General features: G+C 37.8%; 74 protein-coding genes, 1 tRNA gene and 1 pseudogene. 41 read left to right on the forward strand and 35 right to left on the reverse strand.

Annotated features, from left to right (window positions below; genetic code table 11):
- From IQ215_RS07970 to cofH, 3 genes and pseudogenes are all read left to right on the forward strand, one after another.
- Positions 1 to 281 (forward strand): annotated as a pseudogene (locus tag IQ215_RS07970) (hypothetical protein); the annotation flags it as partial.
- Positions 282 to 388: 107 nt separating this feature from the next.
- Complete coding sequence (locus IQ215_RS07975; RefSeq protein WP_193800789.1) at positions 389 to 2,314, forward strand: FAD-dependent oxidoreductase; 1,926 nt, start codon at positions 389 to 391, stop codon at positions 2,312 to 2,314.
- Between the two features lie 308 nt (positions 2,315 to 2,622).
- Positions 2,623 to 3,726, forward strand: a complete 1,104-nt coding sequence (cofH, locus tag IQ215_RS07980) for a 7,8-didemethyl-8-hydroxy-5-deazariboflavin synthase subunit CofH (protein WP_193800790.1) — start codon at positions 2,623 to 2,625, stop codon at positions 3,724 to 3,726.
- On the opposite strand, the gene rlmD is transcribed toward cofH, so the two are convergent.
- The gene (rlmD, locus tag IQ215_RS07985) at positions 3,727 to 5,076 is read right to left on the reverse strand and encodes a 23S rRNA (uracil(1939)-C(5))-methyltransferase RlmD (RefSeq protein ID WP_193800791.1); all 1,350 of its coding nucleotides are present in this window, start codon (positions 5,074 to 5,076) and stop codon (positions 3,727 to 3,729) included. It abuts the gene before it with no gap.
- 217 nt (positions 5,077 to 5,293) lie between these two features.
- On the opposite strand from rlmD, the gene IQ215_RS07990 reads away from it, so the two are divergent.
- Positions 5,294 to 5,965, forward strand: a complete 672-nt coding sequence (locus tag IQ215_RS07990; RefSeq protein WP_193800792.1) for a HEAT repeat domain-containing protein — start codon at positions 5,294 to 5,296, stop codon at positions 5,963 to 5,965.
- A 159-nt stretch (positions 5,966 to 6,124) separates the two neighbouring features.
- Here IQ215_RS07990 and yidD read toward each other — a convergent pair whose 3' ends face one another.
- Both yidD and IQ215_RS08000 read right to left on the reverse strand, forming a co-directional pair.
- Entirely contained in the window at positions 6,125 to 6,388 is a 264-nt protein-coding gene (gene yidD / locus IQ215_RS07995; RefSeq protein ID WP_193800793.1) for a membrane protein insertion efficiency factor YidD, read from the reverse strand.
- 1 nt (position 6,389) lies between these two features.
- Positions 6,390 to 6,866: a CRR6 family NdhI maturation factor gene (locus tag IQ215_RS08000; protein ID WP_193800794.1), complete on the reverse strand. Its 477-nt coding sequence runs from the start codon at positions 6,864 to 6,866 to the stop codon at positions 6,390 to 6,392.
- 265 nt (positions 6,867 to 7,131) lie between these two features.
- On the opposite strand from IQ215_RS08000, the gene IQ215_RS08005 reads away from it, so the two are divergent.
- A complete protein-coding gene (locus IQ215_RS08005; RefSeq protein WP_193800795.1) occupies positions 7,132 to 7,299 on the forward strand; it encodes a hypothetical protein in 168 nt (55 codons plus the stop codon).
- A 179-nt stretch (positions 7,300 to 7,478) separates the two neighbouring features.
- Complete coding sequence (locus tag IQ215_RS08010) at positions 7,479 to 9,002, forward strand: NAD(P)/FAD-dependent oxidoreductase (RefSeq protein WP_193800796.1); 1,524 nt, start codon at positions 7,479 to 7,481, stop codon at positions 9,000 to 9,002.
- A gap of 72 nt (positions 9,003 to 9,074) precedes the next feature.
- Here IQ215_RS08010 and IQ215_RS08015 read toward each other — a convergent pair whose 3' ends face one another.
- From IQ215_RS08015 to rsfS, 3 genes are all read right to left on the reverse strand, one after another.
- Complete coding sequence (locus IQ215_RS08015) at positions 9,075 to 10,028, reverse strand: asparaginase (RefSeq protein WP_193800797.1); 954 nt, start codon at positions 10,026 to 10,028, stop codon at positions 9,075 to 9,077.
- Positions 10,029 to 10,066: 38 nt separating this feature from the next.
- Positions 10,067 to 10,552, reverse strand: a complete 486-nt coding sequence (locus IQ215_RS08020; RefSeq protein WP_193800798.1) for a CGLD27 family protein — start codon at positions 10,550 to 10,552, stop codon at positions 10,067 to 10,069.
- Between the two features lie 163 nt (positions 10,553 to 10,715).
- The gene (rsfS, locus tag IQ215_RS08025) at positions 10,716 to 11,141 is read right to left on the reverse strand and encodes a ribosome silencing factor (protein ID WP_193800799.1); all 426 of its coding nucleotides are present in this window, start codon (positions 11,139 to 11,141) and stop codon (positions 10,716 to 10,718) included.
- Positions 11,142 to 11,242: 101 nt separating this feature from the next.
- Between rsfS and IQ215_RS08030 the strand changes: the two genes are divergently transcribed.
- On the forward strand, positions 11,243 to 12,154 hold the full coding sequence (locus IQ215_RS08030) for an AAA family ATPase (protein WP_193800800.1): 912 nt from the start codon (positions 11,243 to 11,245) through the stop codon (positions 12,152 to 12,154).
- A 77-nt stretch (positions 12,155 to 12,231) separates the two neighbouring features.
- On the opposite strand, the gene IQ215_RS08035 is transcribed toward IQ215_RS08030, so the two are convergent.
- The 4 genes from IQ215_RS08035 to IQ215_RS08050 form a co-directional block, all read right to left on the reverse strand.
- Positions 12,232 to 13,203, reverse strand: coding sequence for an SDR family oxidoreductase (locus IQ215_RS08035; RefSeq protein WP_193800801.1), 972 nt, complete (start codon positions 13,201 to 13,203; stop codon positions 12,232 to 12,234).
- Between the two features lie 167 nt (positions 13,204 to 13,370).
- Complete coding sequence (locus tag IQ215_RS08040; RefSeq protein ID WP_193800802.1) at positions 13,371 to 14,591, reverse strand: NAD(P)/FAD-dependent oxidoreductase; 1,221 nt, start codon at positions 14,589 to 14,591, stop codon at positions 13,371 to 13,373.
- A 97-nt stretch (positions 14,592 to 14,688) separates the two neighbouring features.
- A complete protein-coding gene (gene aroC / locus IQ215_RS08045) occupies positions 14,689 to 15,786 on the reverse strand; it encodes a chorismate synthase (protein ID WP_193800803.1) in 1,098 nt (365 codons plus the stop codon).
- A gap of 81 nt (positions 15,787 to 15,867) precedes the next feature.
- On the reverse strand, positions 15,868 to 16,770 hold the full coding sequence (locus IQ215_RS08050; protein ID WP_193800804.1) for a TIGR04168 family protein: 903 nt from the start codon (positions 16,768 to 16,770) through the stop codon (positions 15,868 to 15,870).
- Positions 16,771 to 16,917: 147 nt separating this feature from the next.
- Between IQ215_RS08050 and IQ215_RS08055 the strand changes: the two genes are divergently transcribed.
- A complete protein-coding gene (locus tag IQ215_RS08055; protein ID WP_193800805.1) occupies positions 16,918 to 17,445 on the forward strand; it encodes a tetratricopeptide repeat protein in 528 nt (175 codons plus the stop codon).
- Positions 17,446 to 17,896: 451 nt separating this feature from the next.
- Here IQ215_RS08055 and IQ215_RS08060 read toward each other — a convergent pair whose 3' ends face one another.
- Positions 17,897 to 18,202, reverse strand: a complete 306-nt coding sequence (locus IQ215_RS08060) for a nucleotidyltransferase family protein (protein WP_193800806.1) — start codon at positions 18,200 to 18,202, stop codon at positions 17,897 to 17,899.
- 85 nt (positions 18,203 to 18,287) lie between these two features.
- A complete protein-coding gene (locus tag IQ215_RS08065; RefSeq protein WP_193800807.1) occupies positions 18,288 to 19,496 on the reverse strand; it encodes a GNAT family N-acetyltransferase in 1,209 nt (402 codons plus the stop codon).
- A gap of 307 nt (positions 19,497 to 19,803) precedes the next feature.
- On the opposite strand from IQ215_RS08065, the gene IQ215_RS08070 reads away from it, so the two are divergent.
- A complete protein-coding gene (locus tag IQ215_RS08070; protein ID WP_193800808.1) occupies positions 19,804 to 20,841 on the forward strand; it encodes a HEAT repeat domain-containing protein in 1,038 nt (345 codons plus the stop codon).
- 38 nt (positions 20,842 to 20,879) lie between these two features.
- Here IQ215_RS08070 and IQ215_RS08075 read toward each other — a convergent pair whose 3' ends face one another.
- The 4 genes from IQ215_RS08075 to IQ215_RS08090 all read right to left on the reverse strand — a co-directional run bounded on the left by IQ215_RS08075 (position 20,880) and on the right by IQ215_RS08090 (position 24,793).
- Positions 20,880 to 21,764, reverse strand: coding sequence for an NAD(P)-dependent oxidoreductase (locus IQ215_RS08075; protein ID WP_193800809.1), 885 nt, complete (start codon positions 21,762 to 21,764; stop codon positions 20,880 to 20,882).
- Positions 21,765 to 21,805: 41 nt separating this feature from the next.
- On the reverse strand, positions 21,806 to 22,087 hold the full coding sequence (locus IQ215_RS08080; protein WP_193800810.1) for an ArsR/SmtB family transcription factor: 282 nt from the start codon (positions 22,085 to 22,087) through the stop codon (positions 21,806 to 21,808).
- Between the two features lie 826 nt (positions 22,088 to 22,913).
- Positions 22,914 to 23,336 carry a response regulator gene (locus tag IQ215_RS08085; RefSeq protein ID WP_193800811.1) on the reverse strand — a complete coding sequence of 141 codons (423 nt, stop codon included), beginning with the start codon at positions 23,334 to 23,336 and terminating at the stop codon, positions 22,914 to 22,916.
- A complete protein-coding gene (locus tag IQ215_RS08090; RefSeq protein ID WP_193800812.1) occupies positions 23,333 to 24,793 on the reverse strand; it encodes a DASH family cryptochrome in 1,461 nt (486 codons plus the stop codon). Before IQ215_RS08090 ends, IQ215_RS08085 begins: the two co-directional genes overlap by 4 nt.
- A gap of 275 nt (positions 24,794 to 25,068) precedes the next feature.
- Between IQ215_RS08090 and cysC the strand changes: the two genes are divergently transcribed.
- From cysC to IQ215_RS08110, 4 genes are all read left to right on the forward strand, one after another.
- Complete coding sequence (gene cysC, locus IQ215_RS08095; protein WP_193800813.1) at positions 25,069 to 25,602, forward strand: adenylyl-sulfate kinase; 534 nt, start codon at positions 25,069 to 25,071, stop codon at positions 25,600 to 25,602.
- A 116-nt stretch (positions 25,603 to 25,718) separates the two neighbouring features.
- Entirely contained in the window at positions 25,719 to 27,530 is a 1,812-nt protein-coding gene (locus tag IQ215_RS08100) for an asparagine synthase-related protein (protein WP_193800814.1), read from the forward strand.
- Between the two features lie 67 nt (positions 27,531 to 27,597).
- Entirely contained in the window at positions 27,598 to 28,344 is a 747-nt protein-coding gene (locus IQ215_RS08105; protein WP_193800815.1) for a TIGR00297 family protein, read from the forward strand.
- 139 nt (positions 28,345 to 28,483) lie between these two features.
- Positions 28,484 to 31,225, forward strand: coding sequence for a cation-transporting P-type ATPase (locus tag IQ215_RS08110; RefSeq protein ID WP_193800816.1), 2,742 nt, complete (start codon positions 28,484 to 28,486; stop codon positions 31,223 to 31,225).
- Positions 31,226 to 31,261: 36 nt separating this feature from the next.
- Here IQ215_RS08110 and IQ215_RS08115 read toward each other — a convergent pair whose 3' ends face one another.
- The 3 genes from IQ215_RS08115 to IQ215_RS08125 all read right to left on the reverse strand — a co-directional run bounded on the left by IQ215_RS08115 (position 31,262) and on the right by IQ215_RS08125 (position 36,145).
- Positions 31,262 to 32,059 (reverse strand): peroxiredoxin-like family protein, encoded by a 798-nt coding sequence (locus IQ215_RS08115; protein WP_193800817.1) that lies wholly within the window; start codon positions 32,057 to 32,059, stop codon positions 31,262 to 31,264.
- A 326-nt stretch (positions 32,060 to 32,385) separates the two neighbouring features.
- Positions 32,386 to 35,841 carry a transcription-repair coupling factor gene (gene mfd, locus IQ215_RS08120; protein ID WP_193800818.1) on the reverse strand — a complete coding sequence of 1,152 codons (3,456 nt, stop codon included), beginning with the start codon at positions 35,839 to 35,841 and terminating at the stop codon, positions 32,386 to 32,388.
- A gap of 231 nt (positions 35,842 to 36,072) precedes the next feature.
- Positions 36,073 to 36,145, reverse strand: a tRNA-Ala gene (locus tag IQ215_RS08125).
- Between the two features lie 148 nt (positions 36,146 to 36,293).
- On the opposite strand from IQ215_RS08125, the gene minD reads away from it, so the two are divergent.
- Both minD and minE read left to right on the forward strand, forming a co-directional pair.
- Positions 36,294 to 37,106, forward strand: coding sequence for a septum site-determining protein MinD (minD, locus tag IQ215_RS08130; RefSeq protein WP_193800819.1), 813 nt, complete (start codon positions 36,294 to 36,296; stop codon positions 37,104 to 37,106).
- A 111-nt stretch (positions 37,107 to 37,217) separates the two neighbouring features.
- Positions 37,218 to 37,496, forward strand: a complete 279-nt coding sequence (gene minE, locus IQ215_RS08135; protein ID WP_193800820.1) for a cell division topological specificity factor MinE — start codon at positions 37,218 to 37,220, stop codon at positions 37,494 to 37,496.
- 241 nt (positions 37,497 to 37,737) lie between these two features.
- Here minE and proC read toward each other — a convergent pair whose 3' ends face one another.
- Together proC and IQ215_RS08145 are read right to left on the reverse strand one after the other, a co-directional pair.
- On the reverse strand, positions 37,738 to 38,547 hold the full coding sequence (gene proC, locus IQ215_RS08140; RefSeq protein WP_193800821.1) for a pyrroline-5-carboxylate reductase: 810 nt from the start codon (positions 38,545 to 38,547) through the stop codon (positions 37,738 to 37,740).
- Between the two features lie 46 nt (positions 38,548 to 38,593).
- Complete coding sequence (locus IQ215_RS08145; protein ID WP_347239023.1) at positions 38,594 to 39,319, reverse strand: cell division protein SepF; 726 nt, start codon at positions 39,317 to 39,319, stop codon at positions 38,594 to 38,596.
- A gap of 173 nt (positions 39,320 to 39,492) precedes the next feature.
- Here IQ215_RS08145 and IQ215_RS08150 point away from each other — a divergent pair, with 173 nt between their 5' ends.
- On the forward strand, positions 39,493 to 40,266 hold the full coding sequence (locus IQ215_RS08150; RefSeq protein ID WP_193800822.1) for a sensor histidine kinase: 774 nt from the start codon (positions 39,493 to 39,495) through the stop codon (positions 40,264 to 40,266).
- Here IQ215_RS08150 and IQ215_RS08155 read toward each other — a convergent pair.
- On the reverse strand, positions 40,220 to 40,696 hold the full coding sequence (locus tag IQ215_RS08155; RefSeq protein ID WP_193800823.1) for a GNAT family N-acetyltransferase: 477 nt from the start codon (positions 40,694 to 40,696) through the stop codon (positions 40,220 to 40,222). The genes IQ215_RS08150 and IQ215_RS08155 overlap by 47 nt on opposite strands.
- Before the next feature lie 261 nt (positions 40,697 to 40,957).
- Here IQ215_RS08155 and IQ215_RS08160 point away from each other — a divergent pair, with 261 nt between their 5' ends.
- From IQ215_RS08160 to IQ215_RS08180, 5 genes are all read left to right on the forward strand, one after another.
- On the forward strand, positions 40,958 to 42,181 hold the full coding sequence (locus tag IQ215_RS08160) for a D-alanyl-D-alanine carboxypeptidase (RefSeq protein ID WP_193800824.1): 1,224 nt from the start codon (positions 40,958 to 40,960) through the stop codon (positions 42,179 to 42,181).
- Positions 42,182 to 42,498: 317 nt separating this feature from the next.
- Positions 42,499 to 42,846, forward strand: coding sequence for a rubredoxin (locus IQ215_RS08165; RefSeq protein ID WP_193800825.1), 348 nt, complete (start codon positions 42,499 to 42,501; stop codon positions 42,844 to 42,846).
- A gap of 31 nt (positions 42,847 to 42,877) precedes the next feature.
- Entirely contained in the window at positions 42,878 to 43,897 is a 1,020-nt protein-coding gene (locus IQ215_RS08170; protein ID WP_193800826.1) for a photosynthesis system II assembly factor Ycf48, read from the forward strand.
- Between the two features lie 96 nt (positions 43,898 to 43,993).
- Complete coding sequence (gene cobA, locus IQ215_RS08175; protein ID WP_193800827.1) at positions 43,994 to 44,686, forward strand: uroporphyrinogen-III C-methyltransferase; 693 nt, start codon at positions 43,994 to 43,996, stop codon at positions 44,684 to 44,686.
- Positions 44,687 to 44,690: 4 nt separating this feature from the next.
- On the forward strand, positions 44,691 to 45,242 hold the full coding sequence (locus tag IQ215_RS08180; RefSeq protein WP_193800828.1) for a TIGR04376 family protein: 552 nt from the start codon (positions 44,691 to 44,693) through the stop codon (positions 45,240 to 45,242).
- Between the two features lie 175 nt (positions 45,243 to 45,417).
- On the opposite strand, the gene IQ215_RS08185 is transcribed toward IQ215_RS08180, so the two are convergent.
- On the reverse strand, positions 45,418 to 45,942 hold the full coding sequence (locus IQ215_RS08185) for a GNAT family N-acetyltransferase (protein ID WP_193800829.1): 525 nt from the start codon (positions 45,940 to 45,942) through the stop codon (positions 45,418 to 45,420).
- Between the two features lie 162 nt (positions 45,943 to 46,104).
- Complete coding sequence (gene bioF / locus IQ215_RS08190) at positions 46,105 to 47,268, reverse strand: 8-amino-7-oxononanoate synthase (protein ID WP_193800830.1); 1,164 nt, start codon at positions 47,266 to 47,268, stop codon at positions 46,105 to 46,107.
- Between the two features lie 118 nt (positions 47,269 to 47,386).
- On the opposite strand from bioF, the gene ispD reads away from it, so the two are divergent.
- Entirely contained in the window at positions 47,387 to 48,079 is a 693-nt protein-coding gene (ispD, locus tag IQ215_RS08195) for a 2-C-methyl-D-erythritol 4-phosphate cytidylyltransferase (protein ID WP_193800831.1), read from the forward strand.
- A 75-nt stretch (positions 48,080 to 48,154) separates the two neighbouring features.
- Here ispD and IQ215_RS08200 read toward each other — a convergent pair whose 3' ends face one another.
- A complete protein-coding gene (locus IQ215_RS08200; protein ID WP_193800832.1) occupies positions 48,155 to 48,631 on the reverse strand; it encodes a TolB family protein in 477 nt (158 codons plus the stop codon).
- A gap of 337 nt (positions 48,632 to 48,968) precedes the next feature.
- Between IQ215_RS08200 and IQ215_RS08205 the strand changes: the two genes are divergently transcribed.
- Together IQ215_RS08205 and IQ215_RS08210 are read left to right on the forward strand one after the other, a co-directional pair.
- The gene (locus IQ215_RS08205) at positions 48,969 to 49,904 is read left to right on the forward strand and encodes a serine hydrolase (protein WP_193800833.1); all 936 of its coding nucleotides are present in this window, start codon (positions 48,969 to 48,971) and stop codon (positions 49,902 to 49,904) included.
- Between the two features lie 68 nt (positions 49,905 to 49,972).
- Positions 49,973 to 51,763 (forward strand): sodium:solute symporter family protein, encoded by a 1,791-nt coding sequence (locus tag IQ215_RS08210; RefSeq protein ID WP_193800834.1) that lies wholly within the window; start codon positions 49,973 to 49,975, stop codon positions 51,761 to 51,763.
- 88 nt (positions 51,764 to 51,851) lie between these two features.
- On the opposite strand, the gene IQ215_RS08215 is transcribed toward IQ215_RS08210, so the two are convergent.
- Positions 51,852 to 52,442, reverse strand: coding sequence for a hypothetical protein (locus IQ215_RS08215; protein ID WP_193800835.1), 591 nt, complete (start codon positions 52,440 to 52,442; stop codon positions 51,852 to 51,854).
- A gap of 352 nt (positions 52,443 to 52,794) precedes the next feature.
- Positions 52,795 to 54,231 carry a glutamate--tRNA ligase gene (gltX, locus tag IQ215_RS08220; RefSeq protein WP_193800836.1) on the reverse strand — a complete coding sequence of 479 codons (1,437 nt, stop codon included), beginning with the start codon at positions 54,229 to 54,231 and terminating at the stop codon, positions 52,795 to 52,797.
- A 665-nt stretch (positions 54,232 to 54,896) separates the two neighbouring features.
- On the opposite strand from gltX, the gene IQ215_RS08225 reads away from it, so the two are divergent.
- Complete coding sequence (locus IQ215_RS08225; RefSeq protein WP_193800837.1) at positions 54,897 to 55,142, forward strand: MoaD/ThiS family protein; 246 nt, start codon at positions 54,897 to 54,899, stop codon at positions 55,140 to 55,142.
- 4 nt (positions 55,143 to 55,146) lie between these two features.
- On the opposite strand, the gene IQ215_RS08230 is transcribed toward IQ215_RS08225, so the two are convergent.
- Positions 55,147 to 56,436 (reverse strand): hypothetical protein, encoded by a 1,290-nt coding sequence (locus IQ215_RS08230; protein ID WP_206688549.1) that lies wholly within the window; start codon positions 56,434 to 56,436, stop codon positions 55,147 to 55,149.
- 172 nt (positions 56,437 to 56,608) lie between these two features.
- On the opposite strand from IQ215_RS08230, the gene IQ215_RS08235 reads away from it, so the two are divergent.
- From IQ215_RS08235 to IQ215_RS08250, 4 genes are all read left to right on the forward strand, one after another.
- Positions 56,609 to 57,958, forward strand: a complete 1,350-nt coding sequence (locus IQ215_RS08235; RefSeq protein WP_193800839.1) for a UDP-N-acetylmuramoyl-tripeptide--D-alanyl-D-alanine ligase — start codon at positions 56,609 to 56,611, stop codon at positions 57,956 to 57,958.
- A 125-nt stretch (positions 57,959 to 58,083) separates the two neighbouring features.
- Positions 58,084 to 58,806 carry an ATP-dependent Clp endopeptidase proteolytic subunit ClpP gene (clpP, locus tag IQ215_RS08240; RefSeq protein ID WP_193800840.1) on the forward strand — a complete coding sequence of 241 codons (723 nt, stop codon included), beginning with the start codon at positions 58,084 to 58,086 and terminating at the stop codon, positions 58,804 to 58,806.
- Positions 58,807 to 58,944: 138 nt separating this feature from the next.
- Positions 58,945 to 60,288, forward strand: a complete 1,344-nt coding sequence (gene clpX, locus IQ215_RS08245) for an ATP-dependent protease ATP-binding subunit ClpX (RefSeq protein WP_193800841.1) — start codon at positions 58,945 to 58,947, stop codon at positions 60,286 to 60,288.
- 6 nt (positions 60,289 to 60,294) lie between these two features.
- The gene (locus IQ215_RS08250) at positions 60,295 to 61,131 is read left to right on the forward strand and encodes a cell division protein FtsQ/DivIB (RefSeq protein WP_193800842.1); all 837 of its coding nucleotides are present in this window, start codon (positions 60,295 to 60,297) and stop codon (positions 61,129 to 61,131) included.
- A gap of 18 nt (positions 61,132 to 61,149) precedes the next feature.
- On the opposite strand, the gene IQ215_RS14330 is transcribed toward IQ215_RS08250, so the two are convergent.
- Positions 61,150 to 61,323 carry a hypothetical protein gene (locus tag IQ215_RS14330; protein WP_206688550.1) on the reverse strand — a complete coding sequence of 58 codons (174 nt, stop codon included), beginning with the start codon at positions 61,321 to 61,323 and terminating at the stop codon, positions 61,150 to 61,152.
- Between the two features lie 123 nt (positions 61,324 to 61,446).
- Positions 61,447 to 62,136, reverse strand: coding sequence for a hypothetical protein (locus IQ215_RS08255; RefSeq protein WP_206688551.1), 690 nt, complete (start codon positions 62,134 to 62,136; stop codon positions 61,447 to 61,449).
- 210 nt (positions 62,137 to 62,346) lie between these two features.
- Here IQ215_RS08255 and dnaK point away from each other — a divergent pair, with 210 nt between their 5' ends.
- The 10 genes from dnaK (at position 62,347) to fmt (ending at position 75,414) form a co-directional block, all read left to right on the forward strand.
- The gene (dnaK, locus tag IQ215_RS08260) at positions 62,347 to 64,515 is read left to right on the forward strand and encodes a molecular chaperone DnaK (RefSeq protein ID WP_193800843.1); all 2,169 of its coding nucleotides are present in this window, start codon (positions 62,347 to 62,349) and stop codon (positions 64,513 to 64,515) included.
- A gap of 131 nt (positions 64,516 to 64,646) precedes the next feature.
- Positions 64,647 to 65,261, forward strand: coding sequence for a CHRD domain-containing protein (locus IQ215_RS08265; protein ID WP_193800844.1), 615 nt, complete (start codon positions 64,647 to 64,649; stop codon positions 65,259 to 65,261).
- Between the two features lie 276 nt (positions 65,262 to 65,537).
- A complete protein-coding gene (smpB, locus tag IQ215_RS08270; protein WP_193800845.1) occupies positions 65,538 to 66,002 on the forward strand; it encodes an SsrA-binding protein SmpB in 465 nt (154 codons plus the stop codon).
- A gap of 165 nt (positions 66,003 to 66,167) precedes the next feature.
- Positions 66,168 to 67,616, forward strand: coding sequence for an Asp-tRNA(Asn)/Glu-tRNA(Gln) amidotransferase subunit GatA (gene gatA, locus IQ215_RS08275; protein WP_193800846.1), 1,449 nt, complete (start codon positions 66,168 to 66,170; stop codon positions 67,614 to 67,616).
- A gap of 184 nt (positions 67,617 to 67,800) precedes the next feature.
- Positions 67,801 to 68,391 (forward strand): phycobiliprotein lyase, encoded by a 591-nt coding sequence (locus IQ215_RS08280; protein ID WP_193800847.1) that lies wholly within the window; start codon positions 67,801 to 67,803, stop codon positions 68,389 to 68,391.
- A 334-nt stretch (positions 68,392 to 68,725) separates the two neighbouring features.
- The gene (locus IQ215_RS08285; protein ID WP_193800848.1) at positions 68,726 to 69,310 is read left to right on the forward strand and encodes a chromophore lyase CpcT/CpeT; all 585 of its coding nucleotides are present in this window, start codon (positions 68,726 to 68,728) and stop codon (positions 69,308 to 69,310) included.
- 384 nt (positions 69,311 to 69,694) lie between these two features.
- Positions 69,695 to 70,006, forward strand: coding sequence for a co-chaperone GroES (gene groES / locus IQ215_RS08290; protein ID WP_193800849.1), 312 nt, complete (start codon positions 69,695 to 69,697; stop codon positions 70,004 to 70,006).
- A 104-nt stretch (positions 70,007 to 70,110) separates the two neighbouring features.
- On the forward strand, positions 70,111 to 71,736 hold the full coding sequence (gene groL, locus IQ215_RS08295) for a chaperonin GroEL (RefSeq protein ID WP_193800850.1): 1,626 nt from the start codon (positions 70,111 to 70,113) through the stop codon (positions 71,734 to 71,736).
- Between the two features lie 439 nt (positions 71,737 to 72,175).
- On the forward strand, positions 72,176 to 74,197 hold the full coding sequence (ligA, locus tag IQ215_RS08300; protein WP_193800851.1) for an NAD-dependent DNA ligase LigA: 2,022 nt from the start codon (positions 72,176 to 72,178) through the stop codon (positions 74,195 to 74,197).
- Between the two features lie 227 nt (positions 74,198 to 74,424).
- Positions 74,425 to 75,414, forward strand: a complete 990-nt coding sequence (fmt, locus tag IQ215_RS08305; protein WP_193800852.1) for a methionyl-tRNA formyltransferase — start codon at positions 74,425 to 74,427, stop codon at positions 75,412 to 75,414.
- Between the two features lie 49 nt (positions 75,415 to 75,463).
- On the opposite strand, the gene IQ215_RS08310 is transcribed toward fmt, so the two are convergent.
- Complete coding sequence (locus IQ215_RS08310; protein ID WP_193800853.1) at positions 75,464 to 75,727, reverse strand: YciI family protein; 264 nt, start codon at positions 75,725 to 75,727, stop codon at positions 75,464 to 75,466.
- A 221-nt stretch (positions 75,728 to 75,948) separates the two neighbouring features.
- Here IQ215_RS08310 and IQ215_RS14525 point away from each other — a divergent pair, with 221 nt between their 5' ends.
- The gene (locus IQ215_RS14525) at positions 75,949 to 77,388 is read left to right on the forward strand and encodes an aminotransferase class I/II-fold pyridoxal phosphate-dependent enzyme (RefSeq protein ID WP_193800854.1); all 1,440 of its coding nucleotides are present in this window, start codon (positions 75,949 to 75,951) and stop codon (positions 77,386 to 77,388) included.
- 352 nt (positions 77,389 to 77,740) lie between these two features.
- Here the strand turns inward: IQ215_RS14525 and hemJ are convergent, their stop codons facing one another.
- The 4 genes from hemJ to IQ215_RS08335 form a co-directional block, all read right to left on the reverse strand.
- On the reverse strand, positions 77,741 to 78,313 hold the full coding sequence (gene hemJ, locus IQ215_RS08320) for a protoporphyrinogen oxidase HemJ (protein WP_193800855.1): 573 nt from the start codon (positions 78,311 to 78,313) through the stop codon (positions 77,741 to 77,743).
- A gap of 211 nt (positions 78,314 to 78,524) precedes the next feature.
- A complete protein-coding gene (locus tag IQ215_RS08325) occupies positions 78,525 to 79,379 on the reverse strand; it encodes a carbonic anhydrase (protein WP_193800856.1) in 855 nt (284 codons plus the stop codon).
- A gap of 167 nt (positions 79,380 to 79,546) precedes the next feature.
- Complete coding sequence (locus IQ215_RS08330; protein WP_193800857.1) at positions 79,547 to 79,963, reverse strand: hypothetical protein; 417 nt, start codon at positions 79,961 to 79,963, stop codon at positions 79,547 to 79,549.
- Positions 79,964 to 80,134: 171 nt separating this feature from the next.
- The gene (locus IQ215_RS08335) at positions 80,135 to 82,141 is read right to left on the reverse strand and encodes an NAD(P)H-quinone oxidoreductase subunit 5 (RefSeq protein WP_193800858.1); all 2,007 of its coding nucleotides are present in this window, start codon (positions 82,139 to 82,141) and stop codon (positions 80,135 to 80,137) included.
- Between the two features lie 362 nt (positions 82,142 to 82,503).
- Here IQ215_RS08335 and fabI point away from each other — a divergent pair, with 362 nt between their 5' ends.
- The gene (fabI, locus tag IQ215_RS08340; protein WP_193800859.1) at positions 82,504 to 83,289 is read left to right on the forward strand and encodes an enoyl-ACP reductase FabI; all 786 of its coding nucleotides are present in this window, start codon (positions 82,504 to 82,506) and stop codon (positions 83,287 to 83,289) included.
- Positions 83,290 to 83,712 lie beyond the last annotated feature (423 nt).

The raw sequence follows: 83,712 nt of genomic DNA on the forward strand, positions 1-83,712 counted from the left end.
CCACCACTCCCCATAACCCAGAATTACCCCTATCCTATCAACCTCAAGAAATAGAGAAAATAGAGGAAAAAACCGAATTATCCCCCCCCCCAAATCTTGACTTAAGTGACGCCGTTGATTTTAGTCAGGTAATTGATCAAACTACTATAGAATTAAAAAGATTGGGTTGGACTCAAGAACAAGGTAAAAAATATTTACTAGAAACCTACGGTAAAAAATCTCGTCATTTGTTATCCGATCAAGAATTAATTGAATTTTTAACCTACTTACAAACTCAATAAGATTGAAGAAAAATTATCAGAGTTTCTTCATTAGTTTTTAGCCCCCAATTTTAATAATTTGGTAAAGTAATATTAAGTTTTTTAGTCATCATCCTCATTTTTCTTTCATGAATAATCGTTTTTCCCGTCGCAATTTATTAAAGTTTTTCGCTTTTAGTAGTATTCTTGGACTTGTGGGGTATTCTCGAGTGGTAAAACCGCAACCGACAATACATAAAGGAGATACCATTGATTTACCTCGCTACCTTACCAAGAAAAAGAAAGTCGTTGTTATTGGTGGTGGTTTGGCAGGGTTGGCTTCTGCTTACGAATTAAGCCAGAGGGGTTTTGAAGTTACCCTCTTGGAAAAGTCTCCTCAATTGGGGGGGAAAATTGCTAGTTGGGATATTCAGGTAGGGGATGAAAAATTTAGAATGGAACATGGTTTCCATGGTTTTTTCCCACAATACTATAATTTAAAGAGCATTGTTAGCGAAATCAATATTACGGATAATTTTAAATCCCTTGATTTTTATTCCGTGGTGTTCAAAGATGGTCAATATAAGCCCGAAAATTTTCGGCCCAGTCATTCGGCTTTCCCTTGGAATATTGTTGATTTAGCCTTTTCTAGTGATAATGCCCTCCATTGGGGTATTAATTTGGCAAATCCTGAACATTGGCGGGTGTTTAAAACCATTGCGGGGTTTAAAATACCTAATACTTATTATGAGTTAGATAATATTTCGGTCAAAGATTGGGCGGCTAAGGGTATTCCCCAAGGGTTATTTGATTTGTATTTTTTGCCTTTTGCGAAATCTTCTCTCAATGCCCCTGATGTGCTTAGTACAGGAGAACTAATGCAGTTTTTCCATTTTTACTTTTTTGGTAACCCTGAAGGGTTGGCTTTTAATGGTACGGTGGATGATATGGGTACGAGTTTAGTAGAACCCATTGCCGATACTATTAAAAATAATGGTGGTAGTATTGTTACGGAAGCGAATGTTAGTAAGATTAAGTGTGATGGGGATAAAATTACCTCCCTTGAATATTATCGAGGACAAGGGGAAAGTAGTGTTCCTTTTTGGGTGAGTGCTAATCCTTTATTGGAAGATCAACAATACAGTTATTATGGTGCGGGCGATCGCCTCTTTGCCGTTACCAAGGATACTAAACAAGCAATTTCCCTCAGTTGTACCCACCAAGGATGTACCGTTAATAAACAAGAAGATGGTAAATTTTTATGTCCTTGCCATTCCGCCCTCTACGACAATGACGGAAAATTATTACAAGGTCCTGCTAAACGTAGCTTAAATACTTATACAGTTATAGGACAAAAGGGCGATCAAATTCAACTCATCGCCAACAACCCCAACGATAATATTAAACCAGAAACATTGGAAGCTGACTATTTTGTTATCGCCGCCGATGTGCCGGGGGTAAAACACTTATTTAACCTCATGGAAACCGATGGGGAAACCTGTAGCACCACCCAAGCCCAAATCGAACAACTGGCATTGGCTGATCCCTTTGCTGTGGCTAGGTTTTGGCTAGATAAGAGCTTTGAATGGGAGCATAGTAACTTTGCCTCTTTATCAGGTTATTCCCTCACCGACAGCATTTGTTTATATCATCGTATCCAAACCGAATATATCGCTTGGGCTCAAAAAACAGGGGGAAGCGTCGTTGAATTACATTCTTACTGCTATAAGGAGAAGGAATTTCCCACCCAAGAGTTAATTTTAGAAACCTTTGAGCGAGAATTATCGGAAATTGTCCCCGAATTAAAAGATGCTAAAATACTCCATAAACAATTGGTAAATCAGAAAAACTTTTCAGGGTATCCCCCCAATAGTTTTGAGCAACGCCCCGTAACTGAAACTCAACTTAAAAACCTCATGTTTGCAGGGGATTGGGTGAAGATGCCTTTTCCTTGTGGTTTAATGGAAAGGGCGGTAAGTAGTGGCTTATTATCTGCTAATATGATTCTCCATCAAGAGGGTTTGAAACGTCGAGATTTATTATCCGTCAATCCTTCGGGTTTGTTAACCATTTAGGTTTGCAGTGGGGTAAAAGTTTTTATAAAAAATTGTATTTTCCCCCCTAAATCTCTCAATTCTGGAGGATTTTATCATCCTAAAGATTTATTTATCCAAACCTAATTAGTATAAATATAACTTAAAAAGCTCTGTAGAATCGTTGCTCCACCGTACACGGCTAACGGTGATTCGTTCAATAAATTGAACTAAGATATTGATATTGGTAACTTATAAGCGATCAAGCGGACTTAATGTTAACTGTTATCTAACACCTATCGTAACTATTGCCATTGCCTATTCTTTGCCCTCATTACTATATTAAATTCATGCTCATTAATAATAGAGTTAGAGATGAAGAAAAAGAATTTTTAAATATTCTTAAAAATTATCAAAAAATTAATCTTCAAAAAGTAAAAAAAGAAGCTGATAATCTTCGCAAAAAACAAGTGGGAGACAAGGTTACTTATGTTATCAATAGAAATATAAATTTTACCAATATTTGTGAACAGCATTGCAGTTTTTGTGCTTTTAGAAGGGATGCAAATGATAAAGGAGTTTTTTGGTTAGATATTGAAACTATTTTGCGTAAATGTCAGGAAGCTATTAATTTAAATGCTACAGAAATTTGTATGCAGGGGGGGTTAAATCCTCAAGCCCAAATTCAAGGAAGTAGTTTAAAATATTATTTACAGTTAATTAAAAGTATAAAAAAAGAATTTTCACAGTTACATTTACACGCTTTTTCTCCCCAAGAAATAGAATTTATTGCCCGTCAAGATAACCTTAGTTTTAGTGATGTAATTATTGCTTTTCGGGATCATGGTTTGGGTTCAATGCCAGGCACAGCCGCCGAAATTTTGGATGATCAAGTAAGAAAAATAATCTGTCCTGAAAAGATTAATACTGCCATATGGATGGAAATAATTTCCACTGCCCATCGTTTAGGAATACCCACCACTAGTACCATGTTATGTGGACATATTGAAACCCCAGAGCAACAATTACAACATTTATTTAAGGTGCGATCGCTCCAGGAAACTGCTATCATTAACGATTATCCAGCCAAAATCACCGAATTTATCTTACTGCCTTTTGTGGGTGAACAAGCCCCGAAACCCTTACGTAATAGGGTAGGAAGAGATCAACCCGACTTAACCGCCACCCTTGTTTTAACTGCCGTTTCCCGTATGGTATTGGGAGATGTCATCCTTAACCATCAACCAAGCTGGGTAAAATTAGGGCTAGACGGTGCATTAGAAGCATTACAATGGGGATGTAACGACATTGGTGGTACACTCATGGAAGAACATATTACCACCATGGCAGGGGCAAAGGGAGGCACTTGTTTAGATGTCGCCACCATTCAAAAAGCCATTACTTCTATCCATCGCCCTTACCGTCAACGAAATACCTTATATCAGTTGTTGTGATTAGCGACGAGTTAAAATTACAGCGGTTTCCACATGGGTAGTTTGAGGGAAAAAATCAGCAGGTTTAACCCTTTCGATGACATAGTCATTATTTTCACATAGTAACTTCAAATCTCTGGCAAGGGTGGCAGGATGACAACTCACATAAACTATTTTTTGAGGCTTCATCTTGCCTAAACTTTCTATTACCTCTGGTTGACAACCCTTGCGGGGAGGATCTAATATTACAATGTCTGCAATGGTAGTTAATTCGGGAAAAACAACCTCAGCCTTACCCACCACAAATCGAACATTGTCAATGTCATTGATAACGGCATTATGATTGGCTAATTCGATGGCAACTTTATCAAACTCGATACCCATTACACTATCTACCTTTTGGGCAATGGGTAAAGTCAGCGCACCGATACCACAATACAAATCAATTACTGTTTCATTTCCTTGTAAATTTAGGGCATCTATCACCCATTTAAACAATGATTCTGCAACGGTGGTATTAACTTGGAAAAAAGTTTCTGTGCGTAGGGTAAAGGTTAATCCTGCAAATTCTTCTTTTAGATATAATCTTCCTGCTAGTAATTCGGTTTCCTCACCAAAAATCACATTAGTGGGTTTAGGGTTATAATTCAATGTTACTCCCACCACGTTAGGATAACGCTCCAACCATATGGGGGCTTGTTCTGCTAATTTAAAGTTACTGGGTTTACTTATAACAATGGTTATCAGAATTTCCCCTGTATTTTTACCAATGCGGAAACAAAGATGGCGCAAAATACCTTTTTTGGTATTTTCATCGTAAACGGGTATGCCTAATTCTTGTAAGTCTTGTTTAATTTCTGCTAGGAGGGGGTTTAGTCTTTCATCTTGGATGGGGCATTGATTGAGGTTAACTATTTGATGGCTACCTTCTCGGTAATAACCTGCTTTAAGGTTGCCGTTTTGGGATACTCCAAAGGGATAACTAGCTTTGTTACGATAACCTAAATCTGTATCTGCCAAAATGTCTTCTACTTCAAAATTAGTAAAATCACCAATACGGGTAAGGGTTTCTTTTACTTGATTTTTTTTAATTTCTAATTGATGTTGATAATCTATATGTTGCCATTTACATCCTCCACATTTATCCGCCACAATGCAACGGGGGCGAATACGATGATTTGAAGGGTTGATAATTTTTTCTAGTCTTCCTTGGGCATATTTTTTCTTTACTTTTATTAGTTTAGCCTGGATGCGATCGCCCGTAACCGTATGAGGAATAAAAATAACCTGAGAATCAATTTTTCCTACCCCATTACCATCACTACTAACATCTTCTATATCAATCTCTACCAACTCACCTTGTCTAATCATTGAAGCTATTTTTTATCATTACAATACTTTGATCATATCAATAAATGGGAATGAGGAGTAGAGGGGATGAGGAGTGAAGGGAATGAGGAGTAGAGGGGATGAAGTTTAATGATTTATCATCGTTTCCCTTAACTGGTGATTTCCATAGACGGTTTTTGCGATAACGATCATATTTTCTTCCACTATAATGAAAAATGTAAAGAAATATTGAGCAAAAATGAGTATAGTTAATTTACAAGAAATATCGGATAACCTAGAAAGTAGTAATTCAAAGGATCGTTTATTGGCATTAGCTTCCCTAAGACAAGTGGATGCTGAAGATGCTGTACCTTTAATTAAAAAAGTCCTTGATGATGAAGTGTTGCCAGTGCGCTCGATGGCTGTATTTGCCTTGGGTGTAAAGAAAACTGAGGAATGTTATCCTATTTTAGTCAAATTATTAGAAAGTGATCCTGATTACGGTATTCGGGCAGATGCGGCGGGGGCGTTAGGTTATCTCAATGACATCAGGGCTTTTGATGCTTTAGTAAGGGCTTTTTATGAGGATACCCAATGGCTAGTAAGGTTTAGTGCGGCGGTATCCTTGGGCAACTTAGGAGATATTCGGGCAAAACAAGTATTATTAGCTGCCCTCAGAAGTGGAGAAACAGTATTACAACAAGCGGCGATTTCTGCATTAGGAGAAATTAAGGCAGAAGATTGCGTGGGAGATATTTTGGATTTTGCTCAATCGGAAGACTGGTTAATTCGTCAAAGATTGGCTGAATCTTTGGGTAATTTTAATACTGAAAAGAGCATTTCTGCCCTAAAATATTTAGCAAAAGATGCTCATCAACAGGTTGCCCAAGCAGCTAATTATTCTTTGCAAAAATTAGGCATTAATAGTTAACTTTTTTGTGCAAAAGTGAAGGGATTAAGGTAGAAAATAACTTACAAATTATGATGTTATTTAAAGTCGCAACCTAATACCTATTAACCCATACTGTTATAATTTTTTCATTGCTATTATTATCTTTAACTTCTATTATCAAAAATCTTGCTTTATGGTTTATTTTTTATTATTATGGGCAAGATTTTTCTGTTCTAATTGATGATTATGATTACATGGTACAGGATCATAGCCCCCAGGGTGAAAAGGATGACATTTTAAGATCCTTTTAAGGGCTAAATAACCTCCTTTTATTGTACCATGAAGGGCGATCGCCTCTAGGGCATAGGCAGAGCAAGTGGGCTGAAAACGACAACTAGGGGGAAACAAAGGGGAAATAAAACCACGATACCCCTTAATCAATAAAATCAAAAAATGTTTCATATTAACCGAGGAGAGCAAAAAAGCTATCATCTAAATCATAACCAAAAATCTGAGCCATGGCCTTTAAACGAGAATTCCCCGTCACTCCCTGAGATTTTAACCATTGATGGAGAGTAAAAATCTTACCCATAATAAAAATATCCAGCGCCTCAGGATTATATTGTATTCCCTCCGTGCGTTTAAACTCATGGGGGACAACCATAGCCGTATAACGGGCTAATTCACCCTCACGCCAATTAAGAAGGATAGGAAACCAAGGATAAAGGGCATTGAGGGCAATAAACCATAGACGAATTTCAGGAATTTCGGATAACTCCCTAGGGTCATTTTCAGGTAAGGTATAATCAATTTTAAATTGAATTTGTTGTTCGGCGGATAATATACCCTCTCTTTTTTCTAAATCTTCCACAACTTCTGTAACGGCTGATAAATCTAGGGTTTCAATTTGTTGGTTATTGATGGTAATATCAATGGTCATATTTGGTAATTTATAATTGATTCTCTTTCTAATATCAACTGTGAATAGCTCGACTGTCAACAAAAAAGAGTTATAAAAGAAGCTAGATTGATGTACATCTCGTAAAGTAAATTTAAGTATGAGCTAAAAAAAACCATGTCATATCAAGTCCGCTTGATCACTTACAAATTAGCAGTATTAATATTAATATCTTAGTTCAATTTATTTAACGAACTACCGTTAGCCGTGTAATTTATTATACGGTGGGTGAAGATACAATCTATTTATGATGAATTTTGCAAATTTGATATTAACTGAGTATGAGTTAGTTATTTATTGCTGTGAAATAGATAATTATTTTGTGGTAGAAGTGGCAGAATTATCCGAATTTTTAGCGGATGGAAAAACACACCAAGAGATGGTAATTAATGCCGAGATTAATATACAAGAATGAATTTAAACAGCCAAAAAATAGGAGGAAAACTTTATCAATTTAAAAGGCATTTAATATAGATTTAATTTTTATATTTTATAATAACTAATTTAGTCCTTATGTTATCTTAAAAATAATAAATATGTAAAAAAAATATCAACAAAAGCTCGTTATAAAATAATATATTTAGCCACTTAATTATGAATTTAGATATTCTCAGAAATAATCAAAAAAATCTTCAATTTGCTGATCAATTTTGGCATAATTTTCGTAATAACAATCAGACTATCAAAAAAGTAATTTATCAACAAAAAGAATCTATTAATGAAACCGATTTTGATGTGGTCATTTGTGGAGGTACTTTAGGAATATTTTTGGGCACAACCCTCAGAAAAAAAGGCTATAAAGTCGCAGTTATCGAAAAGGGAATATTGCAAGGCAGGGAACAAGAATGGAATATTTCTCGAAATGAATTAAGTTGTTTATTAGAATTAGATTTAATTGATGAAAAAGATTTAGAACAAATAATATTTACCGAATATAATCCTGGGAGAGTTAGCTTTTATCAAGGTTATGAATTATGGGTAAAAGATGTTTTAAACATTGGTGTTAGTCCTAAATTATTACTCGCAAAAGTAAAGAATAAATTTTTACAATTAGGGGGGATTTTATTAGAAAAAACGTCTTTTATTTCTGCCAATATTTATGATAATGGTGTAAAACTAGAGTTAGATAATCAAGTCATAACTAGCCGATTGTTAATTGATGCCATGGGGCATTTTTCACCCATTGCCAAACAGGCAAGACAAGGGCAACAAGCGGAGGGGGTTTGTTTGGTGGTGGGTAGTTGTGGAGAAGGATTTGAAAAAAATGATACGGGGGATTTAATAGCGACGATTACCCCCATTCAAAATCGTTGTCAATATTTTTGGGAGGCTTTTCCTGCAAAAGATGGACGCACTACCTATTTATTTACCTATGTGGATGCCCACCCCGATAGAATTAGTTTGACGGATTTAACCCAAGAGTATCTTAGATTATTACCAAAATATCAGAATGTGGACTTAGGGGCGATCGCCTTTAAACGTTTTTTATTCGGCTTTTTCCCTTCCTATAATAATAGCCCCCTGAAAATGCCATGGTCAAGAATATTAGCCATCGGAGACAGTAGCGGTAGTCAATCCCCCGTGAGTTTTGGCGGTTTTGGAAGCATGATGCGTCATCTTCCCCGCCTGAATGAAGCCATTAACGAAGCCCTACAAACCGACAGTTTAAGCCCAAAAGACTTACATTTAATTCAACCCTATCAACCCAACATATCCGTTACTTGGTTATTCCAAAAAACCATGAGTGTGGGTATCGATAAAAACTACTCCCCCAATCAAATCAACGACTTAATGAGTGGAGTATTCAAAGTGATGGATAAAATGGGTGACGATGTCTTAAAACCTTTCTTACAAGACGTAGTAAAATTTTCAGGATTAGCCAAAACCTTACCCCTGGTTAATCCCCTTTTGGTTTTACCCCTCTTACCCCAAGTAGGCTTACCCATTTTCGCTGATTGGTTTAAACACTTTACCAACCTAGGGCTTTTTACAGGTTTATACCCCCTTGCTAAGTCTTTTAAATCCCTAGAATCAACCATGAATGAGCAACAACTTTATTATTATCATCGTTACCTTGATATGTGGAAATATGGTGCGGGAAAAGATAACAAGGGGTAGTCAATTTTAATTCAATTTATGGAAAAAATGACCGTTAGCCGTTAAATTCATTACACAGTGGGGCAACTGCCTTTAAACAAAAGTACATTCCCCAGCCACTTCCAAACGGCGATATTCGTCAATTTTAAGGAATTTATCCCCTAATCTATCAGCCACATCAGGAGAAATCCAGCCCATTTGTTTACATACATGGATAGCGGCCGCATATTTTGCCCGTCTCGCCCCATCCAATACCTTGATGGCTAATCCCATATCTTGGCTAATATTACCAATACACTGTAATCCTTCTGCCCCAGATTTACTAACCAAAGCCCCCTCGGTAAGAGTCATAAATTCTGTATCAAAAGCCCCTTCCCCTGCTATCATCTGAGGATTATGAGTCATAGCGCGCAAAATTCGCTCTAAGTCAATATTACTACCACAGGCAAGTTTAGCGTAAAGGGTAGCAATTTGTGATAGAGGTAGGGCATAGGTAGGCACACCGCAATCATCCCTCGCAGCCATCAATTCATCAGGGGGCATGGATAATAATTCAGAAATTTTCTTCAATACTAAACCCTGTATCGGATTGGAGCGATGAAAATAGTTTTCTAAACTCCAGTTACGTTGCTGACAGGCAGCTAACATTCCAGCGTGTTTTCCCGAACAATTGTGCTGCAGGGGGCTATCTTTTCCCTCTGGTATAGGGCATTTGAGGGCATTGGGATCAATATCTGCTTTCCAAAGGATGTTAAATACTTGTCTAGCTTGTTCGATAGTACCTTTATGGGAGGCACACATGATTGCCAAATCTTGATCATTTAGTTCAAATCTTTCTAATACTCCTGTACTAGATACCGCTAGGGCTTGGAAAGGTTTGAGGGCGGAGCGAGTAAAGGCGACGGTTTCGGGATTCCCCGCCGCACAAAGGGTGCGCCCTTTATCGTCGGCAACGGTAACTTCTACTTGATGGACGGATTCGGGGATACCTTCTCGCAGGAGGTGTACTTCTAGGGGTGGGTATGGACTACGTTTTAATCTACTCATTTATTATTGTATTTGGGTTTGTGTGTCGATTTTTGTTGTTAACTTAACCAGAATAGGATGATACCACTTACCATCAGGGCGATGAGTAATAAACCGCTTTTTTCTAATCTTTTTAAAACTGGTTCTACTTGGTAGCTGAATATTAATCGATCTCGATTATAAATTTCTAGGGGTTTTTCCCATACTTGTCCATCATACCAGCTTGATTCTTCGTAAACTATTTTTGTTTTCTTGAGGCGATCGCCTATATACTTCCATCCTAAATATAATCGTATCAAAACAAAGGCAACGAACAACCCAGAGCCTAAGGCACTAGCAATGAGGAAGGGAAAAGTTTGCTCGTCGGGGGGAAAACTAGCACTAGAAATGGGGGCGGTGAGCAATAAACTTAAACTCCAAACCCCTGATAATTTGGAAAAAAATTTAGTTTTGGGTAAGGTTACCCACTGAAAAAACCAAGATTGACTTAATTCTTGATATTCGTTAACGGGTTGTTGTTCAACGGGTACAGGACAAAATGACATAATTATAAATAATGGATAATTGATAATGAATAATGAAAAAAAATTAGTCATCAATTACCAATTGTAAATTATTCTTACGATCCCTTGTTTTGTCTTTATATATTTAACAAGGGGTTTTAACCCCTCCTATCTAAGTTAAACTTTGTACATCTCATGGAACTAATTATTTATTCATCCATTCCTGATTATCAATGGTAGTGGCTCTGCCCCAGAAGGCTTCTAAACCGTAGTATTCACGGGCTTCGGGTAAAAAGATATGGGCAATGACATCCCCATAATCATGTAAAATCCAGTTACCCTCGCTTTTGCCTTCTACCCTCACAGGTTCGATGCCTAGTTTATCGCTTACTTTTCCTTCAATGGATAGGGAAATCGCCCTTAATTGAGGAACAGAAAAACCAGTGATAACGATAAAATAATCTGCGAGGTAGGATAATTGGGAAACATCGAGAATTTTTATGTCTTCCCCCTTGCGATCGTCGGCGGCATCAGCAATAATAAAAGCTAATTCTTTACTGTCAAAAGGTTTGTTTACATGGTCGTTGGTTGAATTTAATTGATGCTCTATTTGTAGATCAGATTTAGTCATTCAAAAACATTTTGCACTCTATTTTTTCTTATTATAACCATCCTTTGTAGAAGCTGAACCGTTGCTATAATTAGGGGATAAAATCCATTTATAATTCTTCCATGAGAGAAAAAATTACCGCCCTTCAAGACAATTTAGCCCGTGCGATCGTGGGAAAAGAAGAACCGATAAAATTAGTGATGGTAGCCCTCCTTAGTGGTGGTCATGCCCTCCTTGAAGACGTTCCGGGGGTTGGTAAAACCTTGTTGGCAAAATCCCTAGCTAAGTCCATTAACGGTAGGTTTCAGAGAATCCAATGCACCCCCGATTTATTACCTAGTGATGTGACGGGGACTAATATTTGGAATCCGAGTAGTAGGGAGTTTGAATTTTTACCCGGTCCGGCTTTTGCTAATATTCTCTTAGCCGATGAAATTAACCGTGCTACCCCTCGAACTCAATCTTCTTTGTTGGAAGTAATGGAGGAAAAACAAATTACGGTGGATGGTGAGGCTCGTAATGTACCTAATCCTTTTTTTGTTATTGCCACCCAAAACCCCGTGGAATATCAGGGGACATTTCCTCTACCTGAAGCACAAATGGATCGTTTTACAATCTCTTTGAGTGTGGGTTATCCTTCCCCTGAGGAGGAACTTTTGATGTTACAAAAACAACTGGATAAGGGTTTGATAGGGGATGATTTAACTCCTTGTATTTCTTTAGAGGATGTGATCGATTTACAAAAATCTTGTCAAAAAATTAAAGTGGCTCCTGAGTTACAAAAATATATTGTTGATTTGATAACTACTTCTCGGAATGATGATGAAATCAGTTTAGGGGTAAGCCCTCGGGGTACGTCTGCCATGCAAAGGGCTGTTCAAGCTCTGGCTTTTATTGAGGGAAGGGATTATGCAACCCCTGATGATGTGAAATATTTAGCCCCCCATGTTTTGGCTCATCGTCTGATTGCTAGGGGGGGGAGAAATCCTAAGGTAATTATTGATCGCTTGTTGCGTACTGTGCCTTTGGCTTAGTATTGCGGTGGGCATTGCCCACCCGATACCTGACACTTTTACAAAACTATAAATTTTATCCCGAAATCAGGTTATTTCTATTTGAAGAAACTGCCTTTCTTTTTCTTTTTCTTCTTACTTTGTTCTAAGTCAATTTCTCTGACTTTTTTCATGATGCGGGTGAAATATTCTTCTAAGTAGTCTTCTAGTTTGGTAATATCATCTCGGTCAACTTGTAATTTTTCATAGACATCATCCATGGGGGCATTCATGGGTTTACCCCCTGCAATGACTTCGGCAAAAGCAAGACGATCTGAGGCGTTTAGTGTCCAACCAAACCAACGGGTAAAGCCCCTTAAAAATCTTAATAGCCCGATGGGAATGCGGGAAACTTTGGCTTCTTTTCCTGAGAGTCTTTCACATAACCTAATTATTTCTTCTCCGCTCCAGGCGCGATCGCCCATAATCGGGAAAGTTTGCTTATTGGTTTCGGGAATCTCAAGGGCATTAATCACAAATTTTGCCACATCCTGAGTATTCATATAAGCAATGGGAGTATTTTCCCCACTCACCCACACAGGTTGATTATCCAAAATAGGAATACCATATTGAGGAATCAAACCCTGCATAAATCCAGCTAATTGGAAGATAGTATAATCCAACCCCGACTCCTGTAAAAATAACTCAGTACAATATTTAATATTCATCAGAGGAACATTTTCAAATTCCTTAGCATTCACAATACTAAAGAAGATATAACGTTTAATATCAGCTTCTTGGGTAGCCTGAATCAAATTAACCTTACCCTGCCAATCCACCTGCTTAATACTCAACGAACTTGTCGCCCTGGTGGTAGCCGCATCCACTACTGCATCAACTTCTTTTAAGGCTGGGGGTAAAGTTTCTGGCTTACAAATATCCCCAACAATTAATTCCGCTCCCCACTCTTTTAAAAAACTAGCTTTTCCTGTATTTCTGACCAAACAACGTACTTCATAATCATTATCTAGGGCATGGCGCACAATTTGTCTTCCCAGTGTGCCTGTTGCTCCAACTACTAATATTTTCATTATAATTATTAATTTATTTTACATATTTTAAACTTTCATTAAGATTTTATCAGAAAAGCCCTTATTTAATTTTTTTAATGGAATAGGGAACAAGGTATCTCGACTTCCCTCGATAACCATGGGGAACGGGGAATGGTATCGTTAGATATTGACATTAATCATATTGATTAGGTCAAATGTTGTCCAAATAACCAGCCTGTAGTCCAAGCATTTTGAAAGTTAAATCCCCCCGTCACTCCATCAATATCTAATATTTCCCCTGCAAAATAAAGCCCTTCACACTTTTTACTTTCCATACTTTTAAAATCAATTTCTTTTAGGGAAACACCGCCACAGGTCACAAATTCATCTTTAAAAACCCCTTTCCCTTCTATTTTATAAACTCCCCTTGTCAATTCAAATGCTAATTTTTCTAATTCTTTTTTTGTGATTTCTGCCCAAATTTTATCATTACTTAATAAACTATAATTTACCAAACTTTGCCATAATCTCTTAGGTAAATTATAACCATTGTAGTTAATAACTTTTTGCTTTGCTTTATTACTTTTTAAATTGTTTAATTCTGATTTAATAGTTTCTGGATTGTCTTCAGGTAGCCAATTAATAATTAACTCCATCTGATAATTATGATCATGCAATACCCTTGCTCCCCAAGCTGATAACTTAAGCACAGCAGGGCCACTTAAACCCCAATGGGTAATTAATAAAGGGCCTTGTTGTTCCAACTTTTTTCCTTTTTTTTGTTTTAGCTGAATATGAACATTTTCTGAGCTAATTCCTGCTAAGTCTTTGATTCTAGGATCATTTATTTTAAAAGTAAATAATGAAGGAATAGGAGGTTTAATATTATGTCCTAAAAATTCTGACCATTGATAACCTAATCTATTACTTCCTGTGGCGATTAAAACTTTATCTGCTGAAAATTCTTCCCCTGATTTGAGGGTAATAATAAATTTATTTCCTTCTTTCTTGATACTTTTAACGGGGGTTTGGGTTTTGATTTTAATACCCAATGATTTAGCTGTATTTATCAGGCAATCGATAATGGTTTGAGAATCATCAGTAATAGGAAACATACGCCCATCGGCTTCGGTTTTTAGTTTAACGCCCTTATCGGTAAACCATTTGACGGTGTCTTGGGGTTGAAAACGGGAAAATGCTCCCCTTAACTCTCTACCACCACGGGGATAGTTGGTAATTAGTTGACCTGGGTTAAAGCAGTGGTGAGTAACGTTACATCTACCGCCCCCAGATATTTTGACTTTGCCTAATAGTTTCTTACTGGCTTCGAGGATGGTTATTTGCGCTTGGGGGTGATGGGTGGCGGCACTGATAGCGCCAAAAAATCCCGCTGCCCCTCCGCCAATGATGGTTATTTTTTGATTCATATTAGATTCCCCCTAGCCCCCCGCAAATTCGGGGGGAAGATAATTTGATTTTAGTTGATTGACATGGATAAAAAAATTCATTATCCATTATTCATTATCAATTCTCAATTAAATTACATTGTGCATGGTGGCGCAAAAGATGATCACACAATACAAGGGCTACCATGGCTTCTACCATGGGTACTGCTCTGGGTAGTACACAGGGATCATGTCTTCCTTTGGCGGCGAGGGTGGTTTCTTCTCCTTCTTTGCTGACGGTTTTTTGCTCTTTGCCGATGGTGGCGGTGGGTTTGAAGGCGGCTCTGATGACGATGTTTTCACCGTTGCTGATGCCCCCTTGGATGCCCCCTGAGCGATTGGTTACGGTGCGGGGGTTGCCATTGTCGTCTAGGTAAAATTCGTCGTTGTGTTGGCTTCCTGTGAGGGTTGTTCCTGCAAAACCTGAGCCGATTTCAAAGCCTTTGGTAGCGGGTAAGGACATGATAGCTTTGGCGAGATCTGCTTCTAACTTGTCAAATACTGGTTCTCCTAGCCCTCTGGGGACGTTTCTGACGACACATTCGAGAGTACCTCCGAGGGAGTCTTTTTCTTTGCGAATTTGATCGATAAGGTCGATCATTTTTTGGGCGATCGCACCGTCGGGGCAACGAACTATATTACTTTCTACTTGCTCTTGGGTGAGGGTATCTTGGTTGATGTTGGTGGCTTCTATGTCTTTGATGCTTTTAACATAGGCGATGATTTCTACCCCGGCTATTTGTTTGAGAATTTTCTTGGCGATCGCCCCTGCGGCCACCCTACCGATGGTTTCACGGGCGGAGGAGCGCCCCCCACCCTGCCAATTACGGATACCATATTTTGCGTCATAGGTGGCATCGGCATGGGAAGGACGATATTTGACGGCCATTTCATCGTAATCTTGGGATCTTGCATCCTTATTTCTAACTAAAATGGCGATGGGAGTGCCGAGGGTTTTACCTTCAAATACCCCTGATACGATTTCGCATAAGTCGGATTCTTTGCGGGGAGTGGTAATCTTACTTTGCCCTGGCTTTCTACGGTTTAAATCTTCTTGTATTTCTTCGGCGCTAATCTCGATACGAGGGGGGCAACCATCAATGACAACGCCAACTCCGCCCCCATGGGATTCTCCAAATGTAGAGATTCTAAATAATTCACCAAAGATACTGCTCATTTATAAAAAGGTAATGTAAAGGTAGTGGAATGTGAAAGGTTTTCTATACTATATCTATTGTTCATGGTTCATTGTCCGTTGTCAATGAATTTTCGTGGGGCTATATAGGGGAGTGGTGGAAACAATTTCTAAGTTTTGATTTACCCACAAAAGGGATATATCAGTAATTTGATTATTTTCATAGGTGACGATGGAATAGTTATGGGCTTTGATGCCTTGTTTTTCTTGGATGCGAGGGGTTGAGGCGGCATTGAGATAGATGGTATTATGTTGATCCCTATTAATAATAGTTCTTAATCTTGCTTTGGTGTGTCTTAGGCGATGGTGCATATGTCCAAAGGTAACTAGACTAATGGTTTTATCTAATTGACGGCTAAGGGCGATCGCCCCTTGAAAATCAGGATCGCCAAAATCACCCCCGATGGGATTCCAATCCTTACCACAAGTATCCTCAGGGTTAGCCCCCAACCCAAAAGGGCCATTATGTCCCACAAAAATCACATTAGATTGAGTCGTTTGTTTACATTGCTCAAAAATCCTTTGACTAGAATCATCAAAGCTAGACACCCCATAGCGTTGAGCATAAAAATCCTCACACTTCCACTTTGAACCACCCCAGCTAAAAGGACGACTTCCCACTACCGATAACCCCAAATGGGCAAAATCTAACCTACCATACCCCACATGACTACATCCCAGCAAATCTAACTGTTGTTGTACCCTATCTTCTTTGTTATGATCATAGGGAGATTTTTTCCTGCCCCACTTCGTAGCCGAATACCAAGCATCATGATTACCCAAAACCACCGCCTTAGGGATTTCTAACCTCGCCACGTGCCCCACCACCTCAAGGGATTCATTGCCAAAATCCCCCACCAATAACACCAAATCAACTTCCAAAAACTTTAGAATTTGATGATCTAAACTATTCCATTGATCATGAATATCTCCAATCACCGCAACTTTTATCTTTCTTTGCACCATTAAATTAAATCTATTTCTTATTTACCTTTCTTAATATTGTTACCTAAAATTAACAAAAGTTGCACCCTAATTCTCAGGATAATAAAAATGTCTGAATGTGATAATATATCTAAGTAATAAAAACAAATATATTAATATTTTTTTACTATGAATGAGAATCTTCCAGTAGTTTATATCTCTATTTTACTTGGAATTTTAAGCATTGTTGCTGTTCTTTTATTAAGACAAATTATCAAAACTAGAAAAGTAGAAAATCGTTTTTCCACCCTACAAAAAAAACTTACAAAAGAGAGGGGAACAGCGGAAGAATATTACGAATTAGCTAGTATTTATCTTGATAAAAAACTCTATGTTCAAGCAGTACAATTATTACAAAGAGCCTTAAAAGCATCCGATGACATTGAGGCAGAAAATAAAGCCTTAATTTATAATGCCCTTGGTTTCGCTCATTTTTCCCAAGAACAATATGATATTGCTATTCGTAACTATAAAGAAGCTATTAAATTATACCCCGAATATGCGATCGCCCTTAACAATTTAGGTAACGTATATGAGAAAAAGCAACTCACCGCCCAAGCATTGGAAGTTTATAAAGAAGTATTAACCATTGATGCTAAAAATTCCGTTGCTAAACGTAGGGTAGAATCCCTCGAAAAAAGATTTGTTACCTCATAATTTTGTTGAGCAATAAACATCTTTAAAAATTAGAACATTTTAACTAGATTTCGGGTTTATAGCCCGATTTTTTATAAGATTTTATATTAAGTTCGACCAATTAGTTATAAATAATATGAAATACTTAAATGTTTACGACAAATAAAACCTCTCAAATAAAATCCCAGCCTAATTAACCTCAATTTAGGTTAAAACCCTTGACCATTCCTTGTATAGATTTATGGGTGCTGAATCCATTTATTTCCAAACATAAAAGTTCAATTCATTGAACGAAAAATCCGTAGCCTTGTAATTCATTACAAGGCGGGAAATACTGAAGTTAATTATATTTATAGCAATCTTTTTTATATTTCATATTAAAATAGGATTTTGCAAAAAATTTTCCTTTTATATATCCTTTGAAGTATCAATAATGAAATAAGTTTCCAGTAAAATATGACCTAAATAATCTTCAGGAAAATATAACATACTCTACCTCTGCTAATATTCTATGACCAAAAATAGGACTTAATGATTTTGGGGTTAAAACATCTACTTTTCGCCCAAATAAATGTTCTAAAAAAAAGGCTAAATTTTTAAAATTTTTCAACTCAGGTTCAAATTCTACTAATAAATCAATATCACTATTTTCCGTCGCTTCTCCCCGTTGAAAAGAGCCAAATAAACCACATTTTTTAACTCCATAACTTTTGATGGTTTCTTTGTGTAGTTGTAATAGACTCAAAATATCTTTTTTACTATTAACTATAGTAGTCATTTTTTTACTTAATAATTATGTAAACTTATCAGATGGTGGGCCATGCCCACCCTAAAATATTTTTTGTAACTGAAGCCAAATATAATTAATCTATGGAAAAATTAATTTCTTTCTTATTAAAAGGTAAATCGTTATTAATAGCATCAATTTCCTGTTGTTGGGCAAAATTAATTTCATCAATATAATGTTTTAAAATACTGCTCATGCGTTGATTATAAAATCGGTGCATACTATAATTTGCCGTAGCAGGAAAACCCCGACGACGTTTATGGCTACCCCCCGCGCCCGGGTCATACATTTTTATCCCTTGACTAATAGCCCATTCTATGGGTTTATAATAACAACTCTCGAAGTGTAAGCAATCATATTCATCCAGACTACCCCAATAACGCCCATAAAGATTCTCTCCTTTACGGATACAAAAAGACATTCCCACGGGTTGATGTTCGTTACCTTCCTCAAAGGCTGCTACTACCATAAGACGATGGCTATAGGATGGGTATAGTTGTTCAAAAAATTTTTTGGTTAAATATTTACTACCCCAATAAAATTTGCTACAGGTGCTGTGATAAAACTGATAAATGTAGGGATAGAAATAATGGGGAATTTCTTCACCGACTAAATTTTTAGTGATTAATCCTGCTTTTTGAACTAATTTTCTTTCTCGTTTAATATTTTTACGTTGATTGGAATTAAATATTTTTAGATAATCATCAAAGGTGTTAAAATCTCGACTTCCCCATATATAACCATGGTGCATCCAAGCAGAGAAGCCGAATTGTGCAATCATTGATTTCCATTGAGGATCAACAAATAAAAAGTTACATCCTGACAATCTATTTTTAACACAAAAATGATCGATCGCACTTATCATTATTTCGGTGATTTCTTCTTCGTTTTCATCGGGGGCAACCAAAAAACGATAACCCACCGCAGGAGTAAAAGGAGTCATGCCGAGGAGTTTAGGATAATATTGTATCCCTAATCGGTAAGCTAAATCAGCCCATTGATGATCAAAAACAAATTCTCCATAACTATGCCCTTTTATATAAAGTGGCGCCCCTGCTATTAATTTTTTGTCGCGCCACAGGGTTAAATGACAAGGTTGCCAACCTGTTTGAGGTTTTACGCTACCAGAGGTTTCTAAGTTGTGTAACCATTCCCATTCCAAAAAGGGTGTTGCCAAGGGCATCGCCATTTCATCCCATGCTGATTGAGGAATTTCGGCCATTTGTTGATGCCAACGGATAGTGTAGGGGGAGGCGTTTTTTTTGTTAAAAATTTTATCCATCATAACCTTGACAATATATTTGAGTTACCTTGTTTTTTCTCGGTGTTTACAGAAAAAATTTGATTTAAGTCTTAACTGTTTATAATGACTTCTTATAGTGTAGTTGTTTCTTTGGAGTTGTTGAGAATAGAATATTGATTTATGATGGAAACAAAAAATATTATCTAATAATAGCTTTTTTAAAAATTATCTTGTTTAATTTAAATTATGAGTAGTTATGGAGGGAATATTTACTACTCTAAAAAATAATAATAATTAAGATATAATATTAGTTTTTAACTTTATTAAATGAACTAAACCAATATATATTATGTTACCTAAAAAATGGCTATGGAGATTAATTTTTTCCTTGAGTTTTTATTTTATTTATCCTACTGTACAAGTAAATAATTATTATCAATTTAGGGCGATCGCCTCTGAGGCTGAAAATCAAGATCCTGCTATCCTTTATGATGAAAATATGCGTAAGGGTTATCAAGCCACTGATAATCGTCAATATGATGAGGCTTTGAGCTACTTTCAAACTGCCCTCACATACCGCCCTAATGATGTTTATGCCCAACGAGCTATTAATAATGTAGAGGCTATGTCAGCGAATAATAGTAATAGGTGGGATATGGATAACCTTTTATTTCTATTAATTATATCCTTAGTTATTTTAGTAATTATTATTAGTATTACTTTAATTATTGTTGGTTTAAAAATATTGAGTAATAGTCAGAAAAAAACAAAAACTATATCCGATCGCCCCCTAGAACAAATATCATTAAATAATAATATTTTAGAAGATAATCAAGAGGATAATAACCAGTTAAACAAAGCAACATTAGCCAAAAGAATTAACCCTGAAGTAGAAAAACCCCTAGATAAAACCCAAGAATTAATTAAAGAATTAATAGAAGGAGACGCAAAAAATAGAAGTAAAGTAATTTGGAATTTAGCATCTCAGGCAGACTCAAGGGCGATCGCCCCTCTCCTTGATATAATGATAAAAAGTAATTCTCAAGAAAAGACTTTAATTCTCGAAGCCATATCTCAAATCGCTTTTAATAGTATCAAACCCATCAATCAGGCGCTAATATTATCATTACAAGATGACCATGGCACGGTGAGAAAAAACGCCCTGAGAGACGTTAGCAAAGTTTATGAACTAATCACCCAAGTTCAGCCTATCATAACTCAAACTGCTTATAACGATCCTGATCCTGAAGTAAGAGAAATCGCCCTTTCTATCCTTGAAAAAATAGCACACAATCCCAATCTATTTACCCTCGATAACCACAAAGACTACGCCCAGGAAATTGATGCTACCCTGATTCAAGATAATCCTACCCTTGATTCCCATTAAAGCCACCAATCATATTTTGAGTATCTTCCAATAGTCAATTATCCATTCTTGTCAGTATAGGCTTTAATCATTGCTTGAGTGCCTTCTAAATAAGCATCATCAAATTGGGCAACCTGATTAAATAATTGTTGGGCAAGATTAATACCTGGATAATTATCAGGATTTTCCATAACCTCTTTAACTAGCCGTAAATCTTTGAGGATATGTTTAATCATGAAGCCCGGTTGATAGTCTTGGTTAATAATTTTTGGTGCGAGGTTGGTTAATGCCCAAGAACCTGCGGCGCCAGTGCTACAAACATCTACAATAAGATTAGGATCAATTTTTTGTGTTTTAGCTAGTTGTAGGGCTTCACAAAGGGCTACCATGTGGAGAGATGCTAATACTTGATTACATAATTTTACCGCCTGTCCGCTGCCTACTTCCCCACAGTAGGTTATATTTTTGCCTACCATCTCAAGGTAGGGTTTTATTTCTTCAAAGTCTTGTTTGTCTCCCCCCACCATGATGGTTAGTGTACCATTTTTTGCTCCTATGTCTCCTCCTGATACGGGGGCATCCATAAAACGAATTTGGTGAGATTTTAGTTTAAGGGCGATCGCCCTTGCTCCCTGAGAACCGATGGTGCTAAAATCAACAATGATACTATGGGGAGGGGCGTACTTAACGATACCATCATCACCGAAGATTACTTCTTCCACATCAGGAATATCCCCAAGACAAGTAAAAATAATGGAGGCAGATTTTACCGCCTCCCGAATTGAGTTGACTATGGTAGCCCCTGATTTGGTTACATTTTCTAGCCAGGGGCGATCGTTCGTGCGATTCCATGCTTTGATAGATAGATTATGATGGGCAAGATTGACTGTCATGGGCGCACCCATAACCCCCAAACCAAGGAAAGCAACCTGATTGTTAACCATCTTAACCATTCTCCCACTGACGTTTTTCCACCTCGATTTTATCAGTTGATGGTGAAATCCGCCAAAGACTCCACTAAAGTCTGAAATTGGAAAGGGTTGAGACGATAATAAATCCAGCGCCCCTCTTGTCTTGTCTGTAATAATCCAGATTCCCTCAAAACCCGAAGATGAAAGGATAGCTTTGGCTGGGCAATTTTTAAAGCAAGGCAAATATCCCCCACACACATCTCTTTTTCTAGTAATAAATTTATCACATTGAGTCTAATGGGATCTGACAAGGCACGGAAACAACTTAACATACCACTCAAATTTGAGTTTGGCATTGATGACATTCTAAATTATATAAAATAGGAGTAAATATGTGGAATAATTTATTTGTTATTCACTTACTAATATAATAAATATTGTTCCCTTTTTTTATAAAGATGTGATAAAGATTTTATAAAGATAACTTTAAATTTATTTTTTTTATATACCATCAAGAATATATAAAAATCAACACATATTTATTCTAGCTAATTCAATACGATAAACGATAATAAATAACTCAAAATTAATATAAAAACATCTTATGGGAGTAATGTATAAAAAAGTACAAATTTTTTTTACTCTAATTAATAAAATTAATCAATATATTATGGTCAGATAAAACTAATTTTGCTTAACAAAAAATAAAACTAATAATTACAAAAAGATAATAAAAGTTAATAAAAGTTTTCTTAAAAAAATATAAAGTAATTAACTGCTCAAGCTAAATTATTTTTAATACATAATCCATTAATAAATTACACTTAATGTTCATATCAACCAAATAAGGTGCGCTTGATTCAATGTGTAACCTCATTTTCATCAAAATATTACAGATACTACATACCCTTAAAAGGATATATAAAACACAGCTTTAACTTAAATTTGGGATAAAATTTATGGTTTTTTAAAGATGTAAACAATTAACAATGGGTAATTAAACTATTATCATTCTTACTCCCCATCATCCATCTTAACACTTGCAACTAGGAGAGACGTAGTATGCTACATCCCTACCATACTGAAAAATCCCCCATAGAAGTTATTTTTAAGCGATAATTACCTCGTCAGCAAAACTACATGGAGTCAAAATGCCCCAAAAGTTTTTACTTAAAATGTGAATTAATCATCTTCTAACTCTAATTTCCACTCTCCACTAACAAAAGACTTTACCTCCTTAACAAACTCATCTTGATTAATGATAGGCTTGGTAATATAACCATCCGCACCACTAAGATTTAAAAAATTTTCCCTATCCCCTTCCATAGCGTGGGCAGTAATTAAGACTACAGGAATATCATGGGTTATAGGATTTGCCTTTAAAAGTTGAGTAATTCTAATGCCATCTACCGGCTCACCGTTATAATAACTGTTAGATAAAGAAACATCCATCAAAACAACCTTGGTAACCCCAGAATTTGCTACCCTCAATACTTCATCAACATTTTCTGTGCCAATCACATTCAACCCTCCTCTTTTGGTGAGGATTTTGGAAAAAACTTTTAAATTAATGGGGTCATCTTCTACTATTAAAACTGTACTCATCGAGTAGCACCCAAATAAACTTTTTCGTTATGCTTAACGGATTTAAAAAAATCTACCATCGGGCGAGGATAGTTTACCCCTAATTGTACCTTAAATTGTCTCTGTTCTTCCTTTGATAGTTTCCAAGGTTCGTGAATTTTTTCCCCTTTGATAGAAGCTATTTCTGGCAACCAATGGCATAGATAGCCTCCTTGATAGTCATAATCTTTAGATTGTTTGGGAATATTGAAGTAACGAAATCCACGGGCATCATTACCCACCCCTGCGGTGTAATTCCAATTACCCCAGTTACTACATACGTCATAATCAATTAATAAAGATTCAAACCATTCGGCGCCCATTTGCCAATTTATACCGAGATTTTTGGTTAGGAAACTGGCGACATTTTGCCTACCTCGATTAGACATAAAACCAGTGGCATTTAATTCTCTCATGTTGGCATCTACGAGGGGATAGCCTGTTTTGCCCTCACACCATAACTCGAATAAGTTTTGGTTTTCTTGCCAAGGTATCTGAATATTTTGTAATCCTGATGTATGAAATACTTTATTACCATATTTGAGGCAGGTAAAGCGGAAAAAGTCGCGCCATAATAGTTCAAAGATTAGCCAATAGGTGGAGTCGTTTTTTACTCTTTCTTGTTCATATTTTTCGATTTCGGTATAGATGAGACGGGGAGAAAGGCAACCTTGGGCTAACCATGGGGAAAATTTGGAGGAGTAGTCACCCCCTAGCATACCGTTACGGGTTTTTTTATAGTTACTGATATTGTCTGTTTCCCATAAATAATACTGTAGTCTTTTGAGGGCTTCGGTTTCTCCACCGATAAAGGTTAATACGCCCCTATCATCTTTGGTAAATTCTTCTAAGCCTAAGTCGGCAAGGGTGGGAATTTTGCCAATGTCGATATTTTGGGGTAGAGGAGGGAGGGATGAGGGGGTTTTGAAGGTGTTATATACTTCGGCTTTTTTTTCTACTTGTTTTCTGAAGTTGGTAAAAAGATCTGGTAATTCTTCTATACTGAAGGGTAAGTCATCGGGGAAATAGAGGGTACTTTGCCAGAAGGTTTTTGTTTTGACTTGTTTTTTATCTAAAATTTTGGTTAGTTTTTTTTCCATCGCTCTTTCTTCGGCGGTGGTTTCTTCGGAAAAATAAACTTCAGTGATTTGATATTTTTCAACAATTTTAGAAATTTCGTCTTCAGTTTTTCCTTTTTTTACTACTAAGTTACTACCTATTTTTTGTAAGGAATTTTGTAAATCTGCAACACTTTCAATGATAAATTTAGCTCGATATTTTCCTGTTTTTGGAAACCCGAATGATGTTTGTGCATAGGTGCGATAGTCAAAACAATAAAAGGGGATTATATGATGAGGCTCTGTTGATAAGGCTCTGTATATACACTCTTGGTCATGTAATCTCAAGTCATTACGAAACCAAATTAAAATATTATTCATAAGTAATAGAATATGATTACAATTAAAATATATTAATTAATTATACACACTTTTACTATCTTTAAGGTATTAGCAAAACAAATATGTAAGCCAATATATAGCTTTATATAAATAAAATAATATTTGTTGTAAAACAGAAATAAAATATAAAATAATAAAAATAATTAAACCTATTTTCATTATCAATTATCAATTATTCATTGTCAATTGTTAACACACCCTGTAGAATACATTAAGCAAAAATTGATTATAAAAATTCATAAATTAACAAAGTAATGGAGCATAAAGGCGTAACAGTTTGGTTTACAGGGCTTAGTGGGGCGGGAAAAACCACCATTAGTCAAGTAGTAGCACAAAAACTTAAGGATGCAGGTTATAAATTAGAAATTCTTGACGGTGATATTGTACGTACTAATTTAACCAAAGGGTTAGGTTTTAGTAAAGAAGATAGAGACGAAAATATTCGTCGTATCGGTTTTGTTTCTAACCTGTTAACCCGTAATGGTGTGATCGTTATTGTATCAGCTATTTCTCCTTATCGTGAAGTCAGAGACGAAGTTAGAGGAAAAATTGGTAATTTTGTAGAAGTATTTGTAAATGCTCCTTTGGCTACCTGCGAGGAAAGAGATGTAAAGGGTTTATATAAAAAGGCTAGATCTGGGGAAATTAAAATGTTTACGGGTATCAGTGATCCTTATGAACCTCCTTTAAGTCCTGAAATAGAGTGTAGAACAGATTTAGAGGAATTGGATGAAAGTGTTAACAAAGTTTTACAAGGGTTAAAGGATTTAGGTTATTTAGCTAGTTAAACCGTAAGGGGTTGGTTTTTATCAACCCCCATTTTCAACAATTTAGACGATAACTAAAAAAATGTGAGCTAAAATTGTGTGGAACTAACTAAGTAACGACGGATATAATAATCATTATGCCTGGTATTTTTGGCTTTACTCGAGGAGATGATTTGTATGGTAGTAGTGTTGAAACACTAGAAAGAATGCAGGATATTCTTTTTCACCAATCATTTTATGAGAAAGATAGTTTATTTGTTGATGAAAATATTGCTGCTAGTCGTTGTGATTTGAATGTTTTACAAAAACAGCCTCAGCCATATCACCAAAATGGTATTTTTATTTGGTTTTCTGGGGAGTTTTATAATCAAAAGGAGTTACTTAATTGTTTATTAGATAAACAATTTAATAATGATTTAGAATTGTTGTACAATTTATATTGTACCAATAAAAGTCTTTCTTTTTTAAAAGATATAGATGGACTTTATTCGGCAGTTATTTACGATACAGTCACCAATAAATTACATTTAATTTCTGATCGATATGGTTGGAAACACTTATATTGGACAACATACAAAGAATCTTTAGTTTGGGGTTGCGAAGCGAAAGTAATATTAGAGTTGCCGAATTTCACACCAGAAATTGATTCTTTGGCGGTGGAAGAATTTTTATCACTTAGACATTTTATCGGGAATCGTACTTGGTTTAAAGATGTCCAACTTCTGAGCGCTTCTACTATTTTAACCTATGATTTAGACACAAAATCAATTAGTCAAAGGCGATATTGGTGGTGGAATCAAATTAAACCGCTATCGGGAAAAATTAATGAGAAAGAAATCGCACAAGAGTTAGGTAGATTATTTATTAACTGTGTTGAAAGACAAAGCGAAAACGGAAAAGTAGGATTAACTTTGAGTGGGGGTTTAGATTCACGTTTTATTTTAGCTTCTATGCCCAATAATCCTGATTCTATTCATGCTGTTAGTTTTATGGGAGAAGATGAAATTAAAATCGCCGCTCAGGTAGCAAAGGTTAAGGGCGCTGATTTTCATCCTTTAGTAACAAATAGAGAAAACCATCTTGTGGATTTTTGTCAGGCTGTATGGTGGGCGGATGGAGAGTGTAGTTTGAAACAGCAGTTTATTTATCCTTTTCAAAGTATTAGAAATAATAGTTGGTTTGATATTAATTTGCATGGGATGGCTGGGGGAGGTGTGGTTGGTGGTAGTTTATTATTTGACTCAGATAAATTCATTGATAATTACGTAATCAAAAAACTTAAAATTTCTCCCAATAATCAATCTTTAATTGAAAGTTTGACAAGTGCTTTTCAAGTCAATGATTATGATTCTCATATCTTCTGTATGGATAATAGAGTTAGATGTTTTGGAATCAGAATGGCAAAGTTAAATCGATTTTTGGGGGTTGAAAATAGATTTCCATTTGCTAATAATAAATTTCAAGAGTTACTTTATTCTGTTCCTAATGAGTTAAAAGTTAATAATCAATTGTATGCAAAAATACTTTTGATGTATTTTCCTAAATTTTATAAATCAATTCCCTGGCAGAGTACAGGTGAACCGATTGGATCACCTTCTATAATGAAATTATTTTTGAAAAAAACTAGAAATTTTGAATATAAACTTAATAGAAAATTGAATAAATTTACAAACTTAGAAATTAATTTAGTTAATAAAAACAAAAAAAAATCTACAAAAAATCAAAAAATAAATTCTTCGGATTTAATTAGTCAAGAGCCTGTTTTTTCTTTATTTAACGAGATTATTAATGATCCTAATCCTATGTATTGTAATTATGTCAAGGATTATAATTTAAAACATTTATGGAAAGAACATTTAGAGGGGAAAAATAGATGGGAAATAATCTCTCGATTATTAACTTTGGAAATTTGGTTACAGCAAGTTTTTAATAATAAATATAAAAGTTAGTTTTTATATATTTTTCATTTAAATTTAGTTTGATGTAATATCTTAATGAATGTTGATTATGGTTTTTATGAACATTGACAATTTAAATCCTTGGTTGTTGGGTATTATTGTTAATACAGTGTTAATCTCTTTGGCTTTTATCTTGCCTAAAAAACTTTTAACGGTTTCGGGTTATCTCAATGCTTGGTTGTTGGGGGTAATTGTTTGGGGTTGTTTGAGTTGGCAGGGTTATTTAGTAGTTTTGTTTTACTTTTTTGTGGGTTCTAGTGTAACTCGTATTGGTATGGAGGAAAAGCAAGAACAAGGCATTGCGGAAAAAAGGGATGGGGTGAGGGGGCCTGAAAATGTATGGGGTAGTGCTTTGATTGCGACTATCTGCGCCCTTGGTTATTTTTTTGTTTCTCCTATGTGGCAACCTTTAATGGTTTTGGGATATGTGGCGAGTTTTGCTACTAAGTTATCGGATACTTGTGCGTCAGAAGTGGGAAAGGCTTACGGTAAAAGGACTTTTTTGATTACGACTTTTAAGCCTGTGCCGAGGGGTACGGAGGGCGCTGTTAGTCTTGAGGGTACTTTGGCGGGAGTTGTAGCTAGTGTTATTATTGCTTTTCTTGCCTATGTTTTGGGTTTAATGGGTATGGGGGGAATTGTGATTTGTGTGGTGTCGGCTTTTGTGGCGACTAATTTTGAAAGTTTTGTGGGGGCGACTTTTCAGGAAAATTTTGAGTGCTTAACTAATGAGGTGGTTAATATCATTAATACGTTTGTGGGGGCTATGAGTGCGATCGCCCTTAGCTATTATTTCATTCATTAACTTAAGTTCAGGATAACATTGGGGTTGGCAGGGAATGGGCAATAAGCAATAGCCGTGATATTTTTGATTAGTTAGTCGTAATTCATCATGAATCATTCATATAGAATTAAGGTAAATATTATCTATATTTGCTGACCATATGAGTGCTATCACTAAAACGAACACCTATTACGATGTACCCGAACAGGAAGTCGGTGCAATTTTTGCCACAGATTTACAACAGGGTTTAACCCCAGAAGAAGTGGCTAACCGCTACGAAAAGTACGGATATAATGAACTAGAGGCCAAAGCAGGTAAACCCCCATGGCTCAAATTTTTACTACAGTTCAATCAACCTTTACTATATATTCTGATCATTGCAGGAACTATCAAAGCATTTTTAGGCTCTTGGACAAATGCTTGGGTAATTTGGGGTGTAACCTTAATTAATGCCATCATTGGCTATGTGCAAGAAGCCAAAGCAGAAGGCGCCATTAACTCTCTATCTAAATCCGTCACCACAGAAGCCACGGTATTTAGGGAAGGACAAAAAATCCGCTTACCTTCAAAGGATTTAGTACCGGGGGATGTAGTACAGTTGATGTCGGGGGATAAAGTTCCCGCTGATTTGAGATTGTTTGAAATTCGTAATTTACAGGTAGATGAGTCAGCCCTGACGGGGGAATCTGTACCTGTGCAAAAAGCCTTGGCAATATTGCCATCGGATACCCCTTTAGCGGATCGTAAAAATATGGCCTATGCGGGAACTTTTGTTACCTTTGGACAGGCCATGGGTTTAGTGGTGGCAACGGCAAAGGATACAGAGGTAGGCAAAATCTCCCAATCCATGGAAAAAAGTGTTAATTTGATGACCCCTTTAACTCGCAAGTTTGCGGAATTTAGTCATACTCTTTTATATATCATTCTAGCTCTGGCTAGTTTTACTTTTTTTGTGGGCATTGGACGGGGACGCAGTTTTGCAGATATGTTTGAAGCGGCGGTGGCTTTGGCGGTAAGTGCTATCCCTGAAGGTTTACCGGCTGTGGTAACCATTACTTTAGCTATCGGGGTTAATCGTATGGCGGCCAGAAATGCGATCGTCAGAAAATTACCCGCGGTGGAAACGTTGGGAGGAGCAACGGTTATTTGTTCGGATAAAACTGGTACATTGACGGAAAATCAGATGACTGTCCAACAAATATATACAGGAGACAAAATCTACCATGTCACGGGGGGGGGTTATAGTTCTAAAGGAGACATCTTAGAAGGAGATGGGGTTGTGGAAGATTTACCCTTTAGTCTTCAAGAATGTTTGCTCGGTGGATTACTTTGTAATGATTCCCGTTTAGAGCGCAAGGGAAACTATAAAATTGTGATTGGAGATCCCACGGAAGGGGCTTTAATTACCGTGGCTTCTAAGGCTGGTTATAGTCAATCCCATTTTAATACTACTTTTCCTCGTCTTGATTCGATTCCTTTTGAGTCGGATTATCAATATATGGCGACGCTCCATGATACTAGCGAATATCATCCTGAAACCCCGAGAGTTATCTATGTAAAGGGTTCGGTGGAGAAGATGTTGGAGCGTTGTAAGCAAGGTTATGATGTCCAAGAAAATATTATTCCATTAGATCCCACGGCTATTCTTGCACAGGTGGAAGCTATGGCATCGGAGGGTTTGAGGGTGTTGGCTTTTGCCCGTAAGGTGGCACCGGATCATCAACATTCCATTGATCATGATGATTTGGAACAGGATTTAGTTTTCCTTGGTTTGCAGGGTATGATTGATCCTCCCCGAGCAGAGGCGATCGCCGCTGTCCACGCTTGTCAGAATGCGGGAATACAGGTAAAAATGATTACGGGGGATCATATTTCTACTGCCAGTGCGATCGCCCGTCGTCTGGGTATCAACAAAAATGGTAATTTACTCAGTTTTGAAGGGAAACAAATCGCCAAAATGGAACCCCACGAACAAGAAGAGGCGGTGATTAATGGTTCTGTGTTTGCGAGGGTTGCCCCAGAACAAAAATTACAACTGGTGGAAATCTTGCAATCTCAGGGGGATGTAGTGGCCATGACGGGGGATGGAGTTAACGATGCCCCCGCCCTCAAACAAGCTCAAATAGGCATTGCCATGGGTAAGGCAGGGACAGATGTGGCAAGGGAATCGGCGGATATGCTCTTGACGGATGATAATTTTGCCTCCATCGAAGCGGCGGTGGAGGAGGGGCGCACGGTTTACCAAAACTTGAAAAAAGCCATTTCTTTTCTTCTTCCTGTCAATGGGGGGGAATCCATGACTATCCTGATTAGCGCCTTGTTAGCTCGGGATTTACCGATCCTGTCTTTACAAGTATTGTGGCTCAATATGATTAATTCTGTGACCATGACAGTACCCCTCGCCTTTGAACCAAAATCGGCTAACACCATGAAACGTCCCCCTAGAAACCCCAATGAGGGCTTACTTTCGGGTAATCTTTTAAAACGGGTTTTGGCTATTTCTGCTTTTAACTGGATTTTGATTTTTGGAATGTTTGAGTGGGCGCTAGATTATTATCGTGATTTTGACAATACTTTGGCGATCGCCCGTACCATGGCTATTCAAGCCCTTGTGTTAGCACGGATTATTTATCTTATCAGTGTCAGTGAACTAGGAAACTCCCTTATGGCTAAATTGAAAGGAAAAAGCATTTCTCTGGGTAACGTCTCGGCTATCTCCTACGGTATCCTGGGGGCGATCGTTTTACAAATTGTCTTTAGTCAAGTTCCCTTCATGAATACTCTATTTCGCACTGCACCCCTTGACTTGAATCAATGGTTAATCTGTCTTATACCCCTTGTGCCAATGATTCCCATGGCTTTATTAGTGAATAAATTTTTTCCGCCCATTTCTCATCAATAGAAATATATAGATAAAGGGCGTTGTTTTATAATTATCTCAGCGCACCTTACTTAAAAAATCTAGAGGATTACTCATGTTTTCTGCAAATCCCAAGATTCCTTGATCTCGATGTTCATAGATTATATTGCCCTGATTATCAAATAAAAATGTTGCTCCCCTTTGCGTAATATAACGATCATCGGGTACATAGGTTCGCCAATTATTTAACACTTCCACCATGTTTTTTAGTCTGAGGGTGGCTAATTCAAAGGGGCGTTGATAGCTTTTTCCTGCTTTATTAAAAAATTCTCCTTTAATTGTTGGTAACGGTTTTATTTTGATTTCCTCTTCATTTTTAAATAATGGGGGTGAAGTGCGATCGCCCTTATAACCCCGAAAAACCTCCTTCAGAGTACCTTTACTGCCAATTCCTGCACACATTAGCAAAAGATTTAACCAAGCATTTTGAGTCTGAGAAAAGAAAGGTAAGCCCCAATTTAAACCCTGATATAAACCCAACTGTCGATGAATTTCGGCAGTGGTATCAATAAATAAACATTCTTCAGGAAATCCAGTATATTGACAAAACTTTTTCCCTGATGCAAGGTTTCCAATGGCGATCGCCCTTACAGCAATGTTATTATTTTCCATAAAATCCCACTTCCTTTGTAACCACCAAGCATATTCCAAAGTATCAAAATCACCGAGTTGAGGTAATACTATCATTAAAGTGCGATTGGCATTTTCACAACCAGACAACACCGAAATCATCTCGCCATCACTTACCCTTTGTCGTTGAGTTTCTTGGAATAGAGTGTAGGGGGCAAACTGCCCTAAAGTTGCAGAATTAGTCATGGGGGAATTATTGATAATTGAGAATGGATAATTGATAATTAAATTTTATCTAATTTTTCCGCCGATTTTGAGATGGTGTTTCAAAACTATTATTACTATTGCGTATTCCCTATTGCCAAACTAAACTAAAAATCATATTAAGTCCACTTGATCACTTACAAATTCGCAATATTAATATCTGAGTTCAATTTATTGAACGAACTACCATTAGCCGTGTAATTCATTACACGGTGGGGCAAGTGCAAAGATACAATCTATTGATAACTAATTATCCGAACTTTATATCATACCTTAACTCACCAACGCCCCATTGCCCATTCCAACCCCTAATTACAAAGACAACCAAACCAATTAATCAAAGTCTCCAATTGTTGAGTCGGTTTCATAGCCCCCAAACCCCTGACAACAACCTTCTTCTTAGCATAAACAAAACGAGAATGTAAATGGGGAGGCAACTTTTCTAATAACAAATTCCAAGCAGGTTCTAACATCGGAGTTTCTAAGATAATATTTTGTTTACCCTCAGGCTTAATGCGAGAAAAACCAATGGATTTCGCCTTATATTTCAAATCTGCCACCTTTAACAATTGCTTGGCGGGTTCAGGAATTTCCCCATATCTATCCAACCAATCCCGCTCAATTTGCTTAATATCTCGATCGCAACTAACCGTTGCCACCCCCCGATAAGCATCCATTTTTTGCTCCATATCAGCAATATAACGATTAGGAATAAATGCCATTAAATTCAAATCAATTTGAGTATCTTCCACCGTGGGAATTTCCTGCCCTTGAATTTCGTCGATGGCTTCTTTTAACATCTCCGTGTACATCTCAAAACCAATGGCTTCCATTTGCCCCGATTGCTCAGCTCCCAAAAGGCTACCAACCCCCCTTATCTCCATATCACGCATGGCCAGATGATACCCTGAACCCAATTGGGAAAACTCCTGTAATGCCCGTAAACGTTTTCTAGCGGTGTCTGAGAGGGCTTTATCTTCAGGATATAACAACCAGGCGTGGGCTTGTACCCCCGATCGCCCCACACGTCCTCGAAGCTGGTATAATTGGGCTAAACCGAATTTTTGGGCATCTTCCACAATAATAGTATTCACCCTAGGAATATCTAGCCCTGATTCGATAATGGTGGTACAAATCAACAAATCAGCATCCCCATTATTAAAACCTAACATCGTTGATTCTAGCTCCCCCTCTGGCATCTGTCCATGGGCTATACCAATGCGTAAACTGGGAATCATGTTTTGTAACATTTCCACCACCTTATCCATGCCCTCAATGCGCGGTAATACATAAAATATTTGTCCTCCCCTGTCCAACTCATTACGAATGGCAGTGCGAATAATGCCTTCATTAAAGGCACTAATGTGGGTTTTGATGGGGCGACGACTAGGGGGAGGGGTGGTAATCAGGCTCATTTCCCTAACTCCTGAAATGGACATATAAAGGGTACGAGGGATGGGGGTAGCGCTGAGGGTGAGAACATCCACAGAGGTTTTCATCGCTTTGATTTTTTCCTTTTGATTTACCCCAAATCTTTGTTCTTCATCTATTACTAATAAGCCTAAATCTTTATATTTAATAGTTTTGCTTAAAAGTTGATGAGTACCCACTACAATATCTAATTCTCCTGTGGCCAATTTTTGCATAATTTCTTTTCTTTCTGAAGCGCTGCGGAAGCGATTTAATAAGCCAATATTAATGGGATAAGGAGAAAATCTTTCTAGGAGAGTATGATAATGTTGTTGGGATAAAATGGTAGTGGGAGCTAAAAATGCCACTTGTTTATGACCTGCTGTAACCACTTTAAAAATAGTTCTAATGGCTACCTCTGTCTTCCCAAATCCCACATCTCCACATACTAAACGATCCATGGGGCGATCGCTCTCTAAATCCATTTTTACATCTTGAGTAGCCTTCAATTGATCTGGGGTTGGCTCATAGGGAAAAGAATCTTCTAATTCCCTTTGCCATGGAGAATCCTCGGGATAAACAAACCCTGTTAATTTAGCACGAGTGGCATATAATTTTACTAAATCCACCGCTAATTTTTTAATGGATCTACGGGCTTTATTTTTAAGATTATTCCATTCTTTTCCTGTTAGTTTATATAATTTAGGATGCTTACTATCACTGGAGCGATAACGGCTTAATACCTCAGAATTTTCCGCAGGTACTCTCAAAATACCATCAAGATATTTAATTACTAAATATTCACGACTAGCCAAAGTTTCTAACTCAATAAATTGACCGATACCGTGATGTTTATGTACCACAAAATCATTAGGTCTTAACTTGTCTAAATCAACCTGTTTTGAGGCCGCTTTTCTCCTTTTTCTAATGTAAGTAGGACTAGCTAAATTATGTTGTCCAAAAAACTCTTTATCCGTAACAATTGCAATGCGAAAAGTAGGTAATATAAAACCTTCTAATTCCGCCTGTCCTGAATACTTTAAAGCTACCGCTGTATTTTGGCGATGGGATTTTTCAATGGTGGGAAAATCTAGGGGATTAGAGATAAATTGAGCAGGGCAATCATGCTCTTGTAATAAGGCTACCGAGCGCATGGGTTGGGCAGAAATTAACCAAGTATTATATTTACTTAAATCGATGGTATTATATACTTCTTTTTTACCCCTAATTATTTCCCCTATTTTTGCAAATTGATGAGGGCGAACAGGTAAAGGACGGGATGATAAATTAAGACTATTTTCTTGGTTTTCTTGGGCAATTTCTGAAAGATGAATTTGCGGATATTTAATAGTTTGTAAAGACTTCTCAAGGGTACGATGGAGAGAGGGTAAAAGATTCCCGTTAGTTTCATTGATTAACTGCCATTTTTCCTCGGCTTGTTCTGTCCAAATATTACTATGGGCAAGGCACTGGCTTAGTTCGTCCACCGCCACTAGGGTATCATCATCAAAATAGTCGAGGATACTTGCCACGGGGTCAAAGGCAAAACCCAGAAAACGAGTCACCCCTTCAGGATAAATGTTGTTTTGCAAATTATCTTGCTCTAGGGGAGTCAAGTATGGTTCAATAGTTTCTATGGTGGGTATGTTCTGCAAAATAATGCTATCCCACGAACTAGGAGTTAAATTAAGACTTTCAATTTGATCTAGGCTACGTTGAGAAACGGGGTCAAATTCCTTGATTTGTTCTAATTCATCGCCAAAAAACTCTAATCTAATGGGTAATTCCGCCGACACGGGAAATATATCGATCAAATCTCCCCTTTTTGCCCACTGTCCTTCGCTTTCTACTAAATTAACTCTCTCATAACCCATGTTTGTCAAGGTGAGGTCAATTTGTTTACTATTAAGGGTTATGCGCTCGGTTAGGTTTAAACAATATTGATTAAAAACATCGGCAGGGGGTAAATGGGGCTGTAGGGCTTGTTCGGTAGTGACTACGGCAACAGGTTCTTTTTTAGTAATTAAACCGCTGAGGGTCTGCATCTGTCCCCAAATCATCTCGGATTCAGGGTTCAGGGCTTCGTAAGGACTGGCGGAGGTGGTGGGATAGAAAAAAACTTGTTTCCAGCCCATGGCTTCTATATTAGCCATCCAACGGGCGGATTCTTCGAGGGTAGCACAGATAATTAATAAATTTTTGTTCTGTTTTTGGGCAAGGGCGGAGGTGACTAAGCCTTTTACGAGTCTTGATGCACCTTGGAGGTGAAAAGGTTTATCAGGGTGAATTTTATGGGTTAATTCGTTGCTGAGGGGAGAATGTGCGATCGCCCTTATAACAGAAGAAAAGCTCATTTAATAACAATTTAGAATTGATAATTGATAGTTGATAATTAGTTTTTTAAATTATCCGTTATCTTAATATATTAACCTCTGTTCGGGATTTGTCAGTATGGTTAGGTTTCAGACTGTAAGTGTTAAATTGATCATGGGTAGGAATGACAATAGTTTAATTGTCCATTGTCAACTGTCAATTGTCCATTAAAAAAATTGCTTGAGTCTCAACTACAAACTTTAACTATTATATGGAGCTAAGCGGATTCGAACCGCTGACTTTCACAATGCCATTGTGACACTCTACCAACTGAGTTATAGCCCCTTGCGTGGTAAGCAATAACTATTATGTCATAAACCAAAAAAAAAATCAACCCCAATTCCCTAAGACTCATAATTATTTGTCTATTGTTTGAGAATGGCTATAAACTATTGATTATTATTCATGACTGAGTATTATTAATTTTATTTGTATGAAATGTAGAGTTATTGTAATTACGTCGGGAAAAGGAGGAGTCGGCAAAACCACCGTTACCTCAAATTTAGGTACAGCCATTGCCCAATTAGGAAAAAAAGTTTGTTTAATTGATGCTGATTTTGGTCTGAGAAATCTTGATTTATTGTTAGGATTAGAACAAAGGGTGGTATATACCATTATGGACGCCCTAGCCGGAGAATGTACCCTTGAAAAAGCCATTGTTAGGGATAAACGCACCCAAGGTTTACACCTACTCCCTGCGGCGCAGAATCGCACCAAAGATGCCATTACCCCCCAAGAGATGAAACAGGTAATTGCTCAACTCAAACCTAATTTTGATTATATTCTGGTGGATTGTCCTGCGGGGATTGAAATGGGCTTTAGAAATGCGATCGCAGCGGCCACAGAAGCCTTAATCGTTACTACCCCCGAAGTGGCAGCGGTGAGGGATGCGGATAGGGTAGTCGGTTTACTCGAGAGCGAAGGAATGGAAAGTATTCGCTTAATTGTGAATCGTTTACGCCCTGAGATGGTGGAAATGGATGAAATGATTAGCGTAGAGGATATTCTTGATTTGTTGGTTGTTCCCTTAATTGGCATTATTCCCGATGATAAAAGAATTATTACATCTTCTAACCGTGGTGAACCCTTGGTTTTGAACAAAGAGCCTTCTTTACCCGGTATTGCCATCAAAAATATTGCTAAACGCTTAGAAGGGGCGGACATTCCTTATTTAGATTTAATGGCATCTCAAGATAATTTTTTCACTAGAATTAAACGCTTTTTGGGAATGTCTGAACAAAAATAAAGACTGGTTTTGCTTGAGTTATGGTTAATACTATCCCACGAAGGATAATAAAAACCTTTACTCCTTGTTATTTCATTGCCACATAAATTATTATTTAAGTTGATCTCAATTATGATTAAAAATTTTTTTACATCCATTACCTCTTGGGGTGCTACAGAAAAAAGTGGTAAAAGTGCTAAAAACCGTCTCGAATTAGTTCTTGCCCACGATAGGGCAGGGGTTAATCCCGAACTAATTGAAAAAATGCGCTTAGAAATTTTGGAGGTAGTTAGTCGCTATCTTGACATTGACATTGAGGAGATGGATTTTTCTATTCAAAGTAGCGATCGCACCACATCCTTAAAAGCAAATTTACCAATCAAAAAAATAAAAAGAAATCAAGAAAATTAATATCTTATTTAGGCATGACGGCGGTGGGAAATTACCCAACTAAAAATGGGTAATAAAACCACACTAGCAAGGGAAATAATCACCATTAAATAAATCATATCCACACTTTCTGGAGTCATAATTAATCACCTCTTTTTGGGCTAGTTATATATAGCTATTTTTTTGGTATATTTAGCTACATTTATATCCTAACAATAGACTATCCATAAAAGTAATAATTGTTACAAAAAGCAATGGATAATCACCCATTTAACTCCTCCGAGCGCACCTTAGCCGCCTTTACCGCCTCGATGATACTGTGACGAAAACCATGTTTTTCCAGTTGAGAAACCCCCGCAATGGTAGTACCTCCAGGGCTAGTCACTTGATCTTTTAAAATCGCTGGGTGCAACTGCTTTGTTTTGATTAATTCTGCAGTACCTAGCACCGTCTGTAAGGCCAGTTGAGAGGCCACCGCACGGGGTAAGCCCACCGCCACACCGCCATCGCTCAGGGCCTCAATCATCATGGCAACAAAAGCAGGGCCAGAGCCTGATAATCCTGTCACTCCATCCATCAGATATTCAGGTACTTCCATTACCTCACCGATGGCATTAAAAATAGATAAAGCGACGGTTAAACCTTCCTTACTTACTTTACCATTAGGGGCGATCGCACTCATCCCCTGTCCCACCAAAGCAGGAGTATTCGGCATCACTCGAATAATACCCGCATCCCCAAAAACCGACTCCAACTTAGTTAAACAAGTACCAGCCAAAATAGAAATTACCAAATTAGGATAATCCCCAGACTCCATTCCTTGCAAATCCGATGCCACCGCCGAAAATATTTGAGGTTTAATGGCTAACAACAAAACCTCACAACCCTCGCACAACTCCCTATTACTATCCGTGGTAGCTACCCCATAACTACCCTGCCAATAGTCTCGGCGAGAAGATTGAGGTTCGCTAACTTGTATTTGATCAGATTGATATATTTTTTTTTCTAAAAGACGGGAGATGATAGCCTCAGCCATCACACCCCCACCAATAACGCCTAATTTAAAAGACACAGAATCTACTATATTTTAAAAGGTTAACAAAAGCTCAAATCTTAGCCTATTGAGCCAAAGAAGAAGATAAATCGGGTAGAGGGGTACTACTCCAAAGATTATCAGAAAAATTATTGGGAGTAAAATCATCAGAAAGACCATGATCAGACTTTTTCCCCACGCTAGAGTTTCCCTTAGAATTAGTTACCTGAACATTTCTAGGGGTAAACAGAAAAATAGACTCTCCTACCCTTTCGCAATTACCATCAAGGGCGGCAGTGCCTCCGGTGACAAAATCCACGGCCCTTTGAGCTTCGTAAGACTCCATAGAATTTAAATTTAACACAACGGCTCGTTGTTGTTTAAGAAGTTTGATCACCTCTGATGCTTGTTCAAAGGTATGAGGTTCAAAAATTTCAATTTCATTCATGGCTGTATTAACTCCAGGTAATCCAATTACATTGCTAGGGAAACGACTAGACATTCTACTACTTTGCTCCATATCTAAATCATGATTACTATCCATATCCATAGAAGAAGTATGACGGCGACGACGACTCAAAGAAGGAGAGTCATTAATGGTTGTATTTTCCATGCGGGGGTTTACCCTAGACAATAACGGTGAATTTTCTTCTTCCTCCTCATCTTCGATTATTCCTTCAGACATCATTTCTTCCATTTCTTCCTCATAAGGGTTATAATTATTTTCCTCCTCGAGGGAATCATAATCTTGATTTGGTCTATTAACGATGCTTTTTAGTTTTTCTAGGCCGCCAAAAATTTTTTCTCTCACGGTTTTAATTGTGGTTACAACTTTTGTATGATAATACCTATTTTTGCTTAATAACAAAAACTTACTTAAGATTAAATCATAAAAATGGAATTAGTTACTTTTTTTGTGATTAATCTACTATAAAAGGAAGACTTTTTTTAGGTAGTAGAAAACTTTTTTCAACTAATTTACTTATGAATGAAAATACATCCTTAGCCCAAGAGCTAAAAGAAGCTAAAATTGCTTTTCAGAATGCTTCATTATATGCTCGTTTTCAAGCGGGTTTTTTGGGGAGGGTTTCCCATGAAATCCGATCGCCTTTAGGTAGTTTAATGAGTATTCATCAGCTAATTTTGAATGACTTGTGTGAAAGCGAGGAGGAGGAAAGGGAATTTATCGCCCAAGCCTACGAATATAGTAAAAAATTAATGAATATGTTAGATGAATTGATTGAAATTTCTAAATTAGAGGCAGGAAGATTTGAATTAGAGTTAGTGCCTTTGAAATGTCTTGATTTTTTAAAATTTGTACAGGAAAAGATGAAAATGCAAGGGGCTAACCGCAATGTTATTTTAGATGTGGCGATGGTGGATGAGAGTCTGATGATTATGGCCGATAGGGAAAAATTAGCCCAAGGATTTTTTTATTGGTTAGAGGTGGCCATCGATGTTTCCCAACTAGGTACGATTACCCTAGGGGCAGATTCCCAAGCCCCTGATAATTATTCACGGCTTACCATTAATTTACCGTTTTCTAGTGAGGAGTTTAAGGAATCTAGCCAATTTGAGGAGTTATCTTTTCATCAAACCAAAGGGTTAGAGTCTTGCCCTACCCTGTCTGATGGTGCAAAAATTTCCCTTGCCCAAAGTTTGATTCATTTGATGGGGGGGCAGTGTCGCCTTCAGGAAATAACTGATAAAACTACCTGTTTAGAGATATTTCTTCCCAATTCGGGGAATTTTGCTTGAGGTCTTCTGGATTAGGATAAGTATTATATAAAACCATAGTAGTGGTTTCATTTTCAACAAAGCCAATTCTTTGATAAAACTTTTGTTGATGGGTGGTGGTGAGATAAATTCTTTCCACTCGGTTGAGAAGGGGATGGCTAATGAGAGTTTCTACGAGTTTACGTCCTAATCCTAAACCTTGGTATTCTCCATCAATGACTACATCCCAGATGGTGGCTCGATAGATACCGTCGGAAGTTGCTCTAGCACTACCAATTAGTTTTTGATGATCCCATACTGATATTACTGGATTACTGTGGGCGATCGCAATGGTGAGATCCTCAAGATTACGATTTTTTGTCCAAAAGGCATTTTTTTGGTAAAGTGCCAACAATTTTTCGAGGTCAATTTTTTCTTTATCGGTGCAAAACTTGATATGACTACAATCCATCTTGATTTCCTCCCCAACCATGGAGATTAAAAAAAAACAAAACTAATGAGCAATGGCATTAAATCTCAACTTAAAATGTCTTGTCTTTCACCATTTATTTTAATTTTGTCAACGGTAGCAGAAAAAAACAGTTGAAATGAATCCGATTACCTTTAGTGAAAATAATCCTAGCAAATATTGTTGAGAGTTTAACAGGGTTTAGCTTAAGATGTCTTTGAACGATGACAAAAATAATAACCCTAGTTAACTATTAATTGAGCTGTGTTTTTTGGTGTTTTAACAATTCTCTCTAGTCTATTTAATTTTTCCCCAACTCCCCCTCAAGTGCCGTTAATCCCTTGGCATGAAGCCTCTGTTTTTCAATTACCAACCCAAGGGGATGAGAAAGTAGATATGATTATGAAAAAATATTTACAGGGTTTAGAAAGTCGCAACATTTCCCTTAATCAACAGGGTATCTGGATGCAAACCCATTGGGCAACTCTGGCGGATAATCGGGGTACAATTCCCGCCCCTGCGGCTTCTCTTACTAAAGTTGCTACCACCTTGGTTGCTTTGGATAAATGGTCTATGGATCATCGTTTTCTGACCAAATTTTACATCACAGGAAGTATTAATGATGGAGTTTTGGAGGGAGATTTAATTGTTGAGGCAGGGGGTAATCCTTTTTTTGTGTGGGAAGATGCCATCACCCTTGCCCATGAAATTGAAAAACTCGGTATTGAAACCGTGGCGGGGAATCTGGTGATAGTGGGTGATTGGCGGATGAATTTTCGGGAAAATAATCGAGCTTCGGGGGATGACTTGCGACGGGCTTTTGATGGGGAAAGTTGGAATTACACCGTAGAAACTCAATATCAAACCATGGAAAATCCTCCCCCACGGCCTAAGTTAGTTATCCAAGGGAAAAATATTTTTCTTGATGGTTTACTCGCCCAAAGTCGTCTTTTATATACCCATTCATCACAATCCTTAACAGAAATTTTGAAGGCGATGAATATTTATAGTAATAATTTTATTGCCGAACATCTTGCCCAACAAATGGGAGGGGGTGAAAAATTAGGGGCGATCGCCTCTAAACTAAGTAATGTACCCCCCGCAGAAATTCAACTCATAAATGGCTCCGGATTAGGGGTAGATAACCGCATTTCTCCCCGTGCAGCCTGTAGAATGCTCATTGCCATTGAACAAAAAATTAAACCCCATAACCTCACCATAGCTGATTTATTCCCCGTCTCAGGCATCGATGAAGGAACAATCCAAGATCGTAAAATACCCCACGGCATAGCCGTTAAAACTGGTTCTCTAGCCGTTGTTAGTGCATTGTCAGGGGCGATCGACACCGAAGAAAGAGAAACCGTTTATTTCGCCATCATCAATTATGCTAACGGTTTAGACGACCTACGCAACCGCCAAGATGAGCTATTAATCGACTTGAGCCACCATTGGCAAATAAAACCCATATTACCCCACTCTGCCCATTAACACTCCCCATCACCTTAATAACTGCAACCTGTACAGACGTACCATGGTACATGCTCTATCATACTGACAAATCCCGAATTGAGGTTGATTATTAGCCATTGTTTAATTACGGTATGAAATATAGTTGAATCACACTAAAAACTAAAACCCCTAAATATTATAACTGTCTCCTGTTCCCCGTTCCCTTCCTCAACAAGAAATCATACCTAAAATCAGCAATGCCGATTATTGTAATGGTTCATTGCTCATTGTCCATTGTTAATTCCCTTTTTATGTAATAATTCTTAAAGAACTTTTAAGATTTCTAATATATAGCCATGAGTGATGCCGCCAACGAAAAAACTCTAGCCGAACAAGCCCCCCCAAGTTATGAATGTCGCTCCTGTGGATATAGATATGTTCCCTCTAAAGGGGATAGCAAAGGCGACATACCACCCGGTACACTATTTACCGACCTACCCAAACCTTGGAAATGTCCCGTCTGTGGCGCTCGTAAAACAGCCTTTGTGAACATTGGAGCTACCGATGCTCCCTCAGGATTTGCCGAAAACTTGGAATATGGCTTTGGGGTAAACAACTTAACCCCCGGACAAAAAAACCTCCTAATTTTTGGAGCATTATTCTTAGGATTTTTATTCTTTTTGAGTCTTTATACCTTAGGTTAGACCAAATTTAAATATATTTATGGTACAAAAAATGAACTTATTATTAAGTAAGCTAAAACAATTTATTATCGTTATTAGCGTCGGTCTATTATGTGTAAGTTGCGCTGTGGCAACCTCCTTGAGTAGTAACCCATGGGATGTCATTACCTTAGATACCGATGCCACCTTCGCCGATGTCGCCTTTACCGATGATCATAACCATGGTTGGTTGGTTGGTACAAAAGCCAGTCTTTTTGAAACCCTTGACGGTGGAGACACTTGGCAAGAAAAAATTCTTGAACTAGGAGACGAAAAAATAACTTTCAATGGTGTTAGTTTTTATGGTGAAGAAGGTTGGATTTCTGGTGAACCTTTTATTCTCCTCCACACCGTTGATGGTGGTAAAAACTGGGAAAGAATTCCTCTTAGTGATCAACTACCCGGCGCCCCCTATGGGGTAACTGCCCTTGCGCCTAACACCGCGGAAATGATTACTAATTTGGGTGCGATTTATAAAACTACTGACGGTGGTAAAAATTGGAAAGCCTTGGTAGAAGGTGCTGTGGGTGTGGCTCGTAATGTTAGTCGCTCTCCTAGTGGAAAATATGTGGCGGTGAGTGCTAGGGGTAATTTTTATTCCACTTGGGTACCAGGGGATACGGAATGGACTCCCCATTTACGTAATTCTTCCCGTCGTTTACAAAATATGGGCTTTTTTGATGATGAAAGACTGTGGCTCATTGCGAGGGGCGGTAGAATTCAATTAACTAGCTCGAAAGATTTTGAGGATTGGGAAGATGTGATTACCCCTGAATATTCCACTAGCTGGGGTTTTCTTGATTTAGCTACCCATGAAGATGAAATTTGGTTAGCTGGGGGTAGTGGTAATCTTTTAGTTAGTAATGATAGCGGTTTAACTTGGTTTAAAGATCGGGATGTGGAGGATGTTCCTTCTAATTTATACCGCATTGTTTTTCCTAATTCTGATCAAGGTTTTGTTTTAGGTCAACAGGGTATTGTATTAAAGTATAATCCTGATAATGCACCCCCTGAGTTTGAGGAACAAGCCTAGATTTGTTTTGATGGTGTGGTTTTTGAGGTGTTAGGTTAAGTTATTTGGATGACATCATTTATGTCATCTTGGGATTTTTCCTTGGAGTAAGGACAAATGACTGTTTATTTCATTGGGGCAGGAGTGGGAGGCATCGATTATCTGACGGTTAAGGCTCATGGTTTAATTTGTCGGGCTGATGTGATTATTTACGATGCTTTGGCTGATGATCGTATCCTTGATCTTGCCCCTGCCCATTGTTTACAATTAAATGTGGGTAAAAGGGGCGGACGAGTTAGCACTCCTCAGGATAAAATTAATCAGTTGTTGGTTGATTATGGTCAAAGTCATAATCTGGTAATTCGTCTTAAAAGTGGAGATCCTGGCATTTTTGGTCGTCTGACTCCAGAATTAAGGGCGATCGCCCCTTACAATATCAGTTATGAGTTAATACCAGGTATCTCGTCTATTCTGGCGGCCCCTTTACTCGCTGGGTGGAATTTGACGGAAAAAACCCACGGTAAACATTTTGTCGTAATTAGTGGGCATAATCCACATTCCCTTGATTGGCTCATTCTTGCTCAAATTGATACTATTGTTATTGTTATGGGGGCTAAAAATTTATCCCTAATTATTGATTGTTTGATAAGGGGCGATCGTCATCCTCATTCACCTATTACCATTATTAAAAATGCGGGAAGAACCAATCAACAAATATGGCAAGGAACATTAGATAATATTATGGAAAAAACGAAAGGATTAGCCCTCTCTCCATGTGTTATCGTAATTGGTAATCTAATTATTAATTAAGTCCATGGGAATTTTTGAAGATTTTAGCAACTTTTTAGAATCTCGATTAGAAGAATTTTTAAATAGTAATCCTAAACTTAAACTAGAAGTTTTATCAGAAGAATTAATCGCCCAGGAAAAGGAAACTATTAAACTAATTTTAAGATTAAAAGCTGAACAAAAAAAATTAGAACAAGAAATTATTGACTTAGGTCAAGAAATCCAAAAATGGCATCCACGTATCGAAAAAGCCAGACAATCAGGACGTTATGACTTAGCCCAAGAAGCCGAAATGAGAGAAATTAGCCTCCTTCAACAAGGAAAAATCGCTTGGGAAAAAATGGAAGATACTAAGAAAAAAATTATTGAATCCCGAGAGATTCTTAGTTCCATTGAAGATAAACAAAAAGAAGTTAAGCTAAAAATGAAGCAAACTCAATACTCCTATGGCAGTTCTCAAAGCTATAATTATTCTTCCCCTCAATATACTACTTACACCGATAATTTAGATCCCCTCGAACAAAAATTCAGGGAATGGGAAGTAGATCAAGAATTAAAAGATATGAGACAAAATTGAATAGAAAAATTAAAGTTGACTTTTGCCCCATGATGTGAGACTATAAAAATGTATTTTATATAATGGAAGTCTTTGCTGTTATTTTTAGTCAGTACATACCGATTATAATATAAGCATACCATAAAACTATGATAAATTGAAAAAATCTTTTCAAGAAAATGTATCTAAAGAAAAATTAATCAGGATACCAAAACATTCCTTTAATGCCCTCAGGGTCTAAAATAAAGCCCAGACGGCGATAAAACTCTACTACTTGAGGATCAGCAAATAGAGTAACATTACTAATATCGTCACTTCGTAACTTGCGAATCATATATTGCATCAAAACCTTACCTAACCCCTTATTCTGGAATCGAGGATGAATTACTACATCCCAGATGGTGGCATTAAAAGCATGGTCAGAGGTAGCACGGGCAAAACCTATCATAGCTTTTTTGTTACCCCTGATTTCCCAAGCGGAAACAACTAAGTAACTGTGTTCTAAGGCTTTTCTAACCTTTCGTAAGGGGCGTCTTGCCCAACCTACAGAATCACAAAGTTCCTCTAATTCATACAAATCTATTTCTTCATGGGTACTAAAGTATATTTGAGTATTGCCAAATTTGTCTGGATCCAGCGATACCCAGTCCTTGTTATCATCGTTAGCGTTGGAGCTATTGTCGTTGTTTGTTTTTGTAAATAATTTTTGCAACCAAACCATGCCCGTGTGGCTAGAGTTAGATATTTGTAGTTTTTAAAATGTTCATTGAGTCTGGGTTTTAACCTTCCTCAATAGCCCTCTAAGCATCATATCATAAAGAATTGAGAATTGATGACGAACCGTAAACAATTAAATTTTTGGGGTTACTGAATTTCTTTTTGTTTATGGGCAACTTTTGCCCAAGATGCCAATTAATTTTTGTAAGTCAGAAATGTTGTGGGTAGCCATAATCGAAAGACGTAATCGGCTAGTGGGTACAGTGGGAGGGCGAATGGCAGGAATATAAAAGCCGTTATCACGCAGTTTTGAGGAAATAAATAAGGCTTCAGAAGCATCTTTGAGGGGTAAACACAAAATGGCGGAATCTGAAGGCAATAAGGTTAAATTAGCCTGATTACATAGTTTTTTGAGTAAATTAATATTAGTCCATAGATTGTGACGACGATGGGCTTCGGTGCGGATTATATGAATGCCCGTCAATGCAGCGGCGGTGTCTGGGATGGAAAGTGCTGTAGTATAAATCCAAGTGGGGCAGCGGTTACGCAAAAAATCGATCAATATTTCGCTTCCTGCCACATAACCTCCTAAACTACCGACAGCTTTACTGAGAGTACCAATTTGAATAATACGCTCATTTTTTAGCCCAAAATGTTCTAAACATCCGGCCCCTTGCTTACCCATTACCCCTGTGCCATGGGCTTCATCTACCATTAACCAACAGTCAAATTTTTGGGCTATATCTAATAATTCAGGAAGGGGGGCAATGTCTCCATCCATGCTAAAAACACTGTCGGTGATAATCAAACAATGGCGATGGTTGGCTCGATTTTTATTTAGTTTATCGACTAAATCTTCACAGTTAAGATGTTGATATTCCAGAATAGAGGCTTGGCTCAATTTTGCTCCATTTTTGAGACTGGAATGGTTATATTCGTCCCCTAAAATGAGATCTTTTTTACCCATGAGGGCGGAAATAGTACCTAAATTTGCTAAATATCCCGAACTAAAAACAAGGGCTTTGGGGGTTTGTTTCAAAGAGGCGATCGCCCCTTCTAAATCATCATGGAGGGTTCTATGACCACTTAATAAACGAGATCCGGTGCTACCATTACCATAACGCTCGGTAGCTTCTATTACCGCCTGTTTAAGACGAATATCTGTGGCTAGTCCTAAATAATCATTACTAGCAAAATTAATTAACTGTTCACCATCAATGGTGATAGTGTAACCTGATAAATCAGTTATTTTTTGTTCTTGCCGATACCAACGAGCTTTTTTGATAGTAGAAAGGGACTTTTGTAAATGTTGCCCTAGAGAATCATTCATGAAAACCAATAAACAGTGAAGGTAAATTGACAATAGACCACGGACAATCGACAATAAATGAAGCTAAAAAATAATTTTTATTCCTCAATTAACATCTAATCTTATCAAAATTCTGGTTATGTTTTTATTAATTCCCGCCGCAGGTGTAGGTAAAAGAATGGGAGCAAAGGGCAACAAACTACTATTAAAATTACAAGATAAGCCCCTGTTGGCATGGACATTAATTAACGCTGAAAAATCCCAAGAAGTGGAATGGATAGGAATCATGGGGCAACCCTACGACTTCGAGGAATTTAACCAAATTATTGAACAATTATCCCTTACCAAACCCGTCACCTTGATAAAAGGGGGAGATACGAGACAACAATCTGTTTATAACGGTTTACAAGCCTTACCCAGCCATGCTCAAAAGGTGTTAATCCATGATGGGGCAAGATGTTTGGCAACCCCAGAATTATTTGATCGTTGTGCCAAAGCGTTGGATAATTGTCAGGGTTTAATCGCTGCTATCCCTGTTAAAGATACTATCAAAATAGTAGATGAAAACAAAACTGTTATAGATAGCCCTAACCGTGATTATTTATGGGCGGCTCAAACACCGCAGGGATTTAATGTAGAATTATTGAAACAATGCCATAATCAAGGGCTAGAGTTGGGCTGGGAAGTGACAGACGATGCAGCGCTGTTGGAAAGATGTGGTTATTCGGTGCAGATAGTAGAAGGGGAAGAAACTAATTTGAAGGTTACTACTCCTATGGATTTAACCATTGCGGAGTTTATTTTAAATCAGGGTAATGGTGATGGGGGGTGAAGGTGATGAGGAGTGAAGGTGATGAGGGGTGGAAGTGATGGAGGGTGAAGGTGATGAGGGGTAGAGGTTTAATTATCAATCGTTAATGGGGTTGCCACGAATATCAGTTACTACAATATCCCATTGTCCGTTGTTAGCGGTTTCAAAGACAATTTTTTCGCCGTTACTACTTATCATGGGGTTTCTAATTTCCTTGGTAGTTTGAGGAATTAAGGTTCTTTTTTGTTGGGTGGTGCGATCATATAAATATAAACCCGATTGTCCTTGTTTGACTACCATAAACACTAAATATCTACCGTCTTCGGAAATGGTGGGATTAGTGGCAATTTCATCAAAAGCGTTTAACCCTGGTAAATCGATTAGGCGACGATTTCTGGCATCAAATAAATAAATATCTTGAGAGCCGTTGCGGTCTGAAGTAAATGTGATAAAATTCCCTGCTATGTAGGGATTTAATTCTGAGTTACGACTATTTAAGCCCCTACCACCGTTGTCAAAGGGAAAATTGAGGGTGCGAGGATAGTTGCTACAACCAGTAATTGTTAATGCCATCAGTGCGGGAAGCAAAAGGATTCGTTTGACATTATGGTTAGGTTTCAGGCTTCTGGTTATAGGTTGCCGGTTTAAAATATGACCAACCTTTGTTAGTTCCTTGATGGAACTAAATACCAGAAAATTAATTAACATAAAGTTTTTCTAAATTTCTTAACCTGACACCTAACACCCAATACCCTGACACTTTTACAAGACTATAAATTTTATTCTTAATTCAGGTTATATTATACTCACATTTTGCCCTCTATCCCAAAATTTACTCATAAGGGAAGGCAAGGGGCAAAAGACAAGTTATAAGATAAAATAACTAGCAAATCTTAATGATCATTGATTTATGGCTTTTTTTATCCCTGATGAATCTCTCCAAAAAGTGGGGGAAGAAATTTTAAATAATACTTGGCAAAGGTTTCCTTCTTTAGCAAAAAATCAAGTGGCATTAACTTGGTTGGTGTATGATGAGCCGATTATTGTTAATACTGGGGGTGCTTTGTCGGTGGACGAGTTTTGGAGACATTCAATTCGGGGCTATAGTTATCGGGGGGATGAAAATCTTTATCCTGCTAGTGTGGTGAAACTTTTTTATCTCGTGGCTATTAAAGATTGGATTGAAACGGGGATGGTGGAAAGTAGCTCGGAGTTGGAGAGGGCTATTAGGGATATGATTGTGGAGTCGAGTAATGATGCTACTAGCTTGGTGGTGGATGTGTTGACGGGTACCACATCGGGCCCTGAATTGACGATCGCCCCTTTTCAAACATGGGCATATCAGCGTAATATTGTCAACCGTTATTATCAGTCTTTGGGGTGGGAAGAATTACAAACTATCAATGTCAATCAAAAAACTTGGGGAGATGGCCCCTATGGTAGAGAGAGGATGTATGTGGGGGAAAACCTCGAAAATCGTAATCGTTTAACCACCAGTGCGATCACCCGATTATTTCATAGTATAGTGGGAGGTGTGGCAGTATCCCCCGAAGCATCCCAAGCAATGATGGCTTTATTGCAAAGAGATGTAAACCAAAAAGTCCTCGCCCCTAATGAAGAAGAAAATCAAGTCAATGGCTTTTTGGGTGAGGCATTGAGTAAGGGCGATCGCCTTTGGTCAAAAGCAGGATGGACATCAAAAGTAAGACTTGACAGCACCTACATTGAAAAAAGTAACGGGAAGGCTTACCATTTAACAGTGTTCACCGAAGGTGCAGAAAATAGCCAAAATAGAGAGATTTTACCCTTTATCTCCTCCCAAATCAGTCAATTTATGGAACATTAATTAACTATTCAAAGTCAACCCATTGCCCATTGCCTATTGCCCATTATTTCCCCATTGCCTAAAAAAAAATGCAAACAATCGATTGGATAGTAGTCTTGTTATACCTCATTGCCACCATGGCAGTGGGCATATATCTATCAAAAAAAGCCTCCAAAAGTTTAGAAGACTTCTTCGTCTCTGGGCGCTCATTACCTTGGTGGTTAGCAGGTACGAGTATGGCCGCCACCACCTTTTCTATTGATACTCCTCTCTACATTTGTGGAGTCGTTGCCAGTCGCGGCATTGCAGGTAACTGGGAATGGTGGAGTTTTGGCTTTGCCCATGTGGTAATGATTTATATTTTTGCTAGATTATGGCGGAGGGCGGAAATTGTCACCGATGCGGAATTGACAGAGATTCGTTATGGAGGCAAAATGGCGGCAATTTTACGGGCAACTAAAGCCTTTTTATTTGCTGTACCCATTAACTGTATAGGTATTGGTTATGCCATGTTAGCCATGGTGAAGGTGGTGGATGCTTTGCAATTGTGGGAAAGTTTGGGGTTGAATGTGGGTGACAATGGCAAGTTATGGAGCGTTATTTTTGTTAGCTTTTTCGTCCTCATCTATTCAGGATTTTCGGGGTTATGGGGGGTTGTCGTCACAGACTTTTTCCAATTCTTCCTCGCCCTGTTTGGGGCTTTATTAGTGGCGGTGTTTGCGGTCAATGATGTAGGGGGTGTAAGGGCTTTAGTTACCCAAGTACAGACCATTACAGACATCGATGTATTGACTTTTATTCCTTTGGTGCGGGGAGATGGATTTTTGGGGTGGCAATGGAGCGATTTTGCGGGAATTAGTTTGACCACTTTTTCGGCTTATTTGTTTGTGCAGTGGTGGAGTTTTCGTCGAAGTGATGGGGGTGGAGAGTTTATCCAAAGATTGGTGGCGGCGAAGGATGAAGCGGAAGCGGAAAAGGCGGCATGGTTTTTTAATATCCTTAATTATATTGTCCGTACTTGGCCTTGGATTTTGGTGGCGTTGGCTGGTTTGGTGATTTATCCTGATTTGGAAGATGCGGAGTTGGCTTATCCTTTGATGATGTTAGACTTTTTACCTACCATTATTCTTGGTTTGGTGGTGGCTTCTTTGATAGCAGCTTTTATGAGTACGGTATCTACTTCTATTAATTGGGGGGCTTCTTATCTTACCAATGATTTATATCGTCGTTTCTTTGCCCCCGATGCTTCTCAAACTCAATTAGTTTTCGCTGGAAGGGTTGCTTCTGCGTTGGTGACTGTTATAGGTGCGATCGCCGCTTTTTTCGCCCAAGACATCGCCACAGTATTCCGCTTAGTGATTGCCATCGGTACAGGGCCAGGATTAGTTTTGATTTTACGCTGGTATTGGTGGCGCATCAACAGTGCTGCAGAATTAACAGCCATGGTGGTAGGTTTTGTCATCGGTTTGCTGAGCATGATTCCTAACCTTAATCTTTTTCCCACAGACTTTGGTTTAAGGTTAATGGTTATATCTGGTGCTACGGCAGTGGTATGGATTTCGGTAATGTATCTTACTCCCCCTGAGTCGGAAGAAACCTTAACCAGTTTTTATCTACGGGTGCGCCCTGCTGGATTAGGGTGGAAAAAACAACAGGATGCTACAGGAATTCAACCTTTACAAAATTTGGGCTTAGATGCCCAGAAAGTGGTAGCAGGGATAATGATTTTATTTGGCTCAATGTTATCCATCGGGGGCTTTTTACTCCTACAGTCAGGGGTAGGTTGGTTTTGCCTCGTGATGGCAGTAATCGGCGGTTTTTGGTTACGGCATCTCAACAAACAGCGGATTTTTAGTATGTCTCGCCCGGGTAAGGAGTAATGTTACACCAAATCCGATTTAGAAAATAGAGCATCACTCCCCTTACAATGAATTATAAAGCTAACAGTTCATAGTTCAATAAATTGAACTAAGGTATATTATGACTATCAATTTGGGCTAATTCTCTGAGCATATTTTCGACTTTTCTTACATTACGTAATGAAACAAATCCAATTTCCTCGCTGCGTGTATCTCCATCACTATCTTTCCAGCGTCTCATCCCCAAAATCACATCACCACTACCATCAGGTTTTTCTCGACGATATACATCTTTTACTTGCTCTGGAGTAAAACTTCTAATAACCATAGTTCTACTTCCCTGAATCATAATAGCTCGTTTATTAGTAATAACATAGACAGTGCTGCGCATAGTCTGCCATTGCCAAACAGGAGTAGATAACATCAAAAAACCGATAATCACAAAAGGTACTCCAAAAAGGGCAAATAAATATTCTGGTTGTGTGCCTTGTTGAAAATTAGGTAATTGAAACCCCAACGCACCCCACATCCAAAATACGGCAAAGCTAGTCCATGGAATACCAAATAATACCGCAGTTATAGAAGCTCCCGAAAAAAAATAAGCTATGGGTTGTTCAACCCATTTGACAATTTCTCCCCTATCCAATTCTTTCTCTATAGTTTGACGAAGTTGTTTAGGTATTTTCTGACTACTGGCCATAAAAACTCAAAATATTAAGTGAGTATTTTTATGTCATTAGCTTAACAAGAAAATAACCAAAATATTAACAATTTAGCAAAAAAAAGTATTAGATATTACATTGGATAATGTATCAAAAAAATATATTTTTATCAAATAAATTAATGATAAATGGTATTATTTCTATTCATTAAACTTTATGTATTGGGCATATAAGTCCTACAGAAGTAAAGTTGACAAAATATTATTTAAACTTGACCTTAATTTAAGATGCCGTTAAGGAAGTTGCCATAAACTTTTAGTGTTAAGAAATAAGGGGTTTTCAACCCCTAGTAAATAAAATCCCGATTAAATCTAAATAAATTTCTCGTGATTACAAAGAATTAAAAAGACTCTCTAAACGGGTTTTAGCAACACCTTTTTTGTGCAATAATAACCAACTTTGAATTAAGTCAGGGCCATGTAATTCCCCAGTTAAACCAGCACGTAAGGAGCGCATGACTAAACCTTTTTTAACCTTTAAATCCTTGGTTACTTGCTTAATAATTCCCTTGGCATCTTCTTCTGTTAAATTCTCTGGAGTATTTGAAATCACCCCACCCAAAACATCTTTAACCCCTTCTTGGGAAACAAAATCCTTGGCTTCATCACTGAGGGTAATATGGGAAGCAAAAAATAAAGCCGTTTCTTTTACCCCATCTGTTAAACGGGTTAAGCTAGTGGAAATTAAAGCTGTTAATTCTAATAACCAGTCTTTTTGGGTTTCTACATCAAACTGATAACCAGCCTCTTGCCAATGGGGTATTAAGGCGGTTAATAATTCCTCAGGGGGCATATGATGTAGATATTGACTATTAATCCAATCTAATTTATCCCAATCAAATTTTGCCCCTGCTTTATTTACCCTTTCTAAACTAAATTTTGTTGCTGCTTCTTCAAGGGTGAAAATTTCTTCTCCGTCGGGGGAAGTCCAACCCAGTAATGTCATATAATTCACTAGGGCGGGGGCGACAAAACCCATTTTTCTAAAATCGTCAATGGAAGTAACCCCATCACGCTTAGAAAGTTTTTTACCTTCAGGATTGAGAATTAAAGGGGTATGGGCAAATTCAGGAACTTGACTCCCAAGGGCTTGGTAAAGTAAGATTTGTTTGGCAGTATTGGCAATGTGATCTTCTCCTCGAATAACATGACTAATATTCATGTCCATATCATCTACAACCACTGCTAGGTTATAAAGGGGTTGCCCAAAGGTGTCTCCTTCTGAAGCCCTAGCAATTACCATGTCTCCACCTAAGTCGCTTCCTTGCCAGATAACTTTACCTCTAACTAAATCATTCCAAACAATTTGCTGATTATCTTCAATTTTAAATCTAATAACGGGTTTTTTTCCTTGGGCTTCAAATTCGGCAATTTGTTCGGCGTTTAGGTGGCGATGACGGTTATCATAACGGGGGGCTTGATTGGCGGCTTTTTGTTTTTCCCGCATTTCGTCTAATTCTTGGGAGGTGCAGTAGCAGGGATAGGCTAATCCTTTATCTATTAAGGTTTGAATGGCTTGACGATATTTATCTAGTCTTTCGGTTTGGAAAAAAGGCCCTTCATCCCAGTTTAATCCTAACCATGTTAAACCTGATTTGATGTTTTCAGTATATTCGGCCCTAGAGCGCTCTATGTCGGTATCTTCTACCCGCAGGATAAATTTACCTTTTTGGTTACGGGCATACAGCCAGTTAAAGACGGCGGTGCGCGCTGTGCCTATGTGTAAGTTTCCTGTGGGTGAGGGTGCTATTCTAACTCTAACTGACATATGATAATTTTTTTATGGTGTTTTTTTCTGCAATTTTTTATTTTATCTTTAAATGTGAGGGGTAAATGTTGGTTGCTGAAGTTTTTTTTATTTATAATTTCTTTTTAGGTTTTAGGTGCGATCGCCCTTAAATTAGTTGTATTTTATTAATCAATTTCAGTCCTTGTGAATCATCACAGAGAATATATTGCTCACCCATGGACAATGAAAATATTATTTTTGATAAAGATTTTTTCTTTAGTTGTATTGTATTTTTTTATACGAATACCCTTAATATATTAATAAATATAACCATGTAATTCATAGATATTTAAGAAAACTAAAAAAAAGTAAAAAAAATATAAAAAGTCATTTTAAACACAATCAGACATAAAAATAACTGTTACAATAATGGGTATATTAATAATAATTTATCTCAATCAAGATTTAATCAAGTAAATTTATGGAAGCCAGTGGTAGGTCTAGCAACAATCAAGAAACAAACCCTAGACAGATAACAGCGAATATTTTTGGAACTACGATCGCCCTTACAACTCTCATAGTACCATTACTATTAATAAACAACTTTTCGGACAAACTACCTAATACATCCCTACAAAATAGAAATATAATGACCCTAACTCGCTAAAATAGAATATAGCAAAGCCAAAAGCGCAACATATTCTATGACAGTAACAGTAAAACTATTTGCCATCTACCAAGAAATATATCAAAAATCCGAGCTAACCTTGGAAATCCCAGAAAATACTACCGTAGCTGATATATTACAAGAAATAACCAAGGAAAAAACAGCCTTGCAACCATGGGCAAAAATTACCCGCTTTGCTGTCAACCTTCAATTCGTCTCCCCCAATTATATTCTTAACTCTGGAGATGAATTGGCTTTCATTCCTCCCGTCAGTGGAGGCTAATAAACTATCTTCCAGGCAAATAAAGACGCTTGAGAAAAGACATATCAACGTTACTAAAATTTACACTAAAAGCAACATTCACCTTTTCCAAACTCCTTACTAACCACATTGCCCCATCCTTAGTAAAAGACTCATAATGATTAAAAAGAATTGAAAAGCGTTTTTCCAAATAAGGCTTCAAACGATTACAAGTTAAAACCAATTTTAAAAATAAACCAACGGTTTTAGTCGTACCCATATTACTAATCATATCCATGAAAACCAAATGATTAGGATTTTGAGGACTTTCCACAATTAAATAATTAAAAATCTGACTATAGGTGCGAGTTTTCAAAAACTCATCAGGTCTTTTATTATTGTACTCTGGATACAAACCTTGAAACTGTTCATAAAGTCTCTTATTAAAACTATTCTTACCATATTTCCCATCAATGGACTGGGTAATATACTCATAAAGATTATCCTTAAATATTTGATAATTACGCACCCCTTGGGTATGGGCAAGGAAACTGCGAGAGACTTCTTGGTAAGAGTAACCATTTTCCGCCGCCCCCACATATTGTTTTAAACTGCGCCCCAAATCCCTCTTACTTAACAGGGTAGGATTTTCCACAGGGGTAATGATACGAGAATCAATAGCTTCTCCATTATCTCTTTTTTGAGCTACCCTTAATTGATAGGTAACAAAGCGAGAAAGATGGGTTTCAAACTTTTTCTCTAATTCGTGCTTAACCTTGTGTACTGTTTGTTGTTGCTCAATGCTACTACCTACCCCTAATAGACAATGATCATATAAATAGGGATAACGATTAATTAAATTTCCGAGGATTTCTTCTTTTTTCTCCTCTTTTTTCATTTTACCTTCCCCAATGACATTGGCAAGGCGTTTTAGTTGTTTATAATAGTCACTGTCAATAAACCCCCTAACACAGCTACGCAATTGCTCAGAAAATGTACGCACATAGCCACGGTGAAGACTTTTGGGTACATATTTAAAACAGTTAATTAAATCAACAATATACCCTTGGGTTTGGGGAGACAACTGCCAACGGTTAACCAGAATATGACAACAACGATTTAAGATCAAAGGAAATTGTTCTGAAGATTGGGGATTACCAATGATATTAGCTAAACATTCCCACACTTTTTGATCATCATAACCTTGAGCCTGAATAAATAATCTGTGGAATCGTTCGATTACTTGTTCTGGGGTTTCGGTTTTGACGCAGTATAATAAGTGATCAAAAAGGTATTGTTCTGAGCCACCATTATTAAATTGTTTATTCTTTGACAATTTTGGAATATTCACGGCAGTTCATGGTATGTTGTGGGTAGTATCTTATTCTAATTATGTTTCTATTTTAAACGGTAATTTTATTTTTTATCTCTGTTAAATTACCCATTTTTTACCCAAAAAGTTTATCCTATGTATCAGTTAAAATACTGAATTTTACTTTATTTTTTTTATGAATTTATCTTTAAATATTGCCAAAATCAGTGAAATTACTGAGTCAGTTTATGAAGCTCAAGACGGTGTAATCATAGAGCAACCATGGGAAGGGATAAGCACCGATACAAGGAGTTTGAGAAGGGGTGAAATTTTTGTCGCTTTGAGGGGAGAAAATTTTGATGGTCATAATTTTTTAAAAGAGGCGGTAACACAAGGGGCGATCGCCCTTATAGTGGATGAAAATCACGTAAGTAAAGAAGCATTTTCAGTGCCAATTTTGAGGGTGAAAGATAGTTTAGAAGCCTATCAAAAAATCGCCCATTGGTGGCGAGAACAATTGAATATTCCCATTATTGGGGTGACAGGTTCAGTGGGAAAAACTACCACAAAAGAGTTAATTAGTGCCATATTAAGCACCCAAGGAAAAGTATTAAAAACCGAAGCTAATTATAATAATGAAATCGGCGTTCCCAAGACCCTTTTAAGCATAACAAAAGAAGATAATTTTGCAGTAATTGAAATGGCCATGCGAGGGGAAGGAGAAATCGCTTTACTTACAGATATAGTCAACCCCACCATCGGTTTAATTACCAACGTGGGAACGGCGCATATTGGTAGGCTAGGATCTCGGGAAGCCATTGCCCGGGCTAAGTGTGAACTCCTAGGACATATGAACCCTGAAGGGGTAGCAATTTTAAATGCTGATAACGAACTTTTGATGGCAACGGCGAGGACGGTATGGCAGGGAAAAACTGTCTCCTATGGCTTAGAAAATGGCGACTTTAGAGGGGAAATAGTAGATGATGACAAAATTGAGGTAAATGGTGAAATTTACCCCTTACCCTTGCAGGGACGCCATAACGCCTTGAATTATCTAGGGGCGATCGCCCTTGCCCATGTGCTTGAATTAGATTTAGAACCCCTCAAAGCAGGAATTGAAGTAAATATGCCCAAAGGAAGGGCAAAACGCTATCATCTCGATAACGACATCGTCATTCTTGATGAAACCTATAACGCTGGGTTTGAATCCATGTTAGCTTCCTTAGAGTTATTGAAAAATACCCCTGGGGGTCGAAAAATAGCCGTTCTTGGCACCATGAAAGAATTAGGAGAATATTCCCCCGCTCTCCATCATCAAGTGGGAGAGAAAGCCGCAGAATTGGAGTTAGACTTGGTGCTGATTTTAGCCGACGAAGAAGATACCAAAACCATTGCTTCTGGTGCTAAAGCCATCGCCACAGAAATTTATGAAAACCATGGGCAACTCTTAAATCGGGTTCAACAGGTAATGACTAAAGGCGATCGCATCCTATTCAAAGCCTCTAATTCCGTTGGTTTAAGTGCGATCGTAGAGCAACTAATTTAACCATCCCAAGGGTAGGTTTTCCCTACCCCCATTCCCTAGCTCAAACCATCGAAAAAAGCCATAAAGTATTATAATATTAAGGTGTAAGTCATATAAACGAGCTTTCACAACAACCCCATCAAGCTATGCTAGAATCTCAATCTCCCAACCTCAACATCCACAGCAGTTACCCCCAATCCATTAACGCCATCAGGACAGAAAACATCATCAACAATGCCACCGTCCCCATGGTAGTAGAATCCTCTGGCATGGGTGAAAAAGTATTTGACGTTTACTCCCGTCTTCTTCGGGAAAGGATTATTTTCCTCGGCACAGCCATTGATGACAAACTAGCCGATTCCGTAGTCGCACAACTACTATACCTCGAAGCAGAAGATCCTAAAAAAGACATCTACATCTATATCAACTCCCCCGGTGGTTCAGTATATTCAGGCATGGCCATCTACGACACCATGCAACAAATAGAACCAGACGTATCCACCATTTGCTATGGTATTGCCGCTAGTATGGGAGCTTTTCTCCTCGCAGGAGGCGCGAAAGGAAAAAGACTCGGTTTACCCAACTCCCGCATCATGATTCATCAACCCTTAGGAGGTGCGCAAGGACAAGCCAGTGACATCGAAATTCAAGCAAAAGAAATTTTATATATTAAGCAAAGATTAAACGAAATTATTACCCATCATACAGGACAACCCTTTGAGCGGATTAGTGAAGACACCGAAAGAGATTTTTATATGTCCTCCACTGAAGCAAAAGAGTATGGCATTATTGACGATATTATTTTACGAGAAGGGGTAAGTCTGCCCTTGAATCGCAAAGATATTGACCTATCCGAAGCCCTCATGTAACAAAAAAACACGGCATAATCATCGCCCACGGTTTGCCATTAAACTATATTACCCGTTTACTCACAACCTATAATTTTTCCTCCCTCGATGTCTTCTTCATAGAAGTCAATTGTTAAAATAGTAAAAAAAAACAGCCTTATGTCTAAATACGACTCCCATTTGAAATGTTCTTTTTGTGGGAAATCCCAAGAGCAAGTACGCAAACTAATTGCAGGGCCTGGGGTCTATATTTGTGATGAATGCGTGGAACTATGCAACGAAATATTGGATGAGGAGTTAATGTCCGCTCCCCCACCTAACAAACAAATGCTTAAAGGAAAGCCCTCCCCCACCCATGGCAAAGAATCTGGCTCATTAACTCCCCTTTCCCTTGAAGACTTACCCAAACCCAAAGACATCAAAGCCGAATTAGATGAATATGTTATCGGACAAGATGAAGCCAAAAAAATTCTCTCCGTAGCCGTTTATAACCACTACAAGCGTCTGAGTGTTAGAGAAAATCAAGATTTAGTTAGCGACAATGAAGACTCCATCGAGTTACAAAAATCTAATATCTTACTCATTGGACCCACGGGATCTGGTAAAACTTTATTAGCTCAAACCCTAGCTAAAATATTGGATGTACCCTTTGCGATCGCCGATGCCACCACCCTCACCGAAGCAGGTTACGTAGGGGAAGACGTAGAAAACATACTCCTTAGACTCCTCCAAGTCGCCGACTTAGACTTAGAACAAGCCCAACGAGGAATCATCTACATCGACGAAATCGATAAAATTGCCCGTAAAAGTGAAAACCCCTCTATCACCAGAGACGTATCAGGGGAAGGAGTACAACAAGCCCTCCTAAAAATGCTCGAAGGTACAGTGGCAAACGTTCCCCCCCAAGGAGGAAGAAAACACCCCTATCAAGACTGTATAACCATCGATACCAGCAATATTTTATTCATCTGTGGTGGAGCTTTTAGCGGTTTAGATAAAATCATTGAACAAAACCACCAACAAAAAATCCTTGGCTTTGAAATTCCCGACGACAATCAAACCAAAGAAGAAAAAATAGCTAACGCTGCCAGACAAATGCAAACCGATGATTTAGTCAAATTTGGCTTAATTCCAGAATTTGCAGGACGTTTACCCGTCGTTGCTGTCCTAGATTCCCTCAACGAAGAAGCCCTTATGGCTATTCTTACCCAACCCCGCAACGCTTTAGTTAAACAATATCAAAAACTACTAGGTATGGATGATGTTATTCTCGAATTTGAACCAGAAGCCATCAAAGCTATCTCCCAAGAAGCCCATCGCCGTAAAACAGGAGCTAGAGCATTACGAGGTATCGTTGAAGAAATCATGCTCGATGTAATGTATGAAGTACCCTCCCGTAAAGATTTAAGAAAATGTTTAATTACTAAAGAAATGGTTGAAAAACGGAGTACCGCTGAGTTATTATTACACCCATCATCCCTACCTACTCCCGAATCAGCTTAAAATATTATGGTAGCCACTAGAAATCCTGTACCCCCATCCCAAGTAGTCCAACACCGAAAAAAACTATTAAAAGAAAGAGCTGCCCGCAATCGGATTATAGCCTGTCGCTTTTTTGTAACAATCGGTATCGCTACGGGGGCTTTTTGGTGTCTTACCCATCCTAGCTGGGTACTCACTAGTAGTGAACAAATCAAGATAGATGGTAACGAACTACTCTCAGATGATGAGATTCGTAGTCTAATTCCCTTAAAATATCCCTCACCTATTCTAACTCTCTCAGGGCAACAATTAGGAGAAAAGTTAGGGCAACAAACCCCTTTACATAATATTACTATCACCAAAAAGATATTACCCCCTAGTTTAACTATCAGGGTAGAAGAAAATCTTCCCGTAGCCATGGCTTATGGACCAAAGCAAAATGAAAATGGACAAGTTAACATCAGTCATTTAGGCTTTATTAGCGCTGATGGTATATTTGTGGAAAAGGGAATGTATCAAAATTTAGAACAATATCCCCATAAGACTCCTAAACTCAAAGTTCTTGGTAATCCCTCATTATATCTCCCTTACTGGCAGGATTTATATAGTCTGTTAATTTTTTGTGCTGTACCCATCCAAGAAGTTGACTGGCAAAATCCCAATAACATTATCCTCAGCACAGATTTTGGTAAAGTTCACCTAGGCCCTTATACCTCAAAATTACCTCAACAATTGCAAACCTTGGCGGAAATTACGACTATCACTCAAAAAATTCGTCGGGAAGATATTGTTTATATCGATTTGATTAATCCTAATCAACCTCTGGTTAAGGAAAAACCTCAACCAAACAAGGAAAATAATTAAATTTATGGAGATAAGTTTCTAATGAACTGAGTTTAAAAGATTAACTACTTTTTGATAGAAAGCTCTATTTACTTGACGATATTCCTCTAAGATATGAGGATAAGTAGGACATTTATTGACTAAATCTGACCAGCTCTCCGTAGAACAAAAAAGATAATTACCATATCCAATTTCTAAATTAATTTTATTCAAAAAAGTATTTTTAAAAGGTCTAAATTTAAACCCAGATTTTTTCCATCGGTTAACAGGATAGAGATATGGGGAGTGTTTTAAAGTAGCAAATTTTGTACTAAAGGGAAAAGCTATCACTTTCTTTCATAATAAAACACCCCAATAAGCACCATGATAGGAACTTGTCAGAATAGTTTTACTAGAGCCTAAAAAATCTAAAACTTCTTCTACACTTTGAGTATTATGAGTCATACGAGGCAAATGGGGGATATTCAGTTGATACTTACGATGGGAAAACACTACTACATCATGTTTTACTTGTCTTTTTTGATCAAAACTGGGGTGCATACAACTTGCACAAGGTAACCAGTGATAATTAAACCCTGTATCTCTAATACCAATTAAATCAAAATGTTTTAAATAACGTGAGTAATTAAATTTATTTTTATCTATTTCTAAGTTTTCTAATAAATTTTCTTCATTTTTATCACTCGAAGAATATATCTGTTGCCCCACCCCCCAGATAATTAATTTGCCTTTAAAAAGTGATTTTAATTCTTTCATTTGATTAAAACTACCGAGAAAAGTTTTAAAAAAAAGACCGCCCCCACCGACAATTAAATGATATTTAATTTTTCCTGCATTTTGTTTGATTTCATCAAGACTAATAGAACCACTAAAACTAGACTTTAGTGTAGCAAAATTGGGATCTATGGATCTAATATCAAGAGTTTCTACAGGATAATTAAATTTAAAATAATTTAGAGGAGAAGATGCCAAATCACCTATATTGTTAGGATCAATGGCATGGATATTAACAATAATGTTTTCCATAGATTTTAAAAGATTTTAGTCAATCTAAGTATAAAGATAACTGTAGCTCATTTGTATGGGACATTTGATTTCTATTGTTTCTCAGTTCCCTTGTAAATGTTAAAGTATAATAAACCGTCAAAACAAAGATTAAACTGATATAGTTTAAATCACATTAATCAGCGCCCCCAGGGCCAATAGCGAGAATCACAACTGGAGAAAAAATCAACAATGGGAAGAGTCGTTGGTATAGACTTAGGAACAACAAACTCAGTAGTAGCTGTCATGGAAGGTGGTAAGCCGTTAGTAATTCCTAATTCTGAGGGTAGTCGCACCACTCCTTCCGTCGTCGGATTCAATAAAGATGGAGAATTAGTTGTGGGGCAAATGGCCCGGCGCCAAGCGGTATTAAACCCTCAAAATACTTACTATGGCATCAAGCGATTTATGGGACGCAAATATGGGGAATTAACCGAACAATCAAAACGAGTACCCTACACCATTCGCCGTGATGAGGTTGATAATATCAAAATCCGTTGCCCTCGCATCAGAAAAGAATTTGCCCCCGAAGAAATTTCGGCGATGATTTTGCGTAAACTGGCCGAGGAAGCGGAAAGATATTTAGGAGAAGAAGTTACGGGCGCTGTTATTACTGTACCTGCTTATTTTAATGATGCCCAACGTCAAGCCACCAAAGATGCTGGGAGGATTGCAGGATTAGATGTATTAAGAATTGTTAATGAACCTACGGCCGCTTCCCTTGCCTACGGTTTGGAGAAAAAACGCAGTGAAAAAGTTTTGGTGTTTGATTTGGGGGGTGGTACTTTTGATGTATCCATTCTCGAAGTGGGAGAGGGAGTCTTAGAGGTGCGCTCTACTAGCGGTGATACTCAATTGGGGGGAAATGATTTTGATAATAAAATTGTTAACTATTTGGCTGAGCAATTTTTAGAACAAGAAGGGGTTGATTTAAGGCGCGATCGCACCTCCCTGCAAAGATTAACCGAAGCCGCTGAAAAAGCCAAAATCGAACTATCAGGGGTGAGTAATACCGAGATAAATTTACCCTTTATCACCGCCACTGAAGATGGCCCCAAACACATCGAAACCACCCTCAGCCGAGCCAAATTTGAAGAAATTTGCGGAGAGTTAGTCTCTAGGCTACGACGCCCCATCCAACGCGCCTTAAAAGATGCAGGATTAAGCCCCATTCAAATCGATGAAGTGGTATTAGTGGGAGGCTCAACCCGTATTCCCATGGTGCAAGAATTAGTACGTAGTTTTATCGACATCGAACCCAACCAAAATGTTAACCCTGATGAGGTTGTGGCCGTTGGGGCAGCCGTTCAAGCGGGAATTTTGGGAGGAGAGGTCAAAGATATTTTGCTCCTTGATGTGACCCCCTTATCTATCGGTGTGGAAACCATTGGCGGAGTAACTAAAAAATTATTACCCCGTAATACCACTATTCCCGTGAGACGCTCGGATGTTTTTTCTACCTCCGAAAACAATCAAACCTCCGTAGAAATTCACGTCGTGCAAGGGGAAAGGGAAATGGCAGAGGATAACAAATCCCTTGGACGTTTCAAATTAACGGGAATCCCTCCTGCGCCCCGGGGAGTGCCTCAAATACAAGTTGCCTTCGATATTGATGCCAATGGTATCTTGCAAGTAATGGCTAGGGATAAAACCACAGGCAGAGAGCAAAGCGTGGTAATTCAAGGAGCTTCAACCCTTTCTCAGCTCGAAGTTACCCGCATGATGCAAGAAGCCGAAGAATATGCCCGAGAGGATAGAGAAAGAAGGGAAAGAGTGGAGAAACGTAATCGAGCTAAGGCTTTAACCGATCAAGCCCAAAGAAGATTGCGAGAAGTTACCCTCGATTTTGGTAGTCAATTTACTAACCCCTATCGTCGAGATATTGAGTCTTTATGTCGAGAAATTCTTGATAGTTTGGAACAAAATGACGATCGCAAATTAGACCGTAATCAAGCTGACCTACAAGATGTATTATACGAGTTGAACCGAGAGGTAAGACTACAATATGATGATGAGGAAGAAGGCTTCTTCGAGTCTATCAAGAAAACCTTTATCGGCGATGATGAGGATGAGTTATATAATCCTCGAGATTCAAGAAATATTTATCGTCAAACGGATTCTACTCTTTACGGTGGTAGAATGTCCTCTGGTTATGACCGTGGTTATGGTGGTAACAGTGTTAATGATTATGATTATGGTGCAGGGCTTTCCTCTCCTCCTAGTCGTCGCCCTCCTTCACGCCCCGCGCCTCCTCCTAGCCGTAGGGGTTATGATGATTATCCCGAAGATGTCAATTATCGCTCTCCCCGTAAACGTGATATTCCCTACGAGAATGATTGGGATGATGATGAGTGGTTTTAATATCATTTTCCACATATCAAATATTTTGTGAACTTTGTTGGTGGAGTTGCCGTCTATAGGGGCGTAGTGCTAATTAATTGTGCTATTTTTATCCAATTTTTGAAATCATAAAACTATTTTCTGTGGAAACCATGAACAACATTAAGTCATTATTCTCCAAATTATCCGTAAGTGCGATCGCCCTTATTTTTGCCACTAATTTCACCCTACCATCAAACGCCTTAAACACTGAGGTGGAATCAGAGTCTAAAACCAATAATTTGGCTCAAATGAATGAAGAAGGGCAAATGATGATGGAGGAGTCACCCTCAGAAGAAACCATGGAAATGGGATTTAAAGTGATGACAGCAATGTTATCGGGGAATAATATTTATCCCCAACCCGTTACAAGCAACGCAGGGGGCGTAGCAGTGGCAATTTTAAGCGAAAACAATACCCTAATGGTGTACGGTAGCTTTAATGGTTTAAGTAGCCCTTTACGAGACTATGAAAGCGATCCCTTAAATCCTCCTAATCCTGATGTAACTTCTGCAGTACACTTACATTTGGGTACTCCTGAAGAAAATGGAACTTTTGTGGATGCTTTATCTGTCACTACCTCAGAAAATGGTTTAAGCGGCCTTTTCACTGGTACTTATCAATTATCCGATGAGCAAGTAATGGCTTTAGGGGAAGGTAATTTATATATTGATATTCACACAACTATGAATCGTGGTGGTGAATTAAGGGGAATTATCCAAGAATAATTTTATAGCAATTAAATATTAGGTGTTGTGTATTTTGTGTTAGGTATTATCCCCGAATTAGGTTGATTAAATCATTTCATCACTATAAATATCAACTTGAGTTGGGAATAAAATTTATATCTTAAAAGGTGTCGGATATTAGGTGTTAGGTTAAAGAATTTACCATGATAAACCGCTAAAAACTATTACCCATTCCCCATTCTCTACCCTAACTGAAAATATATCTATCAAACATCAGATATAATAGTAAGATTGCAGACAAAATAAAACTTGTTTATGGTAGAAAAAAAACCAATTAAAGTTATAAGTGATAATCGTCAGGCGAGATACCTATATGAGATTTTAGATACTTATGAAGCAGGAATTCAGCTAGGCGGCACAGAAGTAAAATCCGTTAGGGCTGGAAAAGTGAATCTGAGGGATGGATATTGTTTAATTCGTAATGGGGAAGCATGGTTGATGAATGTTCACATCGCCCCCCATCAAACCGCAGGGCAGTATTTTAACCATGAACCTAAGCGCGATCGCAAATTATTGTTACACAAAAAAGAAATCAATAAATTAATCGGTTTATTAGAACAAAAAGGATTAACTCTTATTCCGCTGAAAATGTACATCAAAGGAGATTGGATTAAAGTAAATCTTGGTTTAGGTAAGGGTAAGAAACTCCATGATAAACGGGAAACCATCAAACGCCGTGATGATGAGCGACAAATGGCAAGGATGATGAAACGATATTAAAAATTGACCATGGAGGACAAAAATTGACAATTGACAATGGACAATTGACAATGAATGATTATACTTAAAGCGTTACTTTGAGTCATAGATAATGAGTTAATTTCTTAATCGAAAAGACTAACTATTCATTATTAATTATCAATTATTAATTATCAATTACTATTCATGGCTTCCATTTCCCAGTTACACAAACAGCTTATCAATAAAGAACGTTCAGCGGTAGAAATTACCCAAGAATATCTTAATACCATCGAGAAACTAGAACCCCAAATAAAAAGCTATCTTCATATCACCAAGGATTTAGCCCTAAACAGCGCTCAAAAAGTTGATGAAAAAATCGCTAGGGGAGAAGAAATAGGCACCCTAGAAGGCATTCCCATCGCCGTGAAGGATAATATGTCCACCAAGGGCATTCCCACCACTTGCGGTTCAAAAATCCTCGAAGGGTTTACCCCTAGCTATGAATCCACCGTCACCCAGAAACTCCATGACCAAGGGGCAGTAATTTTAGGTAAAACTAACTTAGATGAGTTTGCCATGGGAAGCTCTACGGAAAATTCAGGTTATCAAGTAACCGCTAACCCTTGGGATACCACCCGAGTGCCGGGGGGGTCTTCTGGAGGCTCTGCGGCCGCCGTGGCTGCCGATGAATGTGTGGTTTCCTTGGGATCTGATACTGGGGGTTCAATCCGTCAACCTGCCTCTTTATGTGGGGTTGTGGGCTTAAAACCTACCTATGGTTTAGTGTCTCGTTTTGGGTTGGTGGCTTATGCTTCTTCATTGGATCAAATTGGGCCTTTTGCTCACACTGTAGAGGATGCAGGTATTTTGTTAAGGGCGATCGCCGGTTACGACTCCAAAGACTCCACTAGCTTAAAAGTAGAAATCCCTGACTATAGCAAATCCTTTACCACTGACTTAAAAGGCTTGAAAGTGGGCATCATCCGAGAAACCTTTGGGGAAGGATTAGATAACGTCGTCGCCGAAGCCGTTAACCAAGGCATCAAAGAATTAGAAAAACTAGGTGCGCAGGTAAAAGAAATTTCTTGTCCCCGTTTCCGCTATGGTTTACCCGTTTACTACATCATCGCCCCTAGTGAAGCCTCCGCCAACCTCGCCCGTTATGATGCGGTTAAATATGGCATCAGAAGCAAAGCTGATAACCTTATGGATATGTACACCCAAACTAGGGCGCAAGGATTTGGCAAAGAAGTAAAACGTCGTATCATGTTAGGTACCTATGCCCTTTCTGCCGGTTATTACGACGCTTATTATCTCAAGGCGCAAAAAGTGAGAACTTTAATCAAACAAGACTTTGACAATGCTTTTGCTGATGTGGACGTGTTAATTTCCCCCACCTCTCCCACCACTGCTTTTAAGGCCGGAGAAAAAACTGATGATCCTCTTACTATGTATTTATCAGATTTAATGACTATCCCTGTTAACCTCGCAGGTTTACCCGGTATGAGTATTCCTTGCGGTTTTGATGGTCAAAATTTACCCATCGGAATGCAGTTAATCGGTAACGTGTTACGGGAAGATGTTTTATTTAAAGTCGGTTACGCCTTCCAACAAGCCACCGACTGGCACACCAAATCCCCAAATTTGGGTTAATTTTCCCCTAAATTCCCACCCCTCTGTCTTCGACATCTCCCCTTTTATGGGGAGAAAGGGAAACTATTTGAATGGAAATTAATTGTCCATTGTCCATTGTCCATTGTCAATTGTTAAGTTGACCCTTAAACGCTAATTAGGTTATGGTAAAAATAAAAATATTCAGATAAAAAATAGATATAAAATGGATGGATTAACCTTTTTTCAAAATAGCGCTGGTAAGTGGCGATCGCAACGTACAACCCACCATCTACCCTTCCGCCGTGCCGAAAGTGGAGGCTCAGAAATCAGAGTAGAAACCCTCGATAAAAATAATCCCAAAATCAAAGAAATCTGCGAAATGCACCAATTTGATCCCGAAAAATCCGTGGGAGGCTCTTATGTCACTTGGGATGGTGCCATGGCATGGGATAAAGAAGACGAAAGCCACAAAGGAGAAACCGTCTTCGCCCTCATTCCCGAAGCTGATAACCCCCGCCAAGGGAAATTACTCAGGGAAAGAGGTTACGCCGAAATCGTACCTGTTGCGGGAGAATATTACCTTGATGATGAAGATGCCTTGGTTTTAACCACCGAATACGAAACCATGACAATCCATGAGCGTTTTTGGTTTGTGAGCGATGATGTTAGATTACGCACTAGCACCGTACAAAGATTTGGAGGTTTTAACACCGCTACTTTTTGTATTGAAGTAAGGGAAAAATCTGAAGATGAAAAAACCACCCAACCCAATCTTGATTCCTTATTAGACTCCCCCGCCATAACAGGTTGGTAAGACTAAACAAAAAGAGTTTTATTCCCCCCGCAAATTCGGCAGAAGTGATTCAAAGTAGGAATGCAACAACGCTTAAATCTTTACCAGTATTAAAATACGGCTTTTTAGCAATTTCAGGATTAAGAAGTAGTTAAAAATGTTTGGGTTATCCATTGATAACCATAAACCATTAAAAACTATTTCTCATTGCCTATTCCCTGCCCTAACCAACAAATTTTAGAATAAATCAAACCTGCACAAATTCGGGGAGCTAGGGGGGGTAAAATCTTTACAACTCCCTACAAAAATTATATAAAAAAAGACTGTTTCTATTATTAATAAAATATTTTAAAAAATGAGTAATTCCACAGATGTAAAAGCCCTCGCCAGACTAATGGCGGCTGACTTTAGTAACGAACCTCAAGCCATAGAAAACCCTCCTTTCTTTGCTCATATTCGGGTATGTATGCGCCCCTTACCCCATTCCCTATTCGGGGAAGTTAGTTTTTTCCTAGAACAAGCCTACGACTTTTTACTTTCTCAACCCTATCGTTTAAGGGTATTTACCATTAAAGCAGTGGATGATCATCTTGAGTTAGAACACTATAAACTTAAAGAAGAAAAGGAATTTTATGGAGCTTCTCGCAACCCTGAAAAGCTCAAAGACTTGACCCTTGATCATCTTGAAAAAATGAACGGTTGTGATATGATTGCCCAGTGGACAGGGACTCATTTTAAAGGTCATGTTAAACCGGGTAAGGCTTGTATTGTGGAACGTAAGGGCAAAAAATCCTACCTTGATAATAGTTTCGAGATTGACGAAAATAAACTCATTAGTTTTGATCGTGGCAGAGACTTGGAAACTGACGAACTTTTATGGGGTTCAGTGGCCGGGCCTTTTCATTTTCAGCCAACCCAACGCTTTACCGATGAACTTTGAAAATAGGCATTGCTGAACTTGGATATGATTTTTAGTTTAGTTGGGGAACGGGGAATAGGGAACGGGGAATAGTAACAATATTTTAAATATTCAACGTTTATTGTAATTTGATAATATTTCATACCATCATCAAGCAACGTCTGAAAATAAATAGATTTACCCCCAAAATATCCTAAACTCTCATCTCTGTATCATTAGAAAACCTGATACCTAATACCCAATATCTAACACCTGACTTGTAGTTCGGAAACCCGTACAATAAAACCCATTGCTATGGTATGATGATTTCGGTTAAATTAGCACTCGTAAGGTGAGAGTGCTAAAAACATTTTCTCCGAGCGATTAAAAGTATTAATTATAGAGAAATTAAGGAGTAAACCATCAATGGCTGCAATTACCATTAATGTATCAACTGTAAAGCCCTTGGGCGATCGTGTTTTCGTCAAAGTAAGTGAAGCTGAAGAAAAAACTGCTGGTGGTATCTACTTACCTGACAATGCAAAAGAAAAACCCCAAGTTGGTGAGGTGGTCACCGTGGGCGATGGTAAAGTAAATGATCAAGGTGTTCGCACTCCTGTGGAAGTAAAAGTAGGGGACAAAGTTCTTTACTCCAAATATGCAGGTACTGACATCAAACTCGGTAACGATGATTATGTCTTACTTTCCGAAAAAGACATTCTCGCTGTAGTTTCCTAATTTTATATAAAACCCTTGAAGGTAGCTCGAAATCATCGAGCAAACTACAACCTTTTAAACCATAAAATTATTTCAACTTTTAGAGTAAATAAGCAAGAATAACTATGTCCAAGTCTATCATTTATAATGAAGAAGCCCGTCGCGCCCTAGAGCGTGGTATCGATTTGTTAGCCGAATCCGTTGCTGTTACCTTAGGTCCTAAAGGTCGTAACGTTGTATTAGAAAAGAAATTTGGTGCACCCCAAATCGTTAACGATGGTGTAACCATTGCTAAAGAAATCGAATTAGAAGATCACATCGAAAATACTGGGGTTGCTTTGATTCGTCAAGCTGCTTCCAAAACCAATGATGTAGCTGGAGACGGTACTACCACCGCCACCGTACTCGCCCACGCCATCGTTAAAGAAGGTTTACGCAACGTTGCCGCTGGAGCTAACCCCATCGCCCTCAAGCGTGGTATTGACAAGGCCACTGAACATTTAGTGGAAAAAATCGCCGCCCATGCTAGAAAAATTGAAGATAGCAAGGCGATCGCCCAAGTAGGTGCTATTTCTGCGGGTAATGACACCGAAGTAGGTGAAATGATTGCCCAAGCCATGGATAAAGTAGGTAAAGAAGGCGTTATCTCCCTCGAAGAAGGTAAGTCCATGGAAACTGAACTTGAAATCACCGAAGGTATGCGTTTCGAGAAAGGTTATATCTCCCCTTATTTTGTAACCGATGCTGAGCGTATGGAGGCAGTATTTGAAGAGCCTTTCATCCTCATCACCGATAAAAAAATCACTTTAGTTCAAGACTTAGTTCCCGTTTTAGAACAAGTTGCCCGTCAAGGTAAGCCCTTAATCATCATCGCTGAGGACATCGAGAAAGAAGCCCTCGCCACTTTAGTGGTAAATCGCATCCGTGGTGTATTAAACGTGGCAGCGGTTAAAGCTCCTGGTTTTGGCGATCGCCGTAAACAAATGCTCGAAGATATTGCCATCCTCACTGGTGGACAAATGATTAGCGAAGATGCAGGACTCAAATTAGATACTACTACCGTAGATCAACTCGGTACTGCCCGTCGTTTAACCATCACCAAAGACACCACCACCATCGTAGCTGAAGGTAACGAAAAAGAAGTTAAGAGTCGTTGCGATCAAATTCGTCGTCAAATCGAAGAATCTGATTCTTCCTACGACAAAGAAAAATTACAAGAGCGCCTCGCCAAATTAAGCGGTGGTGTAGCTGTAATTAAAGTAGGTGCGGCCACCGAAACCGAAATGAAAGATCGTAAGCTACGCTTAGAAGATGCCATCAACGCTACTAAAGCAGCGGTAGAAGAAGGTATCGTCCCCGGTGGTGGAACTACCCTAGCTCACCTCGCCCCTGGATTGGAAGAATGGGCAAAAGGCAATTTAACCGCCGAGCAGTTAACTGGTGCTTTAATTGTTGCCCGTGCTTTAACTGCACCCTTAAAACGTATCGCCGAAAATGCTGGTCAAAATGGCGCTGTAGTAGCTGAAAGAGTTAAGGAAAAAGACTTTAACACTGGTTATGATGCTGCTAACAACGAGTATGTTGATATGTTTGACGCAGGTATCGTTGATCCTGCGAAAGTAACTCGCTCTGGTATTCAAAATGCCGCTTCCATCGCTGGAATGGTATTAACCACTGAGTGTATCATTGTTGATAAACCTGAAAAGGATAAAGGTGCTGCCCCTGCTGGTGGCGGAGACTTCGACTACTAAGTTGAAACTTTATAAATAATTTTGGGGTGGGCAATATGTCCACCCTTTTTTTGTTTTTTGATTAATATTAAGTTCGGAGAATTAGTTATAAATAGATTTTGTCTTCGCCCACCGTGTAATTTATTACACGGCTAAGGGTAGTTCGTTCAATAAATTGAACTAAAATTAATAGACTTGTTGTGAATTAAATATCTGCGTATCTGAAACCCTTATCAAATAAGGACTAAATTTGGCAAAAAAACTATTTCGCAACAACTCTAATTATTTTAATGTTTAATTATTTTACCGTGGTGAGTGGATTTGGATATAATATCAAATTCGATGTAGAAAGTATATCTTCAACCGCCTTGCAATGAATTACAAGGCTAACATTTTATCGTTCAATGAATTGAACTAAGGTATGTTTTAATTAAATTATAATTATTAATTCTCCATTATTATGGCTTCTATTCCTACTGAAATAAGTAATCGAGTTCAACAGTTAAAAGCTAAATTGCAAGAGGCAAGTTATGCTTATTATGTGTTGGATAATCCCATTATGGAAGATTCAGTTTATGATCAATTTTATCGGGAATTACAAACCCTAGAAAAAGATTATCCTCAATTAATTACCGTAGATAGTCCCACTCAAAGAATAGGAGATAAATTAGATGGTCAGTTTAATTCTGTTAGGCATAATATTCCTCTTTATAGTTTGGATAATGCTTTTAACTTCGAGGAGTTAAAACAGTGGGAAAATAGATGGCAAAAACAGTTATCTAATACCGTTGATTTTGATTATATTTGTGAATTAAAAATAGATGGCAGTGCGATCGCCCTTACCTATGAAAATGGCATATTAACAAGGGGTTTAACAAGGGGTGACGGTATTACAGGAGAAGATATTACCACCAACTTACGCACCATTCGTTCTATTCCTCTCAAGCTCAAATTAGATAATCCACCTCCCATATTAGAAGTAAGAGGAGAAGCCCTATTACCCCTCCAAGAATTTGAAAGAATTAATCAAGAAAGGGCAAGAAACAAAGAAAATTTATTCGCCAATCCTCGCAACGCCGCCGCAGGAACTTTAAGACAATTAGATCCTAATATTGTTAGTCAAAGAAAGTTACAATTTTTTGCTTATAACTTATACTTAAATAGCGAAAATATTTATATTCATAGCCAAAAAGAGTCATTAGATTTATTACAACAAATTGGTTTTTTAGTCAACCCTAATTATCAAGTTTGTCAAACTTTAGAAGACGTAATTGATTATTGTAATTACTGGGAAAACAATCGTCAAAAATTACCCTACATGACCGATGGTATTGTTATTAAAATAAACTCCCTAAATCTTCAAAATCAACTTGGTTTCACTCAAAAATTTCCCCGATGGGCGATCGCCCTTAAATACCCTGCCGATGAAACCCCCACCATGGTTGAAAAAATAACCGTCAACGTAGGACGCACTGGAGCAGTGACTCCCATGGCAATCATGAAACCAGTATCATTGGCCGGAACTATCGTTCAACGAGCCACTTTACATAATTACGACTTTTTGCAACAATTAGACATTAGAGTGGGAGATACCGTGGTTATTCGCAAGGCAGGGGAAATTATCCCCGAAGTGGTAAGAGTTATCCCCGAATTACGCCCCAAAAATACTCACCCCTTCGAGTTTCCCACCCATTGTCCCGAATGTGCTTCCGAATTAGTACGCCCCCAAAATGAAGTCGTCACCCGTTGTGTAAATAATTCCTGCCCTGCCATCTTGCGAGGTAGCTTAATCCATTGGGCATCCCGTGGCGCCATGGACATTCGAGGGTTAGGAGAAAAAGTGGTTACGTTGTTAATGGAACATAAATTAATTAAATCCATTGCCGATATATATGAATTAAAAGCCTTTGAAATTGCCGAATTAGAAAGGATGGGGGAAAAGTCAGCTCAAAATTTAATCACTGCCATTGAAGATAGTAAAAAACAACCTTTTGCCAAAGTTTTATACGGTTTAGGAATTCGTTATGTGGGTGCAGTAAATGCTAAAATTTTAGCGGATAATTTTCAAGATATAAACAGTTTAGCAAATGCTAATAATACCGATTTAGAGGCAATTAATGGTATCGGCAAAGAAATTGCTAATTCCTTGTTAGAATGGTTTCGTCTTGAGCAAAATAAACAACTAATTAATCTTTTAAAAAGTTATAATCTTACCCTACAAAATGATAATACTCAAAAAGATGATGAACAATTAATACTAGAAGGAAAAACATTTGTAATTACAGGAACATTAAATCAATTAACAAGAAATGAAGCTAAAGGTTTAATTCAAAAATATGGAGGAAAAGTAACAGGCTCAGTAAGTAGTAAAACAGACTATTTATTAGCAGGAGAAAAAGCAGGTTCAAAACTAATAAAAGCTCAAGAATTACAGATTCCAATTATTTCAGAATCTAAACTTTTAACCATGCTTAACCATTAAGGTGCGCTGGATAAAAAATATTATAAATTTAAACGATTCTGTAGATTATTAATTCTATATATTTGATTATATCTATCACCGTCCCCATACCAATATTACTAGCGATGTAATGAATTACATCGTAGAAAAATATCGAGTTTTCCAATCATACAAACCCTCTGCTAACACCTTTATCCCCGTGGTAGTATAATAAACTTGCGAAAACAACCATGAGATAAACTTTTACAATGCGCATCGTCTTTTTTGGCACTCCTGATTTTGCCGTTGCAACCCTAGAAAAACTACTCAATGATAACAATCATCAAGTAATTGCCGTAGTCACGCAACCCGATAAACGTAGAGGTAGAGGAAGTAAAATGATACCCTCCGCCGTCAAAAAAACAGCATTGCAACATAATCTTCCTATTTGGCAACCTCATCGTATCAAAAAAGATCAAACTACTTTACAGTTATTACAACAAAGTCAAGCTGATGTTTTTGTTGTCGTTGCCTATGGACAAATTTTATCGTCTCAGATATTGCAAATGCCTAAGTATGGATGTATTAACGTTCATGGCTCAATATTGCCAGAATATCGAGGCGCAGCCCCTATTCAATGGAGTATTTATGACGGAAAACAAGAAACAGGTATTACCACCATGTTAATGGATGAAGGAATGGATACAGGTGCGATGTTACTAAAAGCATATACCCCTATTTCGTTACTAGAAAATAGCGATACTCTTGCCGAAAAATTAGCTACCCAAGGCGCACAGTTATTATTACAAACCTTGGCAAAACTTCCAGACATCAAACCTACTCCTCAAGATGACGCCCTCGCCACCCATGCAAGATTAATTAATAAAGAAGACTACTTAATTAATTGGAAAAACTCTGCTGGGCAAATTCACAATCAAATCAGGGCTTTTTATCCAAACTGTTTTACTACTTTCAGACAACAAAAACTCAAGATTTGTAATAGCATACCCCTTCAAGATATAGAAAATCTTGAACTTCCCCCTGAATTATTGAAAATTAAATCTTATCTATCAGATATAGATTCAGTAAAAGGAGAAGTTGGAGAAATAGTTAAAACAGTTAAAAACTTTGGTTTTATAGTTCAAACAGGTTCAGGTTTATTATTAATATTAGAGGTACAATTAGCGGGAAAAAAATTACAGTCTGCTTGGAATTTTATTAATGGTACTCACTTACAATTAGGAGAATTTTTATCCTAATTTTTTTACTTAGTATATACTATAAAATAATTTACTTTTCCAGCGCACCTTAACCCACCACACACCATTGATGTAAGACGTATTCAACACATTTATTTAGTATTAAAGGATCATTTTCTACAATGGTTTTAGCTTCTTCTATGGAATCAGCTTGAAAAATCAACATTCCCCCTTCATCTTCTTTCCAATAACCCGTTTTAGCATCATGACCTAATTTATTTAATCGGGCAACATACTCTAAATGTGCAGGAACATATTGATCAAAAATATGTTTAGCAACTATTCCTTTTTCTATTTTCACAAACCAAGGCATAATTTAAAATTTGCGGTAAAAACTATCTTTAGTATAATTTATTTTAACATTTTTTCTTAAAAAAATATTTATTTTTAAATTTATTATCTGATAATCAATATTATAATTAATCCGTAAATAATCTTATAAAAATTAAATAAGGTGACTAATATTTAACGAGTTTAGCAAGAAATAACCTGCAAGATTTATAATAAAAAATGTAATCAATTAGCTTATTATCGGTGCATAACCCTCTCCTAAAACAATTAATAAAATCCCTAACAAAACACCATGCCCCTTTCTATGCCCCCGGACACAAACAGGGAAAAGGCGCTAATGTTGCATTAAAAAAGGTTTTAGGCGAATCAGTTTTTAAAGCAGACTTACCAGAATTACCAGAATTAGATAATCTTTTTGCCCCTGAAGGAGTGCTTAAAGAAGCCCAGGAATTTGCTGCCGAAACTTTTGGAGCAAAAAAAACTTGGTTTTTAGTTAACGGCTCAACCTGCGGTATCATAGCATCTATTTTGGCGACTTGTCGAGAGGGTGACAAGATTGTTTTGCCAAGAAATGTTCATCAATCAGTAATTTATGGATTAGTTTTATCAGGGGCAATACCAATATTTATTAATCCCGAATATGATGAAAATTTTGACATTTGCTATGGCATATCTCCTCAACAAATTGAGATGGTTTTACAAAATCATGATGATGTGAAAGGGGTGATAATAGTTTCCCCTACCTACCACGGTATTTGTAGCAATATTCAAGGGATTGCCAAAATTACCCATGGTTATAATATTCCTTTAATTGTTGATGAAGCCCATGGCGCCCATTTTACTTTTCACCCTCAATTACCATCTTCTGCCCTAGCTTCGGGGGCTGATGTTGTTATACAATCTACCCATAAAGTTTTGGGTGCTTTAACCCAGGCTTCAATGCTTCATTTACAAGGAAGTTTGGTTGACGCTGATAGCCTTAGTAACGCATTACAATTATTACAGTCTTCTAGCCCTAGTTATCTTCTATTAGCTTCTTTGGAGTCAGCGACTACGCAAATGGCGAAAGAAGGTAAAAGATTATTAAATCAGACTATTGGTTTAGCAACAAGGGCAAGGGAAGTTATAGAAGATTTAGATTATTTACAAGTGCTGAAGTTGGAAAAGGTGACTTCTAGTTTTCATGATTTAGATGTTACTAGATTAACGGTTAATGTTAGTGGTTTAGGAATAAATGGTTATTTGGCAGATGAAATTCTTCATGAAAAATTGGCGGTTACCTGTGAGTTACCGTCTTTAAAAAATTTAACTTTTATTATTTCGATGGGCAATGATAATACTGATATTGATTTACTAATTCATGGGTTAACAAGTTTAAGGAAATATGAGAATAAAAACCCTCAAAAACAGCTTTTTTATGGTTGTTATAATTTTGATTCTCAGTTTTTAATGTCTCCTCGTCAAGCCTATTGGGCAAAGAAAAAAAGAGTTAGTTTAAAAGATAGTATAAATCATGTTAGCGGTGAAACAATTTCTGTCTATCCTCCCGGTATTCCTATTTTGATGGTAGGAGAAAAAATTACCATGGAAAGTTTAAATTATCTCAAAAAAATGACCATTAATGGTGCTATGATTACGGGGGCAACGGATAATAGCTTGAATACCATTACCGTAATAGATTAAGTATCGTTGCTGATTTTAGGTATGATTTCTCGTTGAGGAAGGGAACAGGATATTTCGACTTCGCTCATCAACCACGAGGAATAGATATAAAGATATTAATTGTTTATTGTCAATGGTTAATTGTCCATTGTTTACACAGTGGAGAAAGCACAAAAATATAATATATTGATAACAAATTATCCTGAATTCAAGTTATTTATTATTTGCCAATAGTTGACAATTAAAACTTAATAAAAAAGGTAAATAAAAAAATATTAGTGTTTATTTTGATTGATTAATTTAAAATTAAATATATAAAAAAGGGCGACCCGATCGCACCTTATAATAAAAGTAGAAAATCGCCCTATAAAATCTAATTTTCTTGAGCCAACTCTTGAGCTAGTTTTTCCTTATCTTGACGACGTTTTTTAGCGTATAACTGAATACTAGCCGCCATCAAAATTACCAAAGCCACAATTAACCAAGTAGTTAAATCAAGGGGTAAATTATTTTTGAAAATAGCTAATAAAACAATCACTAACAAAAGAATGGTAGGCGCTTCATTAAAAGCCCGAAACTGTTGCCCAGTCCAAGAATTTTCATTTTTTGCTAACTTCTTCATAATACGTCCACACCAAAAATGATAAACCAGGAGTAAACCCACAAACAAAAATTTGGCGTGTAACCATCCCGATTTTAACACCTCAGGTTCAGTGGAAATCAATCCTACCGCCATGGCTACCGTTAAAATCATCCCGGGGGTAGTGATGATATTATAGAGACGTTTTTCCATTATCTCATATTGCTTCGTCAAAATAGTTTGTGCTGGTTCGCTTTCTTGCCTAGCTTCGGCATGGTAAACAAATAAGCGCACCATATAAAATAACCCTGCAAACCAAACCACAATCCCAATAAGATGAAACGCTTTGTACCAATAATATGCCATAGTTTTTTCTTAAAATTTGTTTTGAATCAAGGAAAAAGTAATCAGAAATTACCCCCATTGCCTCCAATGGTGGGGGGAATGAAGACAATTATTGTTTAGAATAAGTAATTACTATATTCCCTTCCCACAACTTTAATTGTTAATTGTCCATTGTCAATTGTACATTGATTTAAAAAGTGTTGTGGTGAGCTTAAAAGATAACCATTAATAATTAATATGAACCCCTGTAAATACGTTCAGCTTGTTCGAGGGAAAGACGATTAGAGCGAGGATAATTATTAGTAACAGCAGGGGCTTTAGTTTCTGATTTTTCCTTTACTTGATAAGCCATGGATGAAGAGGAATCATTACTATCATGGGTATCATCTATCATAGAATTAGCTTGAGAAACTTTGCGATAGTAGTTAGTTGGTTTTAAATCATAGATAAATTCAGGGGGAGCGTTTCTAGTTTCTAAGTCCACAAAATCATGACTAACTGGATCATAGGCTAACACATCTCCCGATTCAATGTTATATACCCAAGCATGAAGCGCCAATTTACCTTGATATAGTTTACTTCTGATCACAGGGTAGGTAGCTAGATTTTCTAGTTGTGTGAGGACATTTTCTGCGATCGCAATGGGTAAAACTTCTTCATCGGAAAGATCTCCATAATTATCCTTGAGAAGACGACGGGTAGCCTCTGCTTGTTTTAACCAATCATACACAAGGGGCATTTGCTCCTCTAATTTCGACATTTTTAATAAACCCTTCATCGCACCACAATGGGAATGACCACAAACGATTATATGCTCAATACCAAGGGCAGTGATAGCATATTCAATGGATGCCCCTTCTCCTCCATTGGTAGCACCGTAGGGCGGCACTATATTTCCTGCGTTACGAATTACAAATAAGTCACCTACATTGGCTTGGGTAATCAAATTGGGGTCAATGCGAGAGTCAGAACAAGTAATAAAGAGGATACGGGGATGTTGTCCTTGGGAAAGTTTTTCAAATAATTCTTTGTGGCTTTCAAAATAACCAGCATGGAAGCGGTGTAGTCCTTCGATCAGCTTTTTCATGGTTTCTCTTTAACTATGCTCTCGTGTCTTTTGTCTCGTTCTGATGACCGTATCCGATCATACCTTACTAAGGGTACATGAACAATTTACATCTCCTTGGGATAGTGATAAATATTACTTATTTTAGGGGAAGTTAATAAATAAGGTTATTTAACAAAAAAAATGTTTTAAATATAGAATTTATAAACTATTCCTGCCTGATCATTTACTGAAAAATCACCATTTAACTCTTGAGCTTTATTATCTAAATATTCTTTGGCTTTTTCTACGGGTAATTGAGCTTGTAAAGCAAATTTTAGTACCGTTATTTCTCCTTCATTTTCTGCTAATATCTGCAAGAATATTTGTTCTTTATCAATTTTATTTTTGTCAACATTGTTTCTTTGATTATGTTTTAAGTCCAAGATTAAATAAGTAGCGATACCTGTGGGAGGTAAACCGAGAATAAATAAAGCTGCGATCGCCCCTTCTCTGTCATCTTGAGCGGTATTACTATCAATTATTTGAAAAAGAGTCAAGAAAGTTATGGGTAAACCGATGATTAGAAAAAAACCAATTAATATTTTTTTAATTGCATTCATCATGATTAACGTAGATATTAGTAATTAATGAGACTATTTTAGATGTTTTTCTAGTTTTGCCCATATCTATACTTTGTCTTTAAATTAAATTCTTTAAATGTAACAGAACAAAATGCTACAAAAAAAGGTGCAACATTGTTGCACCTCTCATATTAATGTGAATTGTCGTAGTATTTAGCCAATAACACTAAAAGCAATAACAAAGCTCAATACAGCACCAAAAACAATGAGGGCATAAAATTGTGCTCGTCCATTTTCCAGATATTTCAAGCCTTCACCACTGACGATGGTAAATAAGCCCGTTAGGTTAACAGCACCATCTACCACTTTGTAATCGACTTCCATGATACCCCTAGCAATACGACGACAGCCTTTGACAAAGACACTGTCATAAAACTCGTCAAAGTACCATTTATTAAGGGAAAATTGGTATAAAGTAGGGAACTTAGAGGCGATCGCACTAGGGTCAATTTTCTTACTGCTATACATCAAAGAAGCCACGGTAATACCAATTAAAGCAATGCCCACAGAATTACCAGCCATGATAAGAAACTCAGTCAAATCAAAATGGTGAGCAACTTCCGTCACCGCCTCATTGGGAGAGGCAATAAATTCTTCAAAACGATTATTCCAAGGCATTCCCAAGAAACCAACCAACACAGAAGGAATCGCCAACATCATCAAGGGAAAAGTCATAGTTAAAGGAGACTCATGGGGTTTATCGCCGTGATGTCCTTCATCAGTGGGAATAATATTCGCTGCCGCCAACAACTCCTCTTGAATTTTATGATCCTTTCCTCTAAAGTCACCCTCAAAGGTCATGAAATACATACGGAACATATAAAAAGCGGTCAAACCAGCAGTTAACCAGCCGATTAACCATAGAGCAGGATTTGCCTCAAAAGCCAAACCTAAAATTTCATCCTTCGACCAAAATCCAGCAAAAGGAGGAATACCACAAATGGCCAAAGTACCAATCAAGAAACAACTAGAGGTAATGGGCATATATTTGCGTAAATTACCCATCAAACGCATATCCTGTGCCAAAACAGGCTCATGTCCTACCACTTCCTCCATACCATGAATTACAGAACCAGAACAGAGGAAAAGCATAGCTTTAAAATAAGCATGGGTCATAAGGTGGAATAAACCAGCACTATAAGCACCAATACCCATAGCCATCACCATGTATCCTAACTGAGAAATAGTAGAATAAGCCAAACCCTTTTTAATGTCATTTTGAGTCAATGCAATAGTCGCACCCAAAAGAGCGGTAAAACAACCCACCCAAGCCACTAAGTCCATGGCCACAGGGATAGGCTCAAATACAGGGTACATCCTAGCAATCAAAAATACCCCCGCTGCCACCATGGTAGCCGCATGAATCAGAGCAGATATGGGGGTAGGACCTTCCATAGCATCAGGAAGCCACACATGGAGTGGAAATTGGGCTGATTTTGCCACAGGCCCCAAAAAGACCAAAATAGCAAATAACGCCGCTAACCACCCAGCAAGTTGCCCTGAGACAACCGATTCATGAAGCCTAAGTCCCATTTCGCCAAAGTCAAAGCTACCAGTAGCCCAGTATAAACCAAGCATCCCCAATAATAAACCGAAATCCCCTACACGGTTAGTAACAAAAGCCTTTTGACAAGCATCAGCGGCCGCCTTGCGATCGTACCAAAAGCCGATGAGTAGATAGGAACACATCCCCACCAACTCCCAGAAAATATACACTTGCACAAGATTAGGGCTAACTACCAACCCCAACATCGAAGCACTAAAAATGCTCAAATAGGCATAAAAACGTACATAACCTTCATCGTGAGCCATATAACCATCAGTGTAAATCATCACCAACAGTGCCACGGTGGTAACAATAACCAGCATTAATGAGCTAAGATGATCGATGGTATAACCCATACTCAGGGAAAAATCCCCCGCAGAAGCCCATTCAATCATTCTCGTATAAGGCTCGGCACCCTGCCACTGACTCCAAAAAAGAGCCACAGAAAGGGCTAAACAAGCTCCTAGGGTGGAGATAATAAAAATTGAGTTAACTTGTCTTAATTTATTGGTAGCTTGGTTAAAAGAGATTAAGCCGATACCCACTATCATTGCGGAGATTAGGGGTAGTGTTGGCACTAACCAAGCGTATTCATATAATTTTAAACTGTCCATGCAGATTATTTATTCTATTTATCCATAACGCTATCATTGTGACATATCATTACTGTCTATGATCAATTAAGATTTCATTTTCCATTAGTTGATTAACTTTATCATGGGTAAAAAGTACCTCAATTGGGCATAATTAATTGTTAATAGCACCAGTTATCAAGTGGTGGGTTATAAGACATCTTTAGATGTGGGAATAGGACAGTTTTTTGATATTTTAGAGTATGTTTGTTTTAAAACAAATACCTATCTTAAAAAGGTAAAAACTATAGTTCGCTAGGTATGTCAAAATCATAGCACCTATAAAAGAAACTTTAACGCTTAATCAGTTTAACAAATATTTCAACTAATAAAATTTACTCACTATGTTAGATTTAACAGGAAAAAACGCCCTAGTTACAGGTATTGCCAATAATCGCTCCATTGCATGGGGTATTGCTCAACAATTACATAAAGCAGGAGCCAACATAGGTGTAACTTATCTACCCGATGAAAAAGGACGTTTTCAAAAAAAAGTTGGCGAATTAGTAGAACCCCTCAACCCCAGTGTTTTCCTACCCTGTAATGTACAAGATGACGTCCAAATTGAAGAAACCTTTAACGAAATTAAAGAACAATGGGGCAAAATAGACATCCTCATTCACTGTCTCGCCTTTGCCCAAAAAGATGACTTAAGCGGTGATTTTAGTAATACTTCCCGTGATGGTTTTAAAACTGCCCTTGATATTAGTGCCTATTCCCTTACCCGTCTTACCCAAGCCGCCAAACCCTTATTAACTGACGGTGCTAGTATTGTTACCCTTAGCTATCTTGGGGGAGTAAAAGTAATCCCCAACTATAATGTTATGGGTATTGCTAAATCTGCTTTAGAAATGAGTGTCCGTTATTTGGCGGCAGAATTAGGTTCTCAAAATGTCAGAGTTAATGCCATTTCCGCAGGGCCTATTCGTACCCTCGCATCTTCTGCAGTGGGTGGTATCCTTGATATGATTCACCATGTGGAAGCTACAGCACCCCTCAAACGCACCGTTACCCAAACAGAGGTAGGTAATGCCGCAGCTTTCTTATGTAGTGATTTATCCAGTGGTATTACTGGGCAAGTTATTTATGTAGATGCAGGTTATGAAATTATGGGTATGAGTCAAGGTTAAGATTTTCTCATATCATTGGTGGGCAAAGCCCACCCTATTTCAAACTAACTAGCCCCACTTAATTAAAGGTAAAATAGGCTTAGTTAGTAGCCCAGGCTTCAGCCCTTATTTCAGAAACCCTTAAAACCCCTAAAGGAGTAACCATAAACTTTCTTTTATTTAATTGGTTTTACCGAAAGAATGGGTTTAAAGCCTCGCTCTTTTAGGGCGACTTTTTTATGCTATTATATTTATTATTCTGGGCTAACTAGCGTAAAATGTTTATTTTAGAGTACAAACTAAGAGGAAAACCTCCGCAATTTAAAGCTATCGATGAGGGCATTCGTACAGTCCAATTCGTACGTAATAAATGTGTTAGTCTCTGGATGAACTCTCAAAACGTAGGTAAAGCCGAAGTTTATCGATATACCACTACTTTAAGAA

Source organism: Cyanobacterium stanieri LEGE 03274, assembly GCF_015207825.1.
GTDB lineage: Bacteria > Cyanobacteriota > Cyanobacteriia > Cyanobacteriales > Cyanobacteriaceae > Cyanobacterium > Cyanobacterium stanieri_B.

Coding starts and splice junctions, on each gene's coding strand:
- ispD (WP_193800831.1), top strand. CDS start 47,387: ATGTTTTTATTAATTCCCGCCGCAGGTGTAGGTAAAAGAATGGGAGCA.
- cofH (WP_193800790.1), top strand. CDS start 2,623: ATGCTCATTAATAATAGAGTTAGAGATGAAGAAAAAGAATTTTTAAAT.
- IQ215_RS08225 (WP_193800837.1), top strand. CDS start 54,897: ATGACAGTAACAGTAAAACTATTTGCCATCTACCAAGAAATATATCAA.
- IQ215_RS08110 (WP_193800816.1), top strand. CDS start 28,484: ATGAGTGCTATCACTAAAACGAACACCTATTACGATGTACCCGAACAG.
- IQ215_RS08000 (WP_193800794.1), bottom strand. CDS start 6,866: ATGACCATTGATATTACCATCAATAACCAACAAATTGAAACCCTAGAT.
- IQ215_RS08180 (WP_193800828.1), top strand. CDS start 44,691: ATGGGAATTTTTGAAGATTTTAGCAACTTTTTAGAATCTCGATTAGAA.
- IQ215_RS08155 (WP_193800823.1), bottom strand. CDS start 40,696: ATGGATTGTAGTCATATCAAGTTTTGCACCGATAAAGAAAAAATTGAC.
- IQ215_RS08030 (WP_193800800.1), top strand. CDS start 11,243: ATGAGAGAAAAAATTACCGCCCTTCAAGACAATTTAGCCCGTGCGATC.
- smpB (WP_193800845.1), top strand. CDS start 65,538: ATGGTAGAAAAAAAACCAATTAAAGTTATAAGTGATAATCGTCAGGCG.
- IQ215_RS08075 (WP_193800809.1), bottom strand. CDS start 21,764: ATGGTTAACAATCAGGTTGCTTTCCTTGGTTTGGGGGTTATGGGTGCG.
- IQ215_RS08050 (WP_193800804.1), bottom strand. CDS start 16,770: ATGGTGCAAAGAAAGATAAAAGTTGCGGTGATTGGAGATATTCATGAT.
- IQ215_RS08335 (WP_193800858.1), bottom strand. CDS start 82,141: ATGGACAGTTTAAAATTATATGAATACGCTTGGTTAGTGCCAACACTA.
- IQ215_RS08010 (WP_193800796.1), top strand. CDS start 7,479: ATGAATTTAGATATTCTCAGAAATAATCAAAAAAATCTTCAATTTGCT.
- IQ215_RS07975 (WP_193800789.1), top strand. CDS start 389: ATGAATAATCGTTTTTCCCGTCGCAATTTATTAAAGTTTTTCGCTTTT.
- mfd (WP_193800818.1), bottom strand. CDS start 35,841: ATGAGCTTTTCTTCTGTTATAAGGGCGATCGCACATTCTCCCCTCAGC.
- IQ215_RS08330 (WP_193800857.1), bottom strand. CDS start 79,963: ATGATGAATGCAATTAAAAAAATATTAATTGGTTTTTTTCTAATCATC.
- minD (WP_193800819.1), top strand. CDS start 36,294: ATGAAATGTAGAGTTATTGTAATTACGTCGGGAAAAGGAGGAGTCGGC.
- yidD (WP_193800793.1), bottom strand. CDS start 6,388: ATGAAACATTTTTTGATTTTATTGATTAAGGGGTATCGTGGTTTTATT.
- dnaK (WP_193800843.1), top strand. CDS start 62,347: ATGGGAAGAGTCGTTGGTATAGACTTAGGAACAACAAACTCAGTAGTA.
- IQ215_RS08080 (WP_193800810.1), bottom strand. CDS start 22,087: ATGCCAAACTCAAATTTGAGTGGTATGTTAAGTTGTTTCCGTGCCTTG.
- IQ215_RS08185 (WP_193800829.1), bottom strand. CDS start 45,942: ATGGTTTGGTTGCAAAAATTATTTACAAAAACAAACAACGACAATAGC.
- fabI (WP_193800859.1), top strand. CDS start 82,504: ATGTTAGATTTAACAGGAAAAAACGCCCTAGTTACAGGTATTGCCAAT.
- IQ215_RS08115 (WP_193800817.1), bottom strand. CDS start 32,059: ATGACTAATTCTGCAACTTTAGGGCAGTTTGCCCCCTACACTCTATTC.
- IQ215_RS08065 (WP_193800807.1), bottom strand. CDS start 19,496: ATGATGGATAAAATTTTTAACAAAAAAAACGCCTCCCCCTACACTATC.
- rlmD (WP_193800791.1), bottom strand. CDS start 5,076: ATGATTAGACAAGGTGAGTTGGTAGAGATTGATATAGAAGATGTTAGT.
- IQ215_RS08215 (WP_193800835.1), bottom strand. CDS start 52,442: ATGGCCAGTAGTCAGAAAATACCTAAACAACTTCGTCAAACTATAGAG.
- IQ215_RS08235 (WP_193800839.1), top strand. CDS start 56,609: ATGAATTTATCTTTAAATATTGCCAAAATCAGTGAAATTACTGAGTCA.
- IQ215_RS08285 (WP_193800848.1), top strand. CDS start 68,726: ATGAGTAATTCCACAGATGTAAAAGCCCTCGCCAGACTAATGGCGGCT.
- IQ215_RS08035 (WP_193800801.1), bottom strand. CDS start 13,203: ATGAAAATATTAGTAGTTGGAGCAACAGGCACACTGGGAAGACAAATT.
- IQ215_RS08055 (WP_193800805.1), top strand. CDS start 16,918: ATGAATGAGAATCTTCCAGTAGTTTATATCTCTATTTTACTTGGAATT.
- IQ215_RS08325 (WP_193800856.1), bottom strand. CDS start 79,379: ATGAAAAAGCTGATCGAAGGACTACACCGCTTCCATGCTGGTTATTTT.
- IQ215_RS08280 (WP_193800847.1), top strand. CDS start 67,801: ATGGATGGATTAACCTTTTTTCAAAATAGCGCTGGTAAGTGGCGATCG.
- clpX (WP_193800841.1), top strand. CDS start 58,945: ATGTCTAAATACGACTCCCATTTGAAATGTTCTTTTTGTGGGAAATCC.
- bioF (WP_193800830.1), bottom strand. CDS start 47,268: ATGAATGATTCTCTAGGGCAACATTTACAAAAGTCCCTTTCTACTATC.
- ligA (WP_193800851.1), top strand. CDS start 72,176: ATGGCTTCTATTCCTACTGAAATAAGTAATCGAGTTCAACAGTTAAAA.
- IQ215_RS08085 (WP_193800811.1), bottom strand. CDS start 23,336: ATGAGTACAGTTTTAATAGTAGAAGATGACCCCATTAATTTAAAAGTT.
- groL (WP_193800850.1), top strand. CDS start 70,111: ATGTCCAAGTCTATCATTTATAATGAAGAAGCCCGTCGCGCCCTAGAG.
- minE (WP_193800820.1), top strand. CDS start 37,218: ATGATTAAAAATTTTTTTACATCCATTACCTCTTGGGGTGCTACAGAA.
- rsfS (WP_193800799.1), bottom strand. CDS start 11,141: ATGACTAAATCTGATCTACAAATAGAGCATCAATTAAATTCAACCAAC.
- aroC (WP_193800803.1), bottom strand. CDS start 15,786: ATGAGCAGTATCTTTGGTGAATTATTTAGAATCTCTACATTTGGAGAA.
- IQ215_RS08105 (WP_193800815.1), top strand. CDS start 27,598: ATGAACATTGACAATTTAAATCCTTGGTTGTTGGGTATTATTGTTAAT.
- cysC (WP_193800813.1), top strand. CDS start 25,069: ATGGAGCATAAAGGCGTAACAGTTTGGTTTACAGGGCTTAGTGGGGCG.
- IQ215_RS08015 (WP_193800797.1), bottom strand. CDS start 10,028: ATGAGTAGATTAAAACGTAGTCCATACCCACCCCTAGAAGTACACCTC.
- IQ215_RS08255 (WP_206688551.1), bottom strand. CDS start 62,136: ATGGAAAACATTATTGTTAATATCCATGCCATTGATCCTAACAATATA.
- IQ215_RS08210 (WP_193800834.1), top strand. CDS start 49,973: ATGCAAACAATCGATTGGATAGTAGTCTTGTTATACCTCATTGCCACC.
- IQ215_RS08100 (WP_193800814.1), top strand. CDS start 25,719: ATGCCTGGTATTTTTGGCTTTACTCGAGGAGATGATTTGTATGGTAGT.
- IQ215_RS08310 (WP_193800853.1), bottom strand. CDS start 75,727: ATGCCTTGGTTTGTGAAAATAGAAAAAGGAATAGTTGCTAAACATATT.
- IQ215_RS08265 (WP_193800844.1), top strand. CDS start 64,647: ATGAACAACATTAAGTCATTATTCTCCAAATTATCCGTAAGTGCGATC.
- IQ215_RS08060 (WP_193800806.1), bottom strand. CDS start 18,202: ATGACTACTATAGTTAATAGTAAAAAAGATATTTTGAGTCTATTACAA.
- IQ215_RS08150 (WP_193800822.1), top strand. CDS start 39,493: ATGAATGAAAATACATCCTTAGCCCAAGAGCTAAAAGAAGCTAAAATT.
- IQ215_RS08250 (WP_193800842.1), top strand. CDS start 60,295: ATGGTAGCCACTAGAAATCCTGTACCCCCATCCCAAGTAGTCCAACAC.
- IQ215_RS08090 (WP_193800812.1), bottom strand. CDS start 24,793: ATGAATAATATTTTAATTTGGTTTCGTAATGACTTGAGATTACATGAC.
- IQ215_RS08070 (WP_193800808.1), top strand. CDS start 19,804: ATGTTACCTAAAAAATGGCTATGGAGATTAATTTTTTCCTTGAGTTTT.
- IQ215_RS08170 (WP_193800826.1), top strand. CDS start 42,878: ATGAACTTATTATTAAGTAAGCTAAAACAATTTATTATCGTTATTAGC.
- fmt (WP_193800852.1), top strand. CDS start 74,425: ATGCGCATCGTCTTTTTTGGCACTCCTGATTTTGCCGTTGCAACCCTA.
- IQ215_RS08165 (WP_193800825.1), top strand. CDS start 42,499: ATGAGTGATGCCGCCAACGAAAAAACTCTAGCCGAACAAGCCCCCCCA.
- IQ215_RS08200 (WP_193800832.1), bottom strand. CDS start 48,631: ATGGCATTAACAATTACTGGTTGTAGCAACTATCCTCGCACCCTCAAT.
- groES (WP_193800849.1), top strand. CDS start 69,695: ATGGCTGCAATTACCATTAATGTATCAACTGTAAAGCCCTTGGGCGAT.
- IQ215_RS07990 (WP_193800792.1), top strand. CDS start 5,294: ATGAGTATAGTTAATTTACAAGAAATATCGGATAACCTAGAAAGTAGT.
- hemJ (WP_193800855.1), bottom strand. CDS start 78,313: ATGGCATATTATTGGTACAAAGCGTTTCATCTTATTGGGATTGTGGTT.
- clpP (WP_193800840.1), top strand. CDS start 58,084: ATGCTAGAATCTCAATCTCCCAACCTCAACATCCACAGCAGTTACCCC.
- IQ215_RS08205 (WP_193800833.1), top strand. CDS start 48,969: ATGGCTTTTTTTATCCCTGATGAATCTCTCCAAAAAGTGGGGGAAGAA.
- IQ215_RS08005 (WP_193800795.1), top strand. CDS start 7,132: ATGATGAATTTTGCAAATTTGATATTAACTGAGTATGAGTTAGTTATT.
- cobA (WP_193800827.1), top strand. CDS start 43,994: ATGACTGTTTATTTCATTGGGGCAGGAGTGGGAGGCATCGATTATCTG.
- IQ215_RS08020 (WP_193800798.1), bottom strand. CDS start 10,552: ATGTCATTTTGTCCTGTACCCGTTGAACAACAACCCGTTAACGAATAT.
- IQ215_RS08040 (WP_193800802.1), bottom strand. CDS start 14,591: ATGAATCAAAAAATAACCATCATTGGCGGAGGGGCAGCGGGATTTTTT.
- gltX (WP_193800836.1), bottom strand. CDS start 54,231: ATGTCAGTTAGAGTTAGAATAGCACCCTCACCCACAGGAAACTTACAC.
- gatA (WP_193800846.1), top strand. CDS start 66,168: ATGGCTTCCATTTCCCAGTTACACAAACAGCTTATCAATAAAGAACGT.